Genomic DNA, 115343 nt, shown 5'->3' on the forward strand with positions numbered 1-115343 from the left:
CCTCGCGTCTGGCAGCATGACCGGTAGGACATGGCGGGCGACGAAGCGTTGGGACACATGAGCGACTTGGAAGACACGAATTCAGCGATGGCCACCGGGGCGCAGTACCCGTTCCGACGGCTGCTGCCCGACGCGCCGCTGCTCGCCGCGGCGACCGGACGCAGGCCGGCACACCGTCCGGTGTGGTTCATGCGTCAGGCCGGGCGCTCGCTGCCCGAGTACCGCGAGATCCGCGCCGGGATCGGGATGCTCGAATCCTGCTTCAACCCCGAACTGGTCTGCGAGATCACCGTCCAGCCGGTGCGCAGGCACAAGGTGGACGCGGCAATCCTGTTCTCGGACATCGTGGTTCCGCTCAAGGCGGCGGGCATCGACCTCGACATCGTGGCCGGCACCGGTCCGGTGGTGGCCAACCCGGTGCGCTCGGCGTCCGACGTCGCCGCGCTGCCTCGGCTGCGGCCCGAGGAGGTCGGCGCCGTCACCGACGCGATCGGCCTGCTCACCCGCGAGCTCGGCGACACCCCGCTGATCGGTTTCGCGGGAGCGCCGTTCACCCTCGCCTCGTACCTGGTCGAGGGCGGCCCGAGTCGCAACCACGAGCGCACCAAGGCGCTCATGCACTCCGACCCGCACACCTGGCACGCACTGCTCGGCGCGCTCGCCGACACCACCATCACTTTCCTCAAGGCCCAGTTGCACGCCGGCGTCGACGCCGTGCAGCTGTTCGACTCGTGGGCGGGTGCGCTCTCGCTGGCCGAGTACCGCCAGTTCGTGCTGCCGCACTCCGAGCGGGTGTTCGCGGAGGTCGCGGAGGCGAACGTGCCGCGGATCCACTTCGGCGTCGGCACCGGCGAGCTGCTCGGCGCGATGGGTGAGGCGGGCGCCGACGTCGTCGGGGTGGACTGGCGGATCCCGCTGCACGATGCGGCGCGACGGGTCGGACCCGGCAAGGCGCTGCAGGGCAACCTCGACCCGGCTGTGCTGTTCGCCGGCTGGGACGCCGTCGAGCGGGAGGTCCGGCGGATCGCCGAAGAGGGCGACCGCGCGATCGCCGCGGGCGCGGCCGGACACATCTTCAACCTGGGCCACGGCGTGCTGCCGGACACCGACCCGGCCGTGCTGACCGCGGTGGTGGAGCTGGTGCACTCGCTGTGACCACGATCGCCGTCGTCGGTGGGGGCATCTCGGGGCTGACCGCCGCGTACCGGCTGCGCGGAGCGCTCGGACCGGACGCGCGGATCGTCGTGCTCGAGGCGTCCGACCGGCTCGGCGGCAAGCTGCGCACCACCGAGCTGGCCGGGGGACCCGTCGACGTCGGCGCCGAGGCGTTCATCGAACGCAGGCCCGAGGTGCCCGCGCTGCTCGCCGAACTCGGACTGTCCGATCAGGTGGAGCACCCCTCGTCGGCGCGGCCGCTGATCTGGTCGGGTGGTCGCCTGCACCCGATGCCGACCGGAACGCTGATGGGCATTCCGGCGCGGGCCGACTCGTTGGACGGGCTCGTGGACGCCGACACCCTCGCTCGGGTCGCGGCCGAACCGACCGTGCCGCTGCACTGGGACCGCGGCGCCGACGTCTCGGTCGCGGAACTGGTCGGCTCGCGTTTCGGCGAGCAGGTGGTCCGGCGGTCGGTGGACCCGCTGCTCGGCGGCGTCTACTCCGGACTGTCGGACACGGCCGGCGTCCGGGCCACGGTGCCCACCCTGGCGGCGGCGCTCGACGCCGGCGCGACGAGCCTGACCGAGGCGGTCGGGCGGGCACTGCCGCCGGCGTCGGACGCCCCGGTGTTCGGTGCGCTGCACGACGGATACGGTGTGCTGCTGGATGCGCTGACGTCGGCATCCGGAGCCGAAATCATTTCTGCCACAGCTGGTTCCGGGATCAGGCGTTCCGGTGGGCGCTGGGCGGTCGACCCGGTGGGGGAGGTGGACGGGGTACTCCTCGCGGTCCCCGCCGACCGCGCCGCCGAACTGCTCGCCGGACCCGCGCCCGCGGCGGCCGCCCAGGCCGCGCGCATCCCGCTCGCGTCGTCGGTGGTGGTCGCGCTGGCCCTGCCGCACGACGCCGGGCTGCCGCCGAACTCGGGGATCCTCGTCGCGACCGGCGAGAACCTCGCGGCCAAGGCGTTCACCCTGTCCGGCCGCAAGTGGCCGCACCTGGCCCGGCGCGAGGTGCTGTTGGCGCGGGCCTCGTTCGGCCGCTTCGGCGACGCCGGGATCGTGGACGCCGACGACGAGCAGCTGATCACCCTCGCGCGCGCCGACCTGGCCACCGTCACGGGCGTCACCGACGCACCGGTGCAGGCGGTCGTGCAGCGCTGGCACGGCGGACTGCCGCAGTACCGGGCCGGGCACCTCGACGTCGTCGCAGCGCTGGACGCAGAGATCGCGCAGGTCGACGGGCTGGAGCTGGCCGGTTCGATGCTCCGCGGCGTCGGCGTCCCGGCCTGCGTGGCGTCGGCGACAGCGGCCGCGGCACGGCTCGCGGCGGCAGTGGCAGGATAGGGCCATGGCACGCCTCGACTATGACAAGCTCAACTCCACCCTGCGCTACGCGATGTTCTCGGTGTTTCAGGTTCAGCCGGGGGTCCTCGGTGAGGACCGCACCAAGGCGATCGCGGACGCGAAGGCGTTCTTCGAATCCTTCGACGACACCGACGTGATCGTTCGCGGCATCTACGACGTCTCCGGTCTGCGCGCCGACGCCGACTTCATGATCTGGTACCACGCCGAGCGGCTCGAAGACCTGCAGAAGCTGTACGCCGACTTCCGGCGCACCACCGACCTCGGTCAGGCCAGCGATCCGGTGTGGTCGAACGCCTGCCTGCACCGCCCCGCGGAGTTCAACAAGAGCCACCTGCCGGCGTTCGTCGCGGGTGAGGAGCCGGGCGCCTACGTCTGCGTCTACCCGTTCGTGCGGTCCTACGAGTGGTACCTGCTCCCGGACGCCGATCGTCGCAAGATGCTCGCCGACCACGGCAAGGAGGCCCGCGACTACCCGGACGTGCGGGCCAACACCGTCCCCGCGTTCGCGCTCGGCGACTACGAGTGGCTGCTGGCCTTCGAGGCGCCCGCGATGGACCGCATCGTCGACCTGATGCGCGACCTGCGGGCCACCGAGGCCCGGATGCACGTCCGCGAGGAGACGCCGTTCTTCTCCGGCCCGCGCGTCGACGTCGAGAAGCTGATCGCCGCCCTGCCCTGACAGCGGCTTCCGTCGCCGGAACGGGTGTGTCGTGGTGCGGTGAGCCCGCTGGCAGACTGGCAGTCATGAGTTCGGGATCGACGCGGCACCAGCACATGGCGCACTGGGGGATGTTCGAGGCCGAGACCGTGGGCGGCGAGGTCACCGCTGTGCACCCGTTCTCCGGCGATGCCGATCCCTCGCCGATCCTGGCCAACGCGGTCGGTTCGGTGCGGCACCGTTCGCGGATCGCCGGGCCGGCGGTCCGGCGCGGCTGGCTCGAGAACGGACCCGGACCGTCCGATGCCCGCGGCGCCGACGAGTTCGTCGCGGTCGGCTGGGACGAGCTGACCGGACTGCTGGCCACCGAACTGCGCCGTGTCGTCGACCGGCACGGCAACCGCGCGATCTACGGCGGCTCCTACGGGTGGTCCTCGCCGGGCCGTTTCCACCATGCGCAGAGCCAGGTGCACCGCTTCCTGAAGATGCTCGGCGGCTACACCCGCTCCGAACACAGCTACTCGCTCGGTGCGACCGGCGTGATCATGCCGCGGGTGGTGGGCACGCACTGGAAGATGTTCGCGCGCTCCACCAACTGGGACGTCATCGCGCGCGAGACGGACCTGATGGTGTGCTTCGGCGGGGTGCCGCTGAAGAACACCGCCGTCAACGACGGTGGTACCAGCAATCATCCGACCCGCGGGGCGCTGGACGCGTTGCGCACCCGCGGCGGCCGGATCGTGTCGATCAGCCCGCTCGCCGACGACCTGCACGGCGAGGCGGAGCGGCTCGCCCCGCGTCCGGGCACGGACGTGGCGATCATGCTGGCCTGCGGTTACGTGCTGGCCAGCGAGGGGCTCGCGGACCGCGCCTTCCTGGACCGCTACACCGCCGGCTACGACAAGTTCGAGGACTACCTGCTCGGCCGCGCTGACGGCGTCCCGAAGACACCGGCGTGGGCCGCGCAGCTGTCGGGACTGCCGGCGGAGACGATCGCGGACCTGGCCCGTCGAATGGCCAAGGGCCGCACCCTGATCACCGTCACCTGGTCACTGCAGCGGGTCCGGCACGGCGAACAGGCCCCGTGGGCGGGCATCACCCTGGCCGCGATGCTCGGCCAGATCGGGCTTCCGGGCGGCGGTTTCGGCCACGGCTACGGCTCGATGAACGAACCTGGCCTGGCGCCGGTGCCGTACCCGCTGCCGACCCTGTTCCAGGGACAGAACCCGGTGTCGGATTCCATTCCGGTGGCGGCGATCTCGGACCTGCTGCTGAATCCGGGGCAGCAGTACGACTTCGACGGCGAGCACCGCACCTTCCCCGACATCCGGCTGGTGTACTGGGCGGGCGGCAACCCCTTCCACCACCATCAGGACATCGGCAGACTGCGCAGGGCGCTGGGCAGGCCGGACACGATCGTCGTGCACGACCCGTACTGGACGCCGATGGCCAAGCACGCGGACATCGTGGTGCCGTCCACCACCTCGCTCGAACGCGACGACCTCTCGTGCACCCGCAACGACCCACTGCTGGTGGCGATGCACGCCGCCGCGCCCCGGTTCGCCGACGCCCGCCACGACTACGACACCTTCGCGGCCCTCGCGACCCGACTCGGGTTCGGTGAACTCTTCACCGAGGGTCGTACCGCGCGGCAGTGGCTCGAGCACATGTACGGGCAGTGGCGCGGTTTCGTCGAAGCCGACGGCGCGGACGTGCCCGAGTTCGAGGAGTTCTGGCGCCGGGGGCACCTGCGGATGCGCACCGAGGAGGGGTTGACCCTGTTCGAGGACTTCCGGGCCGACCCGGAGGCCAACGCGTTGCGTACACCGAGCGGGCGGATCGAGATCTTCTCCTCGGACATCGACGGTTTCGGCTACGACGACTGCGCGGGCCACCCCACCTGGTACGAGCCGGAGGAGTGGCTCGGGGGAGAGCGGGCACGCGAGTTCCCGCTGCATCTGATCGCGAACCAGCCGAAGACCCGACTGCACAGTCAACTCGACCACGGCGCGACGAGTCAGGCGTCGAAAGTGCAAGGCCGCGAACCGATCCGGCTCCACCCCGACGACGCGGCCGAACGCGGTCTCGCGGCGGGCCAGGTGGTGCGGGTGTTCAACGACCGCGGTGCCTGTCTGGCCGGGGTGGTCCTCGACGACGGTCTGCTGCCCGGTGTGGTGCAGCTCTCCACCGGCGCGTGGTACGACCCGCTCGACCCGTCCGACCCGAATTCCCTGTGTGTGCACGGCAATCCGAACGTGCTGACCGCCGACGTCGGCACCTCGAGCCTGGCACGCGGGTGCACCGGCCAGCACGTGCTGGTGCAGGTGGAACGGTTCGACGGAGAGCTGCCGCCGATCCGCGCCTACGACCCGCCGGTGGTGCGGCAGCGCTGACCGATCGGACGTTTCGGACCGTACGGGGCCGCGGCACGGCGTACGGTGAGCTGTCATGAACCGTACTGCGGGTGTATTTCGTGGTCGATACGTTCGTGCGGTGGGCGCCGCATTCGCCGTGACACTGATGGTCGGAGCCTGTTCGTCCGGCTCCGATTCCGGGTCCGGTCCGGGTTCCACCACCGCGTCTGTGCCGGTGGCCGCGATCGATGACGCGGCACTGCAGTCGACCGTCGTGGCGGCCGCGAAGGACCTCCAGCTACCCGGGGTGGTGGTGCTGCTGCGCACCCCGAAGGGCGAGCAGACCGTCACCTACGGCACCACCGAACGCGGCGGTGGCGCACCGGTCGGCCTCGACGACCACGTCCGGGTCGGGTCGAACACCAAGACGTGGACCGGCACGGTGATCCTGCAGCAGGTGCAGGAGGGCAAGATTGCCCTCACCGATCCGGTCTCGAAGTACCGCCCCGACGTGCCGGGCGGCGACGGCATCACCATCGAACAGCTGCTCGACATGCGCAGCGGCCTGTTCAACTACAGCGAGACGCTGGAACTGAACCAGACGATGGACCGGGAACCGCAGAAGGCGTGGACCCCCGACGAACTGCTCGCGTTGGCGTACGCCCATCCGCCGTACTTCCCGCCCGGCCAGGGCTACCACTACTCGAACACCAACTTCATCCTGCTCGGACTGATCGCCGAGAAGATCGACGGCAAGCCGCTCCCACAGATCTTCCAGGACCGGCTGTTCGGCCCGGTCGGGTTGAAGAACACCGTGTTCCCCGAGCTCACCTCCAACGCGATCCCCGTCCCGTACTCGCATGGCTACATGTTCGGCGACAACGTGCTCACCATGACCGACCCGGCGATTCCGGCGGACATGCAGGCCGCGGCGAAGGCGGGCACCCTGGCGCCGCACGACGTCACCGACGGCAACCCGTCCTGGGCCTGGGCGGCCGGATCGGGCATCTCGACCGCGCACGACCTCGCGACGTGGGCGGAGGCGCAGGCCGACGGCAAGGTCCTCGACCCCGAGATGCAGGCGAAACGGATGGCCGCATTCCAGCCGACCGACCCCAGCAAGCCCGGTGGCCCCGAGTACGGCCTCGCCATGGCGAAGTTGGGCCCGCTGTACGGGCACACCGGCGAGCTGCCGGGCTACAACTCGTTCATGGGCAGCGACCCCGCCAGCGGAGTGACGCTGGTGGTGTGGGCGAACCTCGCGCCCGCGGCGAACGGCCAGGACCCGGCGAGCAGCATCGCGAAGACGATCGTCGACGAGATGTTCCCGCCGACATCCGGTGCCTCGCAGACCGGTAGTCCCACGCCGACGAGCTAGCGGCGCTCAGGCCTTCGGGACCAGCCGCAGTGAGATCGAGTTGATGCAGTACCGCTGGTCGGTCGGCGTCGGGTAACCCTCGCCCTCGAAGACGTGGCCGAGGTGGCTGTGGCAGTTCGCGCACAGCACCTCGACCCGGCGCATGCCCAGGGTGTCGTCGCTGCGCAGGATCACGGCGTCGGAGTCGGCGGGATCGAAGAACGACGGCCAGCCGCAGTGCGACTCGAACTTCTCCGAACTGGTGAACAGCAGCGTGTCGCAGGCCCGGCAGTGGTATTCGCCGACCGTCGTGGTGTCGGTGTACTCGCCGACGAAGGGTCGTTCGGTCCCCGCCTGACGGAGCACGGCGTACTCCTCGGGCGTCAGTCGCTGCCGCCACTGCTCGTCGGTGAGCTGGAGGCCGGGCGTCGGATCTGCGTCGGAGCTCATGCCTCCACGCTAACCTTCTCCGGTTCCGGTTCGGGATAGACGGGGTCGATGCCGCGCTCGAGCCTGCCCTCCCGCTTGGCGGTGACGTAGCGGGCGACCAGGACGCCGCAGATCACCAGCAGCAGCAAGCTCCAGCCGAGGGTGGTCTTCATGTACTCCGCCGCGCGACCGGAGGCAGGGAACCTGCCGGACAGCCAGCTGTCGAAGGTCATGAAGCCGTAGACCGCCAGCCAGGCCGGCCAGTTGCGCATCACCGAGTTCCGCAGCACCACGCTCATCAGCAGCGGGAACAGCATCATCGAGTAGTACATCTGGCCCAGCGAACCGAGCAGGAACGACGCCGTCAGCAGTACACCCGTGGCAGTGGTGATGAAGAACAGCCGGTCCTCGCGGTAGTAGCGGTACAGCAGCCAGAGCGACACCAGCACCACCACGGCGAACGCCGCTCGCAGCGCGAGGATCAGCAGGTCCGGCAGGCCGTAGTACGCGCCGTTGCCGACGATTGCGCTGTTGAAGTAGTCGCGGGACTCCATCAGGTACGGCAGCGTCCGGTGCACGAAGTCCATCGGGTCGGCGGACAGCGGCCAGGCGACCGCGGTGAGGATCAACGGGATGCCGAGGGCGGTGACGAACACCTTCCACTGCTTGGTGACCAGGGGGAGCAGCAGCAGCGGCGCCAGGATCGGCTTGACCGCGAAGGTCAGTCCGATCGCCACGCCCGACCAGGCGTCCCGGCGGCGAAGCAGCAGGAGCAGGAAGGCGACCTCGCCGAGCAGGACCAGACCGTTGATGTTGGTGAAGATCAGGGTGTTGGTGACGGTCTCGCTGGAGAACATGCCCAGCAGCAGGATCGGCGCCGCGACGGACGAGATCGTCAGGTCGAACATTCGCAGCAACAGGTACCCGGCGACGATCACGGCGATCGCGTTGACGCCGATGAACAACCAGCGCGAGCGCTCGGGGTCGATGACGGCGATCGGGGCCATCAGCAGGGTGCCGCTCGGCGGGTAGAGGTAGTGCGGGTCCACCCAGTTGAAGTTCGCGGTGTAGACCGGCTTGTGGTTGAGGAACGCCAGCGCCGCCCGGTACACCGGGGTGAAGTCGTCGGTACGGGCCCCGTTGACCGCCTTGACCAGCACCCGATGCAGGACCGTCATGATCGCGAGCGGCCACAGCGCGAACTTCACCACCTCGGCGGTGGTGCGTGCGGTGCGCGGTTCGAGCTGTCGAAGGAACACCGTGGCACGGTACACCGGCGAGGTGTTCAGCCGGGGCAGGCGCCGCCGTCGGGCGGCAGGGTGCCCGTCCCGACGTACGTCACCACGGCCTGCTGCACGCACTCCGAGTGGCTGCTCGCGGGATGCCCGCGGCCCAGCCAGGCGAGGGTCGAGGAGGGCGCACCGGCGGCGGCGACCGCGCCGGACGCCGAGGCGGCCCCGTCGCCGGCGACCGGATCGGCCGCACCCGCGATCGTCAGCACGGGCACCGACAGTGCGGACGGCGTGGGCTGGGCAGCGGTGGTCGGCCAGGAGGCGCACAGCAGCAACGACAATGCGGCGTCGGGGCCGAACGCGGGGTACCGCTCACCCCAGTCCCGCTGCAGCTCGCGTACGCGGCCGGGAGTCGGCCACTGTTGACCGTCGGAGCACCGGGCCACGAACTGCCCGTCGGAGTCGGTCGCGGAAGCCGCCCGGCCGACGAGATCGGACAGGCCGGCGGTGTCACCGCGCCCGGCGGCGGCGAGGACGTCGGCGAACTCCCGGATCCGGGCCTGCTGGTCACCCCGCGGCGAGCCGAGGAAATCCGTCAGGGCGGCGCCGAGGGCGTTCGTCGAGATCGGGCGCAACTGGCCCGCCCCGGCCCGGTGAATCAGGTCGAGCACCGCCGCGTGGGGATCCGGGCCGAGCGCGCACGCCAGCGCCGCGCACTGCCTGGCGAACGCAGCGAGCGCGGCCTCCTGCCCGCGCACGCGGGTCTCGGCCACGGTGACGGCGTCTGCGCGGACGGTGGCGGGGGAGTCGAGGACCAGCCGTGCCACCGCCCCGGGATGCTTGGCCGCGAATGCCAGCGCGACATCTCCGCCGCTGCCGGTGGCGAGCAGTCCGAGCCGGTCGACGCCCCACGTGGTGCGCAGCTGTTCGAGGTCGTCGGCCGCGTGCGCGGCGTCGAAGGCGAGCTCCTGCGGCTGCAGGAAGTCGGTGCATTCGGTGGTCGCGTCGCGGCCGAGCGCCATCACGGTGTCGACGGCGTCGCCGCCCGCGACCGGTGGCGCCGTGAACTGACCGAGGTCGAACATCTGCTTGCCCAGGGTGGGATTCCCTCGGGGTGCGAGGCACTCGATCGGCGTGGACGTACCGATCCCGCGGCGATCGACCGCAACCAGCGGCCGGGCGGCGAGCAGCGGCGCCGCCGGTCCCGCGGCGAGCGCGGCCAGGGTGCTCGTCGACGACCGGTCGGCGCCGGACGTCAGCACCAGGGGCGCGGCGTCGGCCGGGGTCTGGGGCAGTCGGGCGCGCAGTGCACCGAGTGAGAAGGAACCGCGGATCCGGCCGCCCGCGTCGATGGGCGCGGCCAGTTCGGCGCACTCGAGGACCAGTCCGGCGGGCCCGGGTCCCAGGCCGAGGACGTCGAGGGTGGTGCGGGTGCAGTCCTGCCAGTTCAGGTCGTGCACCGGTGCGGCGAGTGCCGGCGGGCCCTGCGTCCCGGTGGGTTCGGCGGTCGCGCCGTCGCCGCGCTCGACCACCGCCACGTCCGGCCGCACGCTCGGTCCCGCTCCGCAGGCGGAGACGCAGAGCACGAGAACCGCTGCCGGCAACCACAATCTGCGCCGGGTGAGCGCAGCGACGGGGAATGGCATGGGCCACAGCCTGCCAGGTTGCTCACGCACCCCGCTCGCGCACCCATCGCGTCAGTACCGTGCCGTCGTCGTCGCCGAGCACGTGGGCGCGACGCATCGCGGTGGCGCCGGCGCGCGGGGACGAGGCGATCCGGCCGGACCCGCCGCCGACCAGCATCGGGGACGTGGTCAGGCACAGCTCGTCCACCGCGTCGTCGGCCAGCAACTGGCCGAACAGCGACGGCCCGCCCTCGCACAGCACCCGGTGCAGGCCGAGCTCGCCGAGGGTCGACACGATCGCGGCGGTCCCGACGGCCCCGTGCCCGATCTCGAGCACCCGCGCACCCGCGTCGGCGAGCGCACGCTTGCGGGCGGCGGGGGCCTCCGTGCACGTCAGGATCAGGGGAGCGACGTCGGTGTCGACGAGCAGTCGCGACGAGGGGTCGACGTGGGCTCCCGCGGTGACGACCGCGATCGGTGGGGTGTCCGACTGTCCGCGCGCACGACGCCGCGCGCGTTGGGTCGGGTCGGTGCGGGCGCCGCCGTAGTTCTCGGCCCGTACCGTCCCGGCACCGACGAGCACCACGTCGGCCAGTTCGCGCAGGATGGTGAACAGGCGGTGGTCGGCGGGAGTGCCGAGGCCGCCGGAGGTGCCGTCGGTGGAGACCGCGCCGTCGATGCTGGCCACGAAGTTCACCCGGATCCACGGCGCGGACGGGTTGTCGGGGTAGCGGTGCAGGTCGCGCAGCGCGTCGTCGTGGAGCGCTGTGAGGTAGGTCGCATTATCGAGATGGTGCACAGGAGTTATAACAGCACGTAGATACGCTGTTTACATGCACGCACGCCTCGTTGACCGTAGTCCGGTTCTCCAAGCAGACCAGTTGGTTGCACAGATGGTCCCGCCGGCGATGTTCAACGAGGTGAGTTTCGCGTCGTACATCCCCGATCCGAACGAGCCGAGCCAGGCTGCCGCGGTCCGCAAGGCCGAGGAGTTCGCCGGGAAGGTCGGCAAGATCCGCTCCGGCGGCCGACGCGGACTGTTCGGCAAGAAGGCCCAGGCCTCGGGCGCCGGCCTGTACCTCGACGGCGGCTTCGGTGTCGGCAAGACCCACCTGCTCGCGTCGATCTTCCACAGTGTGCCCAGCCCCAAGGCGTTCGGCACCTTCGTCGAGCTGACCCACGTGGTCGGCGCGCTGGGCTTCAACAACGCCGTCGAGCAGCTCTCGAACCACAGTGTGCTGTGCATCGACGAGTTCGAGCTCGACGATCCGGGCGACACCATGCTCGTCTCCCGGCTGCTGACCGAGCTGTCCGCCCGCGGGGTGTCGATCGTGGCCACCTCGAACACGCTGCCCGGACAGCTCGGCGAGGGCCGCTTCGCCGCCCAGGACTTCCTGCGCGAGATCAAGAAGCTCGGCTCGATCTTCGAGACCATCCGCGTCGACGGACCCGACTACCGTCACCGCGACCTGCCGCCCGCCCCCGAGCCGATCTCCGACGCCGAGCTCGCCGAGCTGGCCGACGCGACACCCGGTTCGACCCTGGACGACTTCGACGCGCTGTGCAAGCACCTGAGCACCCTGCACCCGTCGCGCTACAACAAGCTGATCGACGGCGTGTCCGCGGTGTTCCTGCGGGGCGTGCACCCGGCCCAGGACCAGTCGGTCGCGCTGCGCCTGGTGGTCCTCGCCGATCGCCTCTACGACGCCAGCATCCCGGTGACCGTCTCGGGCGCCAAGCTCGACGAGATCTTCACCCCGGAGATGCTCGCCGGCGGCTACCGCAAGAAGTACCTGCGCGCCACGTCGCGACTGCTGGCGCTCTCGCGCTTCGAGGTCCCGGCCTAGCCTGCTGTCCCACCTACCTCAGGGTGAGGGGAACCATCATTCGGTCTGACAGGGTGATGGTTCCCCTCACCCGTTTTGGGGGGTGGCGGTCAGAACCGGCGCTCGAGTACGAAGTCGTGGTGCAGTTGGTCCCCGACCCGGAACCGCTTGGTCCCGACCCTCTCGAATCCCTGCTTCGCGTAGAAGCGTTGCGCGCGAACGTTCTCCTGGTTGACGCCCAACCACACGCCGGCCGCGCCGCGGGCCCGCGCCCGCTCCAGGGCAACGGACATCAACAGGTGCGAGACGCCCTCACCGTGATGGTCGGGTAGCACGTACAGCTTGCTGATCTCGACGGTCGGCACGGCGGTGACCGCGGCCCGCACGTCCGGGTCGTCGACCACCCCGTCGACGAGCATCGCGTACCCGACGATGCCATCGGCGCCGACCGCCTTGAGCACCGCCCGGTCCGGGGCGGTCAGGTAGTCGGCGAACCGGTCCGCCGACAGCACGGTGGCGAGGAAGTCTGCGACGTCGGCCTCGGTGACCGAGGGTGGGCACGCGAGCGGGAACGTCACCGCGGCGACCTCCGCGAGTGCGGCGGCGTCGTCCGCCGCGGCGTCGACGACGGCCAGGGTCTCGGTCACAGGTTGTCCACCGTCTGCTTGGCCTCGCGCAGGCTCATGCCGGTCCGGTCGCGCAGCAACTTGATCGCCTTGATCGGCTCACCCGACTGCTTGAGCGCGCGCACCTCGGGCTCGAGCAGCGCCCACCCCGCGGGCGGTGGCGCGGTGTCCAGACCCGCTGAGGGCACCCATTCGCCGCGGGCGACAGCGTCGATCGCGGCCTTCGCCTCGGACAGTCCGAGCCCGGTCGCGTCGCGCAGGACCTTGATCGCGTGGATGTTCTTGTGGTCGGCCACGAGGCGTTCGATCCGCTCCCGGGTCTCGAGGTCGAGGCGACGGATGAAGGTGGCGCTGGTGTAGCCGGTGGCCGTACGCGGGCCGCCTCGTCTGGTCACCAACCACGCGGTCAGCACCGCGACGTCCACGAGTATCAGCACCACGATGAGCCAGCCCCAGTTCGGCATGGTGCCAGTCAACCACTACCCGACGTGGTCGACGGAAAGCGGTGCCGCGTCGGCGCGGGCGGGCCGGAACGCGGGCGCCAGCAGGATCAGGCCGACGGCGAAGACGAGCGGGATGGCGAACCCGATCCGCATGTTGGTCAGGTCGGCGACGGCGCCGACGATGCCGCCGCCGATCACCGTGCCCGCGTAGTTGAACAGGTTGAGGCGCGCGATCACCGCATCGGTCTGTTCGGGCGGGGCGAGCCGTCCGGCGGCACTGAAGCACAGCGGCGCCACGACGGGCGCGCCGAGTCCGACGATCAGGAACCCGGCGATCGCCATCGCGGGGCTCTGCGCGAACACCACGACCACCAGGCCGACCGAGGCGATTCCCGCGCCGACCCGGACCACCGCGATCTCGCCGTACTTGCGCACCCAGTAGTCGCCGGTGAGCCGGGAGACGAGCCCGGCACCCTGGTAGGCGGCTACCGCGAGTGCGGCTGTGCTCGCGCTGGCGAGCAGCAGGTCCTTGAGGTAGAGCGCGGACCAGTTGCCGACGCTGAAGTCGATGGCGAAGAACAGGGCCATCGCCGCGCCGAGCGCGAGGAACGGTCGCCACGGGATGACGAGTGGGGTGGCCGCCGAGGACGTGACTTCGGGTCCGGTGGCGAGCAGACGGGGACCGAGCGCGGCGGTACCGATCGCGACGACGACGGCGGCGACCAGGATCGACACCGGCAGGCTCACCTCGAGCGCCGACGACGCGGAGACGAACAGCGCGCCGATGATGGCGCCGATGCTCCACACGGCGTGGAACGACGACAGGATCGAGCGGCCGTACCGGTGCTGGATGGCGACGGCCTGCATGTTGGCGGCGGCGTCGACCATGCCGAGACCGATGCCGTACACCGCGAACCCGGCGAAGAACAGCGCAGTCGAGTTCGAGAGCCCGATGCCGATGCCCGCGACCGCGATGACCGCGAGTCCGGCGCGCAGGGTGGTCTTGCTGGTGGCGCGGGTGGCGACGTACTCGGCGAGCACGCTGCCGACGCCCGCGACCAGCGAGACCGTCACGACTGCGATGACGATGGTGGTGTCGTCGAAGCCGAACCGGTCCTTGAACTGGGGGAGTTGGGTGAGCAGTACCGCGAGGAAGAAGCCCTGCAACCCGAAGGCCACCGCGGTGGACACGCGGGCCGCGCGCTGCGCGGGCGTGGTCGGGGCCGCACCGCTGTCGGGGGTGGGAAGCGTCATGGGGGAGGGCTGCTTTCGCTTGGGCCCGTGCGGGCCGGTTGTTCACGAATTGAAACACCGGACTGGACGTGTGTCCAACAATTGGTCAGACTCGCTCCATGACTGCTGCCGAGACCAAACTGTCGTTCCCGCAGGACTTTCTGTGGGGAGTGGCTGCCGCTGCCTATCAGATCGAGGGCGCCGTCGACGTGGACGGCCGCGGCCGGTCGATCTGGGACGAGTTCTGTGAGCGTCCCGCCGCGGTGGTCGGCGGAGAGACCGGTGCGGTCGCGACCGACCACTACCACCGGTATCGCGAGGACGTCGCGTTGATGCGCGAGCTCGGTGTGGACTCCTACCGCCTGTCGGTGTCCTGGCCGCGCGTGCAGCCGACCGGCAGCGGTGCGGTGAACGAGGCGGGGCTGGACTTCTACGAGCGTCTCGTCGACGAGCTGTGCGCGGCGGGCATCAAGCCGGCCGTCACGCTGTTCCACTGGGACCTCCCACAGGTCTTGCAGGACGCGGGGGGATGGCTCAACCGAGACACCGCCCAGCGTCTCGCCGAGTACGCGGACATCGTAGGTCGTCGGCTCGGCGATCGGGTCCATATGTGGATGCCGCTCAACGAACCGGTGGTGCACACCCTCTACGGGCACGCACTCGGCGTGCACGCGCCGGGCCTCGAACTGGGCTTCGGGGCACTGCAGGCCGCCCACCACCAACTGCTCGGCCACGGGCTGTCGGTGCAGGCGTTGCGGGCCGCCGGCTGCGACAACATCGGCATCGCGTCGAATCACGCTCCGGTGCACGCGGCCAGCGAGTCGGAGGCCGACACCGAGGCTGCCGACATCTACGATCACATCGTGAACTGGACCTTCGCCGACCCGGTGCTGCGCGGCAGCTATCCGGCCGAGGAGCTGGCCGCGATCCTGCAGGGTCCGGTCGACGAGGACCTGAGAGTGATCTCGCAGCCGCTGGACTGGTTCGGGATCAACTACTACGAGCCGACGGTGATCGCGGCCCCGACCTCCGACGACGGCAGCACCGGGGTGCTCGAGGTGGATCTGCCGCCGGGGATGCCGTTCCAGCCGGTCGCACTCGAGGGGTACGAGCGGACCGACTTCGGATGGCCCATCGTGCCCGCCGGCCTGCGCGAGATCGTGTCGATCTTCGCCGACCGGTACGGCGATGCGCTGCCGCCGATCTACGTCACCGAGTCGGGCGCCTCGTTCCACGACCCCGATCCGGACGGCGACGGCCGGGTTCGGGACGACAAGCGCATCGGCTACCACCGCGACCACCTGGCGGCGCTCGGTCAGGCGATGGACGACGGCGTCGACGTGCGCGGCTACTTCGTGTGGTCGATCATGGACAACTTCGAGTGGGCGGCAGGCTACCGTGAGCGCTTCGGTCTGGTGCACGTTGATTACGAGACGCTCACGCGCACACCGAAGGACTCGTACTACTGGTACCGGGACCTGATCGCGGCGCAGCGAGCGGGAGGCTGATGGAGAGCCTGGCGAGCCGCGCGATCCGGCTCCGTTTCACGCTGCGCGGCGGCGGGCGCAGCGCCGCGGCCACCCGCCGCGCCATCGCCGCGCTCGCGCGGCAGCCGACGTCGTTCCGGCCGCCGCGGGGGCTGAGCCGGCGGGTGGACCTCCGGATGGAGACCTCGGCCGCGGGGTGGCCCGTCTACACAGTCACCCCGCGCGGTGCGCGGGCGGACCTGGACCGGGTGGTGTACGTGCACGGTGGGGCGTACTTCCGCGAAATTACCCGTCAGCACTGGACTTTCGTCGCCGGACTGGCTCGCCGCGCGGGCGTCGAGGTGGTGGTGCCGATCTATCCGCTCGCCCCGTGCACGACTGCGGACGTGATCGTGCCCGCGGCGGTGGACCTCGCGGAGGTGCTCGGCGCGGACGCCGGACCGGACCGCCTGACGATGATGGGTGACTCGGCGGGCGGGGGACTTGTCCTGGCGGTGGCCGCGCAACTGCGTGCGCGCACGGGAATCGCTCCGGCACACACGATCCTGATCTCCCCGTGGCTGGACGTGGCGGTCGACGACCCCGAGATCGCCTCGCTCGCTCCGCACGACCCGTGCCTGAGTCCGGACGGGTTGCGGGCCGCGGGTGACGCCTACCGTGGGCCGCTGTCGGCGCGCGACCCGTTGGTCAGTCCCCTCCGCGCCGACCTCGACGATCTCGGCCGGATCACCGTGTTCACCGGCACCCGCGACATCGTGCATGCCGACGCCCGTCGCCTGCGCGAGCGAATGACCGGCGCGGCAGCCGGATTCGAGTACCACGAGGCACCAGGCATGCTGCACGTCTACCCGCTGCTGCGCACGCCCGAGGGACGAGCCGCGCGACGGCAGCTGGCCGCGGCGGTGCGCTCCTCGGTCGCATCCCGGTCAGGGCGCTAGGCCCCGGGCAGAACAGCCAGGCACGAGGCGCATCCGGTCACGCGGTGACCGCGTCCGGATCCGACCGCCAGTCGTAGACCACTTCGGTACGCAGCAGGATGTCCTGTATCGAGCGTCTGCGCGGATCCACCGCGGCCCAGCCGAGGCCGACCGCGAAGAACACGCACAGCAGCGCTCGGAGCGCGGCGACCGGCCAACGGACCCGTCGGCCCCGGGTGGTCGTCACCCGCAGGCCCATCGCCAGGGACCCGACCGTCCGGCCCGTGGTCGCCCAGCAGACGGTGAGGTAGACCAGCGACGCCACGAGCCACGCCGTGACCGACAGCAGCACCGCGGGTGTGGGGAAGGTGAAGTTCTGCGGCGAGAACAGCAGTCGGACGAAGGTCATGCCCAGATAGCAGCCACCGAGCAGCGCCAGCACCACGCCCATGTCGACGGCCGCGGCGAGGCTGCGGGTCACGATGCCTGCCGGTCGCCGCTCCGGTAGGGGGTGGGGGTGCGTCACGGCGCCGTCTGCCCGTTCTCGTCGAGTTCGGTGTCGGCGGCCTCGTCTGCGGGTCCGCCGGTGGGCCGGTCTCGACCGAACAGGCGCCCGACGAACCCGGCGACCGCGTCGTCGGCCTGCATTCCTTGGCTGCGCACCCCGCGGACGGCCTCGGAGGACAGGGAGCCGGTGGAGTCACGGATGATCTGCGGCAGGTCGACGCCGTCGATGATCTGGTCGGCGAGGCCGAGCAGATCGATTCGGGCGATGATCGCGTCGATGTCGATGCGCGCGGCGATCGCGTCGATGTCCACCCGGTCGATCTGCCTGCCGAGGTCGACGGTGTCCACGAGGGCGTCGAGGTCGAGGCGGCGCACGATCGCACCCAGATCGATGCGTTCGGCGACCGCGTCCACGTCGATTCCCTCGGCGATCAGGTCGAGATCGACATGGTCACGGACGATTTTTGTCAGGTCCACTTCCACCAGCGCGGCCGCGACGACCTCGCGGATCGCGGTGCGCAGCGCGGTGCGCGCAAACTGAGTCGCCGCCTGCAGGGTTTCCTCGCCGCGTGACACGGCGGCGGCCGCGGCGGCGTCGAGACGACCGGCGATCCCCGGAACCGTCCGGGCGACGCCGACGGCGGTCCGGCCGGACCATCTGACCACGTCCAGGGTGCGCGCGGCGGCACCGATCATCAGGTACAGGGCCTCGTTACCCTCGCCGGACGCGGTAGTCATGGCGGCACCTCTCCCGTAGAACACCGTGCTTCCAGAAAAACTGTGTCTACCAGTAGATACCGTATCCGGCCGCAGGTGTCGCGTTCGGGTGAGCGGTAGGGGAATCGGGGAGAGTACGGACCCGCCGGACAGACAAGTCCGGCCCCCTCGAGAGGGGGCCGGACTTGTCGAATTCTGGTGCGCGATACTGGGATTGAACCAGTGACCTCTTCCGTGTCAGGGAAGCGCTCTCCCGCTGAGCTAATCGCGCAGGTTCACTGCGTGAGAGGTGGAGACGGGAATCGAACCCGTGTGCACGGCTTTGCAGGCCGTTGCCTCACCACTCGGCCACTCCACCGTAAGGTTGTACCCAACCTCTCGAGCGGACGACGGGATTCGAACCCGCGACCCCAACCTTGGCAAGGTTGTGCGCTACCAGCTGCGCCACGTCCGCATGCACCGGTCGAAGCGGCTGGGCCTCTTCGGTGGTGCGGATGAAACGATAGCCCACGAGGCGCGTCGATCACAATTCGCCGCTCTACCTGCGGCGGAAGCGTCACGATGGGGCCCGGAGGGTGCGGCGTCACCGCACCGGCACCGGCTTGACGACCCTGCCGGCCGCTGGTCGGCGACTGCGAGGTCGATGTCCTCGAAGGGTGCGTGGTCACGAGTTCTTCGATCGGGAAGCGGCCTGCGGCATGCATTTCGAGGAGTGTCGGGATGAATTGCGCTGCGAGACCGACACTTCCAGTGCCGAGTATCACCACATCTGCGGCGGGCCCAGGTCGCGAGCGCTGCCGTGACGCGAATGTCAGGCTCGTTCGAGCAGGAAGTAGTAGTGGCTACCGCCGTCGAGCACCAGTTTCGGCTTTCCGTTCATGATGCCCATGAGGGTGTCGGCGTCGACCCGTTTGAAGTGGTCGAAGATGGGGGCGCCGTCGTAGACCATCGTCGCGGTCACTTCGCCGCGAAACTCGACGTTCCAGAGGCTGGCCTCGCCGTTGCCTGCCTTGATGTCGGAGAACAGGTTTCCATCCTCGTCGCGGCAGATCAGCGGCTTGGCGTCGAGCACGGAGTCGAACTGCTTGCCGTACCACCGGCCGGCGACCAGTTTGTCGTGCAGTCGATGGCCGGTCGCGAAGTCGTCGCCCCTCCACGTGCCGAGGATCTCGGCTGCGCCGACCGTGTCGAGCGCGGCCCACACCGCGTCGAGGTCGGCGGGGGAGACGTCGGCTTGCTGGACGCGCAACTCGTGGAACCGGGCACGAGCCTGATCGATGTTCACTTCGCTCCTCGTCGGTTGGCGAACCAATTTCTTCGTGAACGGCGGACGCTACGCCGAACCGGATGGTTCGGGAGGAACTCTGCGCGGAGGTGACCGGGCGGTGGGTGGTCGAGACCACCGCGGTCGCGGATCGACGGGAGACCGTCGTGGATTCGGTTCGACGGCTGATCGGGGGGTACGGGAGCGCAGGAAGTCGGGATCGCACCCCGAAACGACGAAATCCGGTACACCCTCAGGGTGTACCGGATTTCGAATCGTGGTGCGCGATACTGGGATTGAACCAGTGACCTCTTCCGTGTCAGGGAAGCGCTCTCCCGCTGAGCTAATCGCGCAGGCTCACAACATGAGAGGTGGAGACGGGAATCGAACCCGTGTGCACGGCTTTGCAGGCCGTTGCCTCACCACTCGGCCACTCCACCGCAAGGTTGAGTCCAACCTCTCGAGCGGACGACGGGATTCGAACCCGCGACCCCAACCTTGGCAAGGTTGTGCGCTACCAGCTGCGCCACGTCCGCATCACACTTGACGAAGGCGTTGCTGCCTCCGTGGTGCGAGATGAAACACTAGCCGACGCCGTGGGCAGTAACAAATCCACTGGTCAGTACGCACGTTTGACGGCCGGCGGCCGGCGCAGCTGTGGCTTTGGGGGCGCCGGCCCGAGGCCGCGCCACTCAGTTGAGTGAGATCGAGGGAGAATGGGCCACCTGCCCCGCGTCGATGCGCCGGGAAGGCGGGTGACCTGCAGGTTTTCCTCCGGTCGCGGAGCGTGTTAATGTTCCTCCTCGTTCGGCCGCGAGAGTTTTGTGCGCGGCTCGGTCCCGTGGCTCAGTGGAAGAGCGTCCCGTTCACACCGGGAAGGTCGCTGGTTCGATCCCAGCCGGGACCACAGATCGACAAGGCCGCCGCCGAGGGTTCTCGGGGCGGCCTTTTTGTTGTCTAATGAAGCCCCATGACCGTTGTTCAGGGATTCCCCGCCGTGATCGACGACAAGGCGCAGACGCTCGTTCTCGGATCCATGCCGGGCGTCCCCTCGCTGGTCGCGGGCAAGTACTACGCCAATCCGCGCAACAGTTTCTGGCCGATCATGGGCGAGCTCTTCGACGCCGGACCGCCGCACCCGTACCGCGTCCGCGTGCACCGCCTGCAGTCCCGTGGCGTCGCGCTCTGGGACGTCCTCAAGCTCTGCCGGCGTCCCGGCAGCCTGGACTCGAGCATCGACCGGGCCACCGAGGTGCCGAACGACTTCGCGGCGCTGTTCGCAGGCCACCGCGGCATCCGACGGGTGTTCTTCAACGGGGCGAAGGCCGAGGAGGTCTACCGGCGCACCGTCGTGTCCGCAGGTCTGCACCCCGAAGGAGTCGATCTGACCAGGCTGCCGTCGACCAGTCCCGCGAACGCGGGTACGCCCGTGCCGGAGAAGGTCGAGGCGTGGCGGGTCCTCGTCCACGGATGACCGACACCGCCGCCACAGCATTCGGTGGCGCCGCACTAGCCGACCCGCGATGGCTCGCCGACCGGCTCGCCGACAGCCGACGGGCCTGGGCCAGCAACGACAACCGCGTCGCAGGCACCCTCTGGTGGTACGGAACCAGCTCGGCGCTGCTCGCGGCGCCGGTCACGGACCTGCTGGCCACCGGCACTGCGCCGGATCCGCGCCTGGGCTCGCTGACCTGCACTGTGCGGCCCGACGGTTCGGTCGACACGGTTCGAGCCGGCGCGACCGTCCGCGGGCCCGGTCCGCTGGCCGCCGGGTTGCGCGAATCGCTCGGCGCCATCATCGGTGCGCTCGCCGAACCGGCCGGGCCCAGTGCGGGGTCGCTGTGGGCCATCGCCGCGGACTCGCTCGCCAACCGTGCGCTCGACGCGGGAACCGCTCTCGGTAGCGCCACCGCGGGCAGCGCGCTCGCCGCGATGCTGGCCGACCTGATCGGCCCGCCGATGCCCAGGCCGCGCTTCGTCGACGTCGGCGCCCGCGGACCGGCCCCGGCGGCCGCGGACGCGACACCCGCGGTGGGTAGTAGGCGACTGGTGCGTCGATCCTCCTGCTGTCTGATCTATCTCGCGCCCGCGGTTGCAGCACCCGGCGACGCCGAGGCGGCCGAACGGGCCAAGTGCGTCAGCTGCCCCCGCCAGCGACCGGAGATCCGGTCGGCAAGGTTGGCGGCGCTGCTCGGGTGAGCGGGGAGAATCGATCGGGGTGCCGATAGCATGAGGGCTCATCGCCGCGCCGAACACCGGTCGGCACACACATCGAGGAGCACATCGCCGTGACCACGCCTGCATCAGTAGCCCCAGCCGCCCGCGTCCGGGTGCCTGCGGGGACTACCGCCGGCACGGCGGTTCGCGAGGCCGGGCTGACCGGCAAGGGCGCCGACGCGATCGTCGTCGTCCGCGACGCCGAGGGCAACCTCAAGGACCTGTCGTGGATTCCCGAGCAGGACGTGGAGGTGGAGGCCGTCGCGGCCGACACCGCGGACGGCCGCATGGTGATCCGGCACTCCTGTGCGCACGTGCTGGCGCAAGCCGTCCAGGCCGAGTTCCCGGCCGCCAAACTGGGCATCGGCCCGCCGATCAAGGACGGCTTCTACTACGACTTCCGGGTCGCCGAGCCGTTCACCCCGGAGGATCTGACCCGCCTCGAGAAGCGGATGAAGCAGATCGTCAAGGGCTCGCAACGCTTTTCGCGTCGCGTGGTGGAGAACATCGAGGACGCCCGCGTCGAACTGGCGAACGAGCCGTTCAAGCTCGAGCTGATCGACGACAAGTCCGGGATCGACGACCCCGAGGTGATGGAGGTCGGCGGCAACGAGCTGACCATCTACGACAACCTCGACCCGCGCACGGGCGAGCGGATCTGGGGCGATCTGTGCCGCGGCCCGCACATCCCCACCACCAAGCACATTCCCGCATTCAAGCTGACCCGCAGCTCGGCCGCCTACTGGCGCGGTGACCAGAATCGCGAGGACTTGCAGCGCATCTACGGCACCGCATGGGAGTCGTCGGAGGCGCTCGACAAGCACATGGAGCTGATCGCCGAGGCGGAGCGGCGCGACCACCGCAAGCTCGGCGCCGAACTGGACCTGTTCAGCTTCCCCGACGAGCTCGGCTCCGGCCTGCCCGTCTTCCATCCCAAGGGCGGCATCATCCGCCAGGAGATGGAGAACTACTCCCGGCAGCGGCACGTCGAGGAGGGCTACGAGTTCGTCAACACCCCGCACATCACCAAGGGTCACCTGTACGAGGTGTCCGGCCACCTCGACTGGTACCGGGACGGCATGTTCCCGGCGATGCACATCGACGAGGAGCTGAACGAGGACGGCACGGTGCGCAAGCCGGGCCAGGAGTACTTCCTCAAGCCGATGAACTGCCCGATGCACAACCTGATCTTCCGCACGCGCGGGCGTTCCTACCGCGAACTGCCGCTGCGACTGTTCGAGTTCGGCCAGGTCTACCGCTACGAGAAGTCCGGCGTCGTGCACGGCCTGACCCGGGTGCGCGGTATGACGCAGGACGACGCGCACATCTACTGCACCCGCGAGGAGATGCGCGACGAGTTGACCCGCACGCTGAACTTCGTGCTGGGCCTGCTCAAGGACTACGGCCTCGACGACTACTACCTCGAGCTGTCGACCAAGAACCCCGACAAGTACGTCGGCGACGACGCCACCTGGGAAGAGGCCACCAACACCCTGGCCGAGGTCGGCGAGGCCTCCGGACTGACCCTGGTGCCGGACCCGGGCGGGGCCGCGTTCTACGGCCCGAAGATCTCCGTCCAGGTGCAGGATGCGCTCGGGCGCAGCTGGCAGATGTCGACCATCCAGCTCGACTTCAACCAGCCCGAGCGGTTCGAACTCGAGTACACCGGCTCCGACGGTGCCAAGCACCAGCCGGTGATGATCCACCGCGCCCTGTTCGGCTCGATCGAGCGGTTCTTCGGCGTACTCACCGAGCACTACGCGGGCGCGTTCCCGGCCTGGCTGGCGCCGGTGCAGGTGGTCGGCATCCCGGTCGCCGAGGCATTCGAGGCGCACCTGTTCGACGTGGTCGGCAAGCTCAAGGCCGCGGGCGTACGCGCCGAGGTCGACATCAGCGACGACCGGATGCAGAAGAAGATCCGCACCCACACCACCCAGAAGGTGCCGTTCATGCTGCTCGCCGGCGAGCGGGACGTCGAGGCCGGCGCGGTGAGCTTCCGGTTCCGGGACGGCACTCAGGTCAACGGCATTCCCGTCGACACCGCGGTCGAAGCCGTCACCGGCTGGATCGCGCGCCGCGAGAACGCTTCTCCGACGGCGGAACTGCTCGGCGGTCTGCAATGACCGAAGACGCGACGCCACCTCGGGAGTCGTTGGTGGACACCGGGCCGGGCGACCCGGACCGGCTGCAACGGCTGTGGTCCCCGCACCGGATGTCGTACATCGCCGAGACGCCGAAGGCGGCCGCGACCGACGAGGGACCGTTCACCGCGATCCCGAAGATGAGCGACGAGGAAGGCCTGATCGTCGCCCGCGGCGAGCACGTCTACGCGGTGCTCAACCTGTACCCGTACAACCCGGGGCACATGATGGTGGTGCCCTATCGGCGCGTCGCGGCCCTCGAGGACCTCACGGCCGAGGAGTCGGGTGAGCTGATGGCCTTCACCCAGCAGGCCATCCGGGTGATCAAGCGGGTCTCGCGGCCGGACGGGTTCAACGTCGGCCTGAATCTCGGTGCGGCGGCGGGTGGTTCACTCGCGGAGCACCTGCACCAGCACATCGTGCCGCGGTGGGGTGGCGACGCGAACTTCATCACGGTGGTCGGCGGTGCCAAGGTGATGCCGCAGTTGCTGCGCGAGACTCGGGCGTTGCTGTCGGCCGCCTGGGAAGACGGGAGCCGGTAGGTGCTGAGCATTCTCGGGCGCGCTTCGGTGTCGAAGGCGACCGCGCCGCTGGGCCGGGCGCTCGTGAAGACCGGTCTGACCCCCGACGCGGTGACGGTGTTCGGCACCGTCGCCAGTGTCGCGGGTGCGGTCACGCTGTTCCCGTCCGGGCACCTGTTCTGGGGCACCATCCTCATCTGGTTCTTCGTCATGTTCGACATGCTCGACGGGGCGATGGCGCGGGCGCGCGGCGGCGGAACCCGCTACGGCGCGGTGCTCGACGCGACGTGCGACCGGATCGCCGACGGCGCGATCTTCGCCGGGCTCGCCTGGTGGGCGATCTACCACCAGGACAGCAAGTCGCTGCTCGTCGCGACGCTGATCTGCCTGGTCACCTCCCAGGTGATCTCGTACGCGAAGGCGCGAGCCGAGGCCAGTGGCCTGTCGGCCGACGGGGGACTGATCGAGCGGCCGGACCGGCTGATCATCGTCCTGGTCGGCGCCGGATTGACCGGTATCGCCGGGCATTTCGGTATCGGCTGGCTGGAATGGGCCGTCTACGTTGCGATGTGGATCCTCGCCGTGGCGAGCGTGATCACGGTCTTCCAGCGGGTGCTCGCGGTGCGCAACTCGGCCGGGGCGCGCGAGTTGTTGCCGATGGACAAACCCGCCGGAGAGGACCCGACTACGTGAGTCTCGCCGAACGCGCCACCGACCTCGGCTATGCGGCCGGATGGCGGTTGGTCCGAGCGCTGCCCGACCGGGTCGCAACCGGACTGTTCGACTTCGGAGCGGACCTCGCCGCCCGGCGGATGAATCGTGCGGCCCACCGCGAGGGGGGTGGCCCGGATCAGCTGCGTCGCAATCTCGCCCGCGTGCTCGACGTGCCGGCCGCACAGGTGCCCGACGACCTGATCCGGGCGTCGGTGCGCTCGTACGCCAGGTACTGGCGGGAGGCGTTCCGGCTGCCGTCGATGGACCAGGCCGAACTGGGCCGCCGCCTCGACTCGCGGGTGCTCGGCCAGGAGCACCTGGAGGCCGGCCTCGCCGCCGGGCGCGGTGTGGTGCTCGCGCTGCCGCACAGTGGGAACTGGGACATGGCCGGGGTGTGGCTGGTGCAGCGTCACGGCCAGTTCGCGACCGTCGCCGAGCGCCTGAAGCCGGAATCGCTGTACGAGCGGTTCGTCGAGTACCGGGAGAGCCTCGGCTTCGAGATCTTCCCGCTGAGCGGCGGCGAGGCGCCGCCGTTCGAGCAGCTGGCCGCGCGGTTGCGAGCCAACAAGGTGGTGTGCCTGCTCGGCGAGCGCGATCTCGCCAAACGTGGTGTGCCGGTGACGTTCTTCGGCGAGCCGACCCGGATGCCGGCCGGTCCCGCGAAGCTCGCGATCGACACCGGCGCCGCACTGCTGCCGGTGCACTGCTACTTCGACGGTGACGACTGGGGCTTCCAGGTCGATCCGCCGGTCGACACTTCGGCCGGGATCGGCGCCGCCACCCAGGCGCTGGCGGACCGATTCGCGGCGAACATCGCCGCGCACCCCGCCGACTGGCACATGCTGCAGCCCCTGTGGCTGGCCGACCTGTCGGAGGCTCGACTCGCCCGGATGGAGTCCCCGTGACGAAGGGCAGGGTGCAGTGAAGATCGGCATGGTCTGCCCGTACTCGTTCGACGTTCCGGGCGGTGTGCAGGCCCACGTCGTCGAGTTGGCGCAGGTGCTCATCGAACGCGGTCACCGGGTGAGTGTGCTGGCGCCCGCCTCGGACGGCACCGAGCTCCCGGAGTTCGTCGTCTCGGCCGGTCGAGCCGTGGCGATCCCCTACAACGGTTCGGTCGCGCGGCTGACCTTCGGGCCGGTGTCGTACTCCCGGGTGCGTCGGTGGATCGGTGAGAACGACTTCGACGTGCTGCACATCCACGAGCCGAACGCGCCGAGCCTGTCGATGCTGGCGATGAAGATCGCGCAGGGGCCGATCGTCGCCACCTTCCACACCTCGACGACGAAGTCGTTGGTGCTGAGCACCTTTCAAGGCGTGTTGCAGCCGTACCTGGAGAAGATCAGCGGTCGCATCGCGGTGTCGGAGCTGGCACGGCGCTGGCAGGTGGAGTCGCTCGGCTCGGACGCCGTCGAGATCCCGAACGGCGTCGACGTGCCTGCGTTCGCGAACGCCGCTGCGCTGGACGGCTATCCACGCGCGGGCGGCACCGTGCTCTTCCTCGGCCGCTACGACGAGCCACGCAAGGGGATGGCCGTGCTGCTCGACGCACTGCCCGCACTGACCTCGCGGCACCCCGACCTCGAGGTCCTGGTGGTCGGGCGCGGGGACGAGGACAAGCTGCGCAAGGATGCCGGCCGGTACGCGAAACACCTTCGCATGCTCGGCCAGGTCACCGACGCGGAGAAGGCGTCGGCGCTGCGCAGCGCCGACGTGTACTGCGCGCCGAACCTCGGCGGGGAGAGCTTCGGCATCGTGCTCGTCGAGGCGATGGCCGCCCGAACCCCGGTGGTCGCCAGTGAACTCGACGCGTTCCGGCGGGTGCTGCGTGACGGCACGGCGGGGATGCTGGTCCCGGTCGGCGACTCGGTGGCCCTCGCGGACGCCGTCGACGCCCTGCTGAGCGATCCCGACCGCAGGCGGGCACTGGTCGACACCGCGACCGAGGTGGTCTCCGAATACGACTGGCCGGTCGTGGCGGAACAGATTCTGCGCGTGTACGAGACCGTCACGGTCGGTGCGCAGGGCGTACGGGTGGAGGCGCGGTCGTGACCTTCTCCGCCACCACGATTCTGGTCCTCGCGCTCGTTGCCGCCGTGATCGTGACGATCGGCGTCTGGGCCTACGGCACCGCCAACCGGCTGGACCGGCTGCACGTGCGCTCGGACCTGTCGTGGCACTCGCTGGACGCGTCGCTGGGGCGGCGCGCAGTGGTCGCCCGCGCGGTCGCGGCGGCGATGGTGCCGACCGGGTACGCATTCGGGGCGCCGCCGATTCCACAGATGGACGGAAGACGCCTGGCCGCGTTGGCCGATCAGGCGGAGCGGGCGGACCGGGCGCACCGCGAGACCGCCGAGAACGCACTGTCCGCGGCGCTGAGCGCGGTGCCCTCGGAGGCGCTCGCGCCGCAGTTGGTCGCGGAGCTCGCCGACTCCGAGGCGCGGGTGCTGATCGCCCGCCGCTTCCACAACGACGCGGTGCGGGACACCCTTGCCCTGCGGACCCGTCGTCCGGTGCGCTGGCTGCACCTGGGCGGTACGGCGCCGCTGCCGACGTACTTCGAGATCGCCGAGCGCACCACCCCGTCCGCGGGGGCGGGGCTCGACGTCGACGAGATGCGGACGTCCTCGCGAGTTGTCCTGTTCGACGAACGCGGCCGGGTGCTGCTGCTGCGTGGGCACGACCCGCAGGTGCCCGAGGTGCACTTCTGGTTCACCATCGGCGGCGGGGTGGAGCGGGGGGAGAGTCTCCGTGACGCGGGGGTACGCGAGATCCGTGAGGAGACGGGCCTTTCCGTCGACCCGGCGGACCTGCGTGGCCCCATGTGGCGTCGGGTGGCGGTGTTTCCCTACGACGGCGACCTGATTCGGTCGGAGGAACTGTTCTTCGCCTTGCAGACCACCGGGTTCGTGCCGCAGCGCAACGGCTTCACCGAACTCGAACGCCGCGCGATCACCGGGCACCGCTGGTGCACGGCGGCGGACATGCGGGAGATCGCCGCGTCCGGCGAGGTGGTCTATCCCGAGGACCTGCCGGACCTGGTCGACGAGGCCAGGGTGGTCGTCGCGCGTCGCGTCGAGCCCGAGGTCCGATCCATACGCTGACTCGCTGACTCGCTGACTCGCTGACTCGCTGACCGGGCGACCGCCACCGCGGCGCCTGGTCCTAGAATTGAACGTGTTCCCCGTTACAGGTCACTACTGATGGAGTTTGCCGTGAGCACCCCTGATACCGCCCCGACCACCGGCACTGCCCGCGTCAAGAGGGGAATGGCCGAGATGCTCAAGGGCGGCGTCATCATGGACGTCGTCACCCCCGACCAGGCGAAGATCGCCGAGGACGCCGGCGCCGTCGCGGTCATGGCACTCGAGCGCGTCCCGGCAGACATCCGCGCCCAGGGCGGCGTCTCCCGGATGAGCGACCCGGACATGATCGACGGCATCATCGCCGCGGTGTCGATCCCGGTGATGGCCAAGGCCCGGATCGGTCACTTCGTGGAGGCGCAGATCCTGCAGTCCCTCGGCGTGGACTACGTCGACGAGTCCGAGGTGCTCACCCCGGCCGACTACGCCAACCACATCGACAAGTGGAAGTTCACCGTCCCGTTCGTGTGCGGTGCCACCAACCTCGGGGAGGCGCTGCGTCGAATCACCGAGGGCGCGGCCATGATCCGCTCCAAGGGCGAGGCCGGCACCGGCGACGTGTCGAACGCGACCACGCACATGCGCACCCTCGGTGCGGAGATCCGTCGCCTCGGGTCGATGAGCGAGGACGAGTTGTACGTCGCCGCGAAGGAACTGCAGGCGCCTTACGAGCTGGTCGTCGAGGTCGCCAAGGAGGGCAAGCTGCCGGTCACGCTGTTCACCGCGGGCGGCATCGCCACCCCCGCGGACGCCGCGATGATGATGCAGCTCGGCGCCGAGGGCGTGTTCGTCGGCTCCGGCATCTTCAAGTCGGGCAACCCGGCCGAGCGGGCCGCCGCGATCGTCAAGGCCACCACCTTCTTCGACGACCCGGACGTGCTCGCCAAGGTCTCCCGCGGACTCGGTGAGGCGATGGTCGGTATCAACGTCGACGAGATCCCGCAGCCGCATCGGCTCGCCGAGCGCGGTTGGTGAGCTGCCCGCACCGCGGGCCGAGTGCGGCCCGTGACGCGGCCGCACCGCCTCGCCGAGCGCGGCTGGTGAATCGAACGGCCTGACGAGAACGGGCGCCCCTGCTTCGGCGGTGGCGCCCGTTTTCGTTCCCGGACCCAACAGCTCTACTATCTACGTATGAATGCAGATAGTGGCGTGTGTCGGAGGCGGCTGCCCGACGACGAGGTGGACCTCGTCGTCGAGGTGTTCCGGATGCTGGCCGATGCGACCCGGGTGCAGGTGCTGTGGGCGCTGGTCGATCGCGAACTGTCGGTCAACGACCTCGCCGAACACGTCGGCAAGCCGGCGCCGTCGGTGTCCCAGCACCTGGCCAAGCTGCGGATGGCGCGGTTGGTCCGGACCCGGCGCGAGGGCACCCAGGTGTTCTACCGGCTCGAGAACGACCATGTCCGGCAACTGGTCACCGATGCGGTGTTCAACGCCGAGCACGCCGGTCCCGGGGTGCCCGGCCACCACCGCGAGCAGGGTGACCTGCGGGTGCTGCACGACGGTGCGTCCGTGGGGAAGCGCGGATGAGCGGTGAGCACGGCCACGGGCACGGGCACGGCTTCGTGCGGGAACTGTTCGTGCCGCACAGCCACGACGCCGCCGACAGTGTGGACGACGCGCTCGAGTCCAGCGCGATCGGCATCCGGGCGGTCAAGATCAGTCTCGTGGTGCTCGCGGCGACCGCGACCGTCCAGTTGGCGATCGTTGCCGTCTCGGGGTCGGTGGCGCTGTTCGCCGACACCGTGCACAACTTCTCGGACGCACTGACCGCGGTGCCGCTGTGGATCGCGTTCGCGCTCGGCCGGCGTCCGGCTTCGCGTCGCTATACCTACGGTTTCGGTCGGTCCGAGGATCTCGCGGGGCTGTTCGTGCTCGCGATGATCGCCGTCTCCGCGGCGGTCGCGGCGGTCGAGTCGGTGCGCAGGCTGGTCGAACCCGCGCCAGTCTCACACCTGGGCTGGGTCGCGGCCGCGGGGGTGGTGGGGTTCGTCGGCAACGAGGTGGTGGCGACGTACCGGATCAGGGTCGGTCGTCGGATCGGCTCGGCCGCACTCGTCGCCGACGGACTGCACGCGCGCACCGACGGGCTCACCTCCCTTGCGGTGGTGCTCGGCGCGGCCGGCGTGGCGGCCGGGTTCCCGCTGGCCGATCCCGTTGTCGGACTGGTCATCACGGCCGCGATCCTGGCCGTACTGTGGAGCGCGGCGCGAGAGGTGCTGCGCCGGTTGATGGACGGTGTCGACCCCGAGATCGTCGAGAGCGCTGAGAGTGCTCTGGCCGCCGAGCCGGGAGTTGTCCGGGTGCGGAGCCTGCGGATGCGCTGGATCGGACACCGGTTGTACGCCGACGCGGAGGTCGACGTGCCCGATGACATGAGTCTGGCGCAGGCGCACCGGATCGCCCACGATGCGAAGTCGACACTCGTTGCGGCCGTGCCCAAATTGGATTCCGCCCTCGTGCATGCGTATCCGGCGCACCCGGTGCCCGGCTGAGTCGCGGTGGCGGCCCGAACTGTTGCTAGCCTGACCGAGTCGGGTTGCCGGAAGAGGGAGCGCCATGTCGTCGATCGAAGAAATTCTGGAACTCGAGCGGCTGGAGAAGGACATCTTCCGCGGCATCGTCGCGGACACGATGCTGACGCGAACCTTCGGTGGACAGGTCGCGGGCCAGGCGCTGGTCTCGGCCGTCCGCACCGTCGAGGAGCAGTTCCGCGTGCACTCGTTGCACGGCTACTTCCTGCGTCCGGGAAACCCGACGATTCCGACGGTATTCCTCGTCGACCGGATTCGCGACGGACGCTCGTTCTGCACCCGCCGCGTGACCGGAGTCCAGGACGGTCAGGCGATCTTCACGATGTCCGCGTCGTTCCACATCGGTGACATCGGCATCGAGCACCAGGACCAGATTCCGCCGGTGCCGGATCCGGAAACCCTTCCGGACACCTCGGATTCGCGCGACGAGGAATTGTCGTGGGAGTTCCGGGAGTGGGCGGACTGGGACCTGCGGTTCGTCCCGCAGGAGGAGATAGTCCGGCGCCGGGGTGTGCCCGCGCAGCAACAGGTCTGGTTCCGGTACCGCGGGACCCTGCCCGATGCCCCGGTGTTCCACATCTGCACCCTCGCGTACATGAGCGACATGACGTTGCTCGGTTCGGCGCAGGTTCCGCATGCGGACGCGCAGATCCAGCAGGCCTCGCTCGATCACGCGCTGTGGTTCCTGCGTCCGTTCCGGGCCGACGAGTGGTTGCTCTACGACCAGTCCTCTCCGTCGGCGGGTTTCGGTCGCGCCCTGACCCAGGGCCGGATCTTCGACCGGGAGGGCAACCTGGTCGCGGCGGTCGTGCAGGAGGGACTGACCCGATTGCTGCGGACGGAGTGAGGACCGGTCGGGTGGGGGGCCGAACGGCACAGGGGCGGCGGCATTCTCGCCGAACAGAAGGGGGCGACGCGCTCCGTCAGCTGGACAGCGGCGGCATCGTCACGACCTGCCCGGCGTAAGCGAGGCCTGCCCCGAAACCCATCAACAGGGCGACGTCACCCGCCTTCGTCTCGCCGGAACGGAGCACCTGCTCCATCGCGAGCGGGATCGACGCGGCCGACGTGTTACCCGTCTCGGTGATGTCCTGGGCTACGACGACACCCTCCGGCATGTGCAGCGCGCGGGTCAGCGCCTGGGTTATCCGGATGTTGGCCTGGTGCGGGATGAAGACGTCCAGCTCGTCCATCGTGACACCGGCCCGGTCGAGCGCCGCGCGGCAGGCCTTCTCGATGAACGTTGCGGCCCAACGGAAGACGGCGGTTCCCTGCATGCGGATGTACGGCCGCTCGGAGGTGCCCCCGTCGGCTTCGGCCGCCGCGACCTCGGCGAAGTAGGTCTGGAAATCCTTGTCCTGCTGGATCGCAGCCGTTTGGCTGCCGTCGGATCCCCACGCGACAGGACCGATGCCTTCCGTGTCGGAAGGTCCGACCACCACGGCCCCGGCGCCGTCCGCGAAGATGAAGGCAGTGGACCGATCGGTGGGATCGAGGAGGTCGGTCAGCCGTTCCGCGCCGATCACCAGGACGTACTGTGCGGTGCCTGCACGAACCATGTCCGAGGCGGTCGCCAGGGCGTGGCAGAAGCCGGCGCATCCGGCGGAGACGTCGAAGGCGGGACAGTCCGACATGCCGAGCTCGGTGGCGACCACGGCCCCGGCAGACGGCCCGAGCACCATCATCGAGGACGTCGCGAGGACGACACAGCCGATCTGACTGGCCGTGAGGCCCGCCGCCGCGATCGCATCCCGGCTCGCCGCGACGCTCATGCTGACGATCGACTCGTCGTCGCCGGCGAACCGTCGCGTCTTGATGCCCGAGCGCGTCTGGATCCACTCGTCGCTCGAATCGATCGGTCCGATGATCTCCGAGTTCGGAACGACGCGTCGCGGACGGTAGGCGCCGATCCCGAGCATCCGGGTGTGCTTGACGCCGGCGGCGGTGTCGATTCGAGCAGGCATGTCTGGCTCCCTCTTTCCGTGGCAGAACGCTTGCCAGGCTATGCCTCGGGTCGTCGCTGCGTCCGGCGCTCCGCCGAGTTCGCCTGCACTGCGACGGAAATGCCGGTTGTGCCCAGATCACACGTCCCGGTGCGGGGCATGCTCCGGAGCGTGCAGGTGGGCGCGCTCCCCGTCGCGGTCGAGGATGGTGAGGATCTCCACGGGGCCCTCGTGCGCCCCGATGTGGTGCGGGACCATGGTCGAGAATTCGGCCGACTCTCCCGCTCCGACCAGGACGGTTCGCTCACCGAGCTGCAGCCGGACCGTGCCGGAGAGGACGGTGAACCACTCCCTGCCGGGGTGCACCCCCAACTGCTCGCCGCCGGTCGAGCGTTCGGGGGTGATGCGCATCTTCGCCACGACGGCGCCGCCCGGCGCGCCGTCACGGGAGAGCAGCCAGGTGGTCAGGCCGCGCGCGTGTTCGGGCTCCGGCCGGATCACCACGTCCTCGTTGTCGGCCGACTCGACGAGCTGATCGAGCGTGGTGCCGAGGGCGCGGGCGATGGGGACGAGTTGGTCGAGCGCGATCCTGCGGTGGCCGGTCTCGATCCGGCTCAACGTCGACGGGCTCAGAAAGCAGCGGGCGGCGAGGGCGTCGAGGGACCAGCCGCGGGCGATCCGAAGGCCCCGGATGCGCTGTCGGATCAGGGCGTCCATCGAGACTTCTTGCGTCATGAGCAAGAGTGTATGCCCATTACGCATACCGGTTCTACTGTGGAGGCATGACACAGCACTCCCGTCACGACACCCGTCAGCATCACGAACATGGTCATGGCCGTGGTCACGGCCATGGTCACGGTCACCACGACGAGGTCGGACTGGCCGAACTGCTCGACCTGGACGCAGAGGTACTCGGGTCGTACCTCGACGACATGGCCGAGTGGGTCGGGCAGCACGCCCTCGACCAGCCGCGCTCGATCGCCGACATCGGCGCGGGGACCGGACGCGGCAGCCTCGCACTCGCCCGGCAGTTCCCGGCTGCCGAGGTGATCGCGATCGACCGGTCCGCCGCGATGCTCGACCGGATCCGGGTGTCGGCCGACGAGGAGGGTGTGGCGGATCGGATGCGCGTCGTGCAGGCCGACCTCGACGTCGGCTGGCCCGCGGTCGGCGCGGTGGACGTCGCGTGGGCGGCCTCCTCGCTGCACGAGGTCGCCGATCCGGACCGACTGCTCGGTGACCTCCACGACGCGCTGAACCCCGGCGGCCTGCTGGTGGTCGTCGAGATGGACGGCCTGCCGCGCTTCCTTCCCGACGACCTCGGGCGCGGCCGGCCCGGTCTGGAGTTGCGGTGCCACGAGTTGCTGAACCGAGCGAACTGGAACGCACACCCGGACTGGCGCCCGCACCTGGAGCGGGCCGGTTTCGAGATTGCCGAGCAGCGCAGCATCACCGTGGACGCGAACCCGGTGCCGCCGAACGCCGGTCGCTACGCACGGGCGTACCTCAGTCGTATCCACGAATTCCTCGACGGGCAGCTGCCGGCCGAGGACCTGGACACCCTCGATCACCTCCTGACGGACGACAACCCCGACTCGCTCCTGCGCCGCCCCGACCTGACGGTCCGGGGCAGCCGGACCGCCTGGGCGGCCCGCCGCACCTGAGGGCGCCGGTCGGCCGCGTGGGTAACGCCGGGGAGGAACGCGACGAAAAGGACATGTCGGGCCGATTCGGGCGGGGCGGATGCGAGTGCGAGGGGTGCCGGTGAGCGAATGGGGCAGGCGCGGTGGAGTTCTCGTCGACGTCGCGGTGATTGCAGCGGTGGTGGCGGCCGGGACGGTCGTGGCCGGCGTGTTGCACGATCCCGGCGATGAGGCCACCGCGGCGACGGGAACCGGGGTGTCGGTGGTACGACCGCCGGTCGAGTACCCGACGGAGATTCCGGGGTGCGACCGGGTCGAACCGCCGTACAGCGGCGAGCGCATCGCCTTCGCCGGCGTCGGTAGCGGTGCGACCTACGACGACCCGAACTACCCGTGGTTCTCCGGACCCAAGGCCTCCGCGATGTCCGCGGCGCTGGTGGGTGCGCTGCCCGCCGCCGTGGACGTCGTGTTCGCCAGTCCGCAGCAGTCGTTCGTCTTCGAGCCCATGTGGACCTTCGGCGGTCCCGAGCAGCCGGAGGGGCCGCCCGTCGACCTGTTCGGTGGACGGACCACCGCGAGCGGCACGGTCACTCGCGGCCCGGCTGTGGGTTCGCTCACCGCCGACGTGCACAGGTCCGACGAACCGGTGCCGCCCTGCGTCGCCGGGGAGCTGACTCGTCGCACCACGCTCGCGGACGGGTCGGTGGTCGACTCGCAGGACACCTGGGTCGAGTACGACGGCGTTCGCAGGTTGGTCCGCAGCGCCGACGCATACCTGCCCGACGGCACCAGGATTCGGCTGAGCCTGGACGACCGGAAGTCGGGGGAGCTGCCGCTCACCGTGGACGAGCTCGCCGCGATTGCTCTCACGCCGGGTCTGCGAGCGAGCGCGCCCGTGCCGGCGGGTACCCCACCTCCGCCGGCGTCGTGTCACGCGGGAGAGGGCGACGGTGCATCGGCATCGTTGAACCGGGGCACCGTCGACCGGCTGAACCGGACGCTCGACGATCACTGGCAGCGGGAGACGACGAAACCGGGCTCACTGGATCGGCCGCTGGGCTCGCTGCAGCTGGCGGAGTCCGACTCCGGCAGCGTCTGCGAGGTGCTGACGGTGACGACCCCGGTCGGCGAGAGCGATCTGCGGGTGTCGATCACAGGTGGGCGTGTGCCCCACCTGCCGGAGCCCTCCCCGGACGGAGGGTTCTCGGGGGCGAGGCGGTCGGCGGAGAGGCTCGCGGACGGAACGGTCGTCGAGCGGGCCGAACACTCGTACGCGCTCGCCGGACGGGACGGCGCCGATCTCGGAGACGAGACGAGCAGGTCGGTGACGGTGACCCGGCCGTCGGGCACGCAGGTCCGGGTGACGTCCTCGGCGGCCGTGCCCGGCATCCCCCTCGCCGCGGACTGGCTCGAATCCGTCGCGACCGCGCCGGGGCTGGAGCTGTCGGGCTAGATCAGTCCGTATCCTTGCCCGGTGCGAACGAGACGAATACTCGAACTGGTGCTCGGCGTCGGTGCGTTGATCGCGGTGGTGGCCGCGGTCGGGATGTCGCTCGGCTCGTCCGGCGACACCGGCTCGCAGGGGAGCGACGCCCGCGACACGGTCACGGTGACCGGCGACGTCCTCTACCGCGAGCGGATCGCCTGGCCCGAGGGTGCCGTGGTGACCGTGCGCCTCGAGGACGTCTCGCGTGCCGACGCGCCGTCCACCGTGCTCGCCGAGCAGCGCATCACCGACGCGACCGGGGTGCCGGTTCCGTTCGAGCTCACTGCCGACCGCGCGTCGATCGAGCCGAACGCACGCGTGAACGTCAGCGCCCGGATCGAGGTGAACGGGGAGCTCCGCTGGATCTCCGACACCGCTCATCCCGTCCCCACCGCCGGGCCGGTGCCGCCGGTCCACCTTCTCCTGGTGGGTGTGCCGAACCGGTGAATGCTTCTGCCACAACACGTCCCACCGTCGGAGTGCTCGCCCTGCAGGGCGACGTCCGCGAACACCTCGCCGCGCTCGAGGCCTCCGGGGCCGACGGGGTGACCGTCCGCCGGCGCTCGGAACTCGAGGCCGTCGACGGTCTGGTGATCCCGGGCGGGGAGTCCACCACGATGAGCCGGCTGCTCACGGTGTTCGAGCTGCTCGAGCCGCTTCGCGAACGGCTGCGAAACGGACTGCCCGCCTACGGTTCCTGCGCCGGGATGATCCTGCTCGCCAGCGAGATCCTCGACACCCGCCCCGACGCACACTGCCTGTCCGGACTCGACATCACGGTGCGCCGCAACGCGTTCGGCAGGCAGGTCGACTCGTTCGAGGAGAACCTGGACTTCGTCGGCATCGAGGGTGAACCGATGCGTGCGGTGTTCATCCGGGCGCCGTGGGTCGAACGCGTCGGCGACGGCGTCGAGGTCCTGGCCACGGTGCCGGAGGGGCCCGCCGCCGGCCGCGTGGTGGCGGTTCGTCAGGGCAGTGTGCTCGCGACGTCGTTCCATCCGGAGGTGACCGGCGACAGGCGGGTTCATCAGCTCTTTGTCGACATGGTGCGCAAGGGAGCGCGCGCGCGCGGGTAAACTGGCGCTACTGTGTGATCCCCGCTGCAGTGCGAGCGCTGTCGCGTGTGGATCCACATCCGGGACCGGCATTGACGGGAAGAGGGAACTACGCATGAGCGGCCACTCCAAATGGGCCACCACCAAGCACAAGAAGGCTGCGATCGACGCCAAGCGTGGCAAGTCGTTCGCCAAACTTGTCAAGAACATCGAGGTGGCGGCGCGAACCGGTGGCGGCGACCCCGCGGGTAACCCCACCCTGTACGACGCGATCCAGAAGGCGAAGAAGTCGTCGGTCCCCAACGACAACATCGAGCGCGCGCGTAAGCGCGGCGCCGGTGAAGAGGCCGGCGGCGCCGACTGGCAGACCATCATGTACGAGGGTTACGGACCCAACGGCGTCGCACTGCTCGTCGAGTGCCTCACCGACAACCGCAACCGCGCGGCCGGCGAGGTGCGCACCGCGATGACCCGCAACGGCGGCAACCTCGCCGATCCCGGATCGGTCTCGTACCTGTTCAGCCGCAAGGGTGTCGTCCTCCTCGAGAAGGCCGGCCGCAGCGAGGACGAGATCCTCGAGGTGGTCCTCGAGGCGGGCGCCGAGGAGATCAACGATCTCGGTGACACCTTCGAAATCGTCTCGGAGGCAGCCGATCTCATCCCCGTGCGCACCGCGCTCGTGGATGCGGGTATCGACTACGAGTCCGCCGACCCGGACTTCCGCGCCTCCGTCGAGGTGCCGGTGGACGTGGACGGGGCCCGCAAGGTGTTCAAGCTCGTCGACGCCCTCGAGGACTCCGACGACGTGCAGAACGTCTACACCAACGTCGACCTGTCCGACGAGGTGCTCGCCGAACTCGACGCCTGACGCCGCCGCGGCGACCGGGCGCGTGTTGGTGCGCCCGGCTGTCGGCGGTGCGACCTATACTCTCGAACAGCTGTTCGTAGTGTCGAGAGGTGGGCTCAGTGCGTGTGTTCGGAGTGGACCCCGGCCTGACCCGGTGCGGGTTCGGGGTGGTCGACGCCGGGCGGGGTCGTGAGGTCCGGCCGGTCGCGGTCGACGTGATCCGCACACCTCCGGAGATGGACCTGGCGCACCGGCTCCTGGGAATCGCCGACGCGGCCGAGGAGTGGCTCGACCTGCACCGCCCGACCGTGGTCGCGGTCGAGCGGGTCTTCTCCCAGCACAACGTCCGTACCGCGATGGGTACCGCGCAGGCCGGTGGGGTGGTGGCCCTCGCGGCCGCCCGGCGCGGCATCGACGTCTGCTTCCACACCCCGAGCCAGGTCAAGTCCGCCGTCACCGGCAACGGGTCGGCGGACAAGAAGCAGGTCACCGCGATGGTCACGAAGATCCTCGGGTTGGAGACCGCTCCGAAGCCCGCCGACGCCGCCGACGCGCTCGCGCTCGCCATCTGTCACTGCTGGCGGGCGCCGATGCTGTCGAGAATGGCCGCGGCGGAACTTGCCGCCGCCGAGCAGAAGCGCCGCTACGAGGCGCGCCTCGCGGAAGTGTCCAGGTCCAGGCTCAAGAAGGCAGGTTCGTAGATGATCGCGTCCGTCCGCGGCGAGGTACTCGAGATCGCGCTCGACCACGTCGTGCTCGAGGCCGCGGGGGTGGGCTACCGGCTCAACGCCACCCCGGTGACCCTCGGCACGCTGCAGCGCGGCGCCGAGGTGCGCCTGGTCACCGCGATGATCGTCCGCGAGGACTCGATGACGCTGTACGGCTTCCACGACACCGAGTCCCGCGACCTGTTCGGTCTCCTGCAGACCGTCTCCGGAGTGGGTCCCCGGCTGGCGATGGCGACCCTCGCCGTGCTGGAACCGGAGGCGTTGCGCAAGGCGCTCGCCGAGGGCAACGTGACCGCTCTGACCCGGGTTCCCGGCATCGGCAAGCGCGGCGCCGAACGCATGGTCGTCGAGCTGCGCGACAAGGTCGAAGCGGTGCCGAGCGGATCCGGGCTGCCGTCGGACGGGTCGGCCGCGGCGATTGCCGGACTGGTCCGCGACCAGATCGTCGAGGCGCTGGTCGGCCTCGGGTTCGCGCTCAAACAGGCCGAGCAGGCCACGGAGTCCGTGCTGGCGGCGGACCCGGAGGCCGACACCTCCCGGGCGCTGCGCTCGGCCCTGGCACTGTTGGGTAAGACGCGGTGACTGCCGGCGCGGGGGAGGACGCCTTCGGGGACGACTCCTTCGGGGGCGACTCCGCGGTCACCGCCGAGTTCGTGGCAGGCGACGGCGACATCGAAGCGAGCCTGCGCCCCACCTCGCTGGACGACTTCATCGGACAACCGCGGGTGCGCGAACAGCTGCAACTGGTGCTGGCCGGGGCGAAGCTGCGGGGTGGCACCCCGGATCACGTGCTGCTGTCCGGACCGCCGGGTCTCGGCAAGACCAGCATGGCCATGATCATCGCGGCCGAACTCGGCACCGCCCTGCGGCTGACCTCCGGGCCCGCGCTCGAGCGCGCCGGCGACCTGGCCGCGATGCTGAGCAACCTCGTCGAGGGCGACGTGCTGTTCATCGACGAGATCCACCGGATCGCCCGGCCCGCCGAGGAGATGCTGTACCTGGCGATGGAGGACTTCCGCGTCGACGTCGTCGTCGGCAAGGGGCCCGGCGCCACGTCCATCCCGCTGGAGGTCGCCCCGTTCACTCTGGTCGGCGCCACCACCCGGTCGGGGGCGCTGACCGGGCCGCTGCGGGACCGATTCGGGTTCACCGCGCACATGGACTTCTACGACCCGCCGGAACTGCAGCGCATCCTGCTGCGCTCGGCAGGCATCCTCGGCGTGCAGCTCGGCGCCGAGGCGAGCAAGGAGATCGCGGGCCGCTCCCGCGGCACCCCGCGTATCGCGAACCGGCTTCTGCGTCGGGTGCGCGACTACGCCGACGTGCGCGCGGACGGGATCATCACGCGCGACATCGCGCGGGCCGCGCTCGCCGTGTACGACGTCGACCAGCTCGGCCTCGACCGTCTCGACCGTGCGGTGCTCAGCGCGTTGGTCCGCAGTTTCGGAGGCGGACCGGTCGGGGTGTCCACCCTTGCCGTCGCGGTCGGGGAGGAACCGAGCACCGTCGAGGAGGTGTGCGAGCCGTTCCTCGTGCGTGCGGGCATGATCGCGCGCACACCCCGTGGCCGCGTCGCCACCGCGGCGGCCTGGGAACAGCTCGGATTGACCGCCCCGCCCGAGGCCGCGGCAGGCGGCATCGAAGTCCGAGTCAACGAACCTCCGCAGGGTTCGTTCGACTAATGGCACACTTGGGTACTGCGCCGGTTCGACCTGGACCGACGGCATCGACAAACTTTTAGGACTGACTTCCACGATGGAACTGCTGTTTCCGCTCCTCATTCTCGCCCTGCTCGTGCCGATGTTCCTCGGCATCCGCCGCCAGAAGAAGGAAATGGCGAAGACCGCCGACCTGCAGGACTCCCTCTCCGTCGGTGACCGCGTGCTCACCACGTCCGGGCTGCACGCCACTGTCGTCGAGCTCGGTGACGGCACTGTCGAGCTCGAGATCGCTCCCGGCGTCGTCACCACCTGGTCGCGGCTGGTCGTGCGCGAGCTGATCACCGAGGACGAGGACGAGGACGGCACCGACCTCGACGACGAGGTCGACGAGCAGATCACCGAGGAGACCGCGGAGGAGACCGAGCGTCGCCTCGGCAAAGAGTGAGCCTCGGCAAGTAGTGGGTTAGACATCGCATCCGCTGCCGGGCGACCTCGCCCGGCAGCGGCTACGTCGGCGCCGACCGGCGGACCTCATACGCACCTCTAGGAGAACTACGGATCGTGGCACCTTCGTCTGGAGCCGTACGTCCAGCGCGCTCGCTCGTGATTTTCGGGCTGATCGTCGCTGCGCTGTACGCGCTCGTCTTCTTCACGGGGGACAAGTCCCCGACCCCGAAGCTCGGTATCGACTTGCAGGGCGGCACGCGTGTCACCCTGACCGCGCGGACCCCGGACGGCAGCAAGCCGAGCCAGGACTCGCTGCGGCGCGCGCAGGAGATCATCGAGACCCGTGTGAACGGTCTCGGTGTGTCCGGTTCCGAGGTCGTGATCGACGGCGACAACCTCGTGATCACGGTGCCCGGTGACGACAGTTCTCAGGCCCGCACGCTGGGCCAGACGGCGCGTCTGTACATCCGGCCGGTGACGTCCTCGGCGGCATCGTCGAACGCGCAGGCCGCGCAGGCGCCCACCGCCACGACGACGCCCGCACCCGCGACGCCCGCCCCCGCCCCCGCCCCCGCCCCCGCGCCGCAGAACCGCCCGTTCCCCGCGCAGGAGCCCGCGCCGGCGCCCACTCCGGCCCCGGCACCTGCACAGGCCCCCGGCGAGGCCACCCCCGCCGATCAGGCGGCCGCGGAGATCGCGGAGGCGAAGAAGACCCGGCAGAGCACCGATCCCGCGGTGCAGCAGCAGGCCATGGCCACCCTGAACTGCGATGCCAGCGACCCACTGCAGGGCAACGACGACCCGGCACTGCCGTTGGTCGCATGCTCGGTGGACGGCAAGGCCGTCTACCTGCTCGGCCCCAGCATCATCGACGGCCAGGAGATCGCGGACGCGTCCTCGGCCTTCAACTCGCAGCAGGCGCGCCACGAGGTGAGCCTGTCGTTCAAGTCCGGTGGCAGCAACACCTGGGCGCAGTTCACGTCGGCGAACATCGGCAAGCAGGCCGCGTTCACGCTCGACTCGCGTGTGGTCAGCGCCCCCGTCATCCAGGGTGCGACCCCGGCGGGCAGCGCCACCTCCATCACCGGTGACTTCACTGCGGCCACGGCCAAGGAGCTCGCCAACACCCTCAAGTACGGTTCGCTGCCGCTGTCGTTCCAGTCTTCCGAGGCGGAAACCGTGTCGGCCACACTCGGTCTGGCCTCGCTCAAGGCGGGTCTGATCGCCGGCGCGATCGGTCTGGTCCTGGTGCTGCTGTACTGCCTGATCTACTACCGCATGCTCGGCGTGCTCACCGCCCTCTCGCTGATCCTCTCCGGCGTGCTGGTGTACGCGATCATGGTTCTGCTGGGCCGGTACATCGGGTTCACCCTCGACCTTGCGGGCATCGCCGGTCTGATCATCGGTATCGGCATGACCGCCGACTCGTTCGTCGTGTACTTCGAACGCATCAAGGACGAGATGCGTGAGGGCCGCAGTTTCCGTTCGGCGGTGCCACGGGGCTGGGCGCGGGCGCGCCGGACCATCCTGTCCGGCAACGCGGTGAGCTTCATCGCTGCCGCGGTGCTGTACATCCTCGCGGTCGGTCAGGTGCGCGGGTTCGCGTTCACCCTCGGCCTGACCACCATCCTCGACGTGGTCGTCGTGTTCCTGGTGACGCATCCGCTGGTGCACCTCGCGTCGAAGTCCGAGTTCTGGTCGAAGCCCAGCGTGAACGGACTCGGCGCCGTGCAGCAGGTCGCCCGGGAACGCAAGACCGCCGCCGTCACCTCGCGCACCGCCGCGGCCGCGCAGGCGAAGGAGTCCTGACATGACGAACCCCACTGGCACCAACGCAGCCGCCGGGACCACCGAGGACCCGGCGCTCTCGGACGCCGACGCCGACCAGGCGAACTTGCCGCACCACAGCCTGCTCTCGCGGCTGTACACCGGCACCGGCGCGTTCGAGATCGTCAGCCGGCGCAAGCGCTGGTACGCGATCATCGGTGTGATCGTGTTGATCTCGATCGCCAGCATCCTGTTGCGAGGCTTCTCGCTGGGCATCGACTTCGAGGGCGGGTCACGGATCCAGTTCCCGGCCGCCTCGGGCGTGACCACGGAACACGTCGAGAAGGTCTACAGCGACACCCTCGGCTCGGCGCCCGTCTCGGTGCAGACGGTCGGCGCGGGTGACAGCGCGACCATCCAGATCCGGTCGGAGTCACTCGACGCCGGCCAGGTCACGTCGTTGCAGAATGCGCTCTTCGACGCCTTCCATCCGGAGGACAAGGACGGGGTGCCAAGCAAGAACGCGATCAGCGTGGCGGACGTGAGTGAGACCTGGGGCAGCCAGATCACCAAGAAGGCGATGATCGCGCTGCTGGTGTTCCTGGTGATCGTCAGTATCTACATCGCCATTCGCTTCGAACGGGACATGGCGATCGCGGCGATCGTCGCGCTGTTCTTCGACATGGTCGTCACGGCGGGTGTGTACTCGCTGGTCGGGCTGGAGGTCACACCGGCGACGGTGATCGGCTTCCTGACCATTCTCGGCTTCTCGCTCTACGACACCGTCGTCGTGTTCGACAAGGTGGAGGAGAACACCCGCGGTGTGCTGCACCTGACCCGGCGCACGTACGCCGAGCAGGCGAACCTCGCGGTGAACCAGACGCTGATGCGGTCGATCAACACGACCGTGATCTCGATCCTGCCGGTGATCGGCCTGCTGGTCGTCGCGGTGGGCCTGCTGGGCGTGGGCACCCTCAAGGACCTCGCCGTGGTCCAGTTGGTCGGCATCGTCGTCGGCGCGTTCTCGTCGATCTTCTTCGCCACCCCGTTGCTGGTGTCGATCAAGGAGCGCTGGGGACCCGTCTCCGCGCACACCAAGAAGGTCCTGGCGCGGCGGTCCGCGCTGTCCGGCGGGGCAACCGCGGCCGACGCCGCGACCCTGGCAGGCTCGGTACCGGAGGCCCGGCCGAGCGGGCGAGCGGCCGGCGCGCCGCGGCGTTCGGGCGGCGCTCCGCAGCCGGGTGCCCGGCCGACCGGAAAGCGTGACAAGAAGAGGCGGTGACATGCGCAGGGGTGCGAGTCGGGGAGACGGCGGGTACCGACGGACGGTGGCGGCGGGCGTCGCCGCGATCGCGGTGGTCGCGGCGGCGGCCGGGTGCTCCTCGAAGGAGGACCAGGTCCCGTCCATCGGCTACGCCGTCGACAACGTACTGACCACCTACAACGCGAACACCCTCGACGGAGCCGCGAGCGGCGCCCGACAGGCGTTCTCGCGGGTGCTCACCGGGATGAGCTACATCGGTCCCGAGGGCACCGCCCTGTCCGACGGGGACTTCGGCACCGCGGTACCGCAGCCGGGCGACTCGTTGACCATCGCGTACAAGATCAACCCCAACGCGGTCTACTCCGACGGGGTCCCGGTGACCTGCGACGACCTGGTCCTGGCGTGGGCGGCGGGCAGCGGGAAGTTCCCGCAGTTCGCGTCCGCGACCAGGGCCGGGTACGCCGACATCGACCGCGTCGACTGCCAGAGCGGCTCGAAGGACGCGACCGTGGTCTTCCGGCCCGGCCGGGCGTTCGCGGAGTGGCTGGGACTGTTCGGCGCGACCGACGTCATGCCCGCCCACGTGGCGGGCCGGGTCGCAGGCGTGCCGGACGTGGTCGGGGCGGTGCACTCGGGCGACGTCGACGCGCTGGGTCGCATCGCGGCGTTCTGGAACAACGGCTGGAACCTGACGCCCGGGGAGCAGCTCGACCCGGCACTGTTCCCGTCCTCGGGGCCGTATCGTGCGGATTCCTACACCGAGGACGGTGGGTTGGTACTGGTCGCCAACGACCGGTGGTGGGGAAACAAGCCGGCCACCGATCGAATCGTGGTGTGGCCGAAGAACTCGGACCTCGCGGCGAAGCTCGGGTCGGGCGACCTCGATGTCATCGACGTCGGCGCGAACGCGGTGGACGGACTCGACCCCGGTGACGGATACACCACCGTCACCGAACCGTCCCGCAGTTCCGAGCAACTGGTGCTCGGCACCGGCGGAGTGTTCGGATCCGCCGACGCGCGTAAGGCGTTCGCGTCCTGCGTTCCGCGGCAGCAACTGTTCGACGACCTCGGCCACCCCGGCTTCCAGAAGTCGGCCGGGCTGGGCTCGGGGGTGCTGAACTCGCGGATCGCGGCGCCCGACATGTTGATTTATCCCACCGTGTCCGGGGTGGCGGGGGACCGCTACCTGCATCCGGACGTGGGGGCGGCGGCCGCCGCGTTGGGTGGCAAGCCGATCACGGTCCGGGTCGGCTACCTCGGTCCGGACAAGCGGCGGGCCGACACCGTCGCCTCGATCGCCGCCGCCTGCGCGCCCGCCGGGATCACCGTGCAGGATGCGGGCGCACCGGGATTCGTGCCGAGCGGGCTCAGTACAGGTCAGGTCGATGCGGTGCTCGGCGGCACCGCATCCGCGCAGGGCGCGGCTGGTACCGATTCGCAGGTTCCTCCCGCGTATTCGCTGGCGGCAGGCAACGGGACGAATTACGGCCAGTACCACAACAATCGGGTCACAGAGATCGCCGACCAGTTGGCGGTCGACACGGCGCCCGGCAGTCGGTTGAACCTCTCGACCGAGGCCGAGAACATCCTGTGGGCGGAGATGCCGTCGATTCCCCTGTTCAACGAGCCGCGTACCACCGCCATCGCCAAGGGCATGCACGCGGCGGTGCCGAATCCGTCGGTCTCGGGCGCGGGCTGGAACATGGACAGGTGGATACTGCTTCGGTGACCACAGATAGCCGAAGCCGCGCCGCCGCCGACCTCACCCGGCTGACCCGATGGGTCGACGACTTCCCCGAACCCGGCGTGCAGTTCGCGGACGTGACGCCGGTGTTCGCGGATGCGAGCGCATTTCGTGACATCGTCGACGCGCTCGCCTCCATCGGCGAGGGCGCCGACCTGGTCGCGGGCATCGACGCCCGCGGATTCCTGCTCGGGGCCGGTGTCGCGCTCGAACTCGGAGCCGGTGTCCTGGCGGTCCGGAAGGCGGGCAAGCTTCCGCCGCCCGTGCTCGGACGCGAGTACTCGCTCGAGTACGGAACCGCGCGGCTGGAGATCCCCGCGGACGGTCTGGACCTGAGCGGACGCAAGGTGCTGGTGATCGACGACGTGCTCGCGACCGGCGGAACCCTCGGTGCGGCCGCGGAACTGCTCACCGACGCGGGGGCCGAGGTGCTCGGTGTGGCGGTGGTGCTCGAGATCGAGGCGCTCGGCGGCCGGGGCAGGCTGACGAAGTACCCGCTGACGTCGCTGCTGCGGGTCTGAGGACTAGTGTTGTCACGTGCGGCGTTGCGACGTGTGTACGCATTCGATTCGTCGGGAGGTGACGAAGGTTGACCCAGAACCTCGACAGGTCGCGGTCCGGAAGCGGGGAGTCGACGCCACCGGCTGAGAGCGCGCCGCCCCCGGTGCCCACCTCCGCTTCGCGCCGGGTCAGGGCGCGACTGGCGCGCCGGATCACGGCCCAGCGCAACGCGACCATCAAGCCGGTGCTCGAGCCGCTGGTCAGCCTGCACCGCGAGCTGTATCCGAAGGCGAATCTGGCGGTGCTCCAGCGCGCCTACGACGTCGCCGAGGAACGGCACGCCAGCCAGAAGCGCAAGTCCGGCGACCCGTACATCACCCATCCGCTGGCCGTTGCGAACATCCTGGCCGAACTCGGCATGGACACCACGACCCTGGTCGCGGCACTGCTGCACGACACGGTCGAGGACACCGGGTACAGCCTCGAACAGCTCACCGAGGATTTCGGCGAGGAGGTGGCGCACCTCGTCGACGGTGTGACGAAGCTGGACAAGGTGGTGCTCGGTACCGCCGCCGAGGGCGAGACCATCCGCAAGATGATCATCGCGATGGCGCGCGACCCCCGGGTGCTGGTGATCAAGGTGGCCGACCGGCTGCACAACATGCGCACCATGCGCTTCCTGCCGCCGGAGAAGCAGGCCCGCAAGGCCAAGGAGACCCTCGAAGTTATTGCGCCGCTTGCGCATCGGCTCGGCATGGCCACGGTCAAGTGGGAGCTCGAGGACCTCTCGTTCGCGATCCTGCACCCCAAGAAGTACGAGGAGATCGTGCGGCTGGTCGCGGACCGCGCGCCGTCACGGGACACCTATCTGGCGAAGGTGCGGGCCGAGATCAACGCGACGCTCGCCGCGTCCCGGATCAATGCCGTCGTCGAGGGCCGGCCCAAGCACTACTGGTCGATCTACCAGAAGATGATCGTCAAGGGCCGCGACTTCGACGACATCCATGACCTGGTCGGCGTGCGCATCCTGTGCGACGAGATCCGGGACTGTTACGCCGCGGTCGGTGTCGTGCACTCGCTGTGGCAGCCGATGGCGGGTCGGTTCAAGGACTACATCGCGCAGCCGCGGTACGGCGTGTACCAGTCGCTGCACACCACCGTCGTCGGTCCCGAGGGCAAGCCCCTGGAGGTGCAGATTCGCACCCGCGACATGCACCGCACCGCCGAGTTCGGCATCGCGGCGCACTGGCGCTACAAGGAGACCAAGGGCAAGCATTCCGGTGACGTCGCCGAGGTCGACGACATGGCGTGGATGCGTCAGTTGCTCGACTGGCAGCGGGAGGCGGCGGACCCGGGGGAGTTCCTCGAGTCGCTGCGCTACGACCTGGCGGTCAAGGAGATCTTCGTCTTCACGCCGAAGGGCGATGTGGTGACGCTGCCGGCGGGTTCGACGCCGGTGGACTTCGCGTACGCCGTGCACACGGAGGTCGGGCACCGGTGCATCGGGGCGCGCGTCAACGGCAGGCTGGTCGCGCTCGAGCGGACGCTCGAGAACGGCGAGGTGGTGGAGGTGTTCACCTCCAAGGCCCAGAATGCCGGTCCGAGCCGGGACTGGCAGGGCTTCGTCGTGTCGCCGCGTGCGAAGGCAAAGATCCGGCAGTGGTTCGCGAAGGAGCGCCGCGAGGAGGCGCTCGAGTCGGGCAAGGATGCGATCGCCAAGGAGGTCCGCCGCGGCGGGCTGCCGCTGCAGCGCCTGATGAACGCCGAGTCGATGTCCGCGATCGCACACGAACTGCGGTACGTGGACGTCTCGGCGCTGTACACGGCGGTCGGCGAGCACAACGTCTCGGCGCAGCACGTGGTGCAGCGACTGGTCGCGCATCTCGGCGGTGTCGGCGATGTCGAGGAGGAGTTGGCCGAGCGGTCGACCCCGTCGAACATCCCGACCCGGCCCCGCCGGACCACCGACTCCGGCGTGCTCGTGCCGGGAGCGGAGGGGACGGTCGCGAAGCTGGCCAAGTGCTGCACCCCGGTACCGGGCGACGAGATCATGGGCTTCGTGACCCGCGGCGGTGCGGTGAGCGTGCACCGCACCGATTGCACCAACGCCGGGTCCCTGCGCGAGCAGGAGGAGCGGATCATCGAGGTGCAGTGGGCGCCGTCCGCGTCCTCGGTGTTCCTGGTCGCGATCCAGATCGAGGCGCTGGACCGGCACCGGTTGCTCTCGGACGTCACGAAGGCGCTCGCGGACGAGAAGGTGAACATCCTGTCCGCGTCGGTCACCACCTCCGGCGACCGGGTCGCGATCAGCCGCTTCACCTTCGAGATGGGCGACCCGAAGCATCTCGGTCACGTGCTGAACGTGGTCCGCAACGTCGAGGGCGTGTACGACGTGTATCGCGTCACCAGCGCCGCCTAGTTTCTCCACGCAAGGGGCACCGTCCGGCGCCGCCCAGGTTGTGGGTGGTGTCGGGCGGTGCCCTGGTGTCGTCTCGGGTGCCTGGGTGTCAGGCGACGAAGGTGAGTTGGTTGCGCCGGTTGTGTGCCGGCACGGGTTGTCGGTGGGTGTCGATCCAGTGTGGTGGTCGGAACCACGGATGTCCGTCGTCGGCGATGAAGACTTCCCAGTCGCCTTTGTGGATGGCGGTGTGGTGGAAGCGGCAGAGCAGCACCAGGTTTGAGAGTTTCGTGTGGCCGCCGTTGGACCAGTGGATGATGGGGGTACCTCCCTGCACGAAGTGCTTGGGGGAGGGTGGCCGTCGGTCCAGGCGGCGGGGCGGCCGCAGCCGGGGAAGGCGCATCCGCAGTCGCGGGCAGTGAGGGCCTTGCGGAGTCTCTTGGAGATCAGGCGGGTGGTCTGGCCGACGTCGAGGGGGTTGCCGTGGTGGTCCATGACGATGGGGGTGATGTCGGCGTCGCAGGAGATGCGGGCTGCGACGTCGAGTGAGATCGGTCCGAGCCAGGGCATCCAAGCGGGTCCGCGGCGGCGTCCGGCGCGCCGCCGGGCGCGTTCCTGCGGCGCGGTCGTCGCTCCCGTGGAGGTGGTGGCGCTGCTGGTCCCAGCCTCAGCCTCAGCCCCAGCCCCAGCCCCAGTCCCGGTCGCGGTGGCTGCGGCGATGTCGGCGGCGTCGAAGAACACGCAGATGGGCGGTTTTTCACCGCCGTCGGACGGTGACTCTCCGGATTCGACGTAGGAGCGGACGATGTGTTCGAAGGCGTCGGCGCGCCGTTGGGCAGGGGTGCGTTGGTCCCGGCTGGTGGTGCCATCGCGGTTGTCGGCGCCGGGTCGTGGCTTCGAGAGTGTGGAGAGGGTGGCGAGCAGCATTTCTCCGGTGGCGGCGTCGAAGTGTCCTTTGACGTGGACGCGGCCGCCGAGGCTGGGGGAGGCGTAGAACTCGTTGAGTTCGGTGTTCTCGGAGTCGGGGGTCTTGTCGTCGTTGACGAGGAGCAGTTCGAGGGCTTTGGCGCGTTGGGCGAGGACGGTGGGGTTTTCGCCGCGGGCGGCGAACAGGAGGTAGCGGGTGCAGGCCTGGGCGCGGGTGTCGTCGGATTCGTCGACCTCGGCACCGTCGGGGTCGCCTTCGTTGTCCGTGTGGGGGTTGGCGGGGTCGTCGGGGTCGGGCACCTTTGCGAGCAGTCCGACGATGATGCGGATGTGGTCGTAGTCGGCTTCGCCGGCGTCGAACGCGGCGGCGACTTCGGGGTGCTGTGTCAGTTCGCGTCCGAGTGTGACGATCTTGTTGGCGCGGCCCGGGGTCATGGTGGTCACGCCCGCGAGCCAGGCTCCGGGGGAGGAGGCGCCGGCGAGGTTTTCGGCGATGCAGCGTTGGTCGATCTGGTGTACCAGGCGTACGCGGAGGGCGTCGAGTTGGCGCATCCGTTGTGACAGTTCGGGGACGATGCGTAGGAGGTCGGCGTCGGCGAGTTGCCAGGCGGCCACCGTTGGTGGCGCGGCGAGCATCTCGTCGAGTTCCATGTTCGAATGCTACTCGAACAACTGTTCGAGTAGGAAGGGTTGGCGGGGTCCCAGTTTGTCGGACCCGGCTCAATCGCCCGCGCGCAGGCGCCCTCTGTACGGGTGTGTTCGTGGCGCTCATGGGTTCTTTGCGATGAGCAGGGGGCCTTTCCGGCGGGCCGCTCGTCTGCCGGCGTGTAGACGGTTCCTACTGATCTTTCCGGGTATCCGTAGCTTGCGCACTGTACTGATAGCGTCCGAAACATGACTCGTCGCCTGGTGATGCAATGGCTCTGTGCGGCGGCACTTCTCGCGGTCGGGCTGTCTGGATGCGGTGCGCCGTCCCCTCCTTCCGAACCAGCTCCGGATCAGGTCGAGATCGGTGTCGCTTACGAGTACCGGATGTACACACATTGCGGCGCGGAGGAAGCGCGGTTCGCCGGGGAGTACTGGGAAGCCCTGAGGGCCGATCCTCAGCAGGGCAATTCGTCCTCGGGGTGGGATGACCCGTACCAGCTCGGCACCATGACTCGAGAGTCGGAGAGCACCGCTGCATTCGAGGCCGAGGGGCAGGTGAAGCGCTACCAATTGCGCCCGGGAGCCACATCGTTCCTGCAGACCTGCGCCTGAGTCGCACCCCGGCGGTTGAGTGCGAACCGAACTGGCTGACGTGGAAAGTCAGCTGGCGACTTGCATATCGGCAAACTGAGATGTCGTGTGTTCGTCAGGCGGGAGCGTGTTCTGTTCCGCCGCACCAGATGCGGGCGATGTTGCGGGTGGCGCGAATGTCGGCGAGAGGGTCGCCGTCGATCAGGATCAGGTCCGCGCGAAGGCCTGGGGCGATGGCGCCGCGGTCGGTGAGCCCGAAGTGTCGGGCGGGCAGGGAGGTGGCCGCCCGGAGGGCGTCGGTGGTGCTCAGTCCGGCGTCGACGAGGAGTTCGAGTTCGTGATGCAGGCTCTGGCCGTGCTTGACGTGGAACGGAACCCCGGGCAGGGCGTTGGCGTCGGTTCCTGCGACGATCGGCACTCCGGCTCGGTACAGGGCGGCGACGGTGCGCAAGGCTGCAGCGAACGCGGCGGCCTCGCCGAGTGCTGCTACCGCCTGCATCATGGTCAGGGTCGGCACGCAGACCTGGCCTCCTGCCGCGATCCTGCTCACCTGCTGCGGCTCCAGAACCCGGTCGAGAGGCACGTGCGTGAGGACGTCGACGCCAACGGCGACGGCCATACGGTAGGCGTCGACGGTGAGGGCATGTGCGACGACCTTGCGGCCATGCGCATGCGCGGCCGCGACCACGGCTTCGGCGGTGGCCTGGTCTTGGCCGCCCTGCTCGCCCGGACCCGCCGGCCCCAGCATGATCTTGATGTAGTCCGAGCCCTGGGCCACCCGCCACGCCACGCCGTCCTCGGCGTCGTCGGGGGAACCGATGATCGCCTCGCGCACCAGATCAGGGGGCACTCCCGGCACCGCGTCCGGGTCGACATCCCCGACAACCGGCGTGCCCGCGCTGCGGATGTCGGTCACCGCAGGAGTACCGCGCAGTTGCTCCACCAGTCGCGGCTGCCAGGTCGCCATGTCCAAGGCGGTCGTGACCCCGAAGGAACACAGCTGCTCCAGGTTGTCGCGGCTGTCCAGGTGGATGTGGGCGTCGATCAGGCCGGGCAGCAGCACCCCACCGTCCGCGTCGACCACCTCGGCGTCCGTGGCGTCGGTGCCGATCACGGCGCCGTCCATGACCACGGTGCGGGGCTCGGACAGGTTGCGGCCGTCGAAGACGCGGACATTGGTCAGGGCCGTCCGACCGCCCACGGACTTGCCTTCGGCGTTGCTGGGCTCGATCGTCATGAGCCTGTTCGCCTTTCCGTTCTCGCATCCGAAACTCGGTCACCGGCAGCACGTTCAGGGACTCGGCGAAATCGACCGCATGGGGAGGGTTGTGGTCTTCGTCGGTTTGCGGCCGGGTCGGCGGTGGTCCGGAGTGTTGGCGCGGATTTCCTCGGTGGCCGCGCGGAAGGCGGGTGCGGCATGGGCGAAGTAGTCGAACAACACCTCCCGCTGCGCGGGCGTGTAGCGGTCCAGCACCTCGGCGATGCGACGCCGAGCCGGTTCGACGGCCTTCTCGACGCCGGGGAAGGTGTCGGCCACGGCTTCGACCATGACGCGTCGCCGATCGGCTGAGTCTGCCGCACGGCGCACAAAGTTCCCCTGCTCGAGGCGGTCGATCAGTCGGGTTGTCGCGCCGGTGGTCAGTCCAGTGCGAGCGGCGAGTTCCCCGGAGGTGATGCGCCCCGCCAGGGTGATGATGCTCAGCGCATACCACTCCGTGGGTTGTAGACCAGCCGCTTGTGCACCGGCCATCCCGTGCAGACCGACTGCGTCCAGGTACTGGCGGAAGATCACGTGGGGGTCGGTCGGTGTGGTGTCTGTCATTGCCGTGAGCACCTTTGCGGCTGTTAATCTGTATGAATGCAGATAATGTGTCAAAACAGGTTCTGCTTCAGATTAACGAATAGGAGGCCGGTATGACCACCCAGGACGACACAACCGCACTCACCGAGGTGATGGAGCAGATGAGCGAGGCATGGGGTCGCAACGACGCCGACGCCTACGGTGCGTCGTTCACCGCCGACGCCACCTATGTCACATTCGTCGGCACCTACTACAGCGGCCGCGCCGACATCGTGGCCTGCCACCGCACGTTGTTCGCGAAGTTCCTGAAGAACACAAAACTGGCCAGCGAGATCACCGACATCCGCTTCTACGGACCCGACACCGCGGTGGTCACCAGCCGCGGCGACACTTACAAGGGCGCCACCCCGCCCAAGGCCTCGAAATTGTCGAAGGTGCAGTCCTGTACCTTCGTCCGCGAGGGCGACGGGCAGTGGCGCATCGCGGCCTTCCAGAACACCCAGCGCAAGCCGCTGATGGAGGCCATCTCGTTCAAGACAGCACCCGGCACGATCCCCGCCGCGCAGCGGCAGTAACTGCTCACCGCCGGCACCGCGGCAGCGCCGAGTGCGCCTGCGAAATCGCCGATGCTGGGCAGCGGTCGGACCCGGTGCGTCCGCGCGCGTTCATTCGCTCCCCGTTCACCAGGTGAATCGTCCTGTACGGGTTGGGCGTCGGAGCCTCACAACGGGATCCGCACCTGCCACAGGTGCATCCCCGGCTGCAGCAGCCACAACCGGCCGGCCATGATGTGGACTAGCCGAAGCGTGCCGACGACCAGGATCGCGGCCAGGGGGAGCTCGAAGAACACGGCCGTCGCGAGCGCGACCCAGACGTCGTCGGGGTCGGCGGTCATGATGTCGAACCAGGCATCGCAGATGAGCAGGATCCCGGTGGCGAAGCCTGTCAGCACGAGAAGAAGCCTGCGCTGCCAACCGAGTACGGCTGTGGCGGCCATCATCGTCACCAGCAGGACGTCGAAACCGACCCACGTGGCCGGCCAGTTGTGCGCGACGTACTGATTCGGGAGGGTGACCGCGAAGAACACGATCCACGGAATCAACCCGACCGATCCGCTGATGATCAGTCCGAGCCGCAGGCGCCGAATGCGTGCCACCGCACCTGGCGATGGCAGCAGGTCGGCGGCCGGTCGCTCGAGCCGCTCGATCAGCTCCCGACGTTGTGCAGCGGACATCGCTGCGATCTGCTGGTCGGTGATTCCCGGTGCGTTCATCCCGGCTCCTCGTCGGATCACCTGGCGGTTGCGCCGTACTCCCCGATCGGCTTGGGACCCGACGGCCGGCGCAACCGGCGGACTGGCTACAGGCCGTGTATCGCCGGGACGGTCTCCTCGTCCTCGTCGGGGCGTTCGGTTGCCGACAGGCGTCCTGTGGTGATCAGGGTGAACGCGACGACAGCGGACAGGACCAGCGCCGCCACGGCCCACCAGATGCCGACCGAGAAGCCGTGCACCATCGCCTCCATCTTCAATGCCTGTCCCGCCGCGGGGGAGGTCACCAGGCTCGAATGCGAGGTGACGTAGGCGGCGGTGGCGCTGGTTGCAATGGTGTTCAGCAGTGCGGTGCCGATCGCTCCGCCGATCTGCTGCGAGGTGTTCACCATCGCCGAGGCGACGCCCGCGTCACGGGGCTGCACGCCGTGCGTGGCGACGCTCATCGCCGGCATGAACGTGGTTCCCAGTCCGAGGCCGATCAGGAACAGCCCGGGCAGCACCACCGCCGCATATGGGCTGTCGACCTTCATCTGCGCCAGGATCGCCAGCCCGCACGCGCCGACCAGTAGACCCGGTGCCATCAGCAACCGTGGTGGGATGCGGACCGCGAGACGGGCGCCGATCTGGGTGGAGCCGATCATCATTCCGACCACCATCGGCAGGAACGCCACGCCGGCGACGACAGGGCTGTAGCCGAGCACGACCTGCAGGTAGAAGGTCAGGAACAAGAACATGCCGAACATCCCGATCACCGCGAGGCCCAACGACAGGTAGGCGCCGCCCCGGTTGCGGTTGGCGACCACCCGCAGCGGCAGCAGCGGCTCGCGCACACGCGCCTGCACCACTGCGAACGCAGCCAGCAGGACGACGGCAGCGACCAGGACCGCGATGGTCACCGAGTCGCTCCAGCCGTCGGTCGACGCGCGACTGAACCCGTACACGACCGCCGCCAGGCCCGAACTGGCCAGCAGTACTCCGGGGATGTCGAGGCGGCCCCGGTGGCGTGCACCTGCCGGTTCGCGAATCTCCCACACCGCACCCGCCAGCGCGATGGCCGCGAAGACGACGTTGATGTACAGCGTCCAACGCCAGTTCAGGTACTCGGTCAGGATGCCGCCGAGGATCAGTCCGATCGCCGCGCCGCCGCCGGAGATGGCGCCGTAGATGCCGAACGCCTTTGCGCGCTCCTTGGCCTCGCTGAAGGTGACCGTCAGCAGCGACAGTGCGGCCGGGGCCAGTAGCGCCGCGAACACGCCCTGCAGCGCGCGCGCCCCGATGAGCATCTCGGTGCTGACCGCCGCGCCGCCGAGCGCGGACGCCGCGGCGAACCCGACCAGTCCGACCATGAACGCGCGCCGACGGCCCCACATGTCGGAGATGCGGCCGCCGAGCAGCAGCAGCCCGCCGAAACCCAGTGCGTAGGCGGTGATCACCCACTGCCGATTGGCGTCGGAGAACCCCAGATCCGCCTGCGCGTGCGGCAGGGCGATGTTCACCACGGTGCCGTCGAGCACCACCATCAACTGCGCCAGGCAGATGAAGATGAGAGCCTTCCAGCGCCGCGGGTCCGGTTCCGGTTGTACATCGGAATGTGTCATTGCGGAGATCTCCTCATACTGGGAGTGGTTGGGCCTCGGGAACCGGATCGTGCGATACGAAACGGGCCGGATTCGTCAGTGTCGGTTGCGGATTCGGGCTTGGTCCGGTGCCGGGAGCCGCGTAGCCGGAATCACCGGCTGCGTTGACCACGTCGGAACGCGGGGGTCGGTTGGGCGAACTCCGCGACGAGCGTCTCGAACTCGGTGCGCTGCAGGGGCGCATCCGAAATGGGGTGTTGCGCGGGGGCGCGGAGCCCCTCCAGGAAGATCGCCAGGTGTCGGCGGACGGCATGGCCGGCCAGTTCCGACGCACCCCAACCGGCCCGCGCCAGGCTGATGGTCGCGATCAGAACGTCACTGGCCTCGGCGTCGGACCTGAGTTGCCCCTTGCGTTTTGCCGCATCGACCACATCGGCGAGAAGCTGATAGGAAGCCAGTCGCTGACGCTGTAACTCGGGTGTGCCGTTGATCCGGCCGCCCATGAACTGGGACAGGTAGCGCTTCCTGCTCGTTTCGGCGATGTGGTGGACCAATCGCTCGAGTCCCGTCCACGGGTCCGGTTCCTCGCTCGCCGTCAGCGCAGCCCGCTCGGCCCCTTGGAAGTGGTCCAACAGCAGCGCGTCGACGAGCGCCTCCTTGTTGGGGAAATGGCGATAGACGGTGCCCATTCCCAGCCCGGCGAGAGCCGCCACGTCGGTCATCTGAGCATCGACTCCCCGCTCGCCGAACGCCCGGTCGGCGGCACGCAGGATGGTCTCGCGGTTGCGTTGGGCGTCGGTCCGCGCCCCACGGCCACGGACGGGCACGCCGGAGGGATCGTCGGGACAGGTTGCACCACCCGCCGGTGAATAGCGGTGTCGCTGTTCGGGCGGTGCACACCGGGAGCGCCCTGTCTGGTGTGTGGGTGGGTGGGTGGGTGCTCACCCACCTCGCCTGGTGGTCCCGTCGCCTCCACGCTGCCGCGTCTTATCCGATGTGATCGAGAGCCGAACACCCTTGTACGCCACTGTGTACGGCACATCGTCGTCGTTGTCCGGGTCGCCGGATTCCGAAGGATCAGGTAGTTCCGCGATCTGTTCGATGACGATCTGTGCTCGCGCCGCACCGGGATCGAACATCTCTTGAAACGGCCCGACGAACGACCCCCCAAGCCCGCGATGCTTCGCCCGAACCGCCGCCCACCAGAGCAACGGCAACGGGCCGAACATGGCGAACAGCACCAACAGTCCCAGTGCCATGCCCGCGAGCGTACCGGTGAGACGCGCACCGCCCCGGTCTTTGACCGAGAGCCTTCGCACTGTCACCGCAGTTGACCCGGCGTCGCGTTTCGCCAATCCCCGCTGCATCCCGACCGGTACCACCTGGTGCTCTGCCACGCAGGACAAAGTGTGGGTGAACGGCATCGACCGCCTGCCGCCCCGAACCGCGGGGCAGGCAGACGGTCGATCGTGTCGCTAGCTGGCCGTGACGGTCTGGATCTGGACCGGGGTGTTCGGCTTCCCGCCGCCCGCGGACATCGAGCCGTCGTCGCCCGCCGCGGCGACCTTCTCGATGGTGGCGAGGCCGGCGTCGTCGATGGTGCCGAACACGGTGTACTGCGGCGGCAGTGGCGAGTCCTGGTAGACCAGGAAGAACTGGCTGCCGTTACTGCCGGGCTGGCCGGTGTTGGCCATCGCGATGGTCCCGCGCGGGTACACGACCGACTGCTGCCCGGCCGGGTCCGACGGCGCGAACTGGTTCGACGGGTACTCGTTGAGGTAGCCGTAGCCCGGCCCACCGCGACCGCTGCCCGACGGGTCGCCGCACTGCAGGATGTAGAGCCCGCTGGTGCTCAGCCGGTGGCAGGGGGTGTCGTTGTAGTAGCCCTGCCTGGCCAGGCTGACGAAGCTGTTGACCGTGCACGGCGCCTCGGCGCGGTTCAGGGTCAACCCGATCGGCCCCTGCGAGGTGGTCATGGCGATCGTGGCGGTTCCCGCCGTCGGCACGCCGTCCGCACTCGGCGGCGTCACCGGCTTGATCGGCTGGCCGCTCGCCGGGTACGAGCAGGCTGCCGTCGCGGACTCCTGGACGGGGGCGGCGGGCAGCTTCGGGTACGACGACAGGTCCGGCGCCGTGACGGTCGTCCGGTTCGCCGGGGTGAGCGACGTCGCCGACGAACTCGACGAGGTGTCGCTGCTCGAGCAGGCGGTCGCCGCGAGCAGCAGGCCGATGCCGGCCGCCGCGATGAGGGTCTTCTTCACGGTCACGATGCTCCTGACGGCGGGTGCGGCGCTCATGCCGCGACGGTCGCGGTGGTGATCTGGACGGGGGTGTTGGGCTTGCCGCCGCCCGCGGACATCGACCCGTCGTCACCCGCGGCCGCGATCTTCTCGATGGTGGCGAGGCCGGCGTCGTCGATGGTGCCGAACACGGTGTACATCGGCGGCAGTGGCGAGTCGTCGTAGACCAGGAAGAACTGGCTGCCGTTGCTGCCGGGCTGGCCGGTGTTGGCCATTGCGATGGTACCGCGGGGATAGGTGACCGGGCTGGAGAGCTTGGGGTCGTTCGGGTCGTACTGATCGGTCGGGAACTCGTTGTTGAAGCCGTAGCCGGGACCGCCGGTGCCCTGACCGCTCGGGTCGCCGCACTGCAGGATCTTCAGGCCCGTCGTGCTCAACCGGTGGCACGGGGTGTCGTTGAGGTAGCCCTGCTGGGCGAGGCTGACCATGCTGTTGACCGTGCACGGAGACTCCGCGCGGTCGAGCTTGAGGCCGATCGGGCCCGCGCTGGTGGCCAGGTTCACCGCGACCGTGCCTTCGGCGGCGACCGCGGTCGCGCTCGGCGCGTTGACGGGCTTGGCGGCGGCCTGACCGTCCGAGGGGTAGCTGCAGTCGACCGTCGCGGGCAGGGCCTGCGCGCGAGCGGTGGGCATCGCGGCAGCCGAGGGCTCCTGGGTGGTGCTCGCGGCCTCGGCGGACGTGTCCGAGCTGCCGTCGGACTTCGTGAGGGTGTAGACCACGGCGCCGGCGGCGACGACGAGTACGACGCCGAGAATCGACGCGCCGATCGTCATCTGCTTGCGCTTGCGGGACTGCTCCGCCCGGCGTTCGAGCTGCCGCTCCAGCTTGCGTTTCGCGGCCTGGCGACGCTGCTCATTGCTTGGCACTGCTGCATACCTCCGGGGAAACCGTCGAATTAGTCGCTGACAGAGTGTGCCATTAGAACCTGTGAAAAGGCTGGAGTGGCGGGCGCCTAGGCTGTCGGTCGAGAATCTTCCCCGCCACTTAGGAGCGATCGCCGTGCTCGTCACCGGATTCCCCGCCGGAGCATTTCAGACGAACTGCTACATCCTCGCGCAGGACGGGTCGAGCGAGTGCATCGTCGTCGACCCAGGTCAGGACGCGACCGAGCCGCTGGTGGAGTTCCTGGGCAAGTCGTCGCTGACCCCGGTCGCAGTGCTGTTGACGCACGGACACCTCGACCACACCTGGTCAGTGGAACCGGTCTGCGAGAAGTTCGGCATCCCCGCCTACATCCACCCCGACGACCGCTACATGCTGTCGGACCCGCTGCGGGGCACCGGGGCGGCGCTGTCCGCGATGATCGGCGACACCGAGTTCCGTGAGCCGTCCGAGGTGATCGAACTCGCCGACGGCGACGTGCTGGACCTCGCCGGCATCACCGTCACTGTCGACCACACGCCGGGCCACACGCAGGGCTCGGTGGTGCTGCGGACCACCGCCGACACCGATCAGGGCCCGGTGCCGATCGCGCTGACCGGCGACACGCTGTTCGCCGGGTCGATCGGGCGGACCGACCTTCCGGGCGGCAACCACGATCAGCTCCTCGCGTCGATCGCGGCGAAACTGTTGGTGCTCGACGACGCGACGGCGGTGCTCCCGGGCCATGGCGGCGCGACATCGATCGCGCAGGAGCGGGCGTCCAACCCGTTCCTGGTTGGACTGTCCGGGTCGCGGTAGGGAAAAGTAGACATCGTGAGCAAGCCCAGCAACAGCGCATTCTCGGCCCCCAAGGGCGTCCCCGACTACGTGCCGCCCGCGTCGGCGGAGTTCGTCGCCGTTCGTGACGGACTGACCCGCGCGGCGCGCCTCGCCGGCTACGGCCACATCGAGCTGCCGATCTTCGAGGACACCGGACTGTTCGCGCGCGGTGTCGGCGAGTCCACCGACGTGGTCAGCAAGGAGATGTACACCTTCGCCGACCGCGGCGACCGGTCGGTGACGCTGCGTCCCGAGGGCACCGCGGGTGTGATGCGCGCGGTCATCGAGCACGGGCTCGACCGCGGCCAGCTCCCCGTCAAGCTCAGCTACTCGGGCCCGTTCTTCCGGTACGAGCGTCCGCAGGCCGGCCGCTACCGGCAGCTGCAGCAGGTCGGTGTTGAGGCGATCGGCGTCGACGACCCGGCGCTCGATGCCGAGGTGATCGCGATCGCCGACGCCGGCTTCCGCAGCCTCGGCCTCGACGGGTTCCGGCTCGAGATCACCTCGCTCGGCGACGACACCTGCCGACCGCAGTACCGGGAGTTGTTGCAGGAGTTCCTGTTCACACTCGACCTCGACGAGGACACCCGCCGGCGCGCGGAGATCAACCCGCTGCGCGTGCTCGACGACAAGCGTCCGCACATCAAGGAGATGACCGCGAACGCCCCGCTGATGCTCGACCACCTGTCGGAGGAGGCGAAGGCCCACTTCGACGAGGTGCTCGCGCACCTCGACGCGCTCGGCGTGCCGTACACGATCAATCCGCGGATGGTGCGCGGCCTGGACTACTACACCAAGACCACCTTCGAGTTCGTCCACGACGGCCTCGGGGCGCAGTCGGGCATCGGTGGCGGCGGCCGCTACGACGGACTGATGGAACAGCTCGGCGGACAAGCCTTGTCCGGCATCGGGTTCGGGCTCGGTGTCGACCGCACGGTGCTCGCGCTCGAAGCGGAGGGCAAGGCGATCGCGGGTCCGGCGCGCTGCGAGGTGTTCGGGGTGCCGCTGGGCGACGAAGCCAAGGCGAAGCTCGTGGTCATCGCGGCACAGTTGCGGGCCGCGGGAATTCGCGTGGACATTGCGTACGGCGGCCGCGGTGTCAAGGGTGCGATGAAGGCGGCGGACAGGTCCGGTGCCCGACTGGCGCTGGTCCTCGGCGAGCGCGACCTCGCCGACGGCGTGATCGGCGTCAAGGACCTCTCGACCGGCGATCAGCGGCAGGTGCCGGTGGCATCGGTGGTCGCCGAGGTGGGTTCGGTCCTTGCCGGCGGGTGATAACGCGGGATCGGTTGCGCTGGACCTGATTCCGGCCGAGATGATCCGGCCGCGGCTGCGCGGGCTCGCGGTGGTGTCGGTGGTTCTCGGCGCGCTGGTCGCCGTCGTGGTCGGACTGTTCGCGCCCGTGACGGTGGCGGTCCTGGTCGGCGCGATCATCGCGGTGCCGACCGCGTTGTCCGCCCTGCTGGCGATGCGGCGCCGAATCTGGTTGTCCGGCACCACGGTGCACTCGTGCACCGGAATCCGGACCAAGTCGGTGAACCTGAGTCTCGCGCTGAGCGCCGAGCTGGTGGTGCGGGCAGCCCGGGTCAGCCAGGTGGCGCTGCGGGTCGGCGACAACACGCGCCGGGTGTCGGTCCCGCTGGCGCTCTACACCGCCGACGGTGGCCGCGAGCTCGAGGTGCTGGCTCTGCGCTCGCTCGCCGACGCGCTGGTGTCCGGCGACCTCGTGCCCGCCGTCGCGATGTCCGACGCGCTGATCGGCCAGTTGCGGGCGGAGGCGCGGGGCGCCGGACTCGAGGAGCGGCCGCTCTTCCGCGCAGTGCAGCTGGCACGCGAGGCGAGTCGGGTGCCGGAGACGGTACTGACCGACGACGAGGTCGTCCGGCTCGTCGGGTAGACGGCCGCGTCGGTGGACCCGTGGGCGACTATTCGACCTGGCCGCCTGCGGATGTCAGCTTCCTGTGTTCGGCACGCAGTGTGTCGAGCCGGCGTCGGTATCCGCGTTGATGCGAGGCGTTGAACGAGGTCACGGGCATCGACGTCACCGCGGCCGCACCGGCGGGTGAGAGTCCCAGAAGCTCCTGCACCGCGGTCAGTGTCTCGGCATTCGTCTCGGCACCCGACACCGCGTCGAAGAGGTCGTCACGTCGGTCCAGTGCCGCGGCGAGTGACGCGAGGACGTCGATCCTGCGCGCGAGGCTCGCCGCGCGCTCCGCGGCCGAGCCCGTCATCCCGATTCGCTGCCGTAGCGCTTCGCGGCTGAAATCGTTTCCGGGACTGTAGACCACGTGCAGGTCGCATCGTGGCTGTGCGACGTCCGACCAGAGCTGATCGAGGAGTTCGATCAGCTCCTCCGGACCCGTCAGGTCTTCGTGTTCCAGCATCAGTTCGGCATCGGCGACACAGATCACCAACCGCTCGACAGGTCGGCCGGGCCGGTCACCGAACTGGCTTCCGATTCCGCCGTCGGAGAGGTCGAGCAGGTCGCGGAAGCACTCGCTGAACGCATCGATGTTCCGACCGTAGTAGCGGGGGAATTCGAGCGCATCGCCCCACGTGCTGCAGAACTCGGACAGTGACCGGCACCGGGCGCCCTGGATGGTGACGACGTGGGTCGGCGGTTGGGTCGGGTCCGCGAGTACCGTCGCGATCGCGGAATGCAGTGCCGGCCTTCCCTGGTGGATGCGCAGCCACGGGAATCGTGGATCCGCGATACCCCGGCCGCGTGCGACGTCGTCCAGCCGATCCCAGAACGGTGGTGCGTCATCGTCGGCGATCTCGTGCGGGTCCACGCCGTCGATGCTCGCAGCGGCGTCCGCGGCTTCTCCGGTGCTCGTGGCGGCGTCCGAAGTCTCCTCGGCCGGGGCTCGCTCGTCATCCGTCTGCGGTGCGGGCAGCGAGAGCGCGTTGACAGCGTCGTTGATGTCCCTGACAGCGTCGACAATCCACTGATCGGCCGAGACATCGGATTCGACGTCGTCGAGACGCGGGATCGGGTCGCCCGTTGGAGTTTCCGAGTCGTCACTGGTGCGGTGACGTGGGGGCCGTACGGGTGACTCGTCGTCGGTGATGGTGGGCGTCTCGTCCATACCCCGACGATGCCACAGCGAAGCGGCGCTCAGCGAAGTGTGGTGGTGGTGAGGGCCGCTCGGGACGAGTGTCCGGTTCTCAGCCAAGTGCCGACCTGATCCGTGCGGCGTAGTCGGCGGACTCCGTCGCGTCGGCGTACCGGGTCCGCGGCCAGAAGAATCCGCGGAGCCCGTCGCCCTTGGTGCGCGGGACGATGTGCACGTGCAGGTGCGGGACACTCTGGGAGACCACGTTGTTCATCGCCACGAAGGACCCCTCGGCGCCGAGTCCGGCGACCACGGCGGCGGAAAGTCGTTGCGCGGCAGCGAAGACCGGCGTCACCAGGTCGGCCGGGAGGTCTGCGAGAGTCGCGACGTGCGTGCGCGGCACCAGGAGGGTGTGGCCCTTGAACACCGGTCGGCGGTCGAGGAAGGCGAGCGTGTCGGCGTCCTCGAACACGACGTCGGCACCCGCCGGGTCGGCGACCAGAGCGCAGAACCCGCAGTCGGTGCTCACGTTGCCGCGGCGGACAGCAGTTGCTCGGACGGCGCCCGCAGGGATTCGACGTCCGTCCAGCCCAGCACCCGCAGACCGGCATCGGCGAGCAGCGCCGGCGAGTCGACACCACCGGGCGCGGACCCTTCGGTCTCGGTGTCCCACACCGTTTCGGCATCACTGCGCTCGTTGATCACGGTCTCCACGATGCGGAACGGCAGGCCTGCGCGACCGGCTGCATCGCCGGCGCCGAGCTGATCGAGCACGGCCGCCGACAACGCCTCGTACTGCACACACAGGAGTTGGCGTTCGCGACGGAACCGGGCGAACCGCTCGGTGCGCAGCTCGGGCAGCAGGCAGAGGGCACCGAGGTTCCACCGGCCCGACATCAGCTGGCCGCTGTCGAACAGGATCAACGCATACAACCGGACCGCCGCCGACTCGTCGCGGCCGGCCAGCCGGTTCGCCAGCTCCAACGGTGCGGAGACCGTCTTCTCCAGCAGTGCGGCAAGGATGTGGTCCTTGGTCGAGAAGTGGTGGTAGAGCGAGGCCTGACGGACCCCGACCACCTCGGCGATCTGCCGCGTCGAGGTGGACGCGAACCCCCGGGTGGTGAACAGTTCCGCGGCGGCGTCGAGGATCTCGGCCTGCGCGGTCGGCCCCGGTCGTCGCTGCTTGGTCAGTCGGGGGCGTCCGGGGCCTGCGGTGGTCACCTGTCGATCCTGCCACCAGTGGGGCGCGATGGACGGCATCGTGTGGCGTCAGCCCTCGATTGCCGGCCAGGTCGGTGCAATGTTCCACGGGTACGCGGCCTCGAGCTGTGATGCGACCCGCAGCAACAGATCCTCCCGGCCGTGGGCCGCGACGAGCTGCGCGCCGAGCGGCAGGCCGTTCGAGTCCGTTCCCAGCGGCAGCGAGATCGCCGGCTGCCCTGTGCAGTTGAACGGGGAGGTCATCGCGGAGAAGTCGCCGGCGTGCTTCCACATGGCCTCGAGATCCATGCTGTCGAGCACTCCCAGCGGCGGCGTGGGTCGCCCCAGGGTCGGGGTGAGGAGAAGGTCGTACCCGGTGAAGAACTGCCCGATCTGCCGGCCCGCACGCTCGAGTTCGGTGTAGGCGAACGCGAGGTCGGTGGCGCTGGCCTGGCCCTTGCAGCGTTCGTACTGCACCCGTGCCATGGTCTCGAGATCGTCGTCCCGCAGCGGCCGTCCCAACTCGGCGAGCCGCTGATCGATCTCGACCGACATCGATGACGCCATCAGGTACTGAATCGCCGCGATCAACGCGTCGTACGGGAAGTCCGGCGCCGCGGTCTCGACGCGATGCCCCAACTTCTCGAGCATGATTCCGACGTCCGACGCGACAGCCGCACAGTCGGGGTGCACGGGATCCCCGGACGGCATCGTCGTGGTCAGTCCGATGCGCAGCGTGCCGGGATCGGCACCGACTTCCTCGGCGTAGGGGCGGGCCGGCGATGCGATGCCGAACGCGGCGCCCACCGCGGGCCCACACGTCAGGTCCAGCAGCAGTGCGGTGTCGCGGACGCTGCGGGTGAGTGCATGCTGCACCGCCATAGGGGAGGCCATCGGCGACGCGGACGGCATCCGACCACGGGACGGCTTGAGACCCACCAATCCGTTGGCCGACGACGGGATGCGGATCGAACCGCCACCGTCGCTGCCGTGGGCCGCCGGAGTGATGCCCACCGCGACCGCCGCACCCGCTCCACCCGACGACCCGCCCGCACTGTGGGTGAGGCGGTGCGGATTGCGTGTCGGACCGAACAGCACCGGTTCGGTGCTCGCGTTCTGGCCGAACTCTGGGGTGTTCGTCTTGCCGATCACGACGAGGCCCGCCCGCCGGTACCGGGAGACGAGTTTGCTGTCTTGCTGCGCGATCCGGCCCGCGAACATCCGGGAACCGTTGGTGGTCGGCAGTCCCGCCACGTCGGCCCCGAGGTCCTTGATCAGGAACGGGATTCCACGCAACGGACCGTCCGGCAGACCGTCGTCCACCTCGGCGAGCGCGGCCTCCCCACGCTCGCACACCACCGCGTTGACGGTGGGATTGCGTTCCTCGAGGCGGTGCAGCGCGAACTCGACGACCTCGCGGGCCGACACCTCGCCGTCGCGGATCGCGGCCGCGAGGCCCGTCATGTCCTGGTTGTCGAACAGGCTTTCCATGCAATCCTCCGTGTGGTCGTCCGACGGCGAGCGATTCCGCACGTGGACGTCAGGTCAGGCGTTGTGGCAAGCGAAGCGGTGGAGATCGGCGCCCCCGAGGAGCAGTTCTCGTCGGTACGCAACGTGGCGACCACAACGTAAGACATTCTTCTTTGTCGCGCAATACCCGAACTGAAGCCCAAATGGATTGCAGTACTGGAAGATAGCGGATCCGCATACCGCGGCGGTGATCACAATCGGCGCTCGCGTAGGGGGCGCATCCCGCTCGGTGGGACCGGTTGTTCGCCCCGTTCGAGCTGCTCGCACTGGTGCCGGAGCCGGATCTGGGCGAGCACGTCGAACGCCTCCACGAGTGTCGATGCGTCGTCGTCGGGCAGCACCCCGGCCGCGGCCGCCGCCCGCGGCCGCGCGGGGGTCGCTGCGTCCGCCAATCCGCCTCGGGCCGTGCGAACCTCGGCCGCGAGGCCAGTGCGCCCGGCTCGTTCTCGCTCGCCGAGCACGAGCGGTTCCTGGCCGACAATGCGGATTCGATTGCCGGGTTCCGCGCGACGCAGGTCGCGGCCTTCGCGGCCGAACGGGACGCCTGGGCGATGGCGGGTGAGTTCGCCAAGAGTGCGGGAAGCGAGGCGGCCTGACCGCCGCCGCGGCGGCAGGCCGGGATTGTCCGGGTTGCACGGGAGGGGTGAACGGGTGTTCACTCCCATGGGGTGAACGGCCGTTCACCCTGTGTTTCCCGTCTGCTCTCGGAGATGCCGCTTGTCCAGTCACTCGAAACCGTCGACCCGGGTGTCCACCGGGGTGCTCACCACGGTGCTGTGCATGTCCGGAACCCTCGTGGCACTGCAGCAGACACTGGTCATCCCGCTGCTCACCGAGTTCCCGGCGATCCTCCACATCGACTACGCGAGCGCATCCTGGCTGGTCACCATCACGCTGCTGACGGCGGCGGTCGCCACCCCGATCGTCTCTCGGCTGGCGGACATGTTCGGCAAGCGCCGCATGATGCTGGTGTCGCTGTCGACCATGGTCGTCGGGTCGGTGATCGCCGCGGTCGGCGGCACCTTCGTCACCGTCCTGATCGGCCGCGGCCTGCAAGGTCTTGCGTCCGCTCTGGTCCCGGTCGGCATCGGCATCCTGCGCGACGAACTCCCGAAGGCGAAGGTCGCCGGCGCGACGGCGATGATGAGCGCGACGCTCGGCATCGGTTCCGCACTCGGGTTGCCGCTGACCGGGTTGGTGTACCAGCACCTCGGCTGGGAAGCGGTCTTCTGGGTGTCCACGATCGCAGGCGTTGCGATGCTGGTCGCGGTGCTGGCCGTCGTCCCCGAATCGCCGGTCCGCACACCCGGCCGCTTCGACATCGGCGGCGCCGTGCTGCTGTCCGTCGCGCTGGCGGCACTGTTGCTGGCGATCTCGAAGGGCGGCACGTGGGGCTGGCTGAGCGAGCCGACGATCCTGGCGCTGGTCGTCGCGATCGTGGCCTTCGCGATCTGGTTCCCGTTCGAGCTGCGCGTCAACCAACCGATGGTGGACCTGCGCACGTCAGCGCGGAGGCCGGTCTTGCTGACCAACATCGCCGCGCTGCTCGTGGGAATCTCCATGTACGCCAACATGATGTCGACAACCCAGCAGTTGGAGATGACCGAGGCCACCGGCTACGGGCACGGGCTGTCGGTGCTCGTCGCGGGACTGTGCATGATGCCGGGCGGCCTGATGATGGTGGTCGTGGCACCGATCGCCGGACGGCTGACCGGACGGATCGGCGCGAAGTACACACTGCTGATCGGCACGATCGTGCTCGCCGCCGCATACACCGCGCGCATCTTCCTGACCGGCTCGGTGCCCCTGATCGTCCTCGGCTCGATGTTGGTGACCTCCGGCACCGCCATCGCCTACGCGACCATGCCGATGCTGATCATGGGCTCGGTGCCGATCACCGAGACCGCATCGGCGAACGGACTCAACGCCCTGCTGCGGTCGGTCGGCACATCCGTGTCCAGCGCGGTGATCTCGGCGATCCTGACCACGATCACGATGGACGTGGCGGGACACGAGCTGCCGTCGCTCGGCGCGTTCCAGGTCGTCTTCGGGATGGCGGCCATGGCCGCGCTCGCGGGCACCGTGGTCGCCGCGTACATCCCGCGCGCCACCGCTGCTGCTGCGTCCGCTGCACCGACGGTCCCGGTCACGCCCGCCGAGGAGGAGGTTCCCTCCGAACTCGTGGTCACCGGCTCGGTGCTGCGGGCCGACCTGGCGCCGATCCGGCAGGCGGTGATCACGGTACTGCGCACCACGGGGGAGCCGGTCGACTGGAGTCGGGCCGACAACACCGGGGAGTTCTCCGTGGTGCTGCCGGCGCCGGGTCCGTACCTGGTGGTCGCCAGTGCGGACGGATGGGCGTCGCAGTCGCAGGTGCTCGACTTCGACGGCTCCGACTCCCGGCAGTCCGTGGTCCTGGCGCAGCGGCTGAGGCTGACCGGCCGCGTGACGGAGTCGGGGGTGCCGTGCCCGGACGCGGTGGTCAGCCTGGTCCAGGCGACGGGGGAGTACGTGGCATCGACGGTCACCGGCAGGGATGGGCGCTACGAGCTCGCGCAGCCGCCGACCGGTCGCTACCTGATCACCGTGCTCGGCAGCGACCGGTGCACCGTGACGCGGCCGCTCCTCGTCCTCGCCCGGCCCGAAGAAGTCGACCTCGACCTGGCCGAGGACGTCGTGCCGGTCGCACACCATGTCGCCGCGCCGGTCGTGGCGAGGTGAGCTCGCCGTCCACCCGTGACGCCGTCATCGCCGCCGCCCGTGACCTGTTCGCGCGGCGGGGGTACACCGCGACGACGATCAAGGACATTGCCGCCGCGGCCGGATGTTCGCCGGCACTGGTGATGAAGCTGATGGGCAGCAAGGCGGGTCTTCTCGCCGCGGCGGACCCGTCGGAACCGACGATCACCGATGAGCTCGGTGCCCGGGAACCGGTGGGACACGGCCTGGTTCGCCGCCTCGTCGAACGTCGCGACACCGATGCGCCCGAGCCGCTGGCGACGGTGCTGCTGCTGATCCACGAGTCCGAGGACCGCGAGGCCGCGCGGGCGGACTATCACCAGCGTTACGTCGCCGCGATCGCAGACCGGATCGGCGACACCTCCGCGAGCAAGGTCCGTTCGCAGTTGGTCCTCGCCGTGCTGCTCGGCCTGGCGGGTGGCACGCGGACGATGGGTCTGCTCGGCACCGACGTCATCGAGCGAGAGGAGCTGATCGAACGGTACGGGGCGCTGGTGCAGGCGATCGTGGACGGCGCGGACGGGCCGTGAGCGCTGACGTGTGAACCGGTCAGGTGGGTGCCCGGGGATCGTCCGAGGTGTAGGCCAATTCGTCGATTCGTCGGGCAATGCGTTGTAGGTTCTGCCTCGGCACAGCGACGAGATTCCGCCCGGCAGAAGGAGAAACACCCGTGCAGATAGACGTCCAACTCGACGGTCGGCCGGAAGACGCGGCGCGCCGCGCACGCGAACTCGTCGAACTCGGAGTGGACGGCCTGTTCACCTTCGAGGGCGCGCACGATGTGTTCGTGCCGTTGGTCGCGGCGGCGGCCGCAGTGGACGTCGACCTGATGACGAACGTCGCGATCGCGTTGCCCCGCAGCCCGATGCACCTCGCCAACACCGCCTACGACTTGCAGACCCTCAGTCGCGGCCGCTTCCGGCTCGGACTCGGATCACAGATCCGCCCGCACATCGAGAAGCGGTACGGCGCGCAATGGTCGCGCCCGGCCGCCCGCATGCGTGAAACGGTCCTGGCGATCAAGTCGATCTTCGATGCGTGGGAGGGCAATTCGCGTCTGCGGTTCGAGGGTGAGTTCACCACGCACACGTTGATGCCACCGACCTTCGATCCGGGGCCGAACCCGTACGGTCCGCCGCCGATCTGTATGGGGGCGCTCGGGCCCGTCATGACCCGAACGGCGGCCGAGGTGGCCGACGGCCTGCTGGTGATGCCGTTCAACAGCGTCCGGCACTTCCGGGAGCGGACGCTGCCGGCGGTGAGGGAGGGGCTCGAACGCGGCGGTCGTACCGCCGCGGACCTCGCGATCTACCCGCAGGTGATCGTCGGGGTCGGCCGCACACCGGAGGAGCTCGAGGCGGCATCGCGTGGCGTGCGCAGTCTGCTCGCGTTCTACGGTTCGACTCCCGCATACCGGCCGGTCCTCGAGGTCGAGGGATGGGCCGACGCGCAGCCGAAGCTGAACGCGCTGTCCAAGCAGGGCGAGTACGCCGCGATGACAGATCTGATCGACGACAGGATGCTCGCCACCCTCGCCGTGCACGGCACCCCCGAGGAGTGTGCCGCCGAGATCGTCGCCCGCTTCGGGGACCACGCCGACCGGGTGTGCTGCTACTTCCCCGGCTACCAGGTGCAGGGGCAGCACATCGCGGAGCTCGTCACGGCAGTGAAGGGGCTGGCACCGTGAGCGACGTCCTGGCCGAGATCGACGGCGGAGTCGCGACCCTCACGCTGAACCGGTCGCGGCAGCGCAACGCCTTCAGCGGTGCCATGGGCAGGCGTCTCGGTGAGCTCTACCGAGACCTCGACGCAGCCGAGGGCGTCCGCGCGTACCTCGAACACCGAGACCCCCGCTGGACCGCGCGACTGTCGACAGAATGGAAGGAATTACCGTGGGAATGAACAGCTTCGGTCCGGAGACCACCACCGCGGCTGAGCGTTCCGGGACCGTGTCCCGGGTGGTGACGGTCTCGTCCGACGCGCACCGTGCCCACGCCGCCGACCACGCCGCCGATCCGGCGACCGCGCTGTGGGTGTAGTCCGAGCAACACGTCAGCCGCTGATCGGCCAGGAGCTGAGGAGTTCACCCGCATCGGTGGCCGCGACACAGCGGGCACCGTCGCGGCCACCGGGGAGATGGCCCAGCGGGCGCCCCCGATCTCCTTGGCGGTTATTGGCTGTCGACTCGACCGATCACCACGCGATGTTGATCGGTGCCGGGTTCCACGTGCCCGAACGTTCCACGGTCGCGGTGTCGAGCTGTGCGGGTTCAGCGTTCGGGTCGATTCGCGAGTACTGCTCGAGGCTGCCCCAGTCGCGGTCCCAGTCGCCGTCGAGGTAGGTCGGGAGGGTGCGTCCAGTTGCGGTGAGGTCGATCCACCCGAGTGGGCCGCCGCCGAAGTGGTCTTGCCACAGGCTCGTCATCACCGCACCGGGTCGGTCCGGGAGGATCCGGTACTCCGGGATCTCGGCGACGCCGAGACGATGGGCGAAGGGCTGCTGGCACGGGAACTGCAGTGCCACCTCCCAGTCGATCATGGTCGGTGTGGTCGAGCCGACCAGCTCGTTGAGGGTGGTCGTCCTCGGGACCCTCGGCGGTGTCACGGCGACCCACTGGTCGGGCCGCGTGTCGCTGTCGTCCACGACCACCCGTACGGCGTTCGCCTCCCTGGGAATCCGATCGCGCGGTATCCGAAGGTTTCGCCACGAGGGCGCGGGTCCGATGTCGATGGGAAGGGCACTGCCCAGCTTCTGAACGGCGCCGTCGCCGCCCCGGACACCGTAGTCGAGTTCGACGCGCGCACCGGGGGTGATGATGCCGTCGGCGTTCACCGAGTACACGCGGCCCGCGGCGGTGATCGACACCAGGTCGCCGCCCTCGGGCAATGCGTACCAGTCCGAGGTCAACGACGCCGGGCCGCCGGCGCCGTAGGTGCCGAGTACCGGGGTGGTCGCCGGGTCGAGCCCGAAGGGCAGGGCAACGCTGCTGCCGTTGATGCCGACGGAACCTTGGCCGCCTGCCGTGCCGGCCGCGTTGCTGGACTTGGCGTCGTCGTTGTCGAGTGACTTCGCCATACCCTCGGACGCGGCCTTCTCGTCGGACGTCAAGTCGCGGGCCACCCCGTTCGGGGTGAATCCGACGTTTTCTGCGCCGAGCGCGTTCGCCGGTGCGGCAGTCAGCGGCTGCAGCATCGACGCGTTGGGATCGGTTTCGACCAGCACATCCTCCGCCAGGCCGCAGGAGTGCCCGGCGAGGGCCCCGAAGTTCGACTTGGCCAACGAGAACGACGGGTACTGCGCGACGGCGCCCTTGGTCATCGAGAGCACGAAGAACACGACCATCGCACCGGCCACGACCGTCAGCGGTGGAATCGACCACAGCCGGCCCGGGCGAGTGGACTTGTCCTCGTGGGGTTCCCGGAAGAAGCACCACGCTGCGACGAGCAGCATCACCACCGTCAGACCGAGCAGGACGGTGCCCGCGCCGTGACCGGCGATCATCACCGGCTTGTCCCACCACGGGATGCCCCACGCCGAGATGTACCACCAACTGTTGCTGCTGGTGAACGCGAGCGCGAGAACGAACAGCATCGCCGCGGCGAACAGTGCCCGGTTGCGTCGCGACCGCAGCACCAGCGGGCCCACCGCGACTGCGGTCAGGACAGCGAGCGAACCGGTTAGGCCGGCGAACACCCCGAAATGGTGGGTCCACTTGGTGGGCGTGAACATCATCAGCGCCATCGCGGCGGCGGTGATGCCGATGATCCGGCGTGACGGGCCCGCCGCGGTGCCGGGGATCCGGCCGCCGCGTCGCAGCATCACCAGCAGGCTCGAGACGATCGAGAGCACCATCACGAACACCCCGAACCGGCGGGCCAGCGATCCGTCGGCGTTGATGTTGAACAGCCACTCGTAGCGCTTGTACTCCTCGAACCAGGCGTTCGTCGGTGGAATTGTGTGCACTCGTTGCATCTCGAGGACCGCGGCGAGGGTCTGGTCGGCGAACGCCGCGACCAGGACAACGAGACCTGCCGCGGCGATCGGGCCGAGGACGGCGAGGTAGCCGACGGTCTTGGCGCGTGCCGCGACGATCTGCAGCACCGGCCGGGCGCCCGCGACGAGCGCGCCGAAGCAGATGATCCCCGACGGTCCGACGGTCACGGTGAGCGCTGCGACGAGGATCGCGACGGCGGCGGGGAGCAGGCGCCGGGTCGCGATCGCGCGTTCGACCGAGCACCACGTCAGCAGCACCCCGGCGGCGACGATCGGCTCGGGACGCAGGCCGTTGTTGTACGGCAGCCAGAAGGCGAGGAACACCAGACCGCCGGTCCACAGGGCCACCCTGTTTCGGCGGACGGCGACGCCGAGACGCGGGGCCACTTCGCGGCTGATCACCAGCCAGCAGACGATGCCCGCGATCAGGGCGGGGAGTCGAATCCACGGACTGGCGACCGACACCTTCGTCATCCACGCGAGCAGGTCGTAGTACGGGGTCCCGAACGGCGCCTCCGGGACGCCGAACCACCGGAAGTAGTTGGCCATGTAGCCCGATTCGAGCGACGACCGCGCCATCGTGAACTGGTAGCCGTCGTCGGAGGTGCTCGCGCCGATGAAGTGCCACAACGCGAGGGTCCCGACCACAACCGCGTCGATCGGCGCGAACTTCCACCACCGCGCAGGCAGGAACCGCCGCGCCCGACGACCGTCGAGCGAGTCGATCCGGTGCAGCCCGACGAGGGCGACCACCGTCGCGAGGACGGCGACGATCATCGCGACGAGCTTGACCGCGGACGGCGTCGACGTGAACCGGGTGTCGAGATCGGCGGTCACCGACAGGCCAACGGGAGCAGCGCCGTGAAGATCAGTGAATACGCCGACCATCTGCGGACGGAAGTCGCCGGTGAGAGTGGCCCCGTCGCTGCCGTCGACCGTGGTGGTGGTCTGTTCCGCGGTCGACGTCACGGTCACCGCCCGCCCCGCGAGGTCGGCGACCGGGACCGAGAGCAGGTGCTGGTCGCGTTGAACGATCTCGAATTGTGCGGATCCGCCATCCGCGCCCGCGTTGATGCGGGCGACGAGCCCGTAGCGCGCCGCGTCCGCTGAGCCCACCGGGGCGGTCGAGACGACGACACCGCCCGCCGCGGCCAACTGTTGTACCGCGGCCGCGGGAATCTTCAGGTCGAGTTCGAGCGGCGCGTACGAGACCAGCGGAGCATCAACACTGGTGAGCGAACCCGCCTGCGGCCAGGACAGTTTCGCGGTCTCCTGCTGTACCGGCAGGAACGGCACCGACACGGCGGCCAGGATCGCGAGCACCGACGCGACGGCGGCGACGACCCGGACCCTGGTCACATCCCCACGGGACACCGGGGTCGGGTCCGGTCGGTCGGACTGCGTTCGGTCGGCCACGGCACTGTCGGTCACGACGATCGATGCTAGACGGGCGGATCCGGGAAAGGTCCCAGATGGTCTTTCGCCGTGGCTCCTTGCAACGAGTGTGGGACCGCCCATGCGACCCGCTCCGTGAGTCGGCCTGTGTCCAGGTCGGTGAGCTCGGCGGCGTGCTCACGCCGACGGTCTCGACGTCCGTATTCCAGCGGTCCAGGGTGGCGGCATGTTCGACTGGGTGCGGGGCGACCGGGACTCCGGGAGTCGAACGGCGATGAGTTTCGCCGTAATTTCCCGTCTGTATCCACAGACCTTGTCACTTGGACCCGAGGAGAGCGCCATGACCGCCACCTACACCTTCGACGTCTTTTCCAGCCTCGACGGCTTCGGCGGCGTCAGCGACGGGGACTGGGGCGGCTACTGGGGCAAGCAAGGCCCCGAACTGCTCGACCATCGCCTCGGTTTGTACGAGACGGAGCAGCGGATGGTCTTCGGGGCCAACACCTATCGGGCGTTCACACAGCTGCTGGCCTCGGACACAGAGGAGTCGGTGCGCGACCCATGGGTCTCCCGGATGAGGAGTCTGCCGGCGACGGTGGTGTCGACCACCCTGCACGGACCTCTCGACTGGCCGGACGCGACCGTCGTGAGCGGTGACGCCGTCGACGTCGTCGCCCGCCTCAAGCAGGAGTCCGAGGTGCCGTTGCGCTCACACGGCAGCCTGTCGATGAACCGGGCGCTGATGGCCGCCGGCCTGGTCGACCTCATCCAGGTGACGCTCTTCCCCGTGATCACCGGTCAGACCGGTGACGACCCGATCTTCCAGGGTGCGGCCGACTTCGACCTCGAACTGATCGAGAGCCGGACCCTCGACGGTCACATCCAGGAGCTCATCTACCGACCGACTCTTCATTGACCGCCCCTGTCGGCGGCAGGTGCGTCAGCCGATCTGCTCGAACAGGGACACGATGATCCCTTCAGGCCCACGCACGTAGGCCATCTGCACGCTGTTCTCGTACTCCCCGATGCCGCCGATGAGCCCGTACCCGTCCATCGCCAACTCGTCGACGACCGCCCGGAGGTTCCCGACCTCGAACGACACGTTGCGCAGACCGAGCTCGTTGGCCATCGCGGTGGGCGATCCGGGCCGGTGGTCGGGCGTGACGAAGCTCGAGAGCTCCAGCCGGGACCCACCGCCGGGCGGCCGCAGCATGGTGATCTGACAGTGCGCGCCCGGGATGCCGCAGACGGTCTCCACGAACTCGCCCTCCACCGATCCGGTGCCCTCGACCTCGAGACCCAGTCCGACGAAGAAGGCCGTGACCGAGGCAAGGTCTGCGACGGTGATGCCGATGTGGTCGAAACGGTGCACGTGTGCCATGGGATCTGTCCTCCAACAGTTGTCTTGAGTGTCGACGCTGAGACCTCGTCGAGACCGGCCGTGATCGCCGACCGGGTGGACCCCGCGGCGCTACTCAGGCGCGCGCCCAGGGGTCGTCCGAGGTCCGGTGCCACTCGGTCGGATCCCCGTCGACGACGATGTGGTCACCACGCAGCCAGAAGGTGGCGTCGGGGTTCCAGCCGCCCAGCACGGTGGCACCTGCATGGGCGGCGAGGGGGATCGCGATCCCGGGCGTGGTGAGGTAGCCGTGCACGGTCAGGTGCACGGCGTCGTAGTCCGCCGCTACCGCAAGCCAGTCCGGAATGAACCAGTCGTGGTGTTCTCCGGTGGTGGCGTACCAGTCGGAGCGACGTGACGCCGGTACCGGCAAGGGATACGTGTCGACAAGGTGCGCCCAGGCCGCCGGACTCGTGATCTCGTAGATGCGGGGCGTGCCGTCGATTCGTACCGGCCAGACACGTGCGTTCTTGCCATCCGAGATGTCGTCCTCTTCGAGCAGCAGTTCCAGGGCGCCGAGGCCGTCCCGCGCGCGGCTGGTGACGGGTGTCCCGCCGGTGATCGGGGTGGACCACCATTCGCCGCCGATCTGCCTGTCCGGATCGTCGATCAGATACTCCCGGAACCGGCGTTCGTTGGTGAGTGCGTCCGCTCGCCACCGTTCCAGGTGGCCGTCGACTCGGCGGATCCGCAGCGGCAACTCCGACCAGCCGTGGTGGGAGTAGCGCTTCTCCACCAACCGCTGGTTGCCGAGATCGACGGGGTCCGCCCACCAGTCGGTATGGGGTGAGGCCAGGGCTGCCTGGGCGATCGGCCGCAGGGCGGCAACGATTTCCGGGCGAGCGAACATCAGGTCTTCCCTGTCCGGTGGCTGCCAGTAGCGGGCAAAGTCGGTGGCCAGGGCCAACGCGTCGAGCAGCTCGATCTCCGTCAACCGGGCGACCGCGCGGACGTCGACGTTCGCGAGGACGTCGAGGACCTGGCCGGCCGATTGCACGAGCTCATTGGGGCGCGGCTTGCCGTTGTCGGCGGCATAGCCGACGTTCGAGCAGAAGTACCGGCCGCGCGGTGAGGCGACCAGTAGCGAGACCGTGTCCATGAAGTGGAAACTAATGCACTCCAACGCGCTACCCGCGGCTATCGCTCAGGGACGCGAGCACAGGACTGCCGCCAGGTGCTCGTCGAGGCCGTCGACGGTGATCGCGTCGCTGCGGTACCCGACGTAGCTGTCGGGCCGGATCAGGTAACCGCACAGCCCGTGCGGGCGGTAGCCGGCCGCGAAGTGTCCGGCGTTGTCGCGCAGGGTGATTCCCGACGCGTCGGGCAGCGCGGCCGCCGTGAGGATGTAGGCGCGGACCTCCGGGCCGTACCGCTCCTCGACCGCTGCGGCGACGTCGCGCTGTCGCATCCACGACGCCTGGTCTGTCGCCCACAGCAGCAGGGTGTGCCCCGGGTGGCGCAGCAGTTCGTGCAGTCGCGTCCCGAACGTGGCGGTGTCCTGGCCGAGTTCGGTTGCGTCCGGCGCCCGTTCGCCGGGGAGCGGACCACCGTCCAGCGAACCGCCGGCGACGTCCTCTCCGACCAGCGGGCTGTCCGGGTAGGCGACCAGCAATTGCGCCTCGCGGGCCATGACCGATGCTGGGTCGGTGTCGTCGGCGCCGATGCCACGGCGAGCCTGTCGCACCGTGCGCCCGACCACCTCCTCGCCGACCGGGTGACGCTCGAGGTGATAGCTCTCCAGCAGGTCCTCCGCGGCGCGTCCGCGCACCGCCAGGGCCAACTTCCACCCGAGGTTCACGGCATCCTGGATGCCGGTGTTCATGCCCTGCGCGCCGGTCGGCGGGTGGATGTGCGCGGCATCGCCGGCCAGGAACACCCGACCCGCGCTGTAGCGTTCGGCCAGCCGGTGGCTGATCCGGAACACCGAGGACCAGCGCATCGTGTGCGCCATTGTCGGCTGCGGCGAGAGTCGGTCCAGGACCGCCTGCACGTGCCGCAGTTCCGGTGCCCTGCCGCCCTCGAGTCCGTGCGCGACCTCGCCGGAACCCGTTGGCGCACTGGACAGTTCGTCGGGGACGAGCATCGAGATCCGGTAGCGGCGGTCGCCGGGCAGCGGGATGCACACCAGCAGGTCGTCGGTGACACCGTCGCTCTGGTGCATCGACCTGACCCCGAACCCGGTCGGCATGCTCCAGTCCACCTCGACGTCCGCGAGCATGTACTCCTCCGGGAAGGCGTCGCCCTCGAAGCCGACACCGAGGCCCTTCCGGACCGCGCTGTGCGCGCCGTCGCAGCCGACCAGGTAGCGGGACGCGATCGTCGACCGACCGTGCGGGCCGCGGATGGTCGAGACGACGTGGTCGTCGTGCTGGTCGAACCCGGCGAACTCGAGTTCGCGGCGCGCCGACACCCCGCGCTGCGCCAGCGCGTCCGCGAGGACCCGTTCGGTCTCGTACTGGGGCAGCGCGGCGAAGCGGTACGGCACCTGGTCCGGCAGCGACAGCTCCAGCGTCGCGGTCCGGACGCCGTTGACGTACACCAGTTGTCCGCGCATGGTGGTCGCCGCGTCGAGGGCCGGTCTCGCCACCCCCATGGCGTCCCACAGTTCCAGCGTGCGCGGCTGGATGCCGACCGCCTTCGCGTACGGCGCGCGCTCGGCGAGCTTGTCGACGACGATGACGTCGACGTCGCGGCGACGCAGTTCGAGGGCGAGTGTGAGCCCGACCGGTCCGGCACCGACGATCAGGACGTCGGTGCTCGTGTGCGGAACCTTCGGATCCACAGACGAAGTCATGTCCGGAATTGTCTCAGAGCCCGCCGAGCCTGGCCAGGACTTCGATGGCGCCGTCGGCGGTGGACCACAGCGCATTCATCTCGGCTTCGGCGCCTGGCGCGGTCTGTGGATTCTGCAGGGCGAAGCCGTTGGCCAAGGTCAGCGTGTTGTATCCGCTGTCGGCGGCCCGCAGTAGCAGCTCGGACCCGACGCCGGCGCCGGTGAGCCGGTCGAGGCCCTCGCCGAGGAAGTAGAAGCGCCACAGGGGCCCGAGGTCGGCGCCGTACACCGCCTTGGTCCGGGTGACGATCGCGTCGCCGTCGGTGGCGATGGAGTCGACGATCTTGTAGAAGTCGGGCACGTTCTGCGCGGTGGTGCCGGTTGCGGCGACCGACCGGGCCAGGTCGATCGTCAGGTGCGCGTTGTATCCGGTCATCGCGACCCGCGCCGGCGACTGGGCGCAGTCGTAGGCCAGGGTGAAATAGCGTTGCCAGTCGGGTTCGATTGGCGTGCCGGTGAATTCGGCGTGCACGTTCACCAGGTAGCGCCGCAGCAGGTCAGTGCTGATCGCATGCGCCCACGCGGGCGTGGCGAACGAGGCGGGGGAGCGTTGCAGCGGCATCACCGCGGCCTGCTCGACGGCATCGAGGCCGATGCCGAACAGTCCGCGCCGGTCGTGGTGTGCGACGAGGATCTCCGCGATCCGGTGCTGACGGTCGACCTGGTCCCCGAGGCGAGCCATCGGATCGCCGGCGGTGATCGTCGTGGTGTCCGACAGTGCCGCGACGGTGGCGATCTCGGCGTCGGTCAGGGCTGTGCCGCAGGCCGAGGCCGGGACTGTGGCGCTCGCGGCGGCGGTCGGCGTGACGGCGATCGAGGCGAGCAGGGGCAGGGCGGCGACGGCGGCGAGGCGGATCGCGACCGTGCGCACGGTGGAGCGGCGTCGTCTCATCGGCGGAGTGTAGCGAGGGTCGCGGCGTCGGTCGGGGCGGTCGTCGGCGCGCACGCTTGACTTAACGTAGAACAAGTGTTCGACTCTGTGTATGCGATGGCAGGGACAGACCCTCGACGCCGTGCAGTCCCAGATCGACGACGGTGCTCTCCCCGGCCTGGCGCGCGTCGGCCTCGTGCGCAGCGTACAGACTCCCGAGTTCGAGGGGATCACCTTCCACGAGGTGCTGTGCAAGTCGGCCCTGAACAAGGTGCCGGAGGAGTCGGCACTGCCGTTCCGCTTCACCGTCAACGCCTTTCGCGGTTGCTCGCACGCCTGTCGCTACTGCTTCGCTCGACCGACACACGAGTACCTCGAGCTGGATGCGGGCCGCGACTTCGACAGTCAGGTCGTGGTGAAGACCAACATCGCGGCGGTGCTGCGCCGCGAGCTGGCGAAGCGGTCCTGGAAGCGCGAACCGGTCGCGCTCGGCACCAACACCGACCCGTACCAACGGGCGGAGGGCCGATACCGGTTGATGCCCGGGATCATCGGTGCCCTCGCGGAATCCGGCACCCCGTTCTCCATCCTCACCAAGGGCACGCTGCTGCGACGCGACCTGCCGCTGCTGACCCTGGCCGCCCGGCAGGTCGACGTCGGGATCGGGGTGTCGCTCGCCATCCACGACCCGGACCTGCAGAAGGCAATCGAGCCCGGGACGCCGTCGCCGCGGGCTCGGCTCGAGCTGATCCGCGCGATCACCGACGCCGGTTTCGACTGCAATGTGATGGTGGCCCCGGTGATTCCGTACCTGACCGACTCGACGCGACACCTCGACGAGTTGCTCGGTGCGATTTCCGAGGCGGGCGCGACCGGGGTCACGGTGTTCCCGATGCACCTGCGCGGCAGTACCCGGGGCTGGTTCCTGAACTGGCTGGCCGAGGAGCATCCGGCACTGATCCGCCGGTACCGGCAGCTCTACGGCCGCGGCGCCTACGTGACACCCGAGTACAAGCAGTGGTTGCGCGGCCGGGTGGCGCCGCTGGTCGAGAAGTACGGCCTCGGTGGCAGTTCCGACCACCGGCACGAGGCCGCGCCTGCGCCGGTGCGCGAGCTCGTCGGCGCGGGCGCCGCCCCTGCACTCACCCTGTTCTGACGCAGGACTCCTCACGGCACCCGGACTGTTGCCGGGCGTTCATCGTGGCGGCCGATCATTCGGCGCGGCACAACGAACATTTCGCCCACACGAAGGAGTCTCGATCCGAATGTCCTCGTCGACCAATTCCCGCCGGGTCCTGGTGGCCGCGCTCGCGCTCACAGCGCTGGCGGCCGCCGGCTGCAGCAGCGGATCCGGTGACTCGCCGAAGTCCAACGGCGACACGGTCACCCGCGCGGCCGCAGGAGACGTGACGAGCAACGGCGGCGCCCGCCGCCTCGACTCCGAGCAGTCGCAGGCCCTCAAGGACGCGATCAACTCGTCCGGCGCGAAGAACGTCATCCTGCTGATCGGTGACGGGATGGGCGACTCCGAGATCACCGCGGCGCGCAACTACGCTGAGGGTGCGGGCGGCAGTTTCGCCGGCCTGGACGCTCTGCCGATCACCGGGCAGTACACGCACTACGCACTGACCAAGGACGGCAAGCCGGACTACGTGACCGACTCTGCCGCCAGCGGATCCGCCTGGGCCGCGGGAACCAAGACCTACAACGGCGCGATCTCCGTCGACATCAAGGGTCAGGCCCAGCGGACCGTCCTGGAGTTGGCGAAGGCGGCAGGCAAGGCCACCGGCAACGTCTCGACCGCCGAGATCCAGGACGCGACCCCCGCCGTCCTCGCCTCGCACGTCAGCAGCCGCAAGTGCTACGGCCCGGAGGTCACCAGCAAGACCTGTCCGGAGAACGCGCTCGAGAACGGCGGCGCGGGATCGATCAGCGAGCAGTTCCTCGGCACCCGCGCCGACGTCACCCTCGGCGGCGGCGCCAAGTCGTTCGGTGAGACAGCCAAGGCGGGCGAGTGGCAGGGCCGGACCCTCGCCGAGCAGGCGAAGGTTCGCGGCTACCAGATGGTCTCCACCGCAACGGAACTGGACAAGATCGACAAGGCGAACCAGGACGCCCCGGTGCTCGGACTGTTTGCCGACGGCAACATGCCGGTCCGCTGGCAGGGGTCGGTCGCCACCCGCGGCGGCTACCTGCAGCCCGCCGAGACCTGCATCGACAACCCCAAGCGGACCGCCGAGGTGCCCACCCTGGCCGCGATGACCCAGAAGGCCATTGACCTGCTCGCCCCCAACGACAACGGCTTCTTCCTGCAGGTCGAGGGCGCGTCCATCGACAAGCAGGACCACGCCGCCAACCCGTGCGGCCAGATCGGTGAGACCGTCGACCTCGACGAGGCCGTGCAGAAGGCACTCGCGTTCGCCAAGGCGGACGGGCAGACACTGGTCGTCGTCACCGCCGACCACGCGCACTCCAGCCAGATCGTCGGAAACATGACCGACGCCGACATCGCCTCCATCGCGACGGCGCAGAACCTTCCGTTCGAGCGGGCGCGGGACATCGTCTACCCGGGCCTGACCCGCCGACTCACCACCAAGGACGGCTCCGAGATGACGCTGAGCTACGGCACGTCCGAGGACCCGGCGGTCGAGTCCGAAGGACACACCGGCTCGCAGCTGAAGGTCGCGGCCTTCGGTCCCCGGGCGGCGAACGTCAGTGGCCTGACCGATCAGACCGATCTGTTCTTCACGATGACCGACGCACTCGGCCTGGACCGCACGAAGGGCGCGTCCAAGTAGTCAGGTAGTTGTCAGACAGTGCCGCAAGATGATTCGGCCGCCCATGCGTCGCGCATGGGCGGCCGTATCGCTGCAGGTTACGGCTTCAGCGCCGGCGGGTTGTTCAGGTCGCGGGCCGCGTAGGTGTTGCAGTCGGCCACCCGGCCGGTGCGGTAGCCGGTGAGGAACCACTTCTGCCGCTGTTCCGAGGAGCCGTGCGTCCAGCCCTCGGGATTGACCCGGCCGCTCGAGGCCCGCTGGATCCGGTCGTCACCCACCGACGACGCCGCCGAGAGCGCGTCCTTGATGTCCGCCTCGGTGAGGGTGTTGAGGAACGGCGGGCCGCCGTCGGGCCCGGGCTGGCTGTCGGCGAAGTGTGCCCAGATGCCCGCGTAGCAGTCGGCCTGCAGTTCGGTCCGTACCGCCGCGGACTGCGCGCCCTTCGGGTCGGTCTGGGCGCGGCCGATGTCGCCGAGCTGGTTCTGGATGTGGTGGCCGATCTCGTGCGCGACCACGTACTCCTGGGCGAGCGGGCCGCCACTGGAACCGAACCGGTCGACCAGCAGCTGGAAGAAGCTGGTGTCGAAGTAGGCGGTGGAGTCGGCGGGGCAGTAGAACGGCCCCACGTCGCTGGTGGCGTTGCCGCAGCCGGTGTTCACCGCACCCGAGAACAGCATGACGGCCGGCTGGACGTACGCGGTGCCGGTCTGCTGCTTGAGCTGCTGCTCCCACACCGAGTCGAGGCTCGCGGCGGTGAACGCGACCCGGCAGTTCACGTCGCGGTTCGCGTCGGCGCCGGTCTCGCAGCCCTCCAGGGTGTTCGCGGCGCCGGTGCCCACCTGGGCCGGGCCGCTGACCGCGCCGGACAGTCCGCCCAACAGCGACCCCGGGTTGCCGCCCATCAGCAGGGCGAGCACGAGCACGATCAGACCGCCGGCGCCGCCGCCGAGCGCGAACTTGCCGCCCCGACCGCCGCCCCCGCCGCCGCCGACCGAGACCCGTCCCGAATCCATCCGAGCGCCGTCGTTGAATGTCATCGTCACCACTTTCGTCGAGAGTCGACATGCCGTAGATGTCCACCTTTGCACGACAACGGCTCTGACCATTCGTCTAATGCGATGTGTCTTGTCGTGTCCGACCTCCGTAGGATCACTGCAACAACAAGTCCTGGAATTTTCTGAAAGGAAACCCGTGCTGCGCACCCATCTCGCCGGCTCGCTGCGAGCCGAGCACGCCGACCAGACCGTCACCCTCACCGGATGGGTGGCCCGGCGGCGCGATCACGGTGGGGTGATCTTCATCGATCTGCGCGACGCCTCGGGGGTCGCACAGGTGGTCTTCCGCGAGGGTGCGGCCGCCGAGCAGGCCCACCGCCTGCGCGCCGAGTACTGCGTCAAGGTCACCGGCACCGTCGAGGTCCGGCCCGAGGGCAACCAGAACTTCGAGATCCCCACCGGCGCGATCGAGGTCAACGTCACCGCGCTCGAGGTGCTCAACGAGAGCGCGCCGCTCCCGTTCCAGCTCGACGACAACGCCGGTGAGGAAGCGCGGCTGAAGTACCGCTACCTCGACCTGCGCCGCGAGGGACCGGGGCACGCGATCCGGCTGCGCTCGAAGGTCAACGCCGCCGCCCGTGAGGTGCTCGCGCACCACGAGTTCGTCGAGGTCGAGACCCCGACCCTGACCCGGTCCACCCCTGAGGGCGCCCGCGACTTCCTGGTCCCCGCCCGACTGCAGCCGGGCAGCTTCTACGCGCTGCCGCAGAGCCCGCAGCTGTTCAAGCAGCTGCTGATGGTGGGCGGCATCGAGCGCTACTACCAGATCGCGCGCTGCTACCGGGACGAGGACTTCCGCGCGGACCGCCAGCCCGAGTTCACCCAGCTCGACATCGAGATGAGCTTCGTCAACCAGGACGACGTCATCCTCCTCGCCGAGGAGATCCTGACCAACGTCTGGAAGCTGATCGGGCACGAGATCACCACGCCGATCGCGCGGATGACCTACGCCGAGGCGATGCGCCGCTACGGCTCCGACAAGCCCGACCTGCGGTTCGGCGTCGAGCTCGTGGAGTGCAAGGAGTTCTTCAAGGACACGACGTTCCGCGTCTTCCAGGCCGAGTACGTCGGCGCCGTGGTCATGCCCGGCGGGGCCGCGCAGCCGCGTCGCGAGCTCGACCGTTGGCAGGACTGGGCCAAGCAGCGCGGCGCGCCGGGCCTGGCCTACGTGCTCGTCGGCGAGGACGGCACGTTGACCGGTCCGGTGGCCAAGAACCTCACCGACACCGAGCGGGCGGGCCTCGCCGCGCACGTCGGTGCCAAGCCGGGCGACTGCATCTTCTTCGGCGCGGGCGCCACCAAGTCGTCGCGCGCGCTGCTCGGTGCCGCGCGCGGCGAGATCGCGCGCAAGCAGGACCTCATCGACCCGAACGAGTGGGCGTTCGTGTGGGTCGTCGACGCGCCGATGTTCGAGCCGACCGCCGACGCCACCGCGAGCGGCGACGTCGCCCTCGGCTACAGCGCCTGGACGGCCGTGCACCACGCGTTCACCTCGCCGAAGCCGGAGTCGATGGGCACCTTCGACACCGACCCGGGGGAGGCCCTGGCCTACGCCTACGACATCGTCTGCAACGGCAACGAGATCGGCGGCGGCTCGATCCGTATCCACCGCAAGGACATTCAGGAACGTGTCTTCAAGGTGATGGGCATCTCGCACGAGGAGGCGGAGGAGAAGTTCGGCTTCCTGCTCGACGCCTTCGCCTTCGGCGCCCCGCCGCACGGCGGCATCGCGTTCGGCTGGGACCGGATCACCGCGCTGCTCGCCGGGATGGACTCCATCCGCGAGGTCATCGCCTTCCCGAAGTCCGGTGGTGGCGTCGACCCGTTGACCGACGCCCCGGCGCCGATCACCGCGCAGCAGCGCAAGGAGTCCGGCATCGACGCCAAGCCCGAACCCAAGGGTGACGGTCCGGCCGCGTCCGCTGGCGGTGCCGCGGACCCGTCCGCTTCCTGACGGCCGGCAGTCCCCGGGGGAGGCTCCCGGGGACTGCCGCACCGTTGCTTCACGGCTTCGATCGTGACCGTGTCGAGACAAGGCGTACGAAGTGGTCTGTTTCGCCAGGTCGGCCCGAGAAACCCCGCGCGAGACCGTCGGAAGGTTCGACGAGGGTGCCCTGAAACCGTGCGTGACCGGGTAGGTTGGGTGGCGATGACTGCACTGTTGGCCGACCCTGTTTCAGAGGTGGTTGCCGCAGCCGAACGGCTGCTCGAGCGACGGACCGGAGCCCCGGTCACCCTCGTCGATCCCGTCGATCTCGGGGGGAGCGGCCGAACCATCGTTCTCCGGGTGCGGTGCGCCGAGAACCCCTTCTCGCTGCCGCGGACGCTGGTGATCAAGCAAGTCCGGGAACTGTCCGAGACCGCCGAGGCGCGCAGCGTCGCGGTGTACCACGAGGACACCTTCTCCGGCGGCGACGGACGACTGGTCTCCGGCGAGGTCGCCGACGCCGCGTTCCTGCGCGAAGCGGTGTCGTACCAGTTCGCGACGGCGCTCGCCACCGAGAACCGGCCGGGTCCGGCCCTGATCGCCTACGACCTGTCCGCCCGACTGCTGGTCCTCACCGACCTCGGCGACGCGATGCCGATCGCGGACCTGCTGGTGCGGGCCGACGAGTCCGCCGTGACCAATTCGTTGATGGCGCTGGCCCAGGCGATCGGGCGGATGCACGCCGCGACCGTCGGTCGCGAGGAGGATTTCACCGCCCTCCTCCGGCGTACCGGGGTCGCCGAACAGGGCAACCTGGTCGCCGAGCAGGTTGCCTCGCGCATCCCGAACGTGCCGGCGATGCTCGAACGCGAACTCGGAGTCGTCGTGGACCCGGAGGTGATCGAGCTCGCCGGGCGGGCGGTGCGGCTGTTCGACGGCGGTCGGTACCGGGCGTTCAGCCCGTCGGACCTGTGCCCGGACAACATCATCGTCAACGACGAGGGCGTCCGGTTCCTGGACTACGAGTGGGGCGGGTTCCGTGACGCCACGCTCGACATCGCGTACGCCCTCACCTCGTTCCCCGGCTGCCTGTGCAAGTTCGAGCTCACCGATGAGCGCTCGGCCGCCATGGTGGAAGCCTGGCAGGCCGAGGTCGTGGGAATGTGGCCGCAACTCGCGGACGACGACCTGCTCGCGACCAGGCTCGTCGAAGCGCAGTTGGCCTGGGTGTGGCTCTCGACCTACTGGTTCCTGCCCGAGGACCACGCCCGCATCGCCGCGGTCCGCGAGCACCAGCTGTCGGTGCCGCGGTCGAAGGCGTTGATCGGGCGGTGGAAGGCGCTGGCCAGGGCCGCCGCACGGGCGAACGCAACCGCCGTCGTCGCGCACGCGAACGAGACGGCCGCAGCCCTCGAGAACCTCTGGCAGTAGCCGTGGTGACCATCGCCGGCCGGCCGTCGGGTGCCTCGCCGCACAGGTCGGGTCGGGCGGTGGTGCTCGGAGCTGGTGGACCGGTGGGTGTCGCGTGGATGTCGGGCCTGGTCGCCGGGTTGCGGCGCGGGGGAGTCGACCTCGCCGCGGCCGACCTGATCGTCGGGACCTCGGCGGGCGCGATGGTCGGCGCGGTACTGGCGAGCGGGCAGGACACCGAGCGGCTCGCCGAACCGACCCGGCCGACCCCCGGCGAACCGGAACTGCCGCCGGTCGATCCCGACCGACAGAACGCGGTCTTCGCCTTGCTGCGTGACGGCAGTCTGGAGCCGGCGGAGGCGCGTCGGCGTATCGGTGCCCTCGCCGCCGGGATGGACGGCTCCCACCAGGAGATTCACCTCGATCGGATGGCCGCACTCGTCGGTGCGCGGGACTGGCCGCCGACCGCTTTGAAGGTTGCGGCGGTCGACATCGAGACCGGGGAACGGGTCGTCTTCGACCGCGAGAGCGGCGTCGCGCTGCTGCCTGCGGTGGTCGCGAGCCGCGCGCTCCCCGGAATCTTCCCGCCGGTCACCATCGACGGCCGGCGCTACATGGACGGAGGCATGCACTCCGCGACGAACGCCGACCTCGCCGCCGGTGCGCGGCTGATCGTGCTTGTCGATCCGATGGCGTCGGTTCTGCCCCGCGACCAGGTCGTGCGTGAGCTCGCCGAGGCGGACGCGGACACCGTCGTCGCCATCGCCCCCGACGAGGAATCGGCGGCGGCAATCGGTCCCGACCTGAGCGACCGCTCGGCCTGGGTGCCCGCCTACCGTGCCGGCGACCGTCAGGGCGAGGCGGCAGCGGAGAGCCTGCTCGGCAGTTGGGCGGGCGGTCAGCCCTAGGTTCCCAGCGCGGACGGAGCGGGCACGAGACGCTGCGCCCGGTCCGCGACCCGGAAGCTCGCCGCGTGGCGAACGCCGCTGCGCGGATCGGTCGGGTCGGTGAGGTAGTACCAGTCCATCTGTGCGCCCGCAGGCGCGAGTTCGAAGACGCCGTAGCCGTGCGAGTCGAGTTCGACGTAACGCACGTGCCGGTTGACCGCCTTGAACGCCTCCTCGATCGCGACCGTCGCGGTGCGCGGCGGCACCTTCAGCATGTCGTCGATGTTCGGCGAGGTCACCGACGGCACCACGAACTCCGCGCCGACGGTCGGGCCGGTCGGGTAGTTCGCCGCGTCTACCGGCAGGTCGCAGGCCCACGACGAATGGATGTCACCGGTGATGAACACCGTGTTGTCCACCCCGTGCCCCGCGATCGCGTCGAACAGGCGTCTGCGGTCGGCGGTGTAGCCGTCCCACTGGTCCGTGTTGTACGGGATTCCGCCCTGCGGCAGCCCGACCGTCTCGGTCAGCGCGGCGGTGCTGCGCGCGTCGAGAGGCGGGAACAGGCACGGCGCGATCATCACCGGGTTCCCGACCACCTTCCAGCGGGCGGGCGAGGACACGATTCCGTTTGTCAGCCAGTCCATCTGGGCCCGGCCGGTGATGGTCCGCTCCGGGGCGTCGACCCGGCGCCAGCCGGCGCCCGCGGTCGCCTGCTCGTCACGGTAGGTCCGCAAGTCGAGCATCGAGATCTCGGCGAGGGAACCGAACCGGAAGCGCCGGTACAGCGCGGCGTCGGAGCCGCTACTCGAAACGCGCACCGGCATCCACTCGAAGTACGCGCGTGCCGAGTTCGCCTTGCGCGCCGCCCAGTCGCCCTCGGTGGCGGGGGTGTGGTTCTCCGCGCCCGAGCGGTAGGAGTTGTCCGCGGACTCGTGGTCGTCCCAGGTCGCGATGAAGGGCACCCGCGCGTGCAGTGCCGTCAGGTCGGGGTCGGTCTTGTACTGCGCGTGTCGAATCCGGTAGTCGGCGAGGGAGACGATCTCGTGGGCCGGCTCGTGCAGTCGCACCGAGCCGTTGCGGCCGCCGTACTCGCCGCGGCCGTACTCGTAGATGTAGTCGCCGAGGTGGATGACGGCATCCAGGTCGTCGCGCAGTGCCAGGTGCCGGTACGCGCCGAAGTAGCCGGCTTCCCAGTTCGAGCACGACACCACGCCGAACCGCAGACGGTCGAGCTCGGCGTCCGTGGCGGGCGCGGTGCGGGTTCGTCCCGTCGGGGAGACCTGGCCCAGGGTGGTCGCGGTGAAGCGGTAGTGGTAGGTCGTCGCGGGCTCCAGGCCGGTGACGTCCACCTTGACGGTGTGGTCGGCATCGGCGGTCGCGGTGACGGTGCCACTGCGCATCACCGAGACGAACCCCGGGTCGGTCGACATCTCCCACCGCACCGGAACCCGCTCGCCCGCACCGGAACCCGGGGCCGCGGCGGTCGAGGGGGTGACCCTGGTCCAGATCACGACGCGGTCGGGCAGCGGATCCCCGGACGCGACCCCGTGGCCGAACGCGACGAGCGGTGCGGCCGCCGCCCGTCCGGTGACCGATGCGGCGAGGCCGGCCCCGGCCGCGATTACCGACCCCCGCAACAGTCCCCGCCTGCTCAGCCGGGGGTTCTCGCGGGAGGCGTCGGGCAGGTGAGATTCAGGCACCCCAGGATCAGACCCGGACCTGGACGCTCGCTCAATTCGAAACGAGGGTGTGCGCGCGGAGTTCATTCGATGTTCGCCGCCGCGTCCGAGTCCGGCCACGCGTCCGGGTGTGAACGGACAGTTCAGGCTCGCCACGGACATGAACGGTCCGTTCACACCAGGCGAGGGGCGGGAGGTTGGTTGCGGGGCGTACGCCGCGGTCGGGGGTCTTCAGTAACGTCGACGCCGTGAGTGACTGGCTGGGAGCGTCCGACGAACCGGACACGGGACTGTTCGCGTCGCCAGAATCCGACACCGAGCCGGGGCCGGCGAACGCGGCACTGCCGGCGGTCCGACCCGACGCCCCGCTCGCCGTCCGGATGCGACCGGCGACCCTCGGCGAGGTGGTCGGGCAGGGACACCTGCTCGGCCCGGGCGCACCGCTGCGACGACTGGTCGAGGGGTCGGGTGCCGCGTCGGTGATGCTGTACGGCCCGCCCGGCACCGGCAAGACGACCCTGGCCTCACTGATCTCCCAGGCGACGGGCCGACGGTTCGAGGCGCTGTCCGCGCTGTCGGCCGGAGTCAAGGACGTGCGGGCGGTCATCGACCTGGCCCGCCGCCGACTCACGGCAGGCGAACAGACCGTCCTCTTCATCGACGAGGTGCACCGCTTCTCGAAGACCCAGCAGGACGCCTTGCTCGCCGCGGTCGAGAACCGGATCGTGCTGCTCGTCGCCGCGACCACCGAGAACCCGTCGTTCTCGGTTGTCTCGCCGCTGCTGTCGCGGTCGCTGGTACTGCAGCTGCAGCCGTTGAGCGAGGCCGACATCCGGGAGCTGCTCGACCGGGCGGTGACCGATCGGCGCGGTCTCGGCGGCAGCGTGCGACTGACCGAGGAGGCGACCGCACACCTGGTGCGGCTCGCGGGTGGGGACGCGCGTCGGGCGCTGACCGCGCTCGAGGCCGCCGCGGGCACCGCACTCGACGCGGCGGCCACCGGCGAGCCCGCGGTCGTCGACCTCGAGACCGTCGAGTCCAGTGTCGACAAGGCCGCGGTCCGCTACGACCGCGACGGCGACCAGCACTACGACGTGATCAGTGCGTTCATCAAGTCGATCCGCGGGTCCGACGTCGACGCGGCGTTGCACTACCTGGCCCGGATGATCGTCGCGGGCGAGGACCCGCGCTTCATCGCCCGGCGGCTGGTGGTGCATGCCAGCGAGGACATCGGGATGGCCGACCCGACCGCGCTGCAGACCGCGACCGCTGCGGCGCAGGCGGTCCAACTGATCGGCATGCCCGAGGCACGACTGGCGCTGGCTCAGGCCACCATCCACCTGGCGACCGCGCCGAAGTCGGGCGCGGTGATCGCGGCGCTGGGCGCGGCGATGGCGGACGTGACCGCGGGCAGGGCGGGACTGGTGCCGCCGCACCTGCGCGACGGTCACTACGCGGGGGCCGAGAAGCTGGGCAACGCGGTCGGCTACCGGTACCCGCACGACACCGCGGACGGCGTTCTCGCGCAGCAGTACCCGCCGGACGAGCTGGTCGGCGTCGACTACTACGAGCCGACCACCCACGGCGCCGAACGCGAGATCGCCGCGCGGGTCGGCAAGTTGCGTCGGATCGTGAGGGGGTGACGCGGCCGTCGGCTTTCGGCAGCTTCGGCCCCGTTTCCCGGGGCCGAGGCTTCCCGAAAGCGCTCCTGCGGCGCGGCCGCCCGGCCGCCGTCGGAAACCGACCCGACTGGACCGTTAAGCTGGACACTGGTCGATTCGCCGCGCCCGCGGCGTGATCGGCGGCCGAACACTGTCATACGCGAAGGGCAACTCAGGTGCAGACCCACGAGATCCGCAGGCGATTCCTCGACCACTTCGTCAAGGCGGGTCACACCGAGGTGGCCAGCGCCTCCCTCATTCTCGACGACCCGAACCTGCTGTTCGTCAACGCGGGCATGGTGCAGTTCAAGCCGTACTTCCTGGGCCAGCAGACGCCGCCGTACGTCACCGCGACCAGTGTGCAGAAGTGCGTGCGCACGGGCGACATCGAGAACGTCGGCGTCACGACCCGGCACAACACCTTCTTCCAGATGGCCGGCAACTTCTCCTTCGGCGACTACTTCAAGCGCGGTGCGATCAAGCACGCGTGGGCGCTGTTGACGAACAGCGTCGACGACGGCGGCTACGGCTTCGACCCCGAGCGACTGTGGGTGACCGTCTACCTCGACGACGACGAGGCCCGCGAGATCTGGAAGCAGGAAGCCGGCATCCCGGACGAGCGCATCCAGCGCCGCGGCATGGCCGACAACTACTGGTCCATGGGCATCCCCGGCCCGTGCGGCCCGTGCTCGGAGATCTACTACGACCGCGGCCCCGAGTACGGCGCCCCGGGCGGCCCGGAGGCCGACGAGGACCGCTACCTCGAGATCTGGAACCTCGTCTTCATGCAGAACGAGCGTGGCGACGGCATCGGTAAGGACAACTTCGAGATCCTCGGCCCGCTGCCGAAGCAGAACATCGACACCGGCCTCGGTGTCGAGCGGGTCGCGTTCCTGCTGCAGAACGTCGACAACGTCTACGAGACCGACCTGGTGCGTCCCGTGATCACCAAGGCCGAGGAGCTGACCGGCGCCAGCTACGGCGTCGACAACGAGTCGGACGTCCGCTTCCGCGTCATCGCCGACCACGCCCGCACCGCGGTCATGTTGATCGCGGACGGCGTCAACCCCGGCAACGAGGGCCGGGGCTACGTGCTGCGCCGACTGCTGCGCCGCATCGTCCGCTCGGCGAAGCTGCTGGGAGCGGACCAGCCCAGCATGAGCGAGTTCGTCACCGTCGTGCGCGACACGATGGCCCCGTCGTACCCGGTCCTCGCGACGGACTTCGACCGCATTCTCGGTGTCGCGGTCGGCGAGGAGTCCGCGTTCCTGCGGACCCTGGCGTCCGGCTCGAAGATGTTCGAGGCAGAGGCCGACGACGTGAAGGCGGCGGGCAAGAAGGTTTTCGGTGGCAGCGAGGCGTTCGTCCTCCACGACACCTACGGCTTCCCGATCGACCTGACCCTCGAGATGGCGTCCGAGGCGGGCCTGACCGTCGACGAGGACGGCTTCCGGTCGCTGATGGCCGAGCAGCGCAAGCGCGCCAAGGAGGATGCGCAGTCCCGCAAGCACGCGCACGCGGACCTGAGCATCTACAAGGAGTTCGTCGACCGCGGCGAGACCGAGTTCACCGGCTTCGCCGAACTGACCACCGAGGCAACGGTTCTCGCGCTGATCTCCGGTGGCGTGCGGGTACCGACGGCGACCGCGGGGCAGGAGGTCGAGGTGATCCTCGACCGCACCCCGCTCTACGCGGAGGCCGGTGGGCAGATCGCCGACATCGGCACCATCACCGGACCCGGTCTCAAGATCCGGGTTCGGGACGTGCAGAAGATCGCGAAGAAGGTGTGGGTGCACAAGGTCACCGTCGAGGAGGGGCAGATCACCGAGGGTGACGCGATCCTCGCGCAGGTCGACCCGTCCTGGCGGTCCGGCGCCACGCAGGGCCACTCCGGCACGCACATGGTGCACGCCGCGCTGCGGCAGGTGCTCGGCCCGAACACCACCCAGAAGGGCTCGCTGAACAAGCCCGGCTACCTGCGGTTCGACTTTGCCGCGCAGAACCAACTCTCGGCGCAGCAGCTCGCCGACATCGAGGCCGTCGCCAACGAGGCGGTCGCCGCGAACCACACCGTCAACACGTTCGTCACCGACCTGGACAAGGCGAAGTCGATGGGCGCGATGGCGCTGTTCGGCGAGAACTACGGCGACGAGGTCCGGGTCGTCGAGATCGGCGGACGGTTCTCCATGGAGCTGTGCGGCGGCACTCACGTGCAGTCGTCGGCGCAGATCGGTCAGATCACGCTGCTCGGTGAGTCGTCCGTCGGCTCCGGAGCGCGCCGCGTCGAGGCGTTCGTCGGTCTCGACTCCTACCGGTACCTCGCCAAGGAACGCGCGCTGCTCGCCGGCGTCGCGACCGCGCTGAAGGTGCCGTCCGAGGAGGTGCCCGGCCGCGTCGAGCAGCTTGTCGAGCGGCTCAAGGTCGCGGAGAAGGAACTCGAGCAGACCAAGGCAGCTGCGGTGCTCGCCGCCGCCGGATCCTTCGTGGACAAGGCCGAAAGGGTGGGCGGACTGCTGCTCGTCGCCGAGGCCGCGCCCGACGGCGTCGGCGGAGGAGACCTGCGCACCCTCGCCACCGACATCCGTGGCCGCTTCGGCACCGAGCCCGCCGTCGTCGTGTTGCTGGGCAACGCCGACGGCAAGGTGCCGTTCGTGGTCAGCGCCAACAAGGCGGCCCAGGAACTCGGCGTGAAGGCCGGCGACCTGGTCGCCGCGTTCGGACCGAGCATCGGCGGCCGTGGTGGCGGAAAGCCCGAGATGGCTCAGGGGTCGGGCTCCGACGCCGCCGGTATCCCGGCAGCGTTGTCGGCGGTGCGCGCCCGCGTCGCCGAGATCGCCGGGTGAGCGAGTCCGACGATCCGGGTGTCGCCGACCCCGGTCGGGCCGACCAGCCGGGCGTCTCCGATCCCGGGCGGGGCAGGCGGATCGCCGTCGATGTCGGCAGCGTGCGCATCGGCGTCGCGGCCAGCGATCCCGACGGCATCCTCGCCACGCCGGTGGAGACGGTGCCGCGGTCGAAGTCCAAGGCGGATACCTCCGACCTCGCGCGACTCGCCGCGATAGTCGAGGAGTACGAGGCCGTAGAGGTTATCGTCGGTCTGCCGCAGACCCTTCGTGGGGAGCGGGGAACCGCCGCGGGGCTGGCGACGAGGTTCGCCGCGCAGCTCCGGGATCGGCTCGCGCCGGTGCCCGTGCGTATGACCGACGAGCGCTTCACCACGGTCACCGCGTCACGGGCGCTGCGGGAGAGCGGGGTCAAGGCCAAGGGTCAACGATCGGTCATCGACCAGGCCGCCGCCGTCGCGATCCTGCAGGGGTGGTTGGACCAGCGGAGCAGGTACCTGCGGACCCAGCAGGATCCGCACTCACACATGGAGGACGGTCTGTGACCGACGGATGGTCGCGCGAACCCCAGCGCGAACCCCAGCGTTATCTCAGCCGAGCCGAGGAACGGCGTCTGCGCGAGGCGGCCGAACGCAAGGGCAAAGGCAAGGGCCGGTTCGTCGTCGCACTCGCGGGACTGGTCGTGGTGGCGTTGATCTGCGGCGTCGGCTACATCGGCGCGAAGAAGTTCCTCGGCGACAACTCGCCCGCCGACTTCGCGAGCGGCGAGGCAGGCCCGGAGGTCGTCGTCGTCGTGCAGAGCGGTGACACCGCGACCCAGATCGGCGAGCAGATGGCCGAGAAGGGCGTGGTGGCGAGCAGCGCCGCGTTCTACAACGCCGCGGTCGGCAACAGTGCGATGAACTCGGTCCAGCCCGGGTACTACCACGTCCAGTCGAAGCTGCCTGCGGCCGACGCGGTCGCCGCGATCGTCGACCCGAACTCGCGGGTCGGCTCCGTGGTGATCTCGGAGGGCCGTCAGCTCCACGACACCCGCGACGTCACCACCGGCGCGACCAAGCGTGGTATCTACACCCTCATCTCGCAGGCCAGTTGTGTTCCCGCCGACGGGGGCGTGCCGAAGTGTGTCAGCGTCGCCGATCTCGACGCGGCGGGCGCCAGCCCCGACCTGGCCGGGCTCGGTGTCCCGGACTGGGCCGCCGCCCAGGTGGCAGGCGTGCCCGACCGCAAGCGGCAGCTCGAGGGTCTGATCGCGGCCGGCAGCTGGGACTTCGACCCGGCGGGAACGCCGACGGAGATTCTGCGGACCCTGGTCAGCGGCAGCGCCGCCAAGTACGAGGCCACCGGCATCCGGACCGCGGGCGCCGCAGTCGGCCTGTCGCCGTACCAGGTGCTGATCACGGCGTCGATGGTCGAGCGCGAGTCCCTGCCGAGCGACTTCGGCAAGGTCGCCCGGGTGATCATCAACCGGCTCGCGGTGCCGCAGCGTCTCGAGTTCGACTCGACGGTGAACTACGCCCTCGACGCCACCGAGGTGGCGACCACCGATGCGGACCGCGCGAGGGTGACGCCCTGGAACACCTACGCCAAGGACGGTCTGCCGGCCACCCCGATCTCCTCGCCGTCGATCACCGCGGTGCAGGCTGTGGAGGCCGCACCACCCGGCGACTGGCTGTACTTCGTCACCATCGACAAGCAGGGCACCACGCTGTTCACCAAGAGCTACGACGAGCACCTCCAGAACATCAAGAAGGCGCAGGGAAGCGGGATCCTCGACAGTGGCCGTTGACACACCGGGCATCCCGGGCCCGCGCAAGGCGGCGGTACTCGGCAAGCCGATCGAGCATTCCCGCTCGCCGCAACTGCACCTGGCCGCCTACCGGGCGCTCGGCCTGACCGACTGGACCTACGACCGCATCGAGTGCACCGGCGAACAGTTGCCGGGCCTCGTCGAAGGCCTGGGCCCGGAGTGGGTCGGGCTGTCGGTCACCATGCCCGGCAAGCTGGCCGCGCTCGAGTTCGCGACCGAGCGCACCGAACGGGCCGTGCAGATCGGGTCGGCCAACACGCTGGTCCGGATCGACGGCGGCTGGCGGGCCGACTGCACCGACGTCGACGGTGTCGCCGGTGCGCTCGCGGAGGTCGGCGTCGTGGACCTCACCGGCGCCGACGCCGTGGTGATCGGCGCAGGCGGTACCTCCCGGCCCGCGTTGCGTGCGCTCGCGGATCTCGGCGTCCATGGGGTGACGGTGGTTGCCCGTGACGCCGGTCGGGCCGCGGGATCGCTGGCGTGTGCGGCCGAGATGGGCCTGACGGCCCGGTACGCGGGCTTCGACGATCTGGCCGTCGCCTGCGGCGGCGCCGCGGTCGCGGTGAGCACCGTGCCCGCCGACGCCGTGGCACCGTTCGCGTCCGCCGTCGCGCAGGCTCCGGTCGTGTTCGACGCGATCTACGACCCCTGGCCCACTCCGCTGGCCTCCGCGGTACAGGCCGCGGGCGGGATCGTCGTCGACGGACTCCGGATGCTGCTGAACCAGGCGTTCGGTCAGGTCGAGCAGTTCACCGGTCGCCCCGCGCCGCGCGCCGCGATGGCCGACGCACTGAACCTGCGCTGACGCGCCGAGGAAGCCCCGTCGGACAGTTCCGGCTGTGAATTCGCCGAATGACCGGACACCCGTCCATATGGCTGTCTACTCTTGGCGCCGCAACCGGAAGGCCACGGCGGCCGCGGGTTCGACGGCGCGGTCGCATCACTGTTGACGACGAGAGCAGGGGTGTCATGAAGACCAAGGGTGCTTTGATCTGGGAATTCAATCAGCCGTGGGCCATCGAGGAGATCGAGATCGGCGACCCCCACAAGGGCGAGGTCAAGGTCCAGATGGAAGCGTCGGGCATGTGCCACTCCGACCACCATCTCGTCACCGGCGGCATCCCGATGGCCGGATTCCCCGTCCTCGGCGGCCACGAGGGTGCGGGCATCGTCACCGAGGTCGGTGAGGGGGTCGAGGACCTCGCACCGGGCGACCACGTCGTGCTGTCGTTCATCCCGTCGTGTGGCAAGTGTCCGTCGTGTCAGGCCGGTCTGCGGAACCTCTGCGATCTGGGCATGTACCTCCTCGGTGGGGCCTCGGTCAGCGACGGCTCGTTCCGGATCCAGGCCCGCGGCCAGAACGTCTACCCGATGACGCTGCTCGGCACGTTCTCGCCGTACATGGTGGTGCACCAGAGCTCGGTGGTGAAGATCGACCCGTCGATCCCGTTCGAGGTGGCCTGCCTGGTCGGCTGCGGCGTCACCACCGGCTACGGGTCGGCCACCCACACGGCCCAGATCCGGCCGGGCCAGGACGTCGCGGTCGTGGGACTCGGCGGTGTCGGCATCTCGGCCCTGCAGGGTGCGGTCAACTCCGGCGCCCGGTTCATCTTCGCGATCGATCCGGTGGAGTGGAAGCGTGAGCAGGCGCTGAAGTTCGGTGCCACCCACGTCTACGCGACGGTCGAGGAGGCGGCCGGCGCCATCGCCGAGATCACCGCGGGGGGCATGGCCAAGAAGACCATCGTCACCGTCGGTGAGGTGAACGGTGACGACGTCGACCTGTGGATGGGAATCACCGCGAAGGCGGGCACCGTCGTGTTGACCGCGATGGGCAGCCTCCTCGACAACAAGGTGACACTCAACCTGTCGATGCTGACGCTGTTGCAGAAGAACCTGCAGGGCAGCCTCTTCGGCGGCGCCAACCCGCACTACGACATCCCGCAGCTGCTGTCGATGTACAAGGCGGGCAAGCTCAACCTCGACGACATGGTCACGCGGCAGTACCGGCTCGAGCAGATCAACGACGGGTACCGGGACATGCTGGAGGGACGCAACATTCGCGGAATCATCCGCTACACCGACGCGGACCGCTGACCCCGGACGGTGCCGCCATGCGTCCGCTGCGCGTGGCGGCACCGACGAGGACGGCCGGGCCTGCCGCGGGCGGTTGTCCACAGGACGGGGTTGTCCACAGGACGGCGATCTCGGGCTGTCGGCGGGGGCCTGCCGAGTGAGAGTGTCGAGGCATGGTCACGGTTCTCGCCGCAGTCGTGGGTGTGCTCGTCGGGTTGGCGACCCGGCCGTTGCTGCGCCGGTTCCTCACGGATCCGCCGCTCTGGTGTGTCGGCGCGACCGCCGTGGGGTTCGCGGTCGCGGTAGTCGTGGCCGACGGTCCGCTCGTCGTGGCCGCCGTCTGCGCGTTGCTGTGGTGGTGCGTGTGCCTGACTGCCGTCGATGTGCGGGTTCGCCGGCTGCCGAACGCGCTGACGCTGCCCGGCGCCGCGGCGGTCCTCGTCGTCGGTGCCCTCGCCGGACGAGGGACGTCGGCGCTGGTGGGGGCCGCGCTGCTGGCGGGCCTGTACCTGGCTGTGCACCTGCTCGCACCGGCCGCGATGGGTGCGGGGGACGTGAAGTTGGCGCTCGGTCTCGGCGCGGCGGCGGGGATCGCGGGCGGTCGGGCGTGGCTGCTCGCTGCCGTCGGTGCGGTCGCCCTCACCGCCGTGGTCGGGGTGGCCGTTCTCGCTGCCGGCAGGCGCGGCGTCAGCCTGCCGCACGGCCCGTCGATGTGCGCCGCGACGGTGCTGGCAATGGTCGCCGCCGGGGGAGCGTAGCGGGGGACCGGCCGGTGTGCGGCCGGGTTGGGCTTTCGTGAAAGGATGGTCAGCGTGCTGCGCTGGATAACTGCCGGAGAATCCCACGGTCCCGCCCTGGTCGCCCTCCTCGACGGGATGGTCGCCGGGGTCGAGGTCACCTCGGACGAGATTTCTGCCCAATTGGCCCGCCGCCGCCTCGGTTACGGCCGCGGCGCGCGTATGGCCTTCGAGGCCGACAAGGTCACCGTGCTCGGCGGCGTCCGCCACGGCCGGACCATGGGCGGTCCCGTCGCCATCGAGGTCGGCAACACCGAGTGGCCCAAGTGGGAGACCGTCATGTCGGCCGACCCGGTCGACGAGGCGCTGCTCAAGGACCTCGCGCGCAACGCGCCGCTGACCCGTCCCCGACCCGGGCACGCCGACTACTCGGGCATGCTCAAGTACGGCTTCGACGACGCCCGTCCGGTCCTCGAGCGGGCCAGTGCCCGCGAGACCGCCGCCCGCGTCGCCGCCGGCACCGTGGCCCGCAACTTCCTGCGCCAGGTGTTCGGCGTCGAGGTCATCTCGCACGTGATCTCCATCGGCACTGCGGCGTCCGCGCCGGACAGCCCGCTGCCCACGGCCGACGATCTCGCCGCGATCGACGCCAGCCCGGTGCGTGCCTTCGGTGCAGAGGCGGAGGCCGCGATGATCGCCGAGATCGAGGCGGCCAAGAAGGAAGGCGACACCCTCGGCGGCATCGTCGAGGTCATCGTCGAGGGGCTGCCCGTCGGCCTCGGTTCGTTCATCAGCGGCGAGAACCGTCTCGACTCGCGACTTGCCGCCGCCCTGATGGGAATTCAGGCCATCAAGGGCGTCGAGGTCGGCGATGGCTTCGAGACCTCGCGTCGGCGCGGCAGTGCAGCGCACGACGAGATCAAGCCCGGCCCGGACGGCGTGCTGCGCTCGACCAACCGCGCGGGCGGCCTCGAGGGCGGCATGACCAACGGCGAGGCACTGAGGGTGCGGGCGGCGATGAAGCCGATCTCCACCGTCCCGCGCGCACTGGCGACCGTCGACATGGCGACCGGCGAGGAAGCCGTGGCCATCCATCAGCGCAGCGACGTGTGCGCGGTACCCGCTGCCGGCGTGGTCGCCGAGTCCATGGTCGCGCTCGTGGTCGCACAGGCGGCGCTGGAGAAGTTCGGTGGCGACTCGGCCGACGAGACCGCGCGCAACGTCGAGGGCTACCTGGCGGCAGTGCGGGAGCGACTGGCGAGGTGACGTCCCGATGACCCCGCGTGCGGTGCTCATCGGGCCGCCCGGCGCGGGTAAGTCCACCATCGGTCGCAGGCTGGCCCGGGCTCTGGACGTGGACATCTTCGACACCGACGTGGCGATCGAACGCGAGACCGGCCGGACCATCCCGGAGATCTTCGCGCATGACGGCGAACCGGCCTTCCGGACGATCGAGGAGGACGTGGTGCGGCGCGCCCTGCTCGAGCAGGACGGCATCGTCTCGCTCGGCGGCGGCTCGATCCTGTCCGAGGCCACCCGGGAGCGACTGGCCGGGCATACCGTGGTGTACCTGGAGATCAGCGTCGCGGAGGGCCTCAAGCGGACCGGTGCGAACGACTCGCGACCGCTGCTCGCGGGCGGCGACCCGCGGCAGAAGTACCGCGACCTGATGCGGCGCAGGCGGCCGCTGTACCGGAAGGTGTCGACCATCCGGGTGCGCACCGACGGTCGCAGCCCGGCGCGCGTCGTGCAGCAACTCGTCGCCAAACTGGAACCGTAGAAGTAGTCCGAGGGAAAGAAGCAGACTGTGACCGAACCCGTACGCGTCGAGGTGCAGACCGCCAGCCCCTACCCGGTGATCATCGGGCGCGGGCTGCTCGGCGAGCTCGTGGACGAGCTGATCGGCACCCGCACGGTGGCGATCTTCCACCAGCCGCCGCTGGCGCAGACCGCGGAGGCCGTGCGTGCCGCGCTCGCCGCGAAGGGCATCGACGCGCACCGCATCGAGATCCCCGACGCCGAGGACGGCAAGGATCTCGCGGTCGCGGGCTTCTGCTGGGAGGTGCTCGGCCGGATCGGCCTGACCCGCAGCGACGCCGTGGTCAGCCTGGGCGGCGGCGCCGCCACCGACCTGGCTGGCTTCGTGGCGGCGACCTGGATGCGCGGCGTGCGGATCGTGCACGTGCCCACCACGCTGCTGGCGATGGTCGACGCGGCGGTCGGCGGGAAGACCGGCATCAACACCGACGCGGGCAAGAACCTGGTCGGCTCGTTCCACGAGCCGTCCGCGGTGCTCGTCGACCTGGCGACCCTGGAGACGGTGCCGCGTAACGAGATCGTCGCGGGCATGGCCGAGGTCATCAAGACCGGCTTCATCGCGGACCCGGTGATCCTCGAACTGATCGAGCGCGACCCCGAGGCCGCACTCGATCCGACCGGCGAGGTGCTGCCCGAACTGATCCGCCGCTCGGTGGAGGTCAAGGCGAAGGTGGTGGCCGCCGACCTCAAGGAGTCGAACCTGCGCGAGATCCTCAACTACGGCCACACTCTCGGCCACGCGATCGAGCGCCGGGAGAAGTACCGCTGGCGGCACGGCGCGGCCGTGTCCGTCGGCCTGGTGTTCGCGGCCGAACTGGGCCGACTGGCCGGACGCCTCGACGACGCGACCGCCGACCGGCACCGCGCGATCCTGGCCAGCGTCGGACTGCCGACGAGCTACGACGCCGATGCGTTCGCCGACCTGGTCAAGGGCATGCAGACCGACAAGAAGAACCGGGCAGGCATGCTGCGGTTCGTGGTGCTCGACGGGCTCGCCAAGCCGGGTCGGCTCGAGGGTCCGGACCCGACACTGCTGGCGGCGGCATACTCGGCCGTAGCCCGCGAGAACGACGGCAACAAGGGGACGGTGCTGCTGTGAAGATCCAGGTGATCAACGGTCCGAACCTCGGCCGTCTGGGCAAGCGCCAGCCCGAGGTGTACGGCTCGACCACCTACGCCGACCTTGTCGTGCTGTGTGAGCGCGCTGCCGCCGAGCTGGGCGTCGAGGTGCAGGTCCGGCAGAGCGACCTCGAGGGCGAACTGATCGGCTGGATCCACGCCGCGGCCGACGCGAAGGAACCGGTGATCCTCAACGCCGGCGCCCTGACGCACACCTCGATCGCGCTGCGCGACGCCTGCAAGGAGCTCGACGCCGGGCTGATCGAGCTACACATCTCGAATGTGCATGCGCGCGAAGAGTTCCGGCACCATTCGTACCTGAGCGGCATCGCGACCGCCGTGATCGCGGGCCTCGGTGTGGCCGGCTACCCGCTCGCCCTGCGGTACTTCGCCGAGCGGTAAAAGCGGCTGCGCCGCCTGTGAGTCCTTCCGGTCCGTCAGAGGGCCAGAAGGACTCACAGGCGCGAAGCGCCCGTTACTCGGCTCGGTGCGAGCCCTGGGTTCCGGTCTGGTCCTCGGTGTGGGGGCGGACCGCCTCGAACACCTCGGTGGGTGCGTTCTCGTCGTAGTGTCCCGCTTCGTGCTGTGCCTGGTCGTGCTGAGGCTCGGAGTAGTCGCCGTCCGCGTACCCGGCGCCCTCGTCGCTGTACGGACCCTCCGCGAAGCCGTACGGGCTCTCGTCCTCGCTCTCGTGCGACCACGCCGACGTGTCCCCGACCGCTGCGCCCGCGGCGCCGACCCCGGCGCCCACGGCCACCGGAGCGGCGGACTTCGGGGCCTTCTTAGCGTCACGGCGCACGATGAGCCGGCCCACCGTGACCGCGGCCATCGCCGGCACGAAGACCAGCAGCACGGTGAACGCCGCACCGGAGGACAGTTCGAAGAAGAGGGAGTTCTCACCCAGGGCGATGTCGGAGACGGCGCCGATGAGCCAGGAGACCGCGCCGGCGAGCAGACCGGCGACCACGGCGGCCTTGAGCCACCGCATCGTCAGGTCCGCGCCCTCCTCTTCCTCACCGGGATGCGCACGCGCGTCCCGGATGCCGTCGAGTCCCGCCCAGATCAGTGCCGCGAGGATCACCACCGCCACGCCCAACCACCGCAGTGTCGAGCCGTGCAGGGGCCATTCGGTGACGGCTATGCCGAGCAGTACACGCGTCACCACGTGCACGAATGCCATACCGAGACCACGAAGAAGCCACGAGTTCATGCGGACAGCGTAGCTACCGCCTGAACTGGGCTGTGGTCTAACCCACATCGTGGGCAGCGTCACTGTCGCGGGGGCAGTAGGTTGGGACGATGCCCACCGCCGATCACGGGTCCCGCCGCGCCGCGCTGAGAGCAGTGCTTGCCGAGCGCGGTGTCGACGCGCTCCTGGTGACCGACCTGCTCAACATCAGATACCTGACCGGTTTCACCGGCTCGAACGCGGCGCTCGTCGTCGACGCCCGCGACGCGGAGGGCGCCGAGGACCGCACGGTGATCTGCACGGACGGTCGGTACGTGATCCAGGTCGGCGAACAGGTGCCGGACCTGCGCGCGCTCATCGACCGGTCGAGCGCTCCGGCATTGGTCCGCATGCTGACCGCGGACCCGGGCATCCGAGTCGGCTTCGAGAGTCACGTCGTGACCGTCGACGCACTGTCCGGCTGGCAGTCGGTCGCACCGGACCTCGACTTCGTCCGCACCCCTGGCTGCGTCGAACGACTGCGGATGGTCAAGGACGAGCACGAGGTGTCCCTGCTGCGTCGGGCCTGCGCGTCCGCCGACCTGGCGTTGGCCGTCCTCGTCGAGCGTGGGGGGCTGCGGCCCGGGCGCACCGAACGTGAGGTCGGACGGGAACTGGAGTTCCTGATGCTCGAGCACGGCGCGGACGGCATCTCCTTCGAGACGATCGTCGCGACGGGCGCGAACTCGGCGGTCCCGCACCACCGCCCGACCGACGCGGTGCTGGCGGCCGGCGACTTCGTCAAACTCGACTTCGGCGCGACGGTCGAGGGCTATCACTCGGACATGACCCGTACCTACGTCCTCGGCTCGGCGGCGGACTGGCAACGCGACGTCTACGACCTCGTGGCCCGGGCGCAGGCGGCGGGCCGGGCGGCGCTGGCGCCCGGCGTGGAGGTCGCCTCGGTGGACGCCGCGGCCCGGTCGGTGATCGAGGACGCGGGCTACGGCGAGCTGTTCGTGCACGGTCTCGGGCACGGCGTCGGCCTGGAAATCCACGAAGCACCGGGAATCGGCAAGCTCGGCACCGGTACACTGCTAGCCGGTGCGGCTGTAACTGTCGAGCCGGGTGTGTATTTCTCCGGGCGCGGAGGCGTCAGGATCGAGGACACTCTCGTGGTTCGCGAGCAGGAGCCGGAGCTCCTCACCCTCACCAGCAAGGATCTCGCAATCGTCTGAAGGAGACGCGAAGTAAGTGGCTGACACCAGTGATTTCAAGAACGGGCTCGTGCTGAAGATCGAGGGCCAGCTCTGGCAGATCATCGAGTTCCAGCACGTCAAGCCGGGCAAGGGCCCCGCCTTCGTGCGCACCAAGCTCAAGAACGTGCTCTCCGGCAAGAACGTGGACAAGACTTTCAACGCCGGCGTCAAGGTCGAGACCGCAACCGTCGACCGCCGCGACATGACCTACCTCTACCACGACGGTAGCGACTACGTCTTCATGGACGGCGACACCTACGACCAGATCTCCATCAGCCAGGAGACCGTCGGCGACGGCGCGCGTTTCCTGCTCGAGAACATGGCCGTGCAGGTCGCCACCCACGAGGACGCGCCGCTGTTCGTCGAGCTGCCCGTCACCGTCGAGCTGGTCGTGCAGCACACCGACCCGGGTCTGCAGGGCGACCGTTCGACCGGCGGCACCAAGCCCGCCACCCTCGAGACCGGCGCCGAGGTGCAGGTCCCGCTGTTCATCAACACCGGCGACAAGCTCAAGATCGACTCCCGTGACGGCAACTACCTGGGCCGCGTGAACTCGTAGCGTGTCCGGTAGTCACAAGAAGTTCGGGGCCCGGCACAAGGCCCGTAAGCGCGCGGTCGACTTCCTCTTCGAGGCGGAGGCCCGCGACCTGGATCCGGTGGACCTGGCGACCGAGCGAACCGAGCTCGCAACCAAGGACGACGCCGTCGCGCCGGTCAGCCCGTACACCGTCACGGTGGTGACCGGGGTCGCGGAGAACCTGGACCGGCTCGACCGGGTCATCGCCGACCACCTGCAGGACTGGACCCTGGACCGGCTGCCCGCCGTGGACCGGGCGATCCTGCGCATTGCGGTGTGGGAGTTGTTCCATGCCACGGACGTGCCGCCGGTGGTCGCGGTGGACGAGGCCGTCGAGCTCGCGAAGGAGCTGTCGACCGACGACTCGCCGGGGTTCGTCAACGGCGTACTCGGACAGGTCGTGCTGGTCGCCCCGCAGGTGCGGGCCGCGGCCGCAGCGACCTCCCAGCGCCCCGAGTCGGCCGAGCCGGCGCCGGGCGCCGCAGACGGTCACGACGACGCCTGACCTCATGGCGTGAACGGACGCCACGGACTGATTGCCGGTCCGTGGCGTTCGTCGTTCCGGGGGCGGCGAGTGTGGCTGAGCACACCCCGAACCGTTGCCGGTCACGGGCGGCCACGCTGATAGGCTCGGGGACGTCAGACATCCTTTAACGACCCGTCCCGAGAGGCGGAGAAGGAGGTCCAGCTTGCTCACGCCCGAGCCATCCTCCGCCGAGTCGTCGGCCCAGGATCACCCTGTCACCAGGGAGCTGCTCTCTGCTGCCGACGTCGGTCGGACGATCGCGCGCATCGCGCACCAGGTCATCGAGAAGACCGCGCTCGACGCCGAGACCGATCCGCCCCGCGTGGTGTTGATCGGAATCCCGACCCGCGGCACCACCCTCGCCACCCGGCTGGCGAGCAAGATCGAGGAGTTCTCGGGGGTTCGCCCGCCGACCGGCTCGCTCGACATCACCCTCTACCGCGACGACCTGCGGACCAAGCCGCACCGTCCGCTCGAGCGCACCTCGGTGCCCGACGGCGGCGTCGACAACGCGCTGGTCGTCCTCGTCGACGACGTGTTGTTCTCCGGACGCACCGTGCGCAGCGCCCTCGACGCCCTGCGCGACCTCGGCAGGCCGAAGGCCGTTCAGCTCGCCGTGCTGGTCGACCGCGGCCACCGCGAGTTGCCGCTGCGCGCGGACTACGTCGGCAAGAACGTCCCGACCGCGAGGTCCGAGGACGTCAAGGTGCTGCTGGTCGAACACGACGGAATCGACAGCGTGACTCTCGGTAGTGGAGTGGTGGACAAGTGAAGCATCTGCTCTCGGTCTCGGATCTCACCAAGGAGACCGCCACCGGACTGCTCGACGAGGCGGAGCGGTTCCAGCAGGCGCTGCTCGGCCGTGAGGTCCGCAAACTGCCGACCCTGCGCGGTCGCACGGTGATGACTGTCTTCTTCGAGAACTCCACCCGCACCCGCGTCTCGTTCGAGGTGGCCGGCAAGTGGATGAGCGCGGACGTGATCAACGTCAGTGCGTCGAGTTCCTCGGTCTCCAAGGGCGAGTCGCTGCGCGACACCGCGCTGACCCTGCACGCCGCCGGCGCCGACGCGCTGATCGTGCGGCACCCGGCTTCCGGTGCCGCGCACCGGATCGCGGAGTGGACCGGCGACGGCAACGGCGGGGGGCCGGCAGTGATCAACGCCGGCGACGGCACCCACGAGCACCCGACCCAGGCGCTGCTGGACGCGCTGACCCTGCGTCAGCGCCTCGGCGGCATCGAGGGCAAGCGGATTGCCATCGTCGGTGACATCCTGCACAGCCGGGTGGCTCGCTCGAACGCCTTCCTGCTCTCGATGCTGGGTGCGGAGGTGGTGCTGGTCGCGCCGCCGACGCTGCTGCCGGTGGGGGTGTCCACCTGGCCGGTCACCGTCTCGCACTCGCTGGACGCGGAACTGCCCGGCGCCGATGCGGTGCTGATGCTGCGGGTGCAGGCCGAGCGCATGAACGGCGGGTTCTTCCCGTCGCCGCGTGAGTACTCGATCACCTACGGACTGTCCGAGCGCCGGCTTGCGTTGCTGCCCGAGCATGCAGTGGTCCTGCATCCCGGCCCGATGCTGCGCGGCATGGAGATCGCGTCCGCAGTCGCAGATTCACCGAAAACTGCAGTGTTGCAACAGGTTACGAATGGAGTTCACGTCCGTATGGCGGTGTTGTTCGGATTGTTGGTCGGTACCGAGGAGGCGGCGGCGCTGTGAGTGAGACGAATGCCGTGCTGATCCGCGGTGCCCGCATCTACGGCGAGGGTGAGCCGCAGGACGTGCTGATCTCCGACGGTGAGATCCGTGAGATCGGCGCCGGCCTGACGGCCCCGGAGGGTGCCGACGTGATCGACGGCGGCGACCAGGTGCTGCTGCCCGGTTTCGTGGACATGCACACCCACCTGCGCGAGCCCGGCCGCGAGGACACCGAGACCATCGAGACCGGTTCGGCTGCGGCCGCGCTCGGCGGGTTCACCGCCGTGTTCGCGATGGCCAACACCAGCCCGGTCGCCGACTCGGTGGTCGTCACCGACCACGTGTGGCGGCGCGGGCAGGAGGTCGGCCTGGTCGACGTGCACCCCGTCGGCGCGGTCACGGTCGGCCTCGAGGGCAAGCAGCTCGCCGAGATGGCGACCATGGCCGCCGGTGTCGGCAAGGTCAGGATGTTCTCCGACGACGGCCACTGCGTCTACGACCCGCTGATCATGCGGCGCGCGCTCGAGTACTCCAGCGCGCTCGGCGTCCTGATCGCCCAGCATGCGGAGGAGCCGCGACTGACCGTCGGCGCCGTGGCGCACGAGGGTCCGACCGCTGCCCGGCTGGGACTCGGCGGCTGGCCGCGCGCGGCCGAGGAGTCGATCGTCGCCCGTGACGCGCTGCTGGCCCGGGATGCCGGCGCCCGCGTGCACATCTGCCACGCGTCCACTGCCGGCACCGTCGAGCTGCTGAAGTGGGCTCGCGGACAGGGCATTTCGATCACCGCCGAGGTCACGCCGCACCACCTGCTGCTCGACGACTCGCGGCTCGAGACCTACGACGGCGTCAACCGGGTCAACCCGCCGCTGCGGGAGGCCTCCGACGTCGCCGCGCTGCGGCAGGCCCTCGCCGACGGCGTCGTGGACTGCGTGGCCACCGACCATGCCCCGCACGCCGAACAGGACAAGTGCTGCGAGTTCTCGCAGGCCCGCCCCGGCATGCTCGGCCTGGAGACCTCGCTGGCGATCATCGCGCGGACGATGGTCGAGACCGGTCTGCTGGACTGGCGGGGCGTCGCGAAGGTGATGAGCGAACGGCCCGCCGAGATCGTCGGGCTGCCCGACCAGGGCCGACCGATCGCGGTGGGAGAGCCGGCGAACCTGACACTGGTCGATCCCGACCGGGAATGGACCGTGCACGGGCCGGATCTGGCGTCCGTCGCGAACAACACCCCGTACGAGGCGATGACCTTCGGTGCGCGGGTGACCACCACCCTGTTGCGCGGTCGGGTCACCGTCCGGGACGGGAAGGTGCAGGCATGAGTACCGACCGGATCCTGCTGACGCTCGGCTTCGTCGCGTTCTGGGCGCTGTTCGTCGGACTGATGTACTGGGGCTGGAAGGGTCGCGCCCGCCGCCAGCAGGGCGCGGTCGGCGAACTGCCGTCGGTCCCGACCGAACTCGGCAAGCAGCTGATCGAGCCCAGTTCCGGGCTGTACGTCGGCAGCACGTTGGCGCCGAGTTGGCAGGACCGGATCGCGGTCGGCGACATCGGCTTCCGCGCCACCGGCGACCTGAGCCGCTACGAGCGAGGGGTGCTGCTCGAACGGGACGGCGCCTCGGCGATCTGGATCCCGCAGGAGTCGATCCGCGCGATCCGCACCGAACGCGGCCTCGCGGGCAAGGTCATGAGCAAGGACGGAGTCCTGGTGATCCGGTGGGAATTGCCCACCGGGACGGAGATCGACACCGGATTCCGTGGAGACGACAAGAGTGTGTACCCAATGTGGGTGAACGGAGAGAACGCGTGAGCAACGGCTTTCAATCAGTGACCGGTACCGAAGCGGCCGCCCTGGTGCTCGAGGACGGCCGGATCTTCCGTGGCACCAGCTTCGGCGCCGTCGGCCAGACCCTCGGCGAGGCGGTCTTCAGCACCGGCATGACCGGCTACCAGGAGACGCTGACCGACCCCAGCTACCACCGCCAGATCGTGGTCGCGACCGCGCCGCAGATCGGCAACACAGGCTGGAACAGCGAGGACGGCGAGGCGCTCAGCGCGGGCCGCCAGGCATCCGGCGACTCCAACAAGATCTGGGTGGCCGGCTACGTGGTCCGCGACCCTGCACGACGGACCTCCAGCTGGCGCGCTACCGGGTCGCTGCAGGATGAGTTGGTGCGCCAGGGCGTCGTCGGCATCGCCGGCATCGACACCCGCGCGCTGGTCCGGCACCTGCGTACGCGCGGTTCGATGCGCGCGGGCGTCTTCTCCGGTCCCGCGCTGACCGACGACGCCGCGATGCTGCAGGCCGTCAAGGAGCAGCCGTCCATGCTCGGTGCCGACCTCGCACGCGAGGTGAGCACCGACAGCGGCTATGTCATCGAGCCGGTCGGCGGCGAAGCGCGGTTCACCGTCGCGGCCATCGACCTCGGTATCAAGACGAACACGCCGCGGATGTTCGCGCAGCGCGGCATCCGGGTGCACGTGCTGCCCTCGAACGCCAGCCTCGAGCAGATCCTCGACCTCGGCGCGGACGGGGTGTTCCTGTCCAACGGTCCCGGCGACCCGGCGACCGCCGACGGCGCGGTGCACCTGACCAAGGAGGTGCTCGGCCAGGGCCTGCCGCTGTTCGGCATCTGCTTCGGCAACCAGATCCTCGGCCGCGCGCTCGGCCTGGAGACCTACAAGATGAAGTTCGGTCACCGCGGCATCAACATCCCGGTGATCGAGCACGGCACCGGCCGGATCGCGATCACCGCGCAGAACCACGGGTTCGCGCTCGAGGGCGAGGCCGGTCAGGAGTTCGACACGCCGTTCGGCCGGGCCGTGATCAGCCACACCTGCGCCAACGACGGCGCCGTCGAGGGCGTCCGCCTGCTCGACAACTCGGCCTTCTCGGTGCAGTACCACCCGGAGGCCGCCGCCGGCCCGCACGACGCCGCGTACCTGTTCGACCGCTTCACCAGCCTGCTCGAGGGAGTCAAGAAGTAATGCCACGTCGCACAGATCTCAAGCACATCCTGGTGATCGGTTCCGGACCGATCGTCATCGGCCAGGCCTGCGAGTTCGACTACTCGGGCACCCAGGCGTGTCGCGTGCTGCGCGAGGAGGGCCTGCGCGTGAGCCTGGTCAACTCCAACCCGGCCACGATCATGACCGATCCGGAGTTCGCCGACGCCACCTACGTCGAGCCGATCACCGCCGAGTTCGTCGAGAAGGTCATTGCCCGCGAGGCGGCGCAGGGCCACAAGATCGACGCCGTGCTCGCCACCCTCGGTGGGCAGACCGCCCTGAACACCGCGGTCGCGCTGCACGAGCAGGGCATCCTGACCAAGTACGACGTCGAGCTGATCGGCGCCGACTTCGACGCCATCCAGCGCGGCGAGGACCGGCAGAAGTTCAAGGACATCGTCGCCAAGGTCGGCGGCGAGTCCGCTCGTTCGGCCGTCTGCTACACGATGGACGAGGTCAAGGCGACCGTCGCCGACCTCGGTTACCCGGTCGTCGTCCGCCCGTCGTTCACCATGGGTGGCCTCGGTTCCGGCATGGCCTACGACGAGGCCGACCTCGAGCGCATCGCCGGTGGCGGCCTGGCCGCGTCCCCGACCGCGAACGTGCTGATCGAGGAGTCCATCCTCGGTTGGAAGGAGTACGAGCTCGAGCTGATGCGCGACGGTCGCGACAACGTCGTGATCATCTGCTCGATCGAGAACGTCGACCCGGTCGGCGTGCACACCGGCGACTCGGTCACCGTGGCCCCGGCCATGACGCTGACCGACCGCGAGTACCAGAAGATGCGCGACCTCTCCATCGACATCCTGCGTGAGGTCGGCGTCGACACCGGCGGCTGCAACATCCAGTTCGCGATGGACCCGACCGACGGCCGCCTCGTCGTCATCGAGATGAACCCGCGGGTCTCGCGCTCGTCGGCGCTGGCGTCGAAGGCGACCGGTTACCCGATCGCGAAGATGGCCGCCAAGCTGGCGATCGGCTACACGCTCGACGAGATCATCAACGACATCACCGGCGAGACCCCGGCCTGCTTCGAGCCGACCCTCGACTACGTCGTGGTGAAGGCGCCGCGGTTCGCGTTCGAGAAGTTCCCGGGTGCGGACGGCACGCTGACCACGACGATGAAGTCGGTCGGCGAGGCGATGAGCATCGGCCGCAACTTCACCGAGGCCTTCGGCAAGGTGATGCGTTCGCTCGAGACCAAGCGCGCCGGCTGGTGGACGGGTGCCGAGGTCGAGGCGGACAGCCTGGACGCGCTGCTCGCCGACCTGAGCGTGCCGCAGGACGGCCGGATGTACGGCATCGAGAAGGCCTTCGCCCTCGGCGCCACCGTCGAGCAGCTGTTCGACGCCACCAAGATCGACCCGTGGTTCCTCGACCAGTTCCAGCAGATCCACGAGCTGGGGGAGCAGATCCGCGCGGCCGAGATCCTCGACGAGGCAACGCTGCGCCAGGCCAAGTACCACGGCCTGTCCGACCGCCAGATCGCGGCGCTGCGGCCGGGACTCGGCGGGGACAGCCAGGAGGGTGAGGACGCGGTCCGCACACTCCGCAGCGCGCTGAAGATCCGCCCGGTCTACAAGACCGTCGACACCTGCGCCGCGGAGTTCGAGGCGAAGACCCCGTACCACTACTCGACCTACGAGCTGGACCCGAACGCCGAGTCCGAGGTCACCCCGCAGACGGAGCGGCCGAAGGTCCTGATCCTGGGCTCGGGCCCGAACCGCATCGGTCAGGGCATCGAGTTCGACTACTCGTGTGTGCACGCTGCGCTGACGCTGTCCGAGGCCGGCTACGAGACCGTCATGGTCAACTGCAACCCGGAGACCGTCTCGACGGACTACGACACCGCAGACCGGCTGTACTTCGAGCCGCTGACCTTCGAGGACGTCCTCGAGGTCTACCGGGCGGAGTCGGCGTCCGGCACCGTCGCGGGCGTCATCGTCCAGCTCGGTGGCCAGACGCCGCTCGGCTTGGCGAAGCGTCTCAAGGCGGCCGGTGTGCCGATCGTGGGCACCAGCCCGGAGGCCATCGACCTGGCCGAGGACCGCGGCGAGTTCGGTCGGGTGCTCACCGAGGCCGGGCTGCCCGCGCCGAAGTTCGGTACCGCCACCACCTTCGACGGTGCCCGTGAGATCGCGTCGGGCATCGGCTACCCGGTGCTGGTGCGACCGTCGTACGTGCTCGGTGGGCGCGGCATGGAGATCGTCTACGACGAGAAGTCGTTGCAGGACTACATCTCTCGTGCCACCGAGATCTCCGACGACCGCCCCGTGCTGGTGGACCGGTTCCTGGAGGACGCCGTCGAGATCGACGTCGACGCCCTCTGCGACGGCACCGAGGTGTACCTCGGCGGCGTGATGGAGCACATCGAGGAAGCCGGCATCCACTCCGGTGACTCGGCCTGCGCGCTGCCGCCGATCACCCTCGGCAAGGCGGACCTGGAGAACGTGCGCCGCTCCACCGAGGCGCTGGCCAAGGGTATCGGCGTCAAGGGCCTGCTCAACGTGCAGTACGCGCTCAAGGACGACATCCTCTACGTCCTCGAGGCCAACCCGCGTGCGTCCCGGACGGTGCCGTTCGTGTCCAAGGCGACCGCCGTGCAGCTGGCGAAGGCGTGTGCCCGGGTGATGCTCGGCGAGTCCATCGCCGACCTGCGCGCGAGCGGGGTCCTGCCTGCCGTCGGCGACGGCGGCACCACCCCGGCGGGCGCGCCGATCGCGGTGAAGGAGGCGGTGCTCCCGTTCAACCGGTTCCGCCGCGCCGACGGTACCGGCGTCGACACGCTGCTCAGCCCGGAGATGAAGTCCACCGGTGAGGTCATGGGCATCGACGCGGACTTCGGGACCGCGTTCGCCAAGAGCCAGACCGCCGCGTACGGCTCGCTGCCGACCAGCGGTGCGGTGTTCGTCTCGGTGGCCAACAAGGACAAGCGGGCGCTGATCTTCCCGGTCAAGCGGCTCGCCGACCTCGGCTTCACCGTGCTCGCCACCGAGGGCACCGCGGACGTGTTGCGGCGCAACGGCATCTCCTGCGAGCAGGTCTACAAGCAGTCCGGTGAGGACGTGCCCGAGGGCGCCCGGACCATCGTCGACCAGATCCGGGCGGGCGAGGTCGCGATGGTGATCAACACCCCGTACGGCAACTCCGGACCGCGCGTGGACGGCTACGAGATCCGCAGTGCGGCCGTGTCGGCGAACATCCCGTGCGTGACCACCGTGCAGGGCGCCTCGGCCGCTGTGCAGGGCATCGAGGCGGTCATCCGCGGCGACATCGGCGTGCGGTCGCTGCAGGACCTGCACGCGACGCTGCGCGAGCCGGTCGGCCGGTGAGCCACGACCGCGGTGCGGTCCAGGGTCACAGTCCCAGCTGGGGCCACCGGCTGCGGTCGGCGATCGCGGCACGGGGCCGGCTGTGTGTCGGCATCGACCCCCACCCCTCCCTGCTGAGGGCGTGGGGGCTCCCGGAGTCCGCCGAGGGCGTCGAGGCGTTCGCGGAGATCTGCGTGGAGGCCTTCGTCGGTGACGTGGCGCTGGTGAAGCCTCAGGTGGCCTTCTTCGAGGCGTACGGCGCCGCCGGGTACGCGGTGCTCGAGCGGACAATCTCGGTGGTCAGGGACGCGGGCACGCTGGTGGTCGCGGACGCCAAGCGCGGCGACATCGGCTCGACCATGGCGGCGTACTCGCAGGCGTGGCTCGGTGACGGCTCACCGCTCGCCTCCGACGCGGTGACGGTCTCGCCGTACCTGGGCTTCGGTGCGCTCGAACCGGCCGTCACGCTGGCCACCGAGACCGGTCGCGGCCTGTTCGTGCTCGCCCGCACCTCCAACCCGGAGGGCGGCGAGCTGCAGGGTGCGCGGCTCTCGCCCGGATCACCCGGCGGGGTTTCCGCAGACCAGACGGCATCGGTGGCCCAGTCGACCCCTCGGGGTGCGTCGGTGGCCCAGTCGATCGTCGACGCGGCAATCGCGCAGAACCGTGACGGACGGGACACTGCCGGCCTGGTGATCGGTGCGACACGCGGACACGGATTGGATTTGTCGGAGTTTTCCGGCCCGATCCTGGCGCCGGGGCTGGGCGCCCAGGGCGCCACGGTGGCGGATTTGGCGGAGATCTTCGCGGATTCACGAGAGCTGTTGTTGCCCAACACTTCTCGTGACATTCTTCGGCACGGGCCGTCCGTCTCGGCGCTCCGCGAGGCAGCCGAGCGGGTCCGGGACGAGGTCGAGGCCGGACTCGCATAGCCGACCGGAATTCCGGCGGCACGCCAGGGGGTGGGTTAGCAATCGGCGCTCAGCGTGAGTACGGTCGCTATCGCTGCTGGTTATCCAGTGGATGAAGACCTATTTTGCACACGACGAGACGGAGGAACCGTGGCCCTTCCCCAGTTGACCGATGAGCAGCGCGCTGCTGCTTTGGAGAAGGCGGCTGCCGCCCGTAAGGCCCGGGCTGAGCTCAAGGAGCGCCTCAAGCGCGGCGGCACCGACCTGAAGCAGGTCCTCAAGGATGCCGAAGAGGACGAGATCCTCGGCAAGATGAAGGTGTCCGCCCTGCTCGAAGCCCTGCCCAAGGTGGGCAAGGTCAAGGCGCAGGAGATCATGACCGAACTGGAGATCGCTCCGACCCGCCGCCTGCGCGGCCTCGGCGACCGCCAGCGCAAGGCCCTGCTCACCAGGTTCGATTTCGAGGCCTGAGCAAAGAACGTGGTGGCTGACGCAAACAACGTGTCAGACAGCAAGACCACCCCGGCGCACGTGGCCGGGGACAGCACAGCGCGGAGGGGCCGGCTCGTAGTTTTGGCCGGCCCCTCCGCCGTGGGCAAGTCGAGCGTGGTGCGCAAGCTCCACGAACGGCTCCCGGACTTGGTCTTCAGCGTGTCTGCAACGACGAGAGACCCCCGCCCGGGCGAGGTCGACGGCAAGGACTACCAGTTCGTGTCGCGGACCGAGTTCCAGCGGATGATCGACGCCGGTGAACTGCTCGAATGGGCGGAGATCCACGGCGGGCTGCAACGGTCGGGAACCCCGGCCGCCCCGGTGCAGGCCGCCCTGGAAGCCGGACACCCCGTGCTCGTGGAGGTCGACCTGGCCGGCGCACGCGCCGTCCGGGAGGCGATGCCCGAGGCGATCCTGGTGTTCCTGGCCCCGCCGAGCTGGGAGGAACTGGTCTCCCGGCTCACCGGTCGCGGGACCGAATCCGAAGAGGTCGTCGCCCGCCGACTCGAGACCGCCAAGGTGGAACTGGCAGCCAAGGACGAGTTCGACACGGTCGTCGTGAACGTCGACGTCGACCGTGCGTGCGAAGAGTTGGTATCCTTGCTAGTCGGTAGTCCGCAGTAGCAGCACAGTGTCGGTCCCAAGGCACAGTGACTTAGCAGCACATCGGTCTTAGCAGTACATCGAACTTCAGGAGATTCGCCAGTGAGCGCCACTCAGACAGTCACGTCCGAAGCCGATCGCCACGGCGTGCCGGCCTACGACACCCCGCTGGGCATCACCAACCCCCCGATCGACGAGCTGCTCGCGCGCACCTCCTCGAAGTACGCCCTGGTGATCTACTCGGCCAAGCGCGCGCGGCAGATCAACGACTACTACAACCAGCTCGGTGACGGCATCCTCGAGTACGTCGGACCGCTGGTCGAGCCGGGCCTGCAGGAGAAGCCGCTCTCCATCGCCCTGCGCGAGATCCACTCCGACCTGCTCGAGCACACCGAAGGCGAGTGACTGCGTGACGGGTCGTTCCGCAGGCTCCACTCCTGGGGTGCCGGGTCGTTCCGCAGGCTCCACTCCTGGGGTGCCGGGTCGTTCCGCAGGCTCCACTCCTGGGGTGCCGGGTCGTTCCGCAGGCTCCCCGCAGTGACCGAGATCGAATCGGATTCCGCCGGTTCACCCCGACGCATCGTCGTCGGCGTGGGCGGCGGAATTGCGGCATACAAGGCCTGCTCGATCATCCGGAGCTTCACCGAGGCAGGCCACCACGTCCGCGTGATCCCGACGGAGTCCGCCCTGGAGTTCGTCGGCCGTGCGACGTTCGAGGCGCTCTCGGGCAACCCGGTGCAGACCGGTGTGTTCGCCGACGTCCCGCAGGTGCCGCACGTCCGCCTCGGTCAGGAAGCCGACCTGGTCGTCGTCGCACCCGCCACCGCGGACCTGATGGCACGGGCCGCGCACGGCCGGGCCGACGACCTGCTGACCGCGACGCTGCTGACCGCTCGCTGCCCGGTCGTGTTCGCTCCCGCGATGCACACCGAGATGTGGGAGCACCCCGCCACCGTCGCGAACGTGGCCACCCTGCGCTCGCGCGGGATCACCGTGATCGAGCCCGCGTCCGGCCGGTTGACCGGCAAGGACACCGGTGCGGGCCGGCTTCCGGAACCCGACGAGATCGTTGGCCTCGCCACCCTGCTCCTCGAGCGGTCCGACGCGCTGCCGCAGGATCTCGCGGGCCGCCGGATCCTGGTCTCGGCGGGCGGCACCCGCGAACCCCTCGACCCGGTGCGGTTCCTCGGCAACCGCAGTTCCGGCAAGCAGGGCTATGCGATCGCACGGCTCGCCGCGCAGCGCGGCGCGCAGGTCACCCTGGTGGCCGGGTACACCGCCGACCTGGTCGACCCGGCCGCCGTGACCGTGATTCGGGTGCGGACCGCGCAGGAGATGCGTGAGGCTGTCGACAAGGCCGCGATCGGCGCCGAAGCCGTGGTGATGGCCGCGGCCGTCGCCGACTTCCGGCCCGCTACCGTCGCGACCAGCAAGATCAAGAAGGGCGCTGACGAGCCCGACACGATCCCGCTGACCCGCAACGACGACATCCTGGCGGGGCTCGTGCAGTCCCGCCGCGACGGTGGTCTGCCGAACACCACGGCGATCGTCGGGTTCGCGGCGGAGACCGGCGACGCGCACGGCGACGTGCTCACCCACGCCCGGTCCAAGCTCACCCGCAAGGGCTGTGACCTGCTCGTGGTCAACGCCGTCGGGGAGGGCAAGGCCTTCGAAGTGGACAACAACGACGGTTGGCTGCTCGGCGCGGACGGTTCGGAGCGCGCCTTGGCGCACGGTTCGAAGGCGCTGATGGCAAGCCGCGTCCTCGACGCGGTGTCGGCGCTGCTGACCGCGGGAGGCTCGTCGGGGGTCAGCAGTGCCGGATGAATCCGGTGCTCGTAATGTGAATATCGATTGACCAGTTTCGTGATTTGAATTGTTCGTTCCGCCCCACCGCGCACGTAGGGTCCTCGAAGGGCGCAGGTCGTGCGCGACACACAACAGCCGTTGGCGAGAGGGAGATCTGTGAGCAAGTCCGGTAGTCGGCTATTCACCAGCGAGTCCGTGACCGAGGGACATCCGGACAAGATCTGTGACGCGATCAGTGACTCGATCCTCGACGCCCTGCTCGAGCAGGATCCGCGCAGCCGCGTCGCCGTCGAGACGTTGGTGACCACGGGTCAGGTCCACGTCGCCGGCGAGGTCACCACCTCTGCGTACGCCGACATCCCGAAGATCGTCCGTGACAAGGTCCTCGAGATC

109 protein-coding genes, 7 tRNA genes and 1 pseudogene (1 of these 117 running past the window's edge) are annotated in these 115343 nt (G+C 69.6%); 77 read left to right on the forward strand and 40 right to left on the reverse strand.

The window, feature by feature from the left end; genetic code table 11:
* Positions 1-57: 57 nt before the first annotated feature.
* From hemE to FK531_RS17530, 5 genes are all read left to right on the forward strand, one after another.
* Positions 58-1155 (forward strand): uroporphyrinogen decarboxylase, encoded by a 1098-nt coding sequence (hemE, locus tag FK531_RS17510; protein ID WP_142101607.1) that lies wholly within the window; start codon positions 58-60, stop codon positions 1153-1155.
* Positions 1152-2504, forward strand: a complete 1353-nt coding sequence (locus tag FK531_RS17515; protein ID WP_142101609.1) for a protoporphyrinogen oxidase — start codon at positions 1152-1154, stop codon at positions 2502-2504. The genes hemE and FK531_RS17515 overlap by 4 nt, the downstream gene beginning before the upstream one ends.
* A 4-nt stretch (positions 2505-2508) precedes the next feature.
* The gene (hemQ, locus tag FK531_RS17520; RefSeq protein ID WP_142101611.1) at positions 2509-3204 is read left to right on the forward strand and encodes a hydrogen peroxide-dependent heme synthase; all 696 of its coding nucleotides are present in this window, start codon (positions 2509-2511) and stop codon (positions 3202-3204) included.
* A 95-nt stretch (positions 3205-3299) separates the two neighbouring features.
* Entirely contained in the window at positions 3300-5576 is a 2277-nt protein-coding gene (locus tag FK531_RS17525) for a molybdopterin-dependent oxidoreductase (RefSeq protein ID WP_142101970.1), read from the forward strand.
* A gap of 100 nt (positions 5577-5676) precedes the next feature.
* The gene (locus FK531_RS17530) at positions 5677-6915 is read left to right on the forward strand and encodes a serine hydrolase domain-containing protein (protein ID WP_246098238.1); all 1239 of its coding nucleotides are present in this window, start codon (positions 5677-5679) and stop codon (positions 6913-6915) included.
* A gap of 6 nt (positions 6916-6921) precedes the next feature.
* Here the strand turns inward: FK531_RS17530 and msrB are convergent, their stop codons facing one another.
* Genes msrB through FK531_RS17550 form a run of 4 tightly spaced genes read right to left on the reverse strand, consistent with a single transcriptional unit; the run spans position 6922 to position 10979 of the window.
* Positions 6922-7344 (reverse strand): peptide-methionine (R)-S-oxide reductase MsrB, encoded by a 423-nt coding sequence (gene msrB, locus FK531_RS17535; protein ID WP_142101613.1) that lies wholly within the window; start codon positions 7342-7344, stop codon positions 6922-6924.
* Positions 7341-8582, reverse strand: coding sequence for a glycosyltransferase family 87 protein (locus FK531_RS17540; RefSeq protein ID WP_246098239.1), 1242 nt, complete (start codon positions 8580-8582; stop codon positions 7341-7343). Before FK531_RS17540 ends, msrB begins: the two co-directional genes overlap by 4 nt.
* 26 nt (positions 8583-8608) lie before the next feature.
* Positions 8609-10201, reverse strand: coding sequence for an alpha/beta hydrolase (locus FK531_RS17545; RefSeq protein ID WP_142101617.1), 1593 nt, complete (start codon positions 10199-10201; stop codon positions 8609-8611).
* 22 nt (positions 10202-10223) lie between these two features.
* On the reverse strand, positions 10224-10979 hold the full coding sequence (locus tag FK531_RS17550; RefSeq protein WP_181763006.1) for a pyrimidine reductase family protein: 756 nt from the start codon (positions 10977-10979) through the stop codon (positions 10224-10226).
* Between the two features lie 34 nt (positions 10980-11013).
* Between FK531_RS17550 and zapE the strand changes: the two genes are divergently transcribed.
* Positions 11014-12027 (forward strand): cell division protein ZapE, encoded by a 1014-nt coding sequence (zapE, locus tag FK531_RS17555; protein WP_142101622.1) that lies wholly within the window; start codon positions 11014-11016, stop codon positions 12025-12027.
* A gap of 89 nt (positions 12028-12116) precedes the next feature.
* On the opposite strand, the gene FK531_RS17560 is transcribed toward zapE, so the two are convergent.
* Genes FK531_RS17560 through FK531_RS17570 form a run of 3 tightly spaced genes read right to left on the reverse strand, consistent with a single transcriptional unit; the run spans position 12117 to position 14329 of the window.
* Complete coding sequence (locus tag FK531_RS17560; protein ID WP_142101624.1) at positions 12117-12653, reverse strand: GNAT family N-acetyltransferase; 537 nt, start codon at positions 12651-12653, stop codon at positions 12117-12119.
* Positions 12650-13096: a ribosomal protein L7/L12 gene (locus FK531_RS17565; RefSeq protein ID WP_142101626.1), complete on the reverse strand. Its 447-nt coding sequence runs from the start codon at positions 13094-13096 to the stop codon at positions 12650-12652. The genes FK531_RS17560 and FK531_RS17565 overlap by 4 nt, the downstream gene beginning before the upstream one ends.
* A 15-nt stretch (positions 13097-13111) precedes the next feature.
* Positions 13112-14329, reverse strand: coding sequence for an MFS transporter (locus FK531_RS17570; RefSeq protein WP_142101628.1), 1218 nt, complete (start codon positions 14327-14329; stop codon positions 13112-13114).
* A gap of 98 nt (positions 14330-14427) precedes the next feature.
* Here FK531_RS17570 and FK531_RS17575 point away from each other — a divergent pair, with 98 nt between their 5' ends.
* Complete coding sequence (locus FK531_RS17575) at positions 14428-15816, forward strand: GH1 family beta-glucosidase (RefSeq protein WP_142101630.1); 1389 nt, start codon at positions 14428-14430, stop codon at positions 15814-15816.
* A complete protein-coding gene (locus tag FK531_RS17580) occupies positions 15816-16733 on the forward strand; it encodes an alpha/beta hydrolase fold domain-containing protein (protein ID WP_142101632.1) in 918 nt (305 codons plus the stop codon). Before FK531_RS17575 ends, FK531_RS17580 begins: the two co-directional genes overlap by 1 nt.
* 37 nt (positions 16734-16770) lie before the next feature.
* Here the strand turns inward: FK531_RS17580 and FK531_RS17585 are convergent, their stop codons facing one another.
* The 9 genes from FK531_RS17585 to FK531_RS17625 form a co-directional block, all read right to left on the reverse strand.
* Positions 16771-17193, reverse strand: coding sequence for an RDD family protein (locus FK531_RS17585; RefSeq protein ID WP_290367636.1), 423 nt, complete (start codon positions 17191-17193; stop codon positions 16771-16773).
* Positions 17194-17234: 41 nt separating this feature from the next.
* Positions 17235-17957, reverse strand: a complete 723-nt coding sequence (locus FK531_RS17590; RefSeq protein WP_181763007.1) for a hypothetical protein — start codon at positions 17955-17957, stop codon at positions 17235-17237.
* Between the two features lie 175 nt (positions 17958-18132).
* Positions 18133-18207, reverse strand: a tRNA-Val gene (locus tag FK531_RS17595).
* Positions 18208-18223: 16 nt separating this feature from the next.
* A tRNA-Cys gene (locus FK531_RS17600) sits at positions 18224-18294 on the reverse strand.
* A 23-nt stretch (positions 18295-18317) separates the two neighbouring features.
* Positions 18318-18390 (reverse strand) — tRNA-Gly (locus tag FK531_RS17605).
* Positions 18391-18747: 357 nt separating this feature from the next.
* Positions 18748-19221, reverse strand: a complete 474-nt coding sequence (locus tag FK531_RS17610) for a DUF4334 domain-containing protein (protein WP_142101634.1) — start codon at positions 19219-19221, stop codon at positions 18748-18750.
* A 257-nt stretch (positions 19222-19478) separates the two neighbouring features.
* A tRNA-Val gene (locus FK531_RS17615) sits at positions 19479-19553 on the reverse strand.
* 16 nt (positions 19554-19569) lie between these two features.
* A tRNA-Cys gene (locus FK531_RS17620) sits at positions 19570-19640 on the reverse strand.
* A gap of 23 nt (positions 19641-19663) precedes the next feature.
* Positions 19664-19736: transfer RNA gene (locus FK531_RS17625), tRNA-Gly, on the reverse strand.
* A 299-nt stretch (positions 19737-20035) separates the two neighbouring features.
* On the opposite strand from FK531_RS17625, the gene FK531_RS17630 reads away from it, so the two are divergent.
* The 13 genes from FK531_RS17630 (at position 20036) to FK531_RS17690 (ending at position 31317) form a co-directional block, all read left to right on the forward strand.
* Positions 20036-20107 (forward strand) — tRNA-Val (locus FK531_RS17630).
* A 63-nt stretch (positions 20108-20170) separates the two neighbouring features.
* The gene (locus FK531_RS17635) at positions 20171-20674 is read left to right on the forward strand and encodes a DNA-deoxyinosine glycosylase (protein WP_142101636.1); all 504 of its coding nucleotides are present in this window, start codon (positions 20171-20173) and stop codon (positions 20672-20674) included.
* The gene (locus FK531_RS17640) at positions 20671-21399 is read left to right on the forward strand and encodes a hypothetical protein (protein ID WP_142101638.1); all 729 of its coding nucleotides are present in this window, start codon (positions 20671-20673) and stop codon (positions 21397-21399) included. The genes FK531_RS17635 and FK531_RS17640 overlap by 4 nt, the downstream gene beginning before the upstream one ends.
* Before the next feature lie 89 nt (positions 21400-21488).
* Complete coding sequence (thrS, locus tag FK531_RS17645; protein ID WP_142101640.1) at positions 21489-23540, forward strand: threonine--tRNA ligase; 2052 nt, start codon at positions 21489-21491, stop codon at positions 23538-23540.
* Positions 23537-24100: an ATP adenylyltransferase gene (locus FK531_RS17650; RefSeq protein WP_142101642.1), complete on the forward strand. Its 564-nt coding sequence runs from the start codon at positions 23537-23539 to the stop codon at positions 24098-24100. The genes thrS and FK531_RS17650 overlap by 4 nt, the downstream gene beginning before the upstream one ends.
* On the forward strand, positions 24101-24772 hold the full coding sequence (gene pgsA, locus FK531_RS17655; RefSeq protein ID WP_142101644.1) for a phosphatidylinositol phosphate synthase: 672 nt from the start codon (positions 24101-24103) through the stop codon (positions 24770-24772). It abuts the gene before it with no gap.
* Complete coding sequence (locus FK531_RS17660) at positions 24769-25698, forward strand: phosphatidylinositol mannoside acyltransferase (RefSeq protein WP_142101646.1); 930 nt, start codon at positions 24769-24771, stop codon at positions 25696-25698. Before pgsA ends, FK531_RS17660 begins: the two co-directional genes overlap by 4 nt.
* A 16-nt stretch (positions 25699-25714) precedes the next feature.
* Positions 25715-26845 (forward strand): glycosyltransferase family 4 protein, encoded by a 1131-nt coding sequence (locus FK531_RS17665; RefSeq protein WP_142101648.1) that lies wholly within the window; start codon positions 25715-25717, stop codon positions 26843-26845.
* Positions 26842-27897, forward strand: coding sequence for an NUDIX hydrolase (locus FK531_RS17670; protein WP_142101650.1), 1056 nt, complete (start codon positions 26842-26844; stop codon positions 27895-27897). Before FK531_RS17665 ends, FK531_RS17670 begins: the two co-directional genes overlap by 4 nt.
* A 99-nt stretch (positions 27898-27996) precedes the next feature.
* On the forward strand, positions 27997-28911 hold the full coding sequence (gene pdxS / locus FK531_RS17675) for a pyridoxal 5'-phosphate synthase lyase subunit PdxS (protein ID WP_181763008.1): 915 nt from the start codon (positions 27997-27999) through the stop codon (positions 28909-28911).
* A 156-nt stretch (positions 28912-29067) separates the two neighbouring features.
* Positions 29068-29466 (forward strand): ArsR/SmtB family transcription factor, encoded by a 399-nt coding sequence (locus tag FK531_RS17680; RefSeq protein WP_142101654.1) that lies wholly within the window; start codon positions 29068-29070, stop codon positions 29464-29466.
* Positions 29463-30431, forward strand: a complete 969-nt coding sequence (locus FK531_RS17685; RefSeq protein WP_142101656.1) for a cation diffusion facilitator family transporter — start codon at positions 29463-29465, stop codon at positions 30429-30431. The genes FK531_RS17680 and FK531_RS17685 overlap by 4 nt, the downstream gene beginning before the upstream one ends.
* A 64-nt stretch (positions 30432-30495) precedes the next feature.
* Positions 30496-31317 carry an acyl-CoA thioesterase gene (locus FK531_RS17690; RefSeq protein WP_142101658.1) on the forward strand — a complete coding sequence of 274 codons (822 nt, stop codon included), beginning with the start codon at positions 30496-30498 and terminating at the stop codon, positions 31315-31317.
* Between the two features lie 76 nt (positions 31318-31393).
* On the opposite strand, the gene FK531_RS17695 is transcribed toward FK531_RS17690, so the two are convergent.
* Together FK531_RS17695 and FK531_RS17700 are read right to left on the reverse strand one after the other, a co-directional pair.
* A complete protein-coding gene (locus FK531_RS17695) occupies positions 31394-32434 on the reverse strand; it encodes a beta-ketoacyl-ACP synthase III (protein WP_142101660.1) in 1041 nt (346 codons plus the stop codon).
* A 117-nt stretch (positions 32435-32551) separates the two neighbouring features.
* Positions 32552-33148 (reverse strand): helix-turn-helix domain-containing protein, encoded by a 597-nt coding sequence (locus FK531_RS17700; protein WP_142101662.1) that lies wholly within the window; start codon positions 33146-33148, stop codon positions 32552-32554.
* Positions 33149-33195: 47 nt separating this feature from the next.
* Between FK531_RS17700 and FK531_RS17705 the strand changes: the two genes are divergently transcribed.
* The 14 genes from FK531_RS17705 to FK531_RS17770 all read left to right on the forward strand — a co-directional run bounded on the left by FK531_RS17705 (position 33196) and on the right by FK531_RS17770 (position 47975).
* Positions 33196-34077 carry a class I SAM-dependent methyltransferase gene (locus FK531_RS17705; protein WP_142101663.1) on the forward strand — a complete coding sequence of 294 codons (882 nt, stop codon included), beginning with the start codon at positions 33196-33198 and terminating at the stop codon, positions 34075-34077.
* Positions 34078-34177: 100 nt separating this feature from the next.
* Positions 34178-35509 (forward strand): hypothetical protein, encoded by a 1332-nt coding sequence (locus FK531_RS17710; protein ID WP_142101665.1) that lies wholly within the window; start codon positions 34178-34180, stop codon positions 35507-35509.
* Positions 35510-35530: 21 nt separating this feature from the next.
* Positions 35531-35989, forward strand: a complete 459-nt coding sequence (locus FK531_RS17715) for a YbaY family lipoprotein (RefSeq protein WP_142101667.1) — start codon at positions 35531-35533, stop codon at positions 35987-35989.
* Positions 35986-36618, forward strand: coding sequence for a pyridoxal 5'-phosphate synthase glutaminase subunit PdxT (gene pdxT, locus FK531_RS17720; protein WP_142101669.1), 633 nt, complete (start codon positions 35986-35988; stop codon positions 36616-36618). Before FK531_RS17715 ends, pdxT begins: the two co-directional genes overlap by 4 nt.
* A 94-nt stretch (positions 36619-36712) precedes the next feature.
* Positions 36713-37465 (forward strand): YebC/PmpR family DNA-binding transcriptional regulator, encoded by a 753-nt coding sequence (locus FK531_RS17725; RefSeq protein WP_142101671.1) that lies wholly within the window; start codon positions 36713-36715, stop codon positions 37463-37465.
* 98 nt (positions 37466-37563) lie between these two features.
* Complete coding sequence (gene ruvC / locus FK531_RS17730; RefSeq protein ID WP_142101976.1) at positions 37564-38145, forward strand: crossover junction endodeoxyribonuclease RuvC; 582 nt, start codon at positions 37564-37566, stop codon at positions 38143-38145.
* Complete coding sequence (gene ruvA, locus FK531_RS17735) at positions 38146-38754, forward strand: Holliday junction branch migration protein RuvA (RefSeq protein ID WP_142101673.1); 609 nt, start codon at positions 38146-38148, stop codon at positions 38752-38754. It abuts the gene before it with no gap.
* A complete protein-coding gene (gene ruvB, locus FK531_RS17740; protein ID WP_142101675.1) occupies positions 38751-39854 on the forward strand; it encodes a Holliday junction branch migration DNA helicase RuvB in 1104 nt (367 codons plus the stop codon). Before ruvA ends, ruvB begins: the two co-directional genes overlap by 4 nt.
* A gap of 73 nt (positions 39855-39927) precedes the next feature.
* Positions 39928-40278 carry a preprotein translocase subunit YajC gene (gene yajC, locus FK531_RS17745; RefSeq protein WP_142101677.1) on the forward strand — a complete coding sequence of 117 codons (351 nt, stop codon included), beginning with the start codon at positions 39928-39930 and terminating at the stop codon, positions 40276-40278.
* A gap of 116 nt (positions 40279-40394) precedes the next feature.
* Positions 40395-42089, forward strand: a complete 1695-nt coding sequence (gene secD / locus FK531_RS17750) for a protein translocase subunit SecD (protein ID WP_142101679.1) — start codon at positions 40395-40397, stop codon at positions 42087-42089.
* Position 42090: 1 nt separating this feature from the next.
* Positions 42091-43329 carry a protein translocase subunit SecF gene (gene secF, locus FK531_RS17755; RefSeq protein ID WP_142101681.1) on the forward strand — a complete coding sequence of 413 codons (1239 nt, stop codon included), beginning with the start codon at positions 42091-42093 and terminating at the stop codon, positions 43327-43329.
* A gap of 1 nt (position 43330) precedes the next feature.
* Entirely contained in the window at positions 43331-45040 is a 1710-nt protein-coding gene (locus FK531_RS17760; RefSeq protein WP_142101683.1) for an ABC transporter substrate-binding protein, read from the forward strand.
* The gene (locus FK531_RS17765) at positions 45037-45576 is read left to right on the forward strand and encodes an adenine phosphoribosyltransferase (protein WP_142101685.1); all 540 of its coding nucleotides are present in this window, start codon (positions 45037-45039) and stop codon (positions 45574-45576) included. Before FK531_RS17760 ends, FK531_RS17765 begins: the two co-directional genes overlap by 4 nt.
* 68 nt (positions 45577-45644) lie before the next feature.
* Entirely contained in the window at positions 45645-47975 is a 2331-nt protein-coding gene (locus FK531_RS17770) for a RelA/SpoT family protein (RefSeq protein WP_142101687.1), read from the forward strand.
* Positions 47976-48422: 447 nt separating this feature from the next.
* Here the strand turns inward: FK531_RS17770 and FK531_RS23005 are convergent.
* Positions 48423-49532: pseudogene (locus FK531_RS23005) on the reverse strand (DUF222 domain-containing protein); the annotation flags it as partial.
* A 243-nt stretch (positions 49533-49775) separates the two neighbouring features.
* On the opposite strand from FK531_RS23005, the gene FK531_RS17780 reads away from it, so the two are divergent.
* A complete protein-coding gene (locus FK531_RS17780) occupies positions 49776-50141 on the forward strand; it encodes a hypothetical protein (RefSeq protein WP_142101690.1) in 366 nt (121 codons plus the stop codon).
* A gap of 94 nt (positions 50142-50235) precedes the next feature.
* Here FK531_RS17780 and FK531_RS17785 read toward each other — a convergent pair whose 3' ends face one another.
* Together FK531_RS17785 and FK531_RS17790 are read right to left on the reverse strand one after the other, a co-directional pair.
* Positions 50236-51357 carry an amidohydrolase family protein gene (locus FK531_RS17785; protein ID WP_142101691.1) on the reverse strand — a complete coding sequence of 374 codons (1122 nt, stop codon included), beginning with the start codon at positions 51355-51357 and terminating at the stop codon, positions 50236-50238.
* Between the two features lie 54 nt (positions 51358-51411).
* Entirely contained in the window at positions 51412-51942 is a 531-nt protein-coding gene (locus FK531_RS17790; protein ID WP_142101692.1) for a MarR family winged helix-turn-helix transcriptional regulator, read from the reverse strand.
* A gap of 92 nt (positions 51943-52034) precedes the next feature.
* Between FK531_RS17790 and FK531_RS17795 the strand changes: the two genes are divergently transcribed.
* On the forward strand, positions 52035-52496 hold the full coding sequence (locus FK531_RS17795) for an SgcJ/EcaC family oxidoreductase (RefSeq protein ID WP_142101693.1): 462 nt from the start codon (positions 52035-52037) through the stop codon (positions 52494-52496).
* A gap of 146 nt (positions 52497-52642) precedes the next feature.
* On the opposite strand, the gene FK531_RS17800 is transcribed toward FK531_RS17795, so the two are convergent.
* From FK531_RS17800 to FK531_RS17825, 6 genes are all read right to left on the reverse strand, one after another.
* Positions 52643-53194 carry a hypothetical protein gene (locus tag FK531_RS17800; protein ID WP_142101694.1) on the reverse strand — a complete coding sequence of 184 codons (552 nt, stop codon included), beginning with the start codon at positions 53192-53194 and terminating at the stop codon, positions 52643-52645.
* Between the two features lie 86 nt (positions 53195-53280).
* A complete protein-coding gene (locus FK531_RS17805) occupies positions 53281-54792 on the reverse strand; it encodes an MFS transporter (RefSeq protein ID WP_142101695.1) in 1512 nt (503 codons plus the stop codon).
* A gap of 131 nt (positions 54793-54923) precedes the next feature.
* Positions 54924-55598: a TetR/AcrR family transcriptional regulator gene (locus tag FK531_RS17810; protein WP_142101696.1), complete on the reverse strand. Its 675-nt coding sequence runs from the start codon at positions 55596-55598 to the stop codon at positions 54924-54926.
* A 114-nt stretch (positions 55599-55712) separates the two neighbouring features.
* Complete coding sequence (locus FK531_RS17815; protein ID WP_142101697.1) at positions 55713-56030, reverse strand: hypothetical protein; 318 nt, start codon at positions 56028-56030, stop codon at positions 55713-55715.
* A 216-nt stretch (positions 56031-56246) separates the two neighbouring features.
* On the reverse strand, positions 56247-57032 hold the full coding sequence (locus tag FK531_RS17820; protein WP_142101978.1) for a peptidylprolyl isomerase: 786 nt from the start codon (positions 57030-57032) through the stop codon (positions 56247-56249).
* A 32-nt stretch (positions 57033-57064) separates the two neighbouring features.
* Positions 57065-57937: a peptidylprolyl isomerase gene (locus FK531_RS17825; RefSeq protein WP_142101698.1), complete on the reverse strand. Its 873-nt coding sequence runs from the start codon at positions 57935-57937 to the stop codon at positions 57065-57067.
* Between the two features lie 133 nt (positions 57938-58070).
* Here FK531_RS17825 and FK531_RS17830 point away from each other — a divergent pair, with 133 nt between their 5' ends.
* Genes FK531_RS17830 through FK531_RS17840 form a run of 3 tightly spaced genes read left to right on the forward strand, consistent with a single transcriptional unit; the run spans position 58071 to position 60669 of the window.
* Positions 58071-58751: an MBL fold metallo-hydrolase gene (locus FK531_RS17830; protein ID WP_142101699.1), complete on the forward strand. Its 681-nt coding sequence runs from the start codon at positions 58071-58073 to the stop codon at positions 58749-58751.
* A gap of 15 nt (positions 58752-58766) precedes the next feature.
* Positions 58767-60047: a histidine--tRNA ligase gene (gene hisS, locus FK531_RS17835; RefSeq protein WP_142101700.1), complete on the forward strand. Its 1281-nt coding sequence runs from the start codon at positions 58767-58769 to the stop codon at positions 60045-60047.
* 40 nt (positions 60048-60087) lie between these two features.
* Positions 60088-60669, forward strand: coding sequence for a hypothetical protein (locus tag FK531_RS17840; protein WP_142101980.1), 582 nt, complete (start codon positions 60088-60090; stop codon positions 60667-60669).
* A gap of 28 nt (positions 60670-60697) precedes the next feature.
* On the opposite strand, the gene FK531_RS17845 is transcribed toward FK531_RS17840, so the two are convergent.
* From FK531_RS17845 to FK531_RS23010, 5 genes are all read right to left on the reverse strand, one after another.
* Positions 60698-61861 carry a barstar family protein gene (locus FK531_RS17845; protein ID WP_142101701.1) on the reverse strand — a complete coding sequence of 388 codons (1164 nt, stop codon included), beginning with the start codon at positions 61859-61861 and terminating at the stop codon, positions 60698-60700.
* Between the two features lie 79 nt (positions 61862-61940).
* Positions 61941-62357: an HIT family protein gene (locus tag FK531_RS17850; RefSeq protein ID WP_142101702.1), complete on the reverse strand. Its 417-nt coding sequence runs from the start codon at positions 62355-62357 to the stop codon at positions 61941-61943.
* Positions 62354-63049, reverse strand: a complete 696-nt coding sequence (locus FK531_RS17855; protein ID WP_142101704.1) for a TetR/AcrR family transcriptional regulator — start codon at positions 63047-63049, stop codon at positions 62354-62356. The genes FK531_RS17850 and FK531_RS17855 overlap by 4 nt, the downstream gene beginning before the upstream one ends.
* Before the next feature lie 48 nt (positions 63050-63097).
* Complete coding sequence (locus FK531_RS17860; RefSeq protein ID WP_142101707.1) at positions 63098-64519, reverse strand: amidase; 1422 nt, start codon at positions 64517-64519, stop codon at positions 63098-63100.
* 230 nt (positions 64520-64749) lie between these two features.
* Positions 64750-65223, reverse strand: a complete 474-nt coding sequence (locus FK531_RS23010; RefSeq protein WP_142101709.1) for a putative nucleotidyltransferase substrate binding domain-containing protein — start codon at positions 65221-65223, stop codon at positions 64750-64752.
* A 52-nt stretch (positions 65224-65275) separates the two neighbouring features.
* Between FK531_RS23010 and FK531_RS17870 the strand changes: the two genes are divergently transcribed.
* The 5 genes from FK531_RS17870 to FK531_RS22465 all read left to right on the forward strand — a co-directional run bounded on the left by FK531_RS17870 (position 65276) and on the right by FK531_RS22465 (position 69336).
* Entirely contained in the window at positions 65276-67279 is a 2004-nt protein-coding gene (locus tag FK531_RS17870) for an MFS transporter (protein WP_246098243.1), read from the forward strand.
* On the forward strand, positions 67276-67827 hold the full coding sequence (locus FK531_RS17875) for a TetR/AcrR family transcriptional regulator (protein ID WP_142101711.1): 552 nt from the start codon (positions 67276-67278) through the stop codon (positions 67825-67827). The genes FK531_RS17870 and FK531_RS17875 overlap by 4 nt, the downstream gene beginning before the upstream one ends.
* Before the next feature lie 140 nt (positions 67828-67967).
* Entirely contained in the window at positions 67968-68984 is a 1017-nt protein-coding gene (locus FK531_RS17880; RefSeq protein ID WP_142101713.1) for a TIGR03617 family F420-dependent LLM class oxidoreductase, read from the forward strand.
* Entirely contained in the window at positions 68981-69199 is a 219-nt protein-coding gene (locus FK531_RS17885) for an enoyl-CoA hydratase/isomerase family protein (RefSeq protein ID WP_142101715.1), read from the forward strand. The genes FK531_RS17880 and FK531_RS17885 overlap by 4 nt, the downstream gene beginning before the upstream one ends.
* Positions 69190-69336, forward strand: a complete 147-nt coding sequence (locus tag FK531_RS22465; RefSeq protein ID WP_181763022.1) for a hypothetical protein — start codon at positions 69190-69192, stop codon at positions 69334-69336. Before FK531_RS17885 ends, FK531_RS22465 begins: the two co-directional genes overlap by 10 nt.
* Before the next feature lie 154 nt (positions 69337-69490).
* On the opposite strand, the gene FK531_RS17890 is transcribed toward FK531_RS22465, so the two are convergent.
* Positions 69491-72721 carry an arabinosyltransferase domain-containing protein gene (locus FK531_RS17890; protein WP_435531062.1) on the reverse strand — a complete coding sequence of 1077 codons (3231 nt, stop codon included), beginning with the start codon at positions 72719-72721 and terminating at the stop codon, positions 69491-69493.
* A gap of 304 nt (positions 72722-73025) precedes the next feature.
* Between FK531_RS17890 and FK531_RS17895 the strand changes: the two genes are divergently transcribed.
* Positions 73026-73601 carry a dihydrofolate reductase family protein gene (locus tag FK531_RS17895; RefSeq protein ID WP_142101719.1) on the forward strand — a complete coding sequence of 192 codons (576 nt, stop codon included), beginning with the start codon at positions 73026-73028 and terminating at the stop codon, positions 73599-73601.
* A gap of 24 nt (positions 73602-73625) precedes the next feature.
* On the opposite strand, the gene FK531_RS17900 is transcribed toward FK531_RS17895, so the two are convergent.
* The 4 genes from FK531_RS17900 to FK531_RS17915 all read right to left on the reverse strand — a co-directional run bounded on the left by FK531_RS17900 (position 73626) and on the right by FK531_RS17915 (position 77809).
* Positions 73626-74066, reverse strand: a complete 441-nt coding sequence (locus FK531_RS17900; RefSeq protein ID WP_142101721.1) for a VOC family protein — start codon at positions 74064-74066, stop codon at positions 73626-73628.
* A 94-nt stretch (positions 74067-74160) separates the two neighbouring features.
* On the reverse strand, positions 74161-75183 hold the full coding sequence (locus FK531_RS17905; protein WP_142101723.1) for a hypothetical protein: 1023 nt from the start codon (positions 75181-75183) through the stop codon (positions 74161-74163).
* 45 nt (positions 75184-75228) lie between these two features.
* Complete coding sequence (locus FK531_RS17910) at positions 75229-76878, reverse strand: FAD-dependent monooxygenase (RefSeq protein ID WP_142101725.1); 1650 nt, start codon at positions 76876-76878, stop codon at positions 75229-75231.
* 13 nt (positions 76879-76891) lie between these two features.
* On the reverse strand, positions 76892-77809 hold the full coding sequence (locus tag FK531_RS17915; protein ID WP_142101727.1) for a DUF5995 family protein: 918 nt from the start codon (positions 77807-77809) through the stop codon (positions 76892-76894).
* A gap of 91 nt (positions 77810-77900) precedes the next feature.
* On the opposite strand from FK531_RS17915, the gene FK531_RS17920 reads away from it, so the two are divergent.
* Complete coding sequence (locus FK531_RS17920) at positions 77901-78944, forward strand: Rv2578c family radical SAM protein (protein WP_142101729.1); 1044 nt, start codon at positions 77901-77903, stop codon at positions 78942-78944.
* A 109-nt stretch (positions 78945-79053) separates the two neighbouring features.
* Positions 79054-80586 (forward strand): alkaline phosphatase, encoded by a 1533-nt coding sequence (gene phoA, locus FK531_RS17925; protein ID WP_142101731.1) that lies wholly within the window; start codon positions 79054-79056, stop codon positions 80584-80586.
* A 77-nt stretch (positions 80587-80663) separates the two neighbouring features.
* On the opposite strand, the gene ypfJ is transcribed toward phoA, so the two are convergent.
* Positions 80664-81602, reverse strand: a complete 939-nt coding sequence (ypfJ, locus tag FK531_RS17930; protein WP_142101732.1) for a KPN_02809 family neutral zinc metallopeptidase — start codon at positions 81600-81602, stop codon at positions 80664-80666.
* A gap of 154 nt (positions 81603-81756) precedes the next feature.
* Here ypfJ and aspS point away from each other — a divergent pair, with 154 nt between their 5' ends.
* From aspS to FK531_RS17945, 3 genes are all read left to right on the forward strand, one after another.
* Positions 81757-83574 (forward strand): aspartate--tRNA ligase, encoded by a 1818-nt coding sequence (gene aspS / locus FK531_RS17935; RefSeq protein ID WP_142101734.1) that lies wholly within the window; start codon positions 81757-81759, stop codon positions 83572-83574.
* A gap of 195 nt (positions 83575-83769) precedes the next feature.
* On the forward strand, positions 83770-84978 hold the full coding sequence (locus FK531_RS17940; protein ID WP_142101736.1) for a phosphotransferase family protein: 1209 nt from the start codon (positions 83770-83772) through the stop codon (positions 84976-84978).
* Between the two features lie 5 nt (positions 84979-84983).
* Positions 84984-85865, forward strand: coding sequence for a patatin-like phospholipase family protein (locus FK531_RS17945; RefSeq protein ID WP_220126961.1), 882 nt, complete (start codon positions 84984-84986; stop codon positions 85863-85865).
* On the opposite strand, the gene FK531_RS17950 is transcribed toward FK531_RS17945, so the two are convergent.
* On the reverse strand, positions 85862-87613 hold the full coding sequence (locus FK531_RS17950) for an alkaline phosphatase D family protein (RefSeq protein ID WP_142101984.1): 1752 nt from the start codon (positions 87611-87613) through the stop codon (positions 85862-85864). The two genes, FK531_RS17945 and FK531_RS17950, sit on opposite strands and share 4 nt — an antisense overlap.
* 161 nt (positions 87614-87774) lie before the next feature.
* Here FK531_RS17950 and FK531_RS17955 point away from each other — a divergent pair, with 161 nt between their 5' ends.
* The 11 genes from FK531_RS17955 (at position 87775) to aroQ (ending at position 99992) form a co-directional block, all read left to right on the forward strand.
* Entirely contained in the window at positions 87775-89169 is a 1395-nt protein-coding gene (locus FK531_RS17955) for a replication-associated recombination protein A (protein WP_142101738.1), read from the forward strand.
* Positions 89170-89363: 194 nt separating this feature from the next.
* Positions 89364-92030, forward strand: a complete 2667-nt coding sequence (gene alaS, locus FK531_RS17960; RefSeq protein WP_142101740.1) for an alanine--tRNA ligase — start codon at positions 89364-89366, stop codon at positions 92028-92030.
* Positions 92027-92575, forward strand: coding sequence for a Holliday junction resolvase RuvX (gene ruvX, locus FK531_RS17965; RefSeq protein WP_142101742.1), 549 nt, complete (start codon positions 92027-92029; stop codon positions 92573-92575). The genes alaS and ruvX overlap by 4 nt, the downstream gene beginning before the upstream one ends.
* Positions 92503-93819: an endolytic transglycosylase MltG gene (locus tag FK531_RS17970; RefSeq protein ID WP_142101744.1), complete on the forward strand. Its 1317-nt coding sequence runs from the start codon at positions 92503-92505 to the stop codon at positions 93817-93819. Before ruvX ends, FK531_RS17970 begins: the two co-directional genes overlap by 73 nt.
* Positions 93809-94645, forward strand: a complete 837-nt coding sequence (locus FK531_RS17975; protein WP_246098245.1) for a shikimate dehydrogenase — start codon at positions 93809-93811, stop codon at positions 94643-94645. Before FK531_RS17970 ends, FK531_RS17975 begins: the two co-directional genes overlap by 11 nt.
* Positions 94646-94809: 164 nt before the next feature.
* The gene (locus tag FK531_RS17980; RefSeq protein WP_142101746.1) at positions 94810-95937 is read left to right on the forward strand and encodes an NDMA-dependent alcohol dehydrogenase; all 1128 of its coding nucleotides are present in this window, start codon (positions 94810-94812) and stop codon (positions 95935-95937) included.
* A gap of 152 nt (positions 95938-96089) precedes the next feature.
* Positions 96090-96674 (forward strand): prepilin peptidase, encoded by a 585-nt coding sequence (locus FK531_RS17985; protein WP_142101748.1) that lies wholly within the window; start codon positions 96090-96092, stop codon positions 96672-96674.
* A gap of 54 nt (positions 96675-96728) precedes the next feature.
* A complete protein-coding gene (gene aroC, locus FK531_RS17990; protein WP_142101750.1) occupies positions 96729-97919 on the forward strand; it encodes a chorismate synthase in 1191 nt (396 codons plus the stop codon).
* A gap of 7 nt (positions 97920-97926) precedes the next feature.
* A complete protein-coding gene (locus FK531_RS17995) occupies positions 97927-98433 on the forward strand; it encodes a shikimate kinase (protein WP_142101752.1) in 507 nt (168 codons plus the stop codon).
* A gap of 27 nt (positions 98434-98460) precedes the next feature.
* A complete protein-coding gene (gene aroB, locus FK531_RS18000) occupies positions 98461-99570 on the forward strand; it encodes a 3-dehydroquinate synthase (protein ID WP_142101754.1) in 1110 nt (369 codons plus the stop codon).
* Positions 99567-99992 (forward strand): type II 3-dehydroquinate dehydratase, encoded by a 426-nt coding sequence (gene aroQ / locus FK531_RS18005; protein WP_142101756.1) that lies wholly within the window; start codon positions 99567-99569, stop codon positions 99990-99992. The genes aroB and aroQ overlap by 4 nt, the downstream gene beginning before the upstream one ends.
* A gap of 73 nt (positions 99993-100065) precedes the next feature.
* Here the strand turns inward: aroQ and FK531_RS18010 are convergent, their stop codons facing one another.
* Positions 100066-100800, reverse strand: a complete 735-nt coding sequence (locus FK531_RS18010) for a B-4DMT family transporter (protein ID WP_181763013.1) — start codon at positions 100798-100800, stop codon at positions 100066-100068.
* 89 nt (positions 100801-100889) lie between these two features.
* On the opposite strand from FK531_RS18010, the gene FK531_RS18015 reads away from it, so the two are divergent.
* The 15 genes from FK531_RS18015 to metK form a co-directional block, all read left to right on the forward strand.
* Positions 100890-101996, forward strand: coding sequence for a M24 family metallopeptidase (locus tag FK531_RS18015; RefSeq protein ID WP_142101757.1), 1107 nt, complete (start codon positions 100890-100892; stop codon positions 101994-101996).
* Between the two features lie 16 nt (positions 101997-102012).
* Positions 102013-102576 (forward strand): elongation factor P, encoded by a 564-nt coding sequence (efp, locus tag FK531_RS18020; RefSeq protein ID WP_142101759.1) that lies wholly within the window; start codon positions 102013-102015, stop codon positions 102574-102576.
* 1 nt (position 102577) lies between these two features.
* Positions 102578-103099, forward strand: coding sequence for a transcription antitermination factor NusB (gene nusB / locus FK531_RS18025; protein ID WP_142101761.1), 522 nt, complete (start codon positions 102578-102580; stop codon positions 103097-103099).
* 184 nt (positions 103100-103283) lie between these two features.
* Positions 103284-103892 (forward strand): bifunctional pyr operon transcriptional regulator/uracil phosphoribosyltransferase PyrR, encoded by a 609-nt coding sequence (gene pyrR, locus FK531_RS18030; RefSeq protein WP_142101763.1) that lies wholly within the window; start codon positions 103284-103286, stop codon positions 103890-103892.
* Positions 103889-104836 (forward strand): aspartate carbamoyltransferase catalytic subunit, encoded by a 948-nt coding sequence (locus tag FK531_RS18035; protein ID WP_142101765.1) that lies wholly within the window; start codon positions 103889-103891, stop codon positions 104834-104836. The genes pyrR and FK531_RS18035 overlap by 4 nt, the downstream gene beginning before the upstream one ends.
* Positions 104833-106137, forward strand: coding sequence for a dihydroorotase (locus tag FK531_RS18040; protein ID WP_142101767.1), 1305 nt, complete (start codon positions 104833-104835; stop codon positions 106135-106137). Before FK531_RS18035 ends, FK531_RS18040 begins: the two co-directional genes overlap by 4 nt.
* On the forward strand, positions 106134-106625 hold the full coding sequence (locus FK531_RS18045; RefSeq protein WP_142101769.1) for a PH-like domain-containing protein: 492 nt from the start codon (positions 106134-106136) through the stop codon (positions 106623-106625). Before FK531_RS18040 ends, FK531_RS18045 begins: the two co-directional genes overlap by 4 nt.
* A 17-nt stretch (positions 106626-106642) precedes the next feature.
* A complete protein-coding gene (gene carA / locus FK531_RS18050) occupies positions 106643-107803 on the forward strand; it encodes a glutamine-hydrolyzing carbamoyl-phosphate synthase small subunit (RefSeq protein ID WP_142101771.1) in 1161 nt (386 codons plus the stop codon).
* Positions 107803-111156, forward strand: a complete 3354-nt coding sequence (carB, locus tag FK531_RS18055) for a carbamoyl-phosphate synthase large subunit (protein ID WP_142101773.1) — start codon at positions 107803-107805, stop codon at positions 111154-111156. The genes carA and carB overlap by 1 nt, the downstream gene beginning before the upstream one ends.
* Complete coding sequence (gene pyrF / locus FK531_RS18060; RefSeq protein ID WP_142101776.1) at positions 111153-112067, forward strand: orotidine-5'-phosphate decarboxylase; 915 nt, start codon at positions 111153-111155, stop codon at positions 112065-112067. The genes carB and pyrF overlap by 4 nt, the downstream gene beginning before the upstream one ends.
* A 129-nt stretch (positions 112068-112196) precedes the next feature.
* On the forward strand, positions 112197-112517 hold the full coding sequence (mihF, locus tag FK531_RS18065; protein WP_142101778.1) for an integration host factor, actinobacterial type: 321 nt from the start codon (positions 112197-112199) through the stop codon (positions 112515-112517).
* Positions 112518-112577: 60 nt separating this feature from the next.
* Positions 112578-113162, forward strand: coding sequence for a guanylate kinase (gene gmk / locus FK531_RS18070; RefSeq protein ID WP_142101988.1), 585 nt, complete (start codon positions 112578-112580; stop codon positions 113160-113162).
* A gap of 81 nt (positions 113163-113243) precedes the next feature.
* Complete coding sequence (rpoZ, locus tag FK531_RS18075; RefSeq protein WP_142101780.1) at positions 113244-113546, forward strand: DNA-directed RNA polymerase subunit omega; 303 nt, start codon at positions 113244-113246, stop codon at positions 113544-113546.
* A gap of 132 nt (positions 113547-113678) precedes the next feature.
* The gene (coaBC, locus tag FK531_RS18080; RefSeq protein WP_142101782.1) at positions 113679-114968 is read left to right on the forward strand and encodes a bifunctional phosphopantothenoylcysteine decarboxylase/phosphopantothenate--cysteine ligase CoaBC; all 1290 of its coding nucleotides are present in this window, start codon (positions 113679-113681) and stop codon (positions 114966-114968) included.
* A 138-nt stretch (positions 114969-115106) separates the two neighbouring features.
* On the forward strand, positions 115107-115343 hold the 5' portion of the coding sequence (gene metK / locus FK531_RS18085) for a methionine adenosyltransferase (protein ID WP_142101784.1). It continues 978 nt past the right edge of the window; the window shows 237 of its 1215 coding nt (coding positions 1-237); its start codon is at positions 115107-115109; its stop codon lies off the right edge, out of view.

Source organism: Rhodococcus spelaei (assembly GCF_006704125.1).
Taxonomy (GTDB): domain Bacteria; phylum Actinomycetota; class Actinomycetes; order Mycobacteriales; family Mycobacteriaceae; genus Rhodococcus_G; species Rhodococcus_G spelaei.

What these genes read in the sequence shown, in the direction of transcription:
- hemE (WP_142101607.1), top strand. Translation starts at nt 58, where the DNA reads ATGAGCGACTTGGAAGACACGAATTCAGCGATGGCCACCGGGGCGCAG.
- hemQ (WP_142101611.1), top strand. Translation starts at nt 2,509, where the DNA reads ATGGCACGCCTCGACTATGACAAGCTCAACTCCACCCTGCGCTACGCG.
- FK531_RS17525 (WP_142101970.1), top strand. Translation starts at nt 3,300, where the DNA reads ATGGCGCACTGGGGGATGTTCGAGGCCGAGACCGTGGGCGGCGAGGTC.
- msrB (WP_142101613.1), bottom strand. Translation starts at nt 7,344, where the DNA reads ATGAGCTCCGACGCAGATCCGACGCCCGGCCTCCAGCTCACCGACGAG.
- FK531_RS17545 (WP_142101617.1), bottom strand. Translation starts at nt 10,201, where the DNA reads ATGCCATTCCCCGTCGCTGCGCTCACCCGGCGCAGATTGTGGTTGCCG.
- zapE (WP_142101622.1), top strand. Translation starts at nt 11,014, where the DNA reads ATGCACGCACGCCTCGTTGACCGTAGTCCGGTTCTCCAAGCAGACCAG.
- FK531_RS17565 (WP_142101626.1), bottom strand. Translation starts at nt 13,096, where the DNA reads ATGCCGAACTGGGGCTGGCTCATCGTGGTGCTGATACTCGTGGACGTC.
- FK531_RS17570 (WP_142101628.1), bottom strand. Translation starts at nt 14,329, where the DNA reads ATGACGCTTCCCACCCCCGACAGCGGTGCGGCCCCGACCACGCCCGCG.
- FK531_RS17575 (WP_142101630.1), top strand. Translation starts at nt 14,428, where the DNA reads ATGACTGCTGCCGAGACCAAACTGTCGTTCCCGCAGGACTTTCTGTGG.
- FK531_RS17580 (WP_142101632.1), top strand. Translation starts at nt 15,816, where the DNA reads ATGGAGAGCCTGGCGAGCCGCGCGATCCGGCTCCGTTTCACGCTGCGC.
- FK531_RS17590 (WP_181763007.1), bottom strand. Translation starts at nt 17,957, where the DNA reads ATGACTACCGCGTCCGGCGAGGGTAACGAGGCCCTGTACCTGATGATC.
- FK531_RS17635 (WP_142101636.1), top strand. Translation starts at nt 20,171, where the DNA reads ATGACCGTTGTTCAGGGATTCCCCGCCGTGATCGACGACAAGGCGCAG.
- FK531_RS17640 (WP_142101638.1), top strand. Translation starts at nt 20,671, where the DNA reads ATGACCGACACCGCCGCCACAGCATTCGGTGGCGCCGCACTAGCCGAC.
- FK531_RS17650 (WP_142101642.1), top strand. Translation starts at nt 23,537, where the DNA reads ATGACCGAAGACGCGACGCCACCTCGGGAGTCGTTGGTGGACACCGGG.
- pdxS (WP_181763008.1), top strand. Translation starts at nt 27,997, where the DNA reads ATGGAGTTTGCCGTGAGCACCCCTGATACCGCCCCGACCACCGGCACT.
- FK531_RS17680 (WP_142101654.1), top strand. Translation starts at nt 29,068, where the DNA reads ATGAATGCAGATAGTGGCGTGTGTCGGAGGCGGCTGCCCGACGACGAG.
- FK531_RS17685 (WP_142101656.1), top strand. Translation starts at nt 29,463, where the DNA reads ATGAGCGGTGAGCACGGCCACGGGCACGGGCACGGCTTCGTGCGGGAA.
- FK531_RS17690 (WP_142101658.1), top strand. Translation starts at nt 30,496, where the DNA reads ATGTCGTCGATCGAAGAAATTCTGGAACTCGAGCGGCTGGAGAAGGAC.
- FK531_RS17695 (WP_142101660.1), bottom strand. Translation starts at nt 32,434, where the DNA reads ATGCCTGCTCGAATCGACACCGCCGCCGGCGTCAAGCACACCCGGATG.
- FK531_RS17700 (WP_142101662.1), bottom strand. Translation starts at nt 33,148, where the DNA reads ATGACGCAAGAAGTCTCGATGGACGCCCTGATCCGACAGCGCATCCGG.
- FK531_RS17705 (WP_142101663.1), top strand. Translation starts at nt 33,196, where the DNA reads ATGACACAGCACTCCCGTCACGACACCCGTCAGCATCACGAACATGGT.
- FK531_RS17725 (WP_142101671.1), top strand. Translation starts at nt 36,713, where the DNA reads ATGAGCGGCCACTCCAAATGGGCCACCACCAAGCACAAGAAGGCTGCG.
- ruvA (WP_142101673.1), top strand. Translation starts at nt 38,146, where the DNA reads ATGATCGCGTCCGTCCGCGGCGAGGTACTCGAGATCGCGCTCGACCAC.
- yajC (WP_142101677.1), top strand. Translation starts at nt 39,928, where the DNA reads ATGGAACTGCTGTTTCCGCTCCTCATTCTCGCCCTGCTCGTGCCGATG.
- secF (WP_142101681.1), top strand. Translation starts at nt 42,091, where the DNA reads ATGACGAACCCCACTGGCACCAACGCAGCCGCCGGGACCACCGAGGAC.
- FK531_RS17760 (WP_142101683.1), top strand. Translation starts at nt 43,331, where the DNA reads ATGCGCAGGGGTGCGAGTCGGGGAGACGGCGGGTACCGACGGACGGTG.
- FK531_RS17780 (WP_142101690.1), top strand. Translation starts at nt 49,776, where the DNA reads ATGACTCGTCGCCTGGTGATGCAATGGCTCTGTGCGGCGGCACTTCTC.
- FK531_RS17785 (WP_142101691.1), bottom strand. Translation starts at nt 51,357, where the DNA reads ATGACGATCGAGCCCAGCAACGCCGAAGGCAAGTCCGTGGGCGGTCGG.
- FK531_RS17790 (WP_142101692.1), bottom strand. Translation starts at nt 51,942, where the DNA reads ATGACAGACACCACACCGACCGACCCCCACGTGATCTTCCGCCAGTAC.
- FK531_RS17795 (WP_142101693.1), top strand. Translation starts at nt 52,035, where the DNA reads ATGACCACCCAGGACGACACAACCGCACTCACCGAGGTGATGGAGCAG.
- FK531_RS17800 (WP_142101694.1), bottom strand. Translation starts at nt 53,194, where the DNA reads ATGAACGCACCGGGAATCACCGACCAGCAGATCGCAGCGATGTCCGCT.
- FK531_RS17805 (WP_142101695.1), bottom strand. Translation starts at nt 54,792, where the DNA reads ATGACACATTCCGATGTACAACCGGAACCGGACCCGCGGCGCTGGAAG.
- FK531_RS17815 (WP_142101697.1), bottom strand. Translation starts at nt 56,030, where the DNA reads ATGGCACTGGGACTGTTGGTGCTGTTCGCCATGTTCGGCCCGTTGCCG.
- FK531_RS17840 (WP_142101980.1), top strand. Translation starts at nt 60,088, where the DNA reads ATGATCCGGCCGCGGCTGCGCGGGCTCGCGGTGGTGTCGGTGGTTCTC.
- FK531_RS17845 (WP_142101701.1), bottom strand. Translation starts at nt 61,861, where the DNA reads ATGGACGAGACGCCCACCATCACCGACGACGAGTCACCCGTACGGCCC.
- FK531_RS17860 (WP_142101707.1), bottom strand. Translation starts at nt 64,519, where the DNA reads ATGGAAAGCCTGTTCGACAACCAGGACATGACGGGCCTCGCGGCCGCG.
- FK531_RS23010 (WP_142101709.1), bottom strand. Translation starts at nt 65,223, where the DNA reads ATGGGAGTGAACACCCGTTCACCCCTCCCGTGCAACCCGGACAATCCC.
- FK531_RS17895 (WP_142101719.1), top strand. Translation starts at nt 73,026, where the DNA reads ATGACCGCCACCTACACCTTCGACGTCTTTTCCAGCCTCGACGGCTTC.
- FK531_RS17900 (WP_142101721.1), bottom strand. Translation starts at nt 74,066, where the DNA reads ATGGCACACGTGCACCGTTTCGACCACATCGGCATCACCGTCGCAGAC.
- FK531_RS17905 (WP_142101723.1), bottom strand. Translation starts at nt 75,183, where the DNA reads ATGGACACGGTCTCGCTACTGGTCGCCTCACCGCGCGGCCGGTACTTC.
- FK531_RS17910 (WP_142101725.1), bottom strand. Translation starts at nt 76,878, where the DNA reads ATGACTTCGTCTGTGGATCCGAAGGTTCCGCACACGAGCACCGACGTC.
- FK531_RS17915 (WP_142101727.1), bottom strand. Translation starts at nt 77,809, where the DNA reads ATGAGACGACGCCGCTCCACCGTGCGCACGGTCGCGATCCGCCTCGCC.
- FK531_RS17920 (WP_142101729.1), top strand. Translation starts at nt 77,901, where the DNA reads ATGCGATGGCAGGGACAGACCCTCGACGCCGTGCAGTCCCAGATCGAC.
- phoA (WP_142101731.1), top strand. Translation starts at nt 79,054, where the DNA reads ATGTCCTCGTCGACCAATTCCCGCCGGGTCCTGGTGGCCGCGCTCGCG.
- ypfJ (WP_142101732.1), bottom strand. Translation starts at nt 81,602, where the DNA reads ATGACATTCAACGACGGCGCTCGGATGGATTCGGGACGGGTCTCGGTC.
- FK531_RS17940 (WP_142101736.1), top strand. Translation starts at nt 83,770, where the DNA reads ATGACTGCACTGTTGGCCGACCCTGTTTCAGAGGTGGTTGCCGCAGCC.
- FK531_RS17950 (WP_142101984.1), bottom strand. Translation starts at nt 87,613, where the DNA reads ATGAACTCCGCGCGCACACCCTCGTTTCGAATTGAGCGAGCGTCCAGG.
- FK531_RS17980 (WP_142101746.1), top strand. Translation starts at nt 94,810, where the DNA reads ATGAAGACCAAGGGTGCTTTGATCTGGGAATTCAATCAGCCGTGGGCC.
- FK531_RS17985 (WP_142101748.1), top strand. Translation starts at nt 96,090, where the DNA reads ATGGTCACGGTTCTCGCCGCAGTCGTGGGTGTGCTCGTCGGGTTGGCG.
- FK531_RS17995 (WP_142101752.1), top strand. Translation starts at nt 97,927, where the DNA reads ATGACCCCGCGTGCGGTGCTCATCGGGCCGCCCGGCGCGGGTAAGTCC.
- FK531_RS18010 (WP_181763013.1), bottom strand. Translation starts at nt 100,800, where the DNA reads ATGAACTCGTGGCTTCTTCGTGGTCTCGGTATGGCATTCGTGCACGTG.
- FK531_RS18015 (WP_142101757.1), top strand. Translation starts at nt 100,890, where the DNA reads ATGCCCACCGCCGATCACGGGTCCCGCCGCGCCGCGCTGAGAGCAGTG.
- FK531_RS18045 (WP_142101769.1), top strand. Translation starts at nt 106,134, where the DNA reads ATGAGTACCGACCGGATCCTGCTGACGCTCGGCTTCGTCGCGTTCTGG.
- carB (WP_142101773.1), top strand. Translation starts at nt 107,803, where the DNA reads ATGCCACGTCGCACAGATCTCAAGCACATCCTGGTGATCGGTTCCGGA.